This window comes from Moraxella canis, from assembly GCF_034424565.1.
GTDB classification, from domain to species: Bacteria; Pseudomonadota; Gammaproteobacteria; order Pseudomonadales; family Moraxellaceae; genus Moraxella; species Moraxella canis.
This window is the reverse complement of sequence record NZ_CP139961.1, coordinates 115,343-230,685: the sequence shown is the minus strand read 5'-3', so window position 1 is coordinate 230,685 and position 115,343 is coordinate 115,343. Positions and strand designations below refer to the sequence as shown.

The following is a 115,343-nucleotide window of genomic DNA, read 5'->3' as shown; positions in this document are numbered from 1 at the left end:
GCGCTTGGCTCAAATGCAGGCTAAGCCTTTGACCGTGATCGCCTGCGATGCTGACGCCTACGCGGTGCAGGCTTGCCATAAGAATCTGATGGCGGCAGGGCTTAGACCCATCCTAGATCAAGTTACGTTAGCTCAGCGTGCTTTATATCAGCTACCTAAGCTTTTATCTACATTGACTTGCTCAAAGCCACTGATCATCACCAATCCGCCCTATGGAGAGCGATTGGGGGATACGGACTTTATTAAGCCTTTGTATCATGGACTTGGGCTGCATGTTGCAGCTGGCATGCGATCAGCTGCTGCCAATACAGGACAGGCGATTGATGCGACGATGGCAGTCTTGGCAAGTCATATTGAGCATGCGGACACTTTGCCGATCATAGAGCCTCAGACCTTGCGTTGCCATAATGGTGCTTTGACGGTGTATTTTCGTCATGGCGAGCTGAATTTGTCTGAGTCATCTGCCTTGATTTTTGAGTGGCAAAAACAAGAAATCACCCATCCAGAGGCTCAAGATTTTATTAATCGTCTACAAAAGAATTTATCCAATCTTAAAAAACAAGCCATCAAATCAGGCGTGACCAATCTGCGTGTCTATGATGCTGATTTGCCAAATTTCAATGTCGCGATCGATATCTATGGCGATAAGCTCCATGTTCAAGAATATGCACCACCCAAACAAATTCCTGCCGATGTCGCCAAAGCTCGCTTTAATCTAGTTTTGCAAGCCGTTCGAGAAGTGTTTGGGGTGCCGCGTGAATCCATTTTTATTAAGACGCGCGCCAAGCAGTCAGGTAATGAGCAGTATACCAAAAACGACAATGCCGCCAAACGCAGAAAGATGTGGGTGATGCGTGAGCGTGATGCTTATTTTTATGTTAATTTCACGGAGTATTTGGATACAGGGCTGTTTATCGACCACCGTAATATGCGTGCCAAAGTCGGCGCCGCTAGCCGCGCCAAGCGTGTCTTAAATTTATTTTCATACACTTGTACAGCTTCGGTACATGCCGCATTGTCAGGGGCAAAATCGGTGACCAGTGTTGATTTGTCTGCCAATTATTTGGATTGGGGGAAACAAAATTTTGCCCTAAATGGGCTTTTGCTTGATGCCATGACAGAAGAGGGTGGCAAGTATCAATTCATTGCGCACGATGTTTTTGAATGGATTAAAGGACATACTGAGCAATACGACGTGATCTTTATTGATCCACCGACTTTCTCAAATTCCAAAAAATTCAAAGGTACCTTTGATGTCCAAAGAGATCATGTCGCATTGATCAATCGTGCGATGAACCGACTGACCGCGGACGGTGTTTTATACTTTAGTAATAATTATACGCGTTTTGAATTTGATGAAAGTTTGATGGTGCGATACGATGTCAAAGACATCACTCATGAAACCATTGGATTTGATTTTGATCTTAAAAAACCCATCCATCGCAGTTATGAGATCCGCCATAAAAATGCGGTCAAATCTGCGGCAGTGGTCATCGATGATGCTGTGGATCAAAAACCACAGCCCAAAACGCCCAAAAGCTTTGATCAGCCTAAGCGCTTTACCAAAAAATTTAATCAAACCACTGACAAAAAACCCAATCACAAGCCTGGTAAAGATGGCAAAAAATCGCATGCGGATCGTTTTAATAATTTTGATCAACGAGCGAAGCGATCGGCGCCTGACTCTCGCCGCTTTAATGACAGCGATCATAAGCCAAATCAAGCGACAAATCAGCCAAGCATCAAGCGCGTCTATGTCAATCCAAAATTGGCAGATGAAAATTTAGCTCAGCGCCTCACTGATAAACTTGCTGAAGCCAGTCCGCAAGGCGAAAAACGATATAAAATTAAGAAAAAAAGCTAAAAACAGAGCAGATTATGACACATTCACACATTGAACATCCTCAAACACAAACCACCGATGAGCAGCACATCGCCGATGTGCTCATGGGTAAGTCCGTTGATATGGCAGATGATGATGACGAGTCGCCGTCAGATGATGAGCGTCATGAATTTGATGATGGCATAAAATCTAGCCGATTTAAAAAATTACAAAAGAAGCTAAGAAAAGAAGTCTCTTGGGCGATTCGCGACTTTAAGATGATTGAAGATGGCGATGTCGTCATGGTGTGTATTTCAGGCGGTAAAGACAGCTTTACCTTGCTTGATATTTTGCTATTCTTAAAGCGCATCGCACCGATTCATTTTGAGGTAGTGGCGGTCAATCTTGATCAAAAACAGCCTGGATTTCCTGAGGAAGTCTTACCGCGTTATTTGTCTGAGCAGGGGATTCCTTATTATATCTTAGAAAAAGATACCTACAGTATCGTAAAATCCGTCGTCCCTGAAGGAAAAACTTACTGTTCGGCTTGCTCACGCTTACGCCGCGGCTCGCTTTATGGTTTTGCCAAGCAAATTGGCGCCACCAAAGTGGCGCTTGGGCATCACCGAGATGACATTTTGGCAACTTTCTTTTTGAACTTGTTTCATGGAGGCAGCCTAAAAGCCATGCCACCCAAGCTGTTGTCGGATGATAAGCAAAACATACTCATTCGCCCACTGGCGTATGTCGCCGAAAAAGATATCATCAAATACGCCAATTATAAAAAATTCCCCATCATTCCTTGTAATCTGTGCGGCTCTCAAGAAAATCTTCAGCGCGCCATGATCAATGAGATGCTGCGTGAGTGGGATAATGCGCATCCAAAGCGCTTGGCAAGTATGTTTAAGGCGCTTCAAAATGTCGCTCCAAGTCAGCTTGCTGATCGTGAGTTATTTGACTTTGAGAGCTTGGCGCTAGATCGTAATGAGGATGAGCGTCTGTTCGAGGGTGACAACATCCAATCAGGGGTGACTGATGAGCTTGATAAAATGGGCTTGCCAATCAATCCTTTGGTGCAAAACTTTAATCCAAAATTTCACAAAGAGAACGACGCCTCTGACAATGACCAAAAAGCAGAGCAAAAAGACAAGCCGTATAAAATCCCTGTGATCAACCCACTAGTGTAATCATTCATAGCCTGATCTTACATCAGGCTATTTATTTGGTGATATTAAACCTTACCCAAACACCTGATGGATCTTTTGAAGAGCCAGGTCAATTTCATCTTTGGTAATGATCAGTGGCGGCGCAAACCGAATCACGGTGTCATGCGTCTCTTTGCACAAAAGCCCCAACTCTTTGAGTCTTTCGCAGTAGGGGCGAGCAGGTTCATTGAGCTCCATGCCAATAAATAATCCTCGTCCACGCACCTGTTTGATACTGCTGTGATTGATTTTTTGTAGTTCTTCCAAAAAGTATTCGCCCAATGTGGCAGAATTTTCAATCAAGCCTTCTTCTATCAAGACATCTAATGCGGTGATGGAGACAGCGCAGGCGAGCGGATTACCGCCAAAGGTTGAGCCGTGCGAGCCTGGCTCAAAGACGCCCAAGATTTCATCATTTGCCAACACGCATGAGATCGGAAAAACGCCGCCGCCCAAAGCTTTACCAAGAATATACATGTCTGGTGTGACATCTTCATGCTCACACGCAAATAGCTTGCCAGTGCGACCGAGCCCTGCTTGAATTTCATCGGCAATGAATAGCACTTGATTAGCCTTACAAAGCTCAAAAGCTTGTTTCATGAAGCCTTTTTTGGGAATATTAATCCCTGCCTCGCCTTGGATAGGCTCCATGATAAATGCCACGGTATTTGGGGTGATGGCAGCTGATAATGCCTCAATATCGCCATAAGGCACCAGCTTAATACCGCCCAACATCGGACCAAAGCCGCGCTTATATTCAGGATCGGATGACAGCGATACCGCGCCCATGGTGCGACCATGAAAATTGCCCACGCAGGTGATGATCTCAGCTTGATCATCAGCCGCCCCTTTGATGTCATACCCCCATCGGCGAGCGGTTTTGATGGCAGTTTCAACTGCTTCAGCGCCTGTATTCATCGGCAAAACCCGATCTTTACCAGCAAGCTTGCAAATTTTTTCACTCCATGGTGCCAGCTGATCATTATGAAAAGCTCGGCTGGTTAAGGTCACTTTGTCAGCTTGATGCTTAAGTGTTTGGATAATGCGTGGGTGGCAATGCCCTTGATTGACCGCAGAATAAGCGCTCAGCATATCCATATAGCGATTTCCTTCAGGGTCTTCCACCCAAATCCCAGATGCCTGACTGACCACGATGGGCAGTGGCAGATAGTTTTTGGTGCCGTATTGATCGTTTTGAGCGATGAGTTTTTGTGTTGTCGTTGTCATGACCATCCTTCTGAATATGACCTAAAATAAATACTGATAAATTGACTATTTAAGATACTTGATAAACCAATCCATTGCCATCTTGTAGCCCATATCACCTAAGCCACAGATCACTCCAACCGCTTTATCGGACAAATAAGAGTGGCTACGAAACGGCTCGCGCGCATGAATGTTTGATAAATGCACCTCAATAAATGGCTTATCCATGGCTGATAGAGCATCACGAATCGCCACAGAAGTGTGCGTATACGCCCCTGGATTGATGATGACACCATCAATAGGATCGGATGATAATAGCCCCTGCTCACCGATAAAATCAACAATCGCGCCTTCATGATTCGATTGATAGGCGATCAGCTCAATACCATGCGATGCAGCTTGGGATGTTAAGTCATTGATGATATCCGTCAAAGTGACTGAGCCATAGATCTCAGGCTCTCGAATGCCTAACAGGTGTAAATTAGGTCCGTTAATCAAGGCGATTTTTTTGGTGGTTTGGATGCTCATAAGGCTAAATATATTTGACAAAAAATTATTGTAACCAATTTAAGAAATCTTGGCAAATGGTTTGAATACAAGATTTTAAGCCACAATATTTCACTATTTTAAAAATAAATGTTCAACATTTATAAGATTTTAAGGGGCTAAGTATTTGTTATTGTCTGAAATAATGTTAAGATGAAATTTCAAAATCATTTGTGATTTTTGGCAGGTTTGATGATTGCTCAAATTATCAGACCCACTGGTACTTAATGGCTCGTCTGTCGATTGAGCACTCAAGGAAATTTGTTATGTCTAAAGAGCAAGGTGTTGTAAAGTGGTTTAATGATGCCAAGGGGTTTGGTTTCATTCAACGCGAGACTGGCGAAGATGTTTTTGTGCATTTTCGTGCGATTCAAGGGGAAGGCTATCGCTCACTTAAAGAAGGTCAAGCGGTAGAGTTTGTTGTAACAACAGGCGATAAAGGATTGCAAGCCGAAGAAGTTGTCAAGTTATAAATGCAAAAATGGCAATACAGGGCGTATTGCCATTTTTATTAAATCGGTATCTTATCAACGATGATCTGGCACACTCAGTGTGTCTGGAACATCTGGCGCTACCAAGCGACGCAGCTTAGAGCCTTCTAAGTTAATATCACCGAAGCGCTCGTGGTGATTATTCCAATCATCCACAGCTTCTTGTAAGCTTTCGATGTCTTTGCTAACAAAGTTCCACCAAATCACCGTCGGATGTGGCAGCGGCTCACCACCAACGAGCATCACATGGGTATCGTCAGCAGCCGACATGGACAAAGAGCCGTCCGCACTCGCGCACTCAGACAGCACGACCAATTCATCTTGTTGGTACACTTGACCATTGATGGTAAGCTCGCCTTTAATGATCAAGAAACCATACTCAAAACCTTCTTGTTCTTCAATATCAAACTCGGTCGCCTGTTTAAAACGCATATCAACGCCAACCAAAGGGCTGTATTGAGTGGTAGGCGCGGTATGACCATGGTAGCTACCGGTAGTCAAAATGTAGTCGATACCATCTTTTGACCAAGTTGGCAGGTCTGGATAATGCTCAAAATTTGGTTCAATCTCTTGATCCATCGGCAGGGCGATCCAAAGCTGAACTGCGTGCAGGTCTTTGACGCCTTCTGGGGTTTGCTCGGTATGGCTGATCCCGCGATGGCTGCCTGTGCCTGCGGTCATGAGATTGACTTGTTTTGGGCGGATCAGCTGACGATGACCTAGGCTATCTTGATGCCAAACCTCGCCCGCCAACATCCAAGTAAATGTTTGCAAGTTGATATGTGGATGTAAGCCAACCTGCAAGCCGTCTTCTTCTGCGCTAAACTCAAGCTCATCAGAGCCTGCATGATCCAAAAAGCACCAAGCGCCAACGGTCTTGCGCTGTGGCTGCGGCAATAAGCGAGCAACAGGAATGCCCCCAACATCTTTGGTCTCTGCATTGTATTTATCAACACTCATTTATTTCTCCTTGAAATTTGTCATTGTGCTCATTTATTCGCCTGGTGCGCTGTAATTGACTGTATTTGCTTGATATTCAGGATGCTTGTCAATGTACTTGCGCACATAAGGGCAAACAGGATCCACCTTTAAGCCCTTGGCTGCTGCGTCATCTAAAATGTGTTTTACCAAATATGCAGCAATGCCTTGACCGCCAAGCGCTTCTGGCACTTCGGTATAAGTATAAGCAATGCCGCCATCAAATAAGCGGTAATTTTCAAATGCCACATGTCCATCTTTATGGATTTCAAATCGAGACAGCTCTTTATTATCGATTACTTGATAGTCAGTCATATCATGTCCTTCGTCATTTTAAAGCCATTTTAAATTTTAATCGTTAAACTGGCCGCCGATCAGTCAAATGGGATAGCCAGCGCGCATACCTATGCCAATCCTATTCTAGCAAAATTTACTTAAGATACAAGCGTAGCTCTGTAGGTGACTTGTTATTAAAAAAGCTTGCTGATATCGGTGGTATCGGCAAGCTTTTAAGGATTATCTGCTAAAATGGGTTTTGTGTTTTATAAATTCATACTGACAAACTAATAAACACACCAAAATCCAGAACACCAGATATTCAATCCCGCCAGTATTCCAAAACCAACCAAACCCCGCCACAACAATCAAAGATCCTAGCGCAAAGACCAAAATAGCAGCAGCAATGAAGGCGCTAAAACGTGTGGCAATGCCCAAAACCAACATCACACCTACCACAATTTCGGCGATCGCCGCAAAAATAATCCATAATGAGGCTGGTGCATATCCTGCCGCTTCAAAAAATCCCAAAGTTGCTGGATTGATCCCGCCATCGGCAAATTTACCAAAAGCATGTGGGATAAAGCCTGCACCCGCCATGATTCTCAAAGAATTCATCGGATTGGTCAAATCAAATGACTCATTATGAATGCGAAAATCGTCTTTTGTAATCATATCCATGCTCCTATTATGGATGATTGGTTAAATTGTGAGTAGAACTATCGTGATGAATGGGCTAAGTTTTCAGTCTGATGGATCCAGCATTCTGCGATCATCCAAGATCAAAGATCAGCTCATAGGCACTTCAATCAGCAACACTTCAGCATCCGTATCGGCTTGTACATTCAGTGTATCTACTTCCCACACGCCCAAGCCATCTCGCTCATCTAAAATGGTGTCATTAACACGAATTTTACCTTTAATTACAAAGACATAGACACCGTTATCAGAATTTTTGAGCGTATATTCGCTTGAGTTGCCAGCGTCAAAATGACCAAGATGGAACCAAGCATCTTGATGAATCCAAACGCCTGCATCATCAGCATTGGGCGATAACACTTGACCAAATTCATTTTTGCCAATCAGGTCAGCCAGACTGATTTGCTGATAGCGCGGGGTGACGCCAGCTTTATTAGGCTGAACCCAAATCTGCAAAAATTTGACAATCTGATCAGCATTGGCGTTCATTTCGCTGTGAGTGACGCCTGTACCTGCCGACATGACTTGGATGTCGCCATTTTTAATAATGCTGCCATTACCCATGCTGTCTTTGTGCGCCAAATCGCCACTCAAAGGGATGGAGATAATCTCCATGTCGCGATGCGGATGCGTGCCAAAGCCTTGACCGCCAATGACTTGATCATCATTGATGACCAGTAGCGCCCCAAATCCCATGCGTTTTGGGTCATAATAATGACCAAAACTAAATGTGTGACGGCTTTTTAGCCAGCCATGATTAGCGGTACCGCGACTGTCAGCTGCGTGATATACAGATTTCATAAAAACTCCAAAAAATTTAATCATTCATTGGGTATAGTATAAATCAGCAGTCAGCAAATGATAAGGGCGAAAATTCAAAGATAATTTTGCAAATTTGCAAAGTTAGAACGGTCAAAGTCAAGCCAAGGGTCCTATAATGCCCAGCTTTGTACTATAACTGATGACTGTGAAAAAATCATGACACTTAGAGGTAGGTGGTATTAGGGTGGGTTTAGATAGCGAAAGATTGGTTATGTCTGTTTGATTGGATAATAAATAAAGCCAAGCGCTTATCAAAATTGAATAAACGCTTGGCTTTGGGTTTTAAGTGAGTGCTTAAGATTCTGTGATCGAAGATGAATTATGCAGCATCGCATAATACCCACCTTTTGCCAAAAGTTCTGTGTGAGAGCCTTCTTCAATGATTTTTCCGCCGTCCATGACGATGATACGGTCGGCTTGTTCAATCGTGCTTAAGCGGTGAGCCACAATGATACTGGTACGTCCTGACATCAGACGCTCAAGTGCTTGCTGTACAAGGCGCTCAGACTCATTATCAAGAGCGCTGGTAGCTTCATCTAACAGCAGAATCGGCGCATCTTTTAAAATGGCGCGCGCAATCGACACGCGTTGGCGCTGACCCCCTGATAGCAGACTGCCATTGGCGCCGATCGGCTGATGCAGACCTTTTGGATGCTTGGTGACCAGCTCAGTAAGATTGGCGGCTTCTAAAGCTGCCATAACTTCTGCTTCGGTAGCATTTGGGCGTGAGTAGCGCACATTTTCAAATAAGGTGTCATCAAATAAAAATATCTCTTGAGAAACTAAGGCGAACTGGCTTCTTAGATTGGTAAGCTTTACTTCTTGAATATTAATATTATCCAATAAAATCTCGCCAGCAACAGGATTGATAAAGCGCGGCAGTAGGTTGATCGCAGTGGTTTTACCTGATCCTGACCGCCCGACAAAAGCGATTTTTTCACCAGGGCAGATATCAAGATTAAAATCATCGAGTGCTTTGGTTGTTTCATTATCATACTGCACGCTGACATGATTAAAATGAATGTAGCCTTTGACACTGCTCAGCTCGATCGTGCCTTGATCATCTTCAGGCTTGGTATCCAAAAAGGCGCATACTGAGTCAGCCGCCAAAAACATCGTCTGCATCGGGATGCTGATATTGGCAAGATTTTTGATGGGTCCAAACATCTGCATCATCGCCACGATGAACGCCATAAACTCACCAATGGTGGTCAGTCCTTGCTGACTTTGCCATAGGGCAAAAAATATCACACCGGCCAATGCTGTGGAACCAACCACTTCACTGATGGGGGAGCGAGCTGCGTTAGCTTGGCTGATTTTTTTGCCAAGTCGCACGATGATATTATTGACTTCAGAAAATTTGGCAGAAGATTGCGCCTGACCACCAAACAGTTTGACCACGCGGTGACCTTGATGGGTTTCATTGACAACATTATTTAATGAACCGATACTTTTTTGAGCGTTATCGATAATGTCTTTAAGTCGATTACGATAGTAGCGCGACAGGGCGGACAGTACTGGAAACATAATCATGATAAACAATGCAAGCTGCCAATTCAGATAAAACAGCACGCATACCAGGCCAATCACAATTAAAGTATCGCGCGTTAAAACGATAAATACATTACTGGCATTACTGATGGAGTTTTCGGCCATCTGCACCATATTCATTAGCATCTCGCCTGAGGGCATGGTTTGGTGGTGCGCTGATGAAAATGACAGCATTTTATCAAACATATCTCGGCGAAGATGACCGATGGCAGTGGTGGCTACCCATGCCATCAAATAAGCGCTGATAAAGCGGCAAATCCCACGAAAGATCACCAAACCCATAAAAAACAGCGGAACAATCCAAACTTTATTTTCCGTACCCCAAATCATATGCTGAAAGCTTTGGGCATAATACTTTAGCTTCGCGCCTAGTCCCTCTCCTGTCAACATGGGGATGTTTGTAGGATCGGCAGCTGCAAAGCCTTGATTGACAAGTGGAGCAATAAATGCCGCCAAATAACTTTCGCTGAGGGCAACCCCAACAATAGCGAGCAAGGCAAACAAAATGCGTGCTTTGTATGGTTTGATATAAGCCATGAGCCGCATAAAACTTGCGGTATCTTTTTCGGAGAAAAGGCCGAAGGTGAGTTTGCTAATCATAAGCCTCTCTAAAAATCTATACAATAAACCGCAAATAATTATCTATATTTTGATTTTGAAAAAAAATGCCTATATAAAGTGTTTGTCAAAGTAGTAACTTGAGCAATGATTCTATGAATTTCTCTAATTATTTTACGCTTGTAACGAGTATATGGTAGTTCGTTTTTAAGTATATTTTCTGATATTTGAGAATTATTAATCCTAACCCTACGATCCGCTTCTAACTGGCTTTTAAAAACATTAATATTATTATTTCCAGCAGTGTTCACCCGGTCGCTTTGCACAACGATGGCAGGATGCATTTGGAATACATCTATTTCTTTTAAATGAGAATCAAATAAGACATGGTCAATAGGGATGATTTTCTGATAACTTTTAATTATATTTAAAAATTTATTAATTGAATGCGTATTTAGGATGTACCCGGCTGCACCCAAATGAACTGAATTTATTTTTCTTAGCTTTCTATTTCCTGGTAGTTTAAGACCAGTGAAATCCATATCAACCAATTCTTGAAAGAACTCAAGTTTAACTGTGTCTATGTTTTTTGGTATCCATTTTGCATCACCTAGGTATAAATGAGAGTTATTCCCCAAATATACATCGTCTTCAAAAATGGCGATATAATCCATGTTCTCCTCTAAAGCTTTATGCCATAAGGATAAATGGCTGAATAGACAGGCTAATTCACCTTTGGTTAATTCACACGAGCCGACATTGATATTATATCTTTCAGCTAAGTTGTCAACCTGTTCTGGCGTCACTGCATCAAAAAATTCAAAATCCACACCCTGCTTGCCGAACTCGCGGATGATATGATCTCGTCTTTCTGATGCTGTCGTTAAACTGATAACGTAATTTTTCATCATAATCTGTTATTGATAAATATGTTCATATTATTTACAAATTACTCAGCTTGTCAAGATATACCTTAAAAAATCTTCATGCGATGATAATTATTAATTTATAATATAGATAGCTTTAAATTTGATCGTATGTTTTAAAAATTAAAATATGGTTAATGAATAACTTTAGAAGCGTATTGATTAAATTGACTAAATGATCAAAAGAAATGTGTAATAAAGAAGCACATAAATCAAGCCAAGGTATCAAAGGCGGTCGGCTAAGATTTCATCATAGTCTTTTATACATAAATATGCTAATATTGGTTACAATTTATTCACCCTGTCAAGAAATGTTATGAAAATTCTTCATGTGCTACTTACTCGTATGCCTATCCCACCGACTAAGTATGGCGGCACTGAGCGTGTCGTGTGGGCTTTGTATTTGGGTCAAAAAGCATTGGGGCATGAGGTCAAATTTCTGACGAAATACGCCAACAATCACCCAGATGCCTTGGTTTTTGATCCAAAGCTTAGCCTTGAAGAGCAGGTAGAAGGTTGGGCAGATATCATTCATTTTCACTTTCTGTATCGCGGTGAGATCGCCACGCCCTTTGTTTGCACCACTCACAATCAACAAGTCACGCCTGCTACATTTCCAAAGAATACCATTTTTTTGGGCAAATTACACGCTGAGCGTAGCGGTGGTCAGGCGTATGTGTACAATGGACTATACTGGCCAGACTATGGAGAGCCCAACCTAGGCAAGCCTCAAAATTATGTGCATTTTTTGGCAAATGCTAAATATAAAGACAAAAACCTCAAAGACAGTGTTGAGATAGCTCACCGTTCTAATAAGCAGCTGCATGTAATAGGCAGTAAGCGCTATTCCTTAAAATGGGCGACTCACGGCAGATATCAGCCATATTTTTATTGGGGTAATGAAATTACTTTTCATGGCATGCTGGGCGGCGAGAAGAAAAATCAAGTGATCAAAAATTCCAGTGCATTGCTTTTTCCTGTGCTTAATTATGAAGCCTTTGGGCTTGCAATGATTGAAAGCTTATATCTGGGATGTCCTGTGGTTGGCAGCCATTGTGGTTCGGTGCCAGAGCTGATCATTCCTGAAGTTGGCGTTAGCACAAATAAAAAGTCAGTGATGATTGAGGCAATCGCCAATATTAATCAATACAATCGAAAAACTTGCCATGAATATGCCAAAGAGACGTTCAATCACTTGCGCATGAGTCAAGAATATTTAAACTATTATGAAAAAGTGTTAGATGGTGAATCGCTACATGCCAACGAGCCTGCGGTCACAAAAAATTTGCCTTATGACTTTGAGCTAGATGAATAACTATGAAAATATTACACGTGCTACTCACTCAGCTGCCCATACCGCCCAATGACTATGGCGGCACCGAACGTGTCTTATGGGCGTTATATCAAGGTCAAAAAGCGCTTGGACATGACGTCAAATTTTTAACCAAACACAATGGCAATCATCCAGATGGACTGCTTTATGATGACGCACAGCCTATAGAGACTCAAATACAAGGCTGGGCAGATATCATTCATTTTCATTTTCCTTATGATGGGGATATCAAGACCCCTTATGTGTGCACCGAGCACAGCAACAGCGAAACGCCAAGACAGTTTAATATCAACACCATTTATCTGTCAAAAAAACATGCCGATAATAATACCGCCACATGCTATGTGCACAATGGATTATTTTGGCCAGATTATGGCGAGCCAAACTTGATGTCGCCGAAGCATTATATGCATTTCTTGGCAAAAGCATCATGGCGCATCAAAAACTTGCAAGGCACAGTACGAATTGCCAAAGGAGCAGGCATGCCACTGCATGTGCTGGGTGGTCATCGGTTTAATATCCGCCGTAATCCTTACTTGTATTTATCAAATAAGCTGAATTTTCATGGCATGGTGGGCGGTCAACAAAAAAACGACCTAATCGCCAACTCCAAAGGCTTGATTTTTCCTGTCTTATGGCATGAGCCTTTCGGGCTTGCAGTGATTGAAAGCTTATATTTGGGCTGTCCTGTGTTTGCCACGCCATTTGGGGCGATGCCCGACATTGTCAGCCAAGAAGTGGGGGTATTATCAGATAGCTATGCCGTTTTGACCGAAGCTGTTAAGGATGTGGCACGATTTGACCGAAGAGCATGTCATGAGCATGCCAAAGCTCATTTTAGCCATATGGCGATGTCTAAGGCTTATCTGGACTGCTATGAGCGTGTGCTTGCAGGCGAGAGTCTAAATCCATCACGACCAATTTCAAAATCAAACATCAAAGCTCGTCAAAAAATGTCAGACGAATAAATTTGATGACTGTCATCTAAATCAGCGAAATGGGACAGTGATATAAAAAAAGCGTTTTCCAAAACTTCTATAAAATCGTTTGGCTGTTTTATTTAGTTTGGTAGGCAATGAGTCTTTGGCATGATAAACAGACTTATGATTTTTTCTATCTTGCTCCAGCTGACTGGCTAAATTTTGTGCCTGACTGTCTGGTTGCTGGCACAGCGCAGGGCATAACTGCAGCACCTTACCCATAGACAGATAAGCACCAAACATAACATGGTCAATGGCATAACACTCATATTCATCAATGCTTTTAATAAATTGTAGCAGCTCTTGGGCGCCTGACCGACTGAGAATATAGCCAGCGGCGCCGACGTGGGTGCTTTTTAGGGGGTTAAGCGTTCTTTCGCCATAGTGATGGATGCTGTTACCAATATGAACCAATTCATGCCAAGTTTCAAGTTTGATAATATCAAATTCAAAATCCAGCCAATCATCTTTGATGAAACGAGCTGCATCATCACCCAAAAATACGTCATCTTCAAAAATTGCCATATAATCTAAGTTTTCATCAATCATCTGCTGCCAAAGAGCTGCATGGCTTAAAAAGCAGGCTTTTTCGCCGTCGGTGAGTCTTTGATTATTGATGATTGGCATTGAAAGCTTGTGGGAATAATTGGCAATAGCAGCAGGCGTCACCGCATCAAAAAACTCAAATTCGATGCCTTGTTTACCAAATTCTGCCTGAATATGGTCTCGTCTTTCTTTAGCAGTGGTTAAGCTGATGACGTAAGTTTTCATAGATACGGTCACTCAAAAGATACGGTCTTAAAAAATGTACGCTTGCCGATGCTGCGATATAACTTATTAATATAACGAGTGGCTGTTCTATGCTTTTTCTTCTTTGGGGCGATTTCATCGCGCCCTTGCTTGATCACACTTGCAAGTTTTGTGGGATTTAGACGGTCAGCTTGTACACACAAAGCAGGTACAAGCTGATATGCTTTTATACTTTTTAAATTGGCATCAAACATTACATGATCTACAGCATAATAGTCTTGGCTTGACAGAGAGCGAAGATGGGTCAAAAAAAAGCGTGCGCCAGAATTTGAGAGTAGGTAACCTGCTGTACCAGTGTGTGGCGTCTTTAATAAATGTAGCATTCTACCCCCCCCAATTGATAATTGGTCGATCTGGTATGAGTAAGCTCTAGATATGTTTCAAGCTTAATCACATCAAAATCGGATATAAAAGGCGATGATGTTAAGACCAAATTTGCCTCGCGACCCAAGCATACATCATCTTCAAATACTGCTAGATAATCCAAATTCTCATCAATCATTTTCTGCCAGAGAAGCGCATGACTTAATAAGCATGCTTTTTCACCATCTGACAAGGTGTTATTATAATGTAAAGATAAACCAAGCTGTTGGCAAACCGCAAGCGTATCTATAGGCGTCACCGCATCAAAAAACTCAAATTCGATGCCTTGTTTACCAAATTCTGCCTGAATATGGTCTCGTCTTTCTTTGGCGTGGCTTAAACTGATGACGTAAGTTTTCATCAATTCTCCTGATTCATCTGCCAAAGCATGATGTATTTATCTAAGGTGTAGCCCATGGATGCCGCCGCTAAGATATAGCCGTATGCACCACCACTAAAATCAGCTCTAAGTACATATTCACGCAAAAATGACACCAGCGAGCGACCCATTATCCCAAATAGGCTCACTTGCTTACCTTTGGCATGTTTTTCTTGCGCCCAATCATGGCTATAACGAATGTTCTTTACCAAAAAATGATGTAAATCATCATTAGTGATGTGGGGCAAGTAGCCGTCTAAAACTTGGCTTGGCACACCTTGTTGGTCTAAGGATTCGTGTACGTTTAGGTCGCTGTACTCAAACTTACGGGCATATAAGCGAGCCAATTTATCGGTGTACCAACGGCGTGGCTGAACTTCCACCCCGCAAAACGTATTGACCCGAGCCACACTAAATACTTTATCGGTTTGTACAGGCAGGCTGAGTACCTTGGCGATAGACTCGCGCAGCGTCTGGTCAAGTCGTTCGTCGGCATCAAGCACCAACACATAGTCGCCTGTGGCATGGCTTTGGGCAAGCTGTCTTTGTTTACCAAAGCCTTGCCAATCGGTATTGACATACCATTTTGCCCCAAAGCTTTCGGCAATTTGGCGAGTGTTATCGGTGCTGCCACTGTCTAAGATGATGATTTCATCAGCGATATCATGCACCGTATCTAGACATGCTTTGAGATGTTTGCTTTCATTTTTACAAATCATCACCAGTGAGAGCGTGGATTTTTTTTGTGAAAGGTCAATGGGCTGTAAGTTTTTTGTCATCGCCACAGATTGCAAAAAAGCTCGTTCGGCTTGATTGTGACTTAAATCATAAAGACAGGCGTATTTATTAAAGGTATATTGGCTAAACATCAGCGAATAAATCAGTCCATAACGCCCCTGCAAAAATCGTCCATCAATCACATATTGCTTGACAAATGCCCACAAAGGATTAAGCACGACTTTATAAAATTTGCCTGTTTTGCCTTGGGCATGGCGGTCATCTGCCCACGCTTTGGCATAGTCTAGGCGTTTTTCTAGCCAAAATTTGGGCGTGGGTGCAGTGTGATGCTCCAAAAATCCGTCCAGTTTTGCGGTGCTTGCTCCAGTCAAAACAACGGATTCGTGCACCAAATTATTATCATAGCCAAAATGTTTGGGATAAAGTCGCCAATGGGCTTTCACGCCCCACAAAGCATTGTCAATTTGATGTCCAAACACAAAATCAAGCCGTTTGATGCCATAGACTGTATTGGCAGGGGGATTTTTAATGGTTTGTAAGATGCTGTTTTTGAGTGTGGGCGTGACCACTTCGTCAGCATCAAGGGCTAAAATCCACTCACCTGTGGCATGGCTTTGGGCAAGCTGTCTTTGTTTACCAAAGCCTTGCCAGTCGGTATTCACATACCATTTTGCCCCAAAGCTTTCAGCGATATCACGGCTGTTATCGGTGCTGCCACTGTCTAAGATGATGATTTCGTCAGCAAATTCAGCCACGCTTGGCAACGATAATGCCAAATTATGAGCTTCATTTTTGACGATCATGACGACAGAAAGACGATAGGGCTTGGCTGCATTCATTATGATAAACTTAATAAAAATAAAAGCTTATTTTACTGAACTTTATCGTGGTTTTCCAGTATTTTAAACCTAGTCAAAATCAAGATTTCAAAGTAAAATAGCGTAAATATATGACTGTCTTGGAAAGGTGATGAAATTTTTAGTTTTTGCAAGTGCATTGAGTGCAGCGATGATGGTGACCGCGTGTGGTGATAAACCGACTGAACAAGCTTCGGTCAGCGCCCCTGAAGCTGACATTCAGCAGACGACTTATGTGGGCTGTTACACCATTGACAAGGACACGCCTGCCAGTATTCAGATCAGCTTAAAAGATGGCAAATATGTGATGCAGATGAAAGAAGATGAAAGCAAAGCCCAAGTCTGGGATGAGCCTGAGCCTCTGACTGTGCTTGCCAAATCAGATGGCTGGAAATATTTTTCTACCAATTCTATCAATCTGTCTATGAGCGATGTGGCAGGCGAGATCATCGCAAGACCAGATGAAGTCTTGGCGATTGCCAAGCTGCATGAGACCAGCGCCAATACCAATCCGATGCTTGATAGTCACTACGCTGTGTCTTTGATGGGGGCGGTTAATACCATTTATCAAGTGGCATGTGATGATAAGCGCATCAGCTTAACATCAGAGTTTCATCAAAATAAATAACCACTTATTTGAGTATAAGGAAAATCGGCATGGGATTTTTGGGCTATCTGTTGATGGGTGCGATCGTTTATACCATTGGCTTTTTTATCAATCTAAAGCTATTACATCCTAAGCGTCAAGCTGGCGAGATCACTTCTGTCAAACATCCGACCATCATTGGCTATTTGGTGGGGTGCTTTATTGTGATGCTTGGCGTGTCAGCGCTTTTAGGGAGATTCGTGCTGCATCATGAGGGGGTTGATTGGACATTTATTGGGGTGAATAGTTTGGTGGCGACCGTTGTTTTTTATTTTGGTCTCAATCCTGATACGACCAAGATGAATTTGCCTGACTGATTTGGCGAAATTTGGGTCATGATCGCGCTTTTGGAGCGCGATTTTTTATGCTCATTAAACAGATAAGATATTATCAATATATAATAATAAAAACAGATTATATTATCATAAATATTTATAAATTAATTAATAATAAAAATATATATTTAATTTAATTAATATTATGAAAATTGCATAAAAATATGATAAAAATTAAATCAAATAAAATCAGATAGTTATATTTTATAACAGTAAAATATCTACTTATTTATTTTTATAAATAATAAATATTTTTATATTTATTATTTATATTTATAATATGATTTTTGCTGGGTTTTTGTCTTTACCTTTACCCAAAAAAAGCGTATGATAACTGACAAGCCAATCACTGACAGCGCGTAAAGTCGGTGAGCTTAACTGAAAATTTCATAAAAAAGCAGGAGTGTATTATGTCAAACAAGTTATTTGATCTGATCGAATCATCGGGTGCTAAGTGGGTTGATTTTCGTTTTACTGACACGCATGGCAAGGAGCTGCATTTGACTTTTCCAGCGTCTACCGTGGATGAAGACACGCTAGAAGATGGTAAAATGTTTGACGGCTCATCGGTGGCAGGCTGGAAGGGCATCGAGTCATCGGATATGATTTTGCTTCCTGATTCTGAGACAGCGTATTTAGATCCATTTTATGAGGCGCCAACAGTGGTCGTGACTTGTGATGTGATCGAGCCTGCAACCTTACAAGGTTATGAAAAAGACCCACGCTCAATCGCACGCCGCGCGGAAACTTATTTAAAATCAACAGGCATCGGTGATACTGCATTTTTTGGTCCTGAGCCTGAATTTTTTGTGTTTGATGATGTTAAATGGGATATTGACCCATCAGGCGCTCGCAACACCATCACTTCTGAAGCGGCATCTTGGTCATCAATCAAAGAGTACCAATGGGGCAATAATGGTCATCGTCCAGCGGTGAAAGGCGGCTATGCTGTGAGTGCACCGATTGACCATTATCATGACATGCGCGCCGTCATGTGCGAGCGCATCGAAGACATCATGGGTGAAGGTCGTGTGGAAGTGCATCATCATGAAGTGGCTTCATGTCAGCTTGAAATTGGCGTGTCTTTTAATACTTTGGTCAAAAAAGCCGACGAAGTACAGCAATTTAAATATGTGGTGCAAAATGTTGCCAATCAATTTGGTAAATCCGCAACCTTTATGCCAAAACCAATCGTCGGTGATAACGGCTCTGGGATGCATGTCCACATGTCGATCTCAAAAGATGGCGTCAATACTTTTTCTGGTGATGAGTACGCTGGTCTATCGACGACCGCGCTACACTTCATTGGCGGTATCATCAAACATGCACGCGCGCTAAACGCGATCACCAACCCAACAGTCAATAGCTATAAGCGCTTGGTACCACATTTTGAAGCGCCGATTAAATTAGCATATTCAGCATCGAACCGCTCAGCGTCTATTCGTATTCCGCATGTGTCTAGCCCAAAAGCGGTGCGTATCGAAGCGCGTTTCCCAGATCCAGCAGCCAACCCATATCTGTGCTTTGCTGCATTACTGATGGCAGGGATTGATGGCATTGAAAATAAAGTTGATCCAGGTGAGGCGGCAGATAAGAATCTGTATGATTTACCACCAGAAGAAGAAGCATTGATTCCAACTGTGGCAGAGAATCTAGAAGCTGCCTTAAAAGCCCTAAAAGAAGATCATGCTTTCTTATTAAAAGGTGATGTGTTTAGCAAAGATATGATCGATGCTTATATCGACCTAAAAATGCAAGAAGTGCACAAAATGAACGAAGCGGTACATCCACTTGAGTTTGATTTGTATTATCGCTGCTAATGCCAGTCCGTCAGCTGACGGATGTCAATCAAGTTGAAACAAGCCCCAAGGCAGGTGGAACCCTTGGGGCTTGTTTCTTTATGTGTTCATTGAACGACAAGCCTATCAGCACCAAATTTTCCCTGAAAAATAAGCATAGATGCGGTAAAATGACACATATTTTACCGCATTTTATTATTATGACTGTTCAAAATCATCCATCAGGCGAGCTGCCAATTTCAGTGACTGATCCAAAGTCCCAAGCCAAGCATTATGATGTTGCTATCATTGGCGCTGGCACTGTAGGTATGCTCTGTGCCATCTTGCTTGCCCAAAGGGGCTATCAGGTCATTATTTTGGATAATAAGCCTGCCCCTAGCCAGGCGTCTTTTGATCTTAGGCTGGCTCAGCGAGATGCTAGAGTATACGCACTCAATCGAAGCAGTATAGATTTATTCAAAAGTGCCGATGTATGGGATGGCATCACCAGACGTGCTGACTATGACCAAATGCATGTGTGGGCGCGAGATGATTTTGGTGAGCTGATTTTTGAAGACGAACGAGCTTTTGAAAATATTATGCTTGGCTCTATGGTTGAGCCTTCGGTGTTGGATGAGGCACTGTGGCGCCGCGCCCAAGCGTGTGACAATTTAACTTTAAAATACGAGATCAGCTTGGCGGCTCATGGCATGGCTTTTGATGAGATGTCTGACGGTGTGTGCATACGTTATCAAGCTGATAATCAAGCCAAGATGGTGAAAGCCAAGCTGCTGCTCGGGGCAGACGGTCGCGCGTCTTTGGTGCGCCGAGAAATGGGGATTGGGATTGATAGGCTTGATTACCATCAAAAAGCCATCTGCTGCGCTATCCGAACCGATCAGCCGCATGATAATACAGCGCGTCAAGTGATGCTACCAACAGGCACTTTGGCACTATTGCCCATCGCTGATCTCAATCAACAGGATCAAGGGCGGTGGCAGTCGATCGTATGGAGCTTGCCTGAGCAGATTGCAGAGGCATATTTGAGCGACTACCATCAAAATCCTAAGAGTCTCATAGATAGGTTGGCGTTAGCAAGTGGTTATGTGCTTGGGGATATTCATGAGGTGCAGTCGGTTGCCAGTTTTCCACTGTCTGCACAAAGTGCCAAACGCTATCATAAGGGCTTGATAGCGCTGATGGGCGATGCTGCGCATGGAGTGCATCCATTGGCAGGGCAGGGGCTGAATTTGGGCTTATCAGATGTGAAGGCGCTGATTACATTGATAGATGAGTACCGCACCAAAAATTTACCCTTAAGCGCACGTTTATTGGGTGAGTATGAACGTGCGGTCAAAGGGCATAATTCGATGATGATGCACAGCTTTTCTATGATTAATTTTGCTTATGCGTCGGCGCTTAGCGACATTCCTGTGATACGCTATGCGCGCAGTGAGATTGTCAAGGCGATTTCCAAGTCACCATCGGTGATGCGCCTGCTGATCGAGCGAGCCAATCGCTAAGCGGCTGAGCTTGATGTGTCTGACAGCTTATCCAAATGAGCTAAATAGCACCATCAGCACAGGCGAGACGACATTAGTAATAAATCCAAAACTGATGACCATGGGCATGATATGGGTACCACCTGCCTGCAAGATGGTCGGCAATGTAAAATCAAGACTGGTCACGCCGCCCAATCCCACGCCTGCAGAAGTAGAGTAGCGCATGACCCACGGAATAAAAATCAAGGCTATCACTTCGCGAGCCAGATCATTGAGCAAGGCGACGCTGCCCCATACCGCCCCATAAGCATCTGTCATAATCGTGCCTGAAAGTGAGTACCAGCCATACCCAGACGCCAAAGCCAAACCCTGCATGAGCGTGACTTCATCAAATAGCAGTGCAAACACTACCCCTGATAAGGTCGTGCATAGCATAAATATGGCGCTTATTTTTAAGCCCTGTTTATTTACCAAAGCCTGCTTTAAGGTGATGCCTGAGCCTTTTAGGCTGACACCCACTAAAAATAATAACGCCATTAAAAGTACGGTGGTAGTCTTATCAGGTGGTATCAACTGGGCTGGCAAAAACTTGGCAGCGATGAATCCGATCGCCAGACAGATCAGCTGCACCAAACTGCCCCTTAGGCTGATTTTTGGTTTGTTGGTCAAAGATGCCTGATTTTTAGGCTGATTTTTTAGAGAATATTGATCAAATATGCCAAGACTGATCAGCCCAGCCCCGATCGTTAGCACGACCAATGTACTCAGATATTTGGCGATATCACCAACTTTTTGTGCTAAGTCTTCCACCAATCCCAGCTCAATACCAATCACAATCAAAATCAAATATACCAAATAATTGAGCGCCTGCTCGCTGGCAGCGACCCTTTTTTGTGATGTGGGCAGTGCAAACCCAACAAACATTGGGCTTAGAATCAGCAATAGTGTGATGATGCCTTGCATCCAATCCCCCAAATTTATCAAAGCAAAAATAAATCGGCATTGTAACATTTTCAACAATCATTTTGGCGATTATCCACCGTATTTTGATTAATCCCCATGTTAATGTGATTTTGGGTATAAAATGGGTGGTTGAAAATCGGTGAAAATGTTTGGATTGGTAAAAAGTGGTTTAGTTTTTGGCGACTTTGGCGTAAAATTAAGTAAATTTTCATTGGGGAAATACGATGACCGCAACCGATCCAAAACTTGCTCAAAAGCAAGCCGCTGCCAAAGCTGCATTAAGCCATATCGAAGATGGTATGATTTTGGGCGTGGGTACAGGCAGTACAGTTAATTGCTTGATCGAGCTGCTACCGCAAGTGCGCATCAAAGGCGCAGTGAGCAGCTCTCAAGTCACCGAAGATAAATTAAAAGCTTTGGGTATCGAGATTTATGATTTGAATCAAGTGGGGGTTTTGGATCTGTACATTGATGGCGCTGATGAGATTGATGCGCACGGCAATATGATCAAGGGCGGCGGCGGCGCACTGACGCGCGAAAAAATCGTCGCGGCTGCTTCAAAGCGCTTTATTTGTATGGTAGATGACTCAAAAATCGTCGATAAACTGGGCAGATTTCCTGTAGCGATCGAAGTTTTGCCTCAGGCGCGCTCTTATGTGGCGCGTGAGTTGGTGGCGATGGGCGGCGATCCTGTATATCGCGAAGGATTTGTGACTGATTATGGCAATGTCATCTTAGATACATATGACCTTGACATCACCGACGCGGCTAAGATGGAGGCTACCTTAAATAACATTGTAGGCGTGGTCTGCCATGGCGTATTTGCAGCGCAGTCAGCGCATCTGATGCTAAAAGCCAGTGACCAAGGTGTGCAAACTGTTAATTTTTAATGATCATTCATAAAAAAACCGCATGGTCTGAGCCATGCGGTGTTTTTTTAGCGACTCATATCAAAGTCGGTGCGAGGAATGTAGTAGATATAAAAACTCATGAACATCATCAGCAGTGATAGTGAGACGATAAAAATCACGGGGGCAAAAGCTGCATAGGCTGAAGCTGAATTTAGAACAAAAGGCAACAAACCACCGACAAGTGCGATGACAACATTATGGATGACACCAACGCTTGTTAAACGAATCTTAACAGAAAATAAGCGCACAACAATCGAAGGAATGGCGCCAATGATGCCTGAAGCAAACCCAAACAGGGCAAAGAATATCAAAGCATAGTCACCGCCATCACGCAGATGATTGAAAAACAAAGCCGCCTGCATTGCTAAAAATAGACTACCAAAAGTCAGTACAATCCCAGGATTGAGCCTATCCACCAAGACACCGAATATCAGGCAGCCAATTGCCATAAATAAAATCGCAAGCAAATTACCAAACCATAAAACAGTTTCGGAAACTCGGAAGCTGCCATCAACCAAATCCGTCAATAAAATTGGGGTAAAGATCAATAAGCTTACCACAATACTGACCAAAATCACGGCAGTCACAATGCTGACGAGCATATTTTTATTGCAAATAATTTGAAAAAATGACACCGATGATTTGGCAAAGCTGGTCAATTTTGAGGCAAAGCGCATCACTGGCGCGACTGTGCGCTGATCAATGCCGCTAATTTTGGGTGGCGGCGTCATTGAGTTTGAATTTGCGTTGTCATGCGGCAGCGTCGTATCTTGAGAAAGCTCAAATTCAGTTGTAGGCAGATCGTTAATCTGCTGTATTTGTGAGTCAGTCAAGGTGGACAGACCCACGGTACTGAGCATTGAGTCGTTCTCATGATTTGATGGTGTTTGAGATTGCGCCGCTAAGAAAATGGGCGTCTCTTGCAGATATCTGTATGACGCCAAGATCAATACCAAGCTTAACAGACCGCCACAAATAAACGGAATGCGCCAACCAAAGCTCATCATCTGTGCCAAAGTCAATGCGCCATCTAGCCAGTTAATTAATAAAATCAAAGCAATCAAAGACAGTGTGCAGCCTGATAAGACCGTACCGCAACCTGCGCCCATAAAGCGCGTTGGCAGATGTTCGGTGACATACACCCAAACGCCTGGCATGATGCCACCAATGGCAAGGCTTTGGATCACTCGGGCGATAATAAAGAGAACAGGCGCGATTAAGCCAATTTGGCTATACTGGGGCAATAGACCAATTAATAAAGTAAATACCGCCACACCCAGTATGCTGATAAACAGTGCAGGCTTGCGACCTTTGGTATCACCATAGCGCCCAATCAGCAGTCCGCCTAGAGGTCTGGCAATATAGCCTGTCGCAAACAGTCCAAATAGCTGAAGACGAGAAAGCCAAGTGTGCTCTGTATCGCCAAAAAAGATGTGTAGCAATAAGTCAGATAAATATAAAAAAATCGCAAAGTCAAAAAAAGCCACACCGGCGATGAGACTTGCAATAATAATAGCACTGAAATGGCGCTGACTGAGTAATTGGCTGGCTGGCATGATATTCTTCTCGCTAAATACTGATCAAACAGCACGTTTGACAGCACAAAGTATAAATAATACCTTGCAAATCTGATGCCTTAAGCGTCACCGGCGGCATCAAAAATAGCAAAAGTAGACACGCTGAGCGTCCATAAAGCGTTCAGTGCTCAAGGGTATTTTACAAATAAAACCTACAAAACACCAGTGTTATTTATACAATTTAGAACCAAACATCCATTTAAATAAGGTATTTTAACACAATCTATCATAAACCCCTATTGTGTCCTTGATAAGTCGGCTAAAGTAGCCAATCTATCGGCATCAATCCAGCCAACCAGATGATGATGCGATCTTTATGATCCATGTGCGGCTCACTCTCTAAAATGACTGGCTTGCCATTTTCGGTGGTATGCCAATTGATATTGCCTTGGGGGTCAAGTTTTAGTTCGTAGGCTTGATGGCTAATGGCTTCGCTATTGCTTAGGGCGTTGTGTAGCTGATCTGCCAATTTGCCATCTTTGATAAGTACGCCAAGCTCGGTATTGATGTTGGCTGAGCGTGGATCGACATTATATGAGCCAATGAATACCTGATCATCATCCACCGCAAAGGCTTTGGCATGTAGGCTGGTGGTACTGTGCTGGCGTGTACGCCAAAAACGATTTTCATTGGCTTGGACGCTTTGGGCGCTAGACTTGATTTCAAAAAGTCGCACGCCTGCCGCCAGTAGCTGTTTTCGCCAGTGCGCATAGCCTGCATGCACAATACCGATATCGGTGGCATCAAATGAATTGGTCAAAATATTCACCTCGACCCCCATTTTGGCAAGTGTTGTCAGAGTCTCTACGCCGTCCTTAGTGGGGACAAAATAAGATGAAATGATACTAAGTTTTTTACTTGGCTGACCCAATCGTGCTTGCAGCTGAGACACCAAAAAATCATTAGGCTCTGAGTGACCGTTTAGTTTGACGACATTATCTACCATCAGATCAATCTGCGTCCAAAAAAATGGCACTTGACGAGTCAGCAAGTCTTGTCCGATGGTTGAATTTTGCATAGCTTGACGATAAGTGCGCAGCTCTCGCTCGGCATCTGAACTGTCTTTGATTTTTTCAAGCTCATCAAATACCACAGGTTTGATGCCGTTAGCGTCGTCTTTGTTGTCATGCTTGACGAGCGTTTCGATATCAAAGGATAATGATGACGCCCAATATGTCTCAAAGCTTTCGGTGATTTTACCGACGACATGACCGACCAACATCACATCCAAGTCAGCAAAATTATTGACCGGTGCATTATTTAGGTACTCATTACCAATATTGCGACCGCCTATGACGCTGATTTTATTATCAAATGTCATGCTTTTATTGTGCATCCGCCGATTGCTGCGTACAGGATGTAACACATAGTTTAAGCTGCGAACACCGCGATAATTCAATGGATTAATTAATCTGACGGCGATATTTGGATGCTCTGAAATGCGTAGAAGCAATTGATCAAGTTCAGGTGAGCTATTAAAATCATCAAGCAGCAATCGGACAATCACACCGCGATCAGCAGCTTCCCACAGGTCTTTGAGCATCAGCTGACCGGCTTCATCGTTGTGCCAAATGTAGTATTGAATATCGATGGATTGGTTTGCCATGTCTGTCAGGGTGCTGCGCGCCGCAAAGGCGTTAGCCCCCGTTGCAATCGGATAGTATCCTGATTGATGGGGGTGGTTGTGGCTTTGGGCGTTAATGGCTGAGATAAGCCCGCCTGAGCTGCCGCCATCTTTGACCATTTGATGACGCTCTTGGACCTGTTTGGTTAATGCTAAGCTTTTAGGCAAGTGGGGCGTCTCGGGCAAACTTTTGCAGCCAACAAGGAGTGTTAGCATGACACTAGGGATGCCGATAACAAACACAGAGCGAAAATACTGAATCATGAATCAAAAAAGGCTGTCAATTTGCTTTATCATAGCAAATTTATCCCAAAAAAGAAGTGATTTATCAAAATTAATCAAATAAAAAACCTTCTCTTCAAATGATTTGGGTGAGAAGGTTTGGATCGATGGTTTGTTTGGTCAAAGTAGTGTCTTAAACTTCAACCAAATTTAACCAAAAGCGGGCGCTCGGCGAGGGATGGCATCCAAAAATTCACGGCGGGCATCATGATTGGTGGTAAATTCGCCCAACATACTGGTGGTGCGTGTGGTGGATTGCTGCTTGCCGACACCACGCATCATCATACACATATGACTGGCATCCATGATGACTGCCACGCCACGGCAACCTGTCAGCTCCTCAATGGCACTGGCGACTTGCTTGGTCAAGTTTTCTTGAATTTGTAGGCGACGAGCATACATATCAACGATGCGCGCTACTTTGGAGAGTCCCAATACCTTGCCATCTGGCAGATAGCCCACATGGGCAACGCCATAAAAAGGCAGCAGATGATGTTCGCACAGCGAATAAAATTCGATATTTTGTACCAAAACCAGTTCAGGGTTGTCAGAATCAAAGACAGCGTTATTAGCCACAGTTGCCAAGTCCTGATGATAGCCACGAGTCAGATAACCAAACGCCTTGGCAGCACGCATCGGCGTGTCAATCAGCCCATCACGGGTCAAATCTTCTCCTGCTGAGGAGATGATTTGGGCATAATGCTTAGACAGGGTTTCGTAATCGTGGATGAAGTTCACGGTATCAGAATTTGACATGATTTTAAGCGTCTGTTAAAAAAATGCATAGCTTACCATAAAATGACGATTGATTTAACAAAAAACTTATTTTTTCATCAGTTTTTCGGTATTTGCTAATGCTCTAGACGATTTGGTGATTGATATTAAGTTTACATTTGTACTAATTTTATCCCACATTCTAAAATTCCATGCTATAATGGCAAAAATTTCTATCAAAAGGATAAAGTCATGCTACTAAAAGGTCAGCGTTTTGTGGTGACTGGCATTGCCAGTAAATTATCAATTGCTTGGGCGATCGCTGAGAGCCTGCATCGTGAGGGGGCGGAGCTGATTTTGACCTATCCTAATGATAAGATCAAAAAGCGTGTGGATATGGCGGCAGAAGCGTTTGGCGCGGTGGCGGTGATTGAGTGTGATGTTGGTTCAGATGAGTCGATTCAAGCCTGTTTTGATGAAGTTGCCAAGCATTGGGGGGCAGGTGACGATAAAGGGATCAATGGCATCGTGCATGCCATCGGCTTTGCGCCGGCTGATCAGCTTGACGGCGATTTTACGAATGCAACAACTCGTGAGGGCAGCCAAATCGCCCATGATATTTCAAGCTACAGTTTTGTGGCACTTGCCAAAGCAGGGCGTGAATTGCTTGCTGGGCGCCAAGGCTCTTTGTTGACTTTGACCTATGAAGGCAGTATTTCTGTATTACCAAATTATAATGTGATGGGCATGGCCAAAGCAAGCTTGGAAGCTTCGGTACGCTATTTGGCATCATCACTGGGCGCAGAGGGCATCCGTGTTAATGCCATCAGCGCAGGTCCTATCCGAACGCTTGCCGCCAGTGGGATCAAGTCTTTCCGTCGTATGCTTGATGTCAGCGAAAAAATTGCGCCACTTCAGCGCAATGTCAGCCAAGAAGAAGTGGGTAATGCTGCACTGTTTTTGCTATCACCTTGGGCAAGTGGCATTACTGGTGAGATTTTGTTTGTGGATGCAGGCTTTAATACCGTTGCTATCAGCGAACAGATCATGATGATGGCAGGCGACAGCGAATAAACTGACCTTAAGCGCTTTTAACAAAGTTAAATATGGGTCAAATCGTGTCAATGGTATCAAACATTGGCACAAAAATCCGATTTTTGGTATGATACGCCATACCATTAAATTATCGAGAGTGATTATGACCCAGCCTTTTTTGATTGCCCCATCAATTTTGTCTGCTGATTTTGCACGGCTTGGAGAGGATGTTAAACAGGTTCTTGAAGCTGGTGCGGATGTTGTGCATTTTGATGTAATGGACAACCACTATGTGCCGAATTTGACTTTTGGTTCGATGATTTGTCAGGCATTGAAGGACTATGGCATCCGTGCGCCCATTGACGTGCATTTGATGGTCAAGCCAGTTGATGGCATGATTGAGCAGTTTTTGAAGGCAGGCGCTGACATTATCACCTTTCACCCCGAAGCCAGCGAGCATATAGACAGAAGTCTTCAGCTGATCAAAGATGGCGGTGCCAAATGCGGTTTGGTTTTTAACCCTGCGACGCCTTTATATTATTTGGATCATACTTTGGATAAAGTGGATCAGATTTTGCTGATGAGCGTAAACCCAGGTTTTGGCGGTCAAAAGTTCATTGATGCGACACTGGATAAATTGGCAACGGTGCGTCAAATGATTGATGATAGCGGTCGAGACATTCGCCTGGAGGTTGATGGCGGTGTGAATGTGGCAAATATTCGCGCCATTGCTGAGGCGGGCGCTGATATGTTCGTGGCAGGATCGGCGATTTTTAATCAGCCTGATTATAAGGCTGTGATTGATGCCATGCGTGATGAGCTGTCAAAGGTAAATCGATCATGACCACACCGCACCACCCCCCATCTACGCATCATAACGCCTCAAAGCCTAATAAAAAACCTGCCGGTGTCGTACCCATGGGCTTTACCATAGGGCTGTGTTTGGCAAGCTTGATATTGAGCTTAGCAGGCTATGGATTTCGATTGATGTTTGGCGATGAGCTGTCTGTGGTATTGCGTCATGCTGCTGTCGTTGTCCCTGTATTTGTGATCGGTATTCCACTGATAACTTGGCTTGGCGCGACTGGGCTTAATAAACTGGGAAAAACCAATATCCATCCTAGAAATGCTTGGACTTTTGGTTGGCTGCTGTCGACGGTGGCGCTGTTATCCATCATGGGGGTGTATAGCTGATGCTCTCTAAGCTGATCCCTGACGCCATCACGCCAAAAGACATTCCCAAAGGCTTGATTTTATGGCTCATCGTGGCTTGCTTGCTGGTGGGTTTATCGGGTCTTCGATATGGCGGCTTGGAAGGGTGGCTGCATGTTTTTGAAAATTGGCTTGTGGCTTTGGTGATGATTCCTGCCTTTACCGCGCTGATCTCGATGCCGCTAAAGTGGCGCGATGATACTTTTGATGTGCGCATGGCTTATTATTTAGGTATGTTTGTTGCGCTGTTATTTATGTTAGCAAAGCTGCGCTACTGGCGATGACTTGAAAACTGTTCAAATGATGCCATATACCAAGATAGACGAAAATAATGATGAGATGGCAATCATAATGACAAATCAAATTTCACAAACCATTGAAAATTGGCAAACGATGAGCATTGCAGAATGCTTATCGTTTGTTGATGATTTGGTATTCCATGCCTCTGACGAAGAAGAAACGTTGGCGATTTTGCATGAGCTGTTTTTTCAAGAAGTCAATGGGCGCGGTGATGAGACGCTGATTGATGCGCTGGCTTCAGCCATTTCTCAGTTTATGGATCCTGCCACCGTCGAAGAGCTTGCACGGCAGGTAGAGCAGACACTGGGCGTGGATTTATCCAAATTATCAAAGCTTGCGCGCGGTCAGCGATCACAGGCGCAGGAATCTGATGGTGAGCCCGTGAAGCGGCGTAAGCGTCAGCAGCAGGATGAAGAAGGCTTGGATGCCAATGAGAGTGCCGAACAGTCGCAGTGCGCCACCAAATCAAAACCAAGAAAGTCCAAAGAAGAGTTTGTCCAAGAAACTTTGCTTGAGTTTATAGAAGAGCCTTCAGGGGCTATGATCTTGCGTGAAGTAGGTAATGATGAGCCTTTAGTGAGCATTGCTTTTTCAGATCAAGTCAAAGACATGCTTGGCACGGACGCTAGGGTGGTTGGACAGGCGATGATTCATGCTGCCATCGCAAGCGTGGTGCAGCGACAAAGTAATTTTTGGCATGCGCATGTGTATGACGAAGAACCGGCGCATTATAGCTGATAGATTTTGGATTCATTAAGAGGTTAAATACGGTGTATTTACCTCTTTTTATTTTGGTTGTTTGGGGTAAATTATGATGATTTATCATTTTAGCCTTATCAGCCTTTGATCGGTGATGATGAGATCTACCGACATATCCCAAGGCTGCTTGGGTAGCTGATCGACAACTTGAAACTCATAACACCAAGCGATTTTTAGGCAGTTTTTGGTCTTGGCAAATGTGCGGTCGTAGTAGCCACCGCCCATCCCAAGGCGCACACCCTCAAGATCAACTGCCACCAAAGGACAGATGATGGCATCCATATGATTGGCGGACAGTGTCAGTCTTGACACAGGTTCGTACATGCCCAAGCGATGCTTTTTTAAGGGTGTTTTACTGATCGACCCCATGATTGGGGCGAATTTTAGGGGTTTATTTGGTGTGGTGATGGGTAGATAAGCCTGATAGCCAAGCTTTTGGCAAAACTTGGCAATGGCAAAGGTTGGCAGCTCGCCAAATCCATCCAAATAAACCCCAATGTTAGCATTCTTTGGTAAGAGCGGAATCAGTTGATATAAGAATCTGGCGGCCAAGAAAGCGGATTGGTAGCGCTTGGCTTGGCTAAGCGATCGTCTTTGAGTGCGCATGCGTTTGCGCAAATCCATGGGGGAAAAATCAGCGTGGCAATCGGTCTTGGTCATCGTGTTTATATTTAGTAATGATTATTATTTGCTATTGAATCAAAAAGGAACTGATGGTATGCTAAACCTGATCATCATTTCATTTAGTAAAGTAGCGAAGATGAGCACACAGATCCATCTTAAGCTGCTTTTATCAAAAAATCAATGGAGTAAATTATGACAACACGTATCGAAAAAGACACCATGGGGGAGATTGCCGTACCTGCTGAGGCTTATTGGGGCGCCCAAACTGAACGCAGCCGCCAAAATTTTCGTATTGGCGGTGAAAGACTGCCTGAGCCTTTGATCCATGCGATGGCTACGGTTAAAAAAGCAGCCGCCATCACCAATGCTGAACTCGGTCGCATCACTGATGAGCAATCGCAGCTGATTGTACAGGCATGTGATGAGGTTTTGGCAGGCAAGCTTAATGATCAATTTCCGCTTGTGGTATGGCAAACTGGCTCAGGCACCCAGTCTAATATGAACATGAATGAAGTCATCGCCAATCGCGCTAATGAAATTGCTGGTAATCCCAAGGGTAGCTACCAGCCCATCCATCCTAACGATCATGTCAATCATGCCCAATCAACCAACGACAGCTTTCCGACCGCCATTCGAGTGGCTGCCGCTCTACAGATGAATCAGAAGCTTGTGCCAGCGATCAAAAATTTGCGTCAAACACTGGCACAAAAATCAGCTGATTTTGATGATATTATTAAGATTGGGCGTACGCATTTGCAAGATGCCACCCCGCTGACTTTGGGTCAAGAGTTCAGCGGCTATGTCATGCAGCTGGATTATGCTTTGGTGCGTATCGAGGCGGCATTGAATGGTCTTTGTCAGTTGCCACTAGGCGGCACAGCGGTAGGGACAGGGCTGAACAGCCATCCTGATTATGCCGTAAAAGTAGCCAAAACTTTGGCAGAACTGACCAGTCTTGACTTTATCACAGCCCCCAATAAATTTGAGGCTCTGGCAGCGCGCGATGCTGAAGTGTTTGCTTCAGGGGCGCTAAAAACTTTGGCAGCAAGTCTGAATAAAATTGCCAATGATGTCCGCTGGCTGGCATCAGGTCCACGCTGCGGCCTGGGCGAGCTGAGCATTCCTGAAAATGAGCCTGGCTCATCCATCATGCCTGGTAAAGTCAATCCAACCCAGTGCGAGGCGATGACGATGGTCGTCACCCAAGTCTTTGGCAATGACACGACCATCTCAATGGCGGGCGCTTCTGGGAATTTTGAATTAAATGTTTATATGCCTGTGATCGGATATAATTTATTGCAGTCAATTCGCCTATTAACGGACGCCATGAACAGCTTTAATGAGCATTGCGCGGTAGGGATTGAGCCAATTCGTGAAAAAATTGACCATTATTTACATCATTCTTTGATGTTGGTTACGGCGCTTAATCGTCATATCGGCTATGAAAATGCCGCCAAAGTTGCCAAAACCGCTTTCAAAAACAATCAGTCTTTAAAACAGACTGCCGCCGAGCTTAACTTATTGACCGAAGCGGAATTTGATGAGCTTGTGCGTCCAGAGCAGATGGTCGCACCCAAATAAGCCTTGGATGCTCAGACACCGCCAGTGATTTGGCGGTGTTTTTGGTTGAAAAAAAGCTGTAATTTGGCGATAATAGCCCATTTATCCATCATCATATGCCATCATCATGACCACCACACAAGCCCATCTTAAAAAACCAAAAAAGCCACGGCGTTCACAAGCCGATATCGCAGCGAATCAGTTTTTAAAGTCTGTTTTTCGCCCTGCAAAAAAGCAGCTGACTTTGGCGTGGCTTTGTGATGTGGTCAGCTTGCTATTATTTATGGTGCAGGCGTGGATTTTGGTGATGATTTTTGATGGTTGGCTTTTACCATTTATTCCATCATTATCCCAGCATCAAGCGATGGCGATTGAGGCTTTGGGGGTGTATTTGGCGGCTTTATTTGCGGTGATGGTGCTGCGCGCATTGATTGGTTATGCCAAAGATGTGTTGCTAACGCGCATCGGCGTGCAGGCTGCCAGTGAGGTGCGTCAGCGGTTATTAATGAAGCTGGGTGAAATGGGTCCCGCCAGACGATTTTTTGGCTCTGATGGTGCATTGGCAAGTAAGATCATTGATGAGCCTGAGCACCTGATCGGTTATGCCCGTTTTGAGATTCAAAAGCGTACCGCGGTGAGCACCCCCATTTTATTGGCAATTTGTGTCAGCTTTTTTAGCAAAATGTCGGCAGTCATTTTATTGGCGACGGCGCCACTGGTGCCAATTTTTATGGCAATGATTGGTGTGGCAACAGCTCGTAAAAGTCGTGAACAGATGGATGCGATGGCACAGCTTGGTGGGCGATTTTTTGATTGGATACGCGGGGTGAATACATTATCGCGTCTGGGCGCCGTTGATATCGCTGTGGCAGATATTGATATCAGCAGCGACAATTACCGCAAAAAAACCATGGCGGTGCTACGCATTGCGTTTTTGAATAGTGCGGTGCTTGAGTTTTTATCAGCTCTATCCATTGCGCTTGTGGCGGTTTATTTGGGTTTTGGATTGATTGGAATTTTACCTTGGCAATCTGGTGTTGTCATGACCACTTACAGTTCAGCTTTGATGATTTTATTATTGGTGCCTGAGTTTTATGCGCCGCTGCGTCGCTTGGGCGCTGAGTATCATGTCAAGGGTCAAGCGGTCGGCGCCGCCAAGGAGATGGTGGGCATACTTGATTTTAAAAATAGCAAAACCGAGCTTCGCCAGGTGGATTTGGTAGGACAAGTAGGATTTTGTTTCAAGCAAGTGGCTGCCTTTGGTGATGATGGGCGAGTGAGATTGGCTCCGACGACACTTCAGTTTGCAGCAGGCAAATCAACATTATTGAAAGGAGAAAGTGGCGCTGGTAAATCGACGCTTCTACAGATCTTATTGGGATTTGGGCAATATACTGGCGTGGTCGAGGTATATGATGATCAGGGGCGGTATCGCTATGATACGCTAGATATGGCGTATCTTAGACGGCAATTTGGTTATTTGGCACAAATGCCAGCGCTGCTACCCATCAGTATTCGCGATAATTTGACATTGGCAAAATCTGATGCGACTGATGATGAGCTGGTTAACGTATTGGATGCGGTTGGTTTGTGGTCTTTGATCCGAGATTTGCCCGAGCAGATGGATACCATACTTGGTGAGCGGGGCGGTGGCTTGTCAGGTGGGCAGGCGCATCGACTTGCCATTGCGCAGCTTCTACTTCAAGATGCCAAAGTATGGCTGCTTGATGAGCCGACGGAGCATCTAGATAGCGAGACTGCCTTGGTGATAAAAGATTTATTAAAACGCTTATCAGCGGAGCGGACGGTCATCTGGATCACTCATGATCAGAGCGCTGATATCACCTTTGATGATGTCCATCATTTGGGAGCTTATGATGAAACCAAATAAACCATTTAGGCTTCATGAACTCATCAGTACCCAAATTTGGGTATGGATCTTGGCTTGGCTCTTAGGACTTGTGACTGTTTGGTCGGTCTTGGGCTTATCGATGGTTTCAGGATGGTTTGTGACCATGTCAGCTGTGGCAGGCTTAGTTGCAGTAGGCACTCATACGTTTAATTATATGATGCCGGCAGCCATCATTCGTACCTTTGCCATTGCGCGCACCTTATCTCGCTATGGTGATTTGATGGTATCGCATCATGCTGTCTTTGGGCTTTTAAAGGATTTGCGTGTTAGATTTTTTGGTGCTTGGGCAAATTTAGATTATAAAGCTCGCAATCTTCAAGGGCAATCCAGCAGCCAAAAAATGCATCGCCTTGTCAAAGACATTGATGTTTTGGATGAATTTGTTTTACGCTTTATATCGCCTTGGATGATGGCAATCGGTGCGGTGCTTTTGGTGGCTGGCGTGACGCTATTGCTGTTGCCCACAGCGTGGTTTGGGCTGGTGTCGATTGGCTTGGCGATATTGATTGCTGCTTTGGTGGTATATCGCGGCATTGATTTGGCGCATCGCGAGAGCGCGCTACTTGAAACTCGTAAATCCAAGCTGCTAGACACCTTGCCTGCGCTGACATCTTTGCTGATTTGGCATCGCTGGGAGACGCACATACATCAGCTGAGCGATTTGGATGCTCAGCAGACCAAAATTACCTTGTCATCACATCGTCTGCGCCGAATCGGTATCTTGGGAGTACAAGTAGCGCTGGCACTGGCGGCGGTGCTGATGCTTTGGGGTATGGGCGAGTTTTTTGGGCAGGCTGACATCATTGCTTTTAGCGTTCAGACATTGAATGATTATCCGATGATAAGTTCGGCAGTGGCGCTGGCGGTATTTTTAGGTTTGATGGGGCTAGGCGAATTTATCCAAAACTTAATTGCTGAGCCATTGGCTTTGGGGCGCAGTCAGGTCGCTAAGCAGCGGCTGAACGAGATGCTTGGTAGCCAAAGTGATACCCCTAAAGTGAATCTTGATCAAATTGTCAATCAGCATGACAATTTGACTTTACAGCTTGATCATGCCGTTGTGAGAGCGCCAAAAGCCATCATCAGCGCTCACATTTCTCATGCCAAGATCAGCTCTGATACACCTTGCTTGATTGTGGGTCCTTCAGGTTCTGGCAAATCCACTTTGCTACATACGCTTGCCCAAGAACATGATCTGATCTTTGGCGATATTTGGTTGTGTACTAGCGCCAAGCGTTATCCTTGGCAGTCAGTTGATTTTGGTCAATCGCTTGGATTTTTGGGGCAGGTAGTTGATATTTTTGATCAAACGCTTGCGGATAATCTGCGCTTAGGTAAGCCAAATGCGACCGATGATGAGCTTATAGCGGTTCTTAAGAAGGTCAATTTATTAACTTGGCTAAATAATCAGCCTAAAGGTCTGGCAACTCGTCTTGGAGAATATGGTATGGCTGTGTCGGGTGGGCAGGCGCGGCGTATCGCCTTGGCTCGGCTTTTATTAACGCCAAAAGCGGTCATGATGCTAGATGAGCCTTTTGCAGGCTTAGACCCAGAGACGCGCCGCGATGTATGGTCAAGCCTGATTGATGCCCAAAAATCCGGTGATATCGGCCTATTATTAATCTGCACCCACCAGCTGTGGCAGGAGATGGGCGAGGTTCAGGTCATCAGAATCGAAGGTGAGGATCAAATTTAAGTTATCACTCTGTGTTTTGCTTGACTGAGTCTTGATAAACTTGGATCGTGTTATCGACCATGTCATCAATTTCGTAAGCATGCGTCATGGCGGGTGGGATTGGGTTTGATAATAAAAACTTAACACTTTTGCACAGCATGATCGCGGTTTGTTCTTTGACCAGTCCTTGGGGGTATAGGTCTCCTAGAATATCAGCAAAAGCACCTTTGGCCCAACCAATCACGGGCGTCCCCAAGTGAATGGCTTGAAGCGATGTCATGCCAATACTCTCAGGTCGATTAGCAAGCGCCAGTACGATATTGGCTGACGACAGCCATTCACGCATGTCGGGCGGATTTTTACCGACAAAAGATACGCGATCTTGAAGACCCAGAGTGTGTAGCCGCTGGACAAAATCCTCATAAAACACACACTGATGAATGCGCGTCGTAGGATCGTCATCCATGATAATTGCGTGAATTTTTGGAAATTTTTCTTGTAAATTTCCTAAAATATCGATCAGCCATTCTTGACCGTATTCTGGACCGATCGGTGTTGGAAAAACCAACCATTTTTTGTGTTCAAGCTCAGGAAATTGAGCAAAGGTTTGATGCAGCCAATGCACGGATGAGTGATGCCGATACGGATATTTTCGGACATCTACCCCGCGCGGCACACAAATAATATCAGGCAACTTGATGGATTTATCGATTTTTTCTGGTTTTATTTTTTCAAAAATTTTATTAAAATGTTTATCAATACTTCTGGATGCGCTGATCAGCAAATCGGCATTAAACAGTGCTTTTGAATAAGAATTTAAAGGATAAAATCCATATAAGCTTGAAATGATTTTGGGTCTTTTGTCGTTTGCAAAAGGGCGCAGCGCCCAATACAGCACCCAAGCAGGCGTGCGAGAATGTACATGAATGATGTCGGGCTGATGTTTTTCAATGATCCGCCGAAGCGTGAAGGTATGCATGAGTGCCCACCAGCTTTTTTTGGGCATGGGCAGACGGTAATATGTTGCGCCATCACGCACAAGCCGCACAACCAGCTCGCTATCGGTTGGTGCACTGCCGATGATGATGGACTCATGACCAGCCTTGATAAGCGCATGAGAAATGGGATAAATGCCGCGTTCGGACTCATCGTGCTTAAGCGAAGATGACAGCTGAAGAACTTTCATACACTGATCATCTGATACATCAATGAGCCTGATTTTCAATAAAATCTAAAATTTTATCAACATGTTCTTTGGCCTTGACATTACGAAAACTGCCAATCATCTCACCGTTTTTGTTATACACAAAGGTAGAGCGCACCACGCCAAGATGAGTTTTACCGTACATCATTTTTTCTTTGATGACATCATAGTGTTGGCACAGTTTTTCGTCGGTATCACTGATCAAATCAATGGACAAAGCTTTTTTGTTGATGAAATTTTGATGAGATTTGACGCCATCTCGTGATACGCCAAGAATGTAAAATCCTAAGGATTCAAGCTTGGCTTTGTGTTCGCTAAAATCTATCGCCTGAATAGAGCAGCCTTGCGTGTTATCTTTGGGATAAAAATACAAAATTAGACCTTGATCGCTTTGTTTGAGCATTTCATCAAGCTGCACCGATGTGGCTTCTTGGGTATCGGCTGCCACCATGACCAACTCAAAACTTGGCAGTGCGATAGTTTCATTAGAATTTTTTAGCATTGATTATCTCGATATCATTTTAATCATGGAAATTTAAGTAGTATCTATTTTAACAAAATTTATCCACCAAAGAACATCTTTATTCAGCATAATCGCTTACAGATCACCAATTCTTTCTAAAATGCATCAATTTGCAAATTTTTGTTTGGCATTATAATGACTTTGCGGTAAAATTACACTTTTTTATTTTAGTTATAGGCAGATTGCCTTGCCATTTCGCTTAATGCTTAATTAAGACTTTAGCGATTATTATCTGGATAGAATATGTCTTTATCATCATATTTAAAAATTAATGAGCGCGGCTCGTCCGTGCGTCAAGAGGTCATTGCTGGCTTGACGACTTTTTTGGCGATGGTTTATTCGGTCATCGTGGTGCCAAATATGTTGTCAGCAGCTGGATTTCCTGCTGAATCAGTTTTTATTGCGACATGCTTGGTGGCGGGTCTTGGTTCGATATTAATCGGGCTTTGGGCAAATGTGCCGATGGCGATTGGCTGTGCGATTTCGTTGACGGCGTTCACTGCTTTTAGCTTGGTGCTTGGGCAAGGTGTGAGCATTCCTGTGGCGCTGGGTGCGATTTTTTTGATGGGTGTGGTTTTTACCCTAATTTCGGTGACGGGCGTGCGTGCGTGGATTTTACGCAATTTACCTGAATCGATTGCGCATGGCGCAGGCATTGGTATTGGACTGTTTTTGCTACTGATTGCTGCCAATGGCGTGGGTTTAGTCATCAAAAATGACGCAGGCTTGCCTGTGACGATGGGTGAGTTTATGTCGCTGCCTGTGATTTTATCACTGGTGGGGCTGGCGGCGATTATTGGTCTTGAGCGCCTGCGCATCAAAGGTAGTATCTTGTGGGTGATCATTGCCATTACGATTATTGGGCTGATTTTTGATCCTGAAGTGAAATCAGATGGCGCCATTTTAAAAGTGCCAAGCTTTGGCGCGGATTCTTTATTTATGCAAATGGATGTCATGGGTGCGCTGAATGCCGCGATTTTACCAGTGGTGTTTGCCTTGGTGATGACGGCGATCTTTGATGCGACAGGCACCATTCGCGCTGTGGCGGGTCAGGCTAATCTACTGGACAAAGACGGTCAAATCGTCAATGGCGGTCGTGCCCTGACATCAGACTCGGTCAGTAGCTTGTTTTCAGGTATTTTTGGGACGGCGCCTGCTGCGGTGTATATTGAATCTGCTGCTGGTACGGCAGTGGGTGGTAAGACTGGCTTGACAGCGATCGTGGTTGGTGTGCTGTTTTTACTGATGCTATTTTTTCAGCCATTGGCATTTTTGGTGCCAAGCTATGCTACCGCGCCTGCACTGATGTATGTTGGACTTTTGATGCTAAGCAATGTCTCAAAACTTGATTTTGAAGATTTTGTAGGGGCGATGAGCGGGCTGATCTGTGCGGTGTTCATCGTTTTGACTGCCAATATCGTTACAGGCATCATGCTTGGCTTTGGTGCGTTGGTACTTGGGCGGGTGATTTCTGGTGAATTTAATAAGCTTAATATTGGCACTGTGATTATCGCTGTCGTTCTTGTGACATTTTATGCGCTGGGCTATGCCATTTGATTCTAAGCGCCTAAATAAAACCCTGTCAAAGTTGGCAGGGTTTTTTGTGCGAGTTTTGTGCTAAATCAGACTGGCTAAGGTCTCATAAATCTCCTGCTGTTTGGTTTGGTCGGATTTTAGCTCACTGTCAAGCTGAGCGCCTTCGATGGCATAGCGCACCACTTGATGTCGTGCATGACTGTCAGTGGCGGCGAACTGCTTTTGTTTTTGAGCCATCCAGTTTTGCCATATTCCAAACATGGTGGCATCAGCATGAATGGCTTTTAAAAGCCCAGACCAGTTACTATTCAATCCAATCTCAGGATTTTGAAAAATCACTTGCAAATATGCTTTGGTAAATCGCCCCTGAGCATCACCCAATTCATCAGTGATGGATAAAATTGCGGTATTGAGCTGAGCGATATAAAGCCCCACCACGCCATTTAACAGATCTTCTTTATTCTTAAAGTGATGAAACAGCCCACCTTTACTGGTACCTGCCGCGTCCGCGACTTTTTGCATAGATAAATTTGCCACGCCGTCACTGACCATCAAATGCTTGGCTGCCATGATTAATTCATGTTTGAGCTGCTCAGGTTTGTTCTTTCGTTTGGCGCTGGATGTGTCAGCGTGAACATCGCTTTCACTGGTAAATAACGTGTCATTCATATAATAAATTATCCTAAACTAAAAATTGATTGACAAAACTTCTCTTTGATAAAGATAAATAACGGTAAAAATAAATAAAACCAACTGGTCGGTATTTTATAAAAACCTATGAGAATTTGCAAGAAAAGATGCAGCGCTAGGATGAATTTTATTTCTCAGCGGGTAAGGATGATTTGCCAAAAATTATGCTACAATACGATGTATTTTTATCAGTTTATTTGGAGCTTACGATGTCGAATCAGAAAAAAATTCCCCATGTGTTGATGATTTTGGATGGCGTTGGTCATCGTGAAGAGACCAAAGATAATGCCGTCGCGGCAGCCAATACACCAAACTTAGATGCTCTGCTTGCCAGCTGTCCCAATGGACTGATTTCTGGTTCTGGCATGGATGTGGGATTGCCAGATGGTCAGTTTGGTAACTCTGAAGTGGGGCATATGAATCTGGGGGCGGGTCGTATTTTGTTCCAAGACTCAACTCGAATTATGAATGAGATTGAATCAGGGAAATTTTTTAATAATTCGGCATTGACGAATGCTGTTCAAGCCACACTTAACAATGAAGGCGCGGTGCATATTTTAGGGCTTTTGTCTGATGGCGGTGTACATGCGCACATTGATCACATCAAGGCGGCGGCTAAGCTTGCTTTATCTCAAGGTGCTCTACAGGTATATGTGCATGCGTTTTTAGATGGTCGTGATACACCGCCACAGTCTGCCGAGAGTTATGTTGCTGATCTTGAAGATTATTTTGCTCAGATTAATCAAGAGTTTGAGGGCGATGCTAAAATTGCCAGCGTCATCGGTCGATTCTATGCCATGGATCGCGATAAGCGCTGGGATCGTGTGGAATCTTGTTATGAGCTATTAACCGAAGGTAAATCAGTCAGAACAGCAGAGAATGCCCTAGATGCCATCAAGCAAGCGTATGCTGCAGGGGAGACGGATGAATTTGTTGCTGCAACTTTCATCGAAGAAGATGGTATCATTTGTGATAATGATGGCGTGATTTTCATGAATTTCCGTGCTGACCGCGCACGCGAAATCAGCTTGGCATTTGTGGATGCTGATTTTGATGGTTTTGATCGCCATATTGTGCCTGAGTTATCAGCATTTGTCATGCTGACCAAATATTCAGATGAGCTTGAAAATAATCCCAAAACTGACATCGCTTATCATCCGACAAGTCTGGCGAATACCTTGGGTGAATATTTACAAAATGCAGGCAAAACTCAGCTTAGAATCGCCGAAACCGAAAAATACGCGCATGTGACCTTTTTCTTTAGCGGTGGTCGGGAGGAGTTATACGAGGGCGAAGATCGCATTTTGGTGAACAGCCCAGATGTCAAAACGTATGACCTAAAGCCTGAAATGAGCGCCTTTGAGGTGACCGAGAAATTAAATGATGCCATTGACTCAGGTAAATATGATGTGCTGATTGTCAATTATGCCAACGGTGACATGGTCGGGCATTCGGGCGTGTTTGATGCAGCGGTCAAGGCAGTGGAGGCGTTGGATCAGTGCATTGGCGAGGTGGTTAAGCATGTTCGCGCCAATGGCGGTCATTTATTGATCACTGCTGATCATGGTAACTGTGAGCAGATGCAAGATTATCAAAGTGGTCAGGTGCATACGCAGCACACCACAGAGCTGGTGCCTTTTATTTATGTTGGTGACAAAAAGGCTGCTGTGCGTAGCGGCGGCAAACTGTGCGATGTCTCGCCAACTCTGCTGGATCTGATGGGGCTAGACAAGCCAAGTCAGATGACTGGAGCGAGTTTGTTGGTTTCTGAGTAATTAGACAAAAAAGGTTTGATATGCGATTTTCGGCATTAATAACGGCTGTGTTGATTGGTGTGATAAGCTTAAATACAAGCGCATTTGCCAATCCGCAGATTTCTGATACTCAAGCAGATGCAAATGAATTGACGGATGCGCCTGCTTTGGATGCTTTGGATGTAGCGCCAAATCATTTGTATGGGATTGATGGCTTGCATTCTGGGCGAGTGCCTTTGAATACCATCAGCCCCACCACGCTTAAAACTTTTGTGCAAGCAGTTGATTTGATGCGCCGTGAGTACATCGAGCCTGTGGATGATGAGATGTTGTTTTATCACGCCATCCATGGGATGCTAAATCGCGTGGATCGTAATGCCGAATTTCTGGATGCCAAAGCCTTTGCCAGTCTTAGCTCATTTACCACAGGTAATGTGGCAGGCGTGGGCTTAAAGGCGGTTTGGAAAAACCAAGATGCGCATTGGGTGGTCACTGAAGTGACTGCTGATAGCCCCGCCAAAACTGCCGGTATTAATGTTGGGGATTATTTGCACCAAATTGGCGATATCAAGCTCAACCAATCCCAAACCGAAAATGACATAGCTCAGCTGTTAAGCGGTATTGCAGGCTCAAGTGTTGATATCACTTATTCCAAAGCAGGTCGATCCAAGCAATCGGCAAATGTCATCCGTAACCAAGCTCAAAAAAGCACCATTGAAGTTTTTGTTCAAAACGGCATTGCTATCATCAAACTGCCTGTATTTCAAAACAACACGCGCCAAGAGATCATTGATCATCTTGCCTTAGTAGGAGGGCAGGTTCAGGGCGTGGTGATTGATTTGCGAAACAACCCTGGTGGCGTGCTTGATTCAGCGGCTGAAGTGGCTTCCTTATTTATGCGAAAGCAAGTGGTGACCCAAGTCCAAAACCGAAATGGCATAGAGCGGGTGATTGAGACGCACGGCTCACCTGTGCTAGAATCCATGCCAGTCATTATTTTACAAAACCGCTATTCGGCATCAGCAGCTGAAGTGCTGGCAAGTGCACTGCAAACTCATGGGCGTGCGCTGATCGTCGGTGAGACCAGTTATGGTAAGGGGTCGGTGCAATCGGTGATTCCTTTGGGGAATAATCAAGGCATCAAGATGACTACCGCGCATTATCTAACGCCTGATGGCAAAAAGATCGATAAAATCGGCGTGGTGCCCGACGTAAGCTTTAAGCCTTCTTCTAGCGAGGCACAAGATGATGAATGGCTGCGCTTAAGCTTGGATTTGATGGAGCAAGCAAAAGCAAATTAAAGCTGATTTAAGGCAAAATCGCAATCAAAAGATCAATGAATTGGCTATTTTGATTGCGATATTTTGTATTTGACTGCTGATTAATGAGCTTGAATCAGCCCATGTCGGATGGCAAGGTGCGTAAGCTTGACATCACTATCCACACCCAGTTTTTCAAAAATACGATAACGGTAAGTGTTCACTGTCTTAGCACTCACAAACAGCTGATCGGCGATCTGCTGCGTACTTTGGCAATTGACAACCATCATGGCAACCTGTTTTTCGCGCTCAGATAGGGCGTCAAAGGGCGATTCTTTTTGTTCGCCAAGCACTGTCTCGGCAAGCTGCTCGGCTACATCATGGCTAAAATAACGCGATCCTGCGTGCACTTTTTTAATGGCGCGGATCATCTCATCTAGCGGCGTTCCTTTAGTGATATACCCATTTACGCCTGCCTTCAAAAGCATGGAAGGGTATGGCTGAGTTGTCAAGCTTGAGACAGCAAGCACTTTGATGGTTGGATTAAATTGCTTGATGCGTCGAGTGGCTTCCACACCATCGATATTCGGCATATTAACATCCAATAAAACAACATCAGGGCTTAGCGCACGCACCTGCATGACCGCACTATCACCATCAACTGCTTCACCGATGACCTCAATGCTCGGATCATCATCAAGCATCCGAGTAATGCCCATTCTTACCAAATCATGGTCATCTGCGACCAAAACTTTAATACTCATCAAACGCCTATACTATTTATTGATAAGAATATTGTAACAAGAATTTAGGTTCATGTCGCCATTTTATTCAAAAATAATGCATCAATGGGTTTTGGCTGATCGCATCATTTGGGATATAAAAAAGAGCCCAAGACAACTTGGACTCTGTGATGCTGAGCAACTATTAGCCTTTTAAAGCTTTAATTGCAGCATTCAAACGGCTCTTATGACGAGCAGCTTTGTTTTTGTGGATGATGCCTTTGTCAGCCATACGGTCAATGACTGGTACGGCTTTGTTGTAGGCTTCAGTTGCAAGCTCATAAGATTTAGCTTCGATTGCAGAATTTACACGCTTGATGTAAGTACGAACCATAGAGCGCTGAGATGCATTGTGCTGACGACGCTTGGTGTTTTGACGAGCGCGTTTGCGAGCTTGTGCAGAGTTTGCCATAGGATAAATCCTTAAAAAATTGAAATGATAAATTGTAAAAAGTGGGGCAATGTGCTTGAGGAGACGCATTGCTTGGACAATATAACGGCATATCATACCAAAATCTTGACAATCTCACAATATGTAAATAAAAATTTTCTTAGTCTATTGATCGACTGATGAAGTGGTTGATTTTTTTGATGGATTTTGTGCTAGAATAATAAATTCAAAAATCAGCACTTGGCGCAATCGATTGATTGCTTGAATATAATGCGTATATTTAGCGTGAGTGAAAATTGATGAAAACCAAAGCAATCTTAATCGGTGGTTCGAGTCGAGTGGGTGAGGCGCTTGCCCAAGAGCTTGCGCTGATCTATGAGTCGGTGATATTGATCACGCGCACACAGCCACGCGCCATGAGTGCCAATATGCAAGTCTATCATGTGGCGGATTTTCGGGCACTGGCATCGACCATTGAGGCGATGGCGATTGGTGCTGATACAGATGCTTTTAGTTGTCTTGGTGTCTCAAAACAGCAAGTGCCAAGCCATGATGAGTTTTATCAAGTCAATGTATTGTACAATCTAGAATTTGCTAAAGCTTGCAAACAAAAGGGCGTACAGCAGTTTTATTTTTTATCCAAAGATGGTGCCGATGCGCCCAACCATGACGATGAGCTGACAGCCAAGGCGGATGTAGAGTATTATTTGCGCACGCTGAGTTTTGATACATTGGCAATTTTTCGGCTGCATCGCTTAACCTTGCCCAAGCAGCGCCTGAGCCTAAAAAGCCTTGGTAGCCAAGCGCTCAATGGCGCATTATCCGTGCTCACCTCTAAAAATAAACGTGCGCTTGAGCCCAAACAAGTCGCTGCTTGTATGGCGCTGACCGCCTATGAGCATAATCATCAGCCGCAGCTGCGCACGCCAAATCAAGCAACCATCATCACGCATGAGCAGATGCTCAAAAGCTTGATTCGCCCTAATAAAAAATCCAAATAACCAAATCCTAAGCCAAAGATAGATATCTGATGTGTCATCAAGCGTGATATTGCTGAATTATGCGGCTAGATTTGCGATGTTGATTGGTCAAGATAAGATTTGATTAACCATGATAAAAATCAGCGGCAACCCACATTAACCTACATTTTTTGGGCATTTTGTGCTAAAATAATGCGTTGTTTTTAAGGTATTTATGCATGGTTTTGGCGATGAGATCGTTGCCATAGGCTGTGTGAATTAATCGTTTGTAGCAAGGATTATTTATGAGTGACTCGGTCAGTCCGATTGGCATCGTCGAAGAATTAAAGCGTTCGTATTTGGATTATGCGATGAGCGTCATTGTTTCGCGTGCGCTGCCTGATGTGCGTGATGGACTTAAGCCTGTTCACCGCCGTATTTTATACGCCATGCATGAGCTTGGAAATGATTATAATAAAAAATATCTCAAATCGGCGCGTGTCGTTGGTGATGTGATTGGTAAATACCATCCGCATGGCGATACCGCGGTTTATGATGCCATTGTGCGTATGGCGCAGGATTTTAGTTTGCGTTATATGTTGGTGAATGGTCAGGGTAACTTTGGTTCTATGGATGGTGATCCACCGGCGGCGATGCGTTATACAGAAATGAAAATGCAGAAGCTGACGCACAAAATGCTTGCCGATCTTGATAAAGATACCGTTGATTGGGAAGATAACTACGACGGCTCTATGAAAATGCCAAGCGTATTGCCGGCGCGCATTCCAAATTTGTTGGTTAATGGTGCGGCAGGGATCGCCGTAGGTATGGCAACCAATATGGCGCCGCATAATCTGACTGAAGTACTGAATGCTTGCTTGGCGTATGCCGAAGATCCGAATATTTCAACCGATGAGCTGATTACGCACATTTCAGGACCTGATTTCCCAACGGGCGGCATCATCCATGGCAGAAGCGGCATCATCGATGCTTATCGTACTGGCAAAGGTCGTCTGCACATTCGTGGTCGCTATCATATCGAATCAATGGGCGATAGCGGTGCAAACAAAGACCGTGAGCGCATCATTTTTACAGAAATTCCTTATCAAGTCAATAAAGCCAATCTAATCAAGCACATCGCCGATTTGGTGAATACCAAAAAAATCGAAGGCATCACGGAGATCCGAGATGAGTCGGATAAAGAAGGCGTGCGCGTGGCGATTGATTTGCGCCGAGGCGAAAATGCCGAAGTGATGGTTAATAACTTATTTAACCAAACGCCGCTTGAGACGAGCTTTAGTATTAACATGGTGGCATTGGATAATGGTCAGCCCAAGCTTATGACACTGCGCGACTTGGTGGCAGCGTTCATTCGCCACCGCCAAGAAGTGGTGACGCGCCGTACGATTTTTGAGCTTAACAAAGCGTTGGCGCGCGGGCATTTGCTTGAGGGCTTAACCATTGCCCTTGCTAATATTGATGATGTGCTTGAGACCATCAAGCAGTCAGCCAACCGCAGCGAAGCACGCGAAAATTTGCTTGCTAAGACTTGGCATTCAGCCGGTGTGGTCAAAATGCTTGAAGCGGCGGGCGCTGATTCTATTCGCCCTGAGATCATTGATGGCGAGGATCTTAAAGCACCGTATGGCTTGATTGAGAATAAAACTCGCTATCGTCTGTCACCTGATCAGGTGAACGCCATTTTGGATATGCAGCTGCATCGTTTAACTGGTCTTGAACAGGATAAATTGACGGGTGAATATCAAGAAATTTTAGGCGAGATTGCACGGTTAAATCTGATTTTAAATGATTTTGATGTGCTGATGGGCGTAGTGCGCACAGAGCTGATTGAGATTCGTGATGAATTTGGAGATGCCCGTAAAACTGACATCGTCGATGCTCGCCATGACTTTAATCGTGAGGATCTGATCCCTGAGCAGACGGTTGTTTTGACAGTTTCTCACACAGGATATGCCAAGACTCAGCCGATCAGCGACTATCAAGCCCAAAAACGCGGCGGTAAAGGGCGCTCAGCGACTGCCATGAAAGAAGATGATGTGATTGAGCACTTGTTGGTGACCAGTACGCACGCCCATATTTTGTGCTTTACAAATACAGGTCGCGTTTTTAGATTACGCGGATTTGAGATCCCAATCGCCAGTCGCGGCTCAAAGGGTCGCCCTTTGGTGAACTTGATCAATCTTGAGTCTGATGAGTCGGTCACAGCGATTTTGCCTGTAGATGACCTAAAAGACGAAAACAGCTTTGTGTTCTTTGCAACAGCATCAGGGACAGTGAAGCGCGTGGCTCTTTCACAATTTGCTAATCTGCGTGCGGGTGGTTTGCGCGCGATTGATTTGGCAGAAGGCGATACCCTGATTGGTGTTGCGATCACTGATGGCGAACAAGAGATCATGCTATTTAGTAATGAAGGCAAAGCCATCCGCTTTAAAGAAGACAGTATCCGTGCGATGAGCCGAGTTGCCAAAGGCGTTCGTGGTATGCGCGTGAATTTGCTTGCGACAACTGATGAAGAAGAGTTCTTGGATGAAGATACTGATGAGGTCAGTGATGATTTTGCGGTGAGCCGAGTGGTATCTTTGGTGGTCGCGCCCAAACAAGGTGAGATTTTATGTGCTTGCGAAAACGGCTTTGGTAAACGCACGCCGATCGATGATTATCCAACCAAAGGTCGTGGCGGCAAAGGGGTGATTGCGATCAAAACTTCTGAGCGTAACGGGCAGCTGGTTAAGGCGATCGCAGTTACTGGTGAAGAAGATGTTATTTTGATTTCGGATAAAGGCACTTTGGTGCGCACGCCTGTGGCTCAGATTGCGACCGCTGGTCGTAATGCGCAAGGTGTTAAACTGATTCGCATTGCCGATGAAGAGGTGTTGGTTGGCATGGCGTGTGTCGAACATGTCGATGAAGATGATATCGATGCGTCAGAAGAAACAGCCGATTTGGCTGAAGTGGTGCAGCAGGCGCCTGAGTCTATTCAATGAATTTTCAGCCAAGCTGATTTGCTTGGCTTCTTGGGATGGTGAATCATGTTGCACTTATATCATTTAAATAAATCTCGGTCTTTTAGAGTGGTTTGGCTGCTTGAGGAGCTCAAATTGGCTTATGGCTTGGAGTATCAGCTGCATCTGATTGAGCGTGATCGAAAAACCGCCTTGGCACCCAAAAGTCTTGAACAGATTCACCCCATGGGGAAGGCGCCGATTTTAATAGATGATAGCCTGCCTAAGGGCGAACAAGTTTTGGCAGAGTCTGCGCTGATTTTATCTTATTTATTAAAGGCTTATGATTCAGAGGCACGCTTTTATCCTGCCGCAGCCGACCAAAAAACACAAGCCACTGACAAAGCATGGCGTGATTATACATTTTGGATGCATTTTGCGGAAGGTTCTCTGATGCCGCCTTTGGTAATGGGGCTGATTTTGGATAAGTCGATCCAAAAGTCGCCATGGTTTGCTAGACCTGTGCTAAATAAGTTTAGATCCGGTATCCATCAGATCATTTTGGATAAAAATTTGACGAATGCTTTAAAGATGCTAGAGGCGTCGTTGGCTGATAAGTCGTATTTGGTAGGGCAGTTTAGCGCAGCTGACATACAGATGTATCTGGCGGTGTATGGCGCGCGCTTGCGTGGCTTGGTGCCACAAACGCATACCAATACACATGCTTGGCTTGCTGATTGCGAAAGTCGTCAAGGTTTTAAGTATGCTGTTTCTTTGGCAGGCCCACCGTTGTAAGCGGGCATAATCAAGGAGCTGATGGCGATGCAAAAGAACAAACCAGTGATTTTACAAAACAGCGGTGTCAAGGTATTGGTGGGCGTGCTATGTGTATTGAGCTTTGTGGCAGGGTATTTTGCCCATCAATCGCGCCAAATGAATTATTGTAAATCTATCAATCAAGTGCCTGCCATCCAAAGCGGCATCGTCATTTGCCAAATCACTGACGCAAAGACTTAAGTTAGAACAGTGCGCGCGCCTTTGGGGGTGGGTTATTTGGTCAAAATTTCTGCTAATTTTGATTTGTTATGGATGTTATCCCAATGGACCAACGCCTGCAAGCGTCTTTTATAAACTTCTGATAAAATCAAATTTTTACTGTCGTTTTGCTGCTTGAGCAGAATGTCTTTTAAGGCGGTGCAAATCAGCCCATAAAATACTGGCGTGATGGCTTGTAGATCTTGATTGCACCAAGATTGTATAAATCTTTGCCAGTGCAGCTGTATTTGACTTTTATTGACATCGCTCAAGGCAGCGATGATGAAATACGCACAGCTTTGAGCCGTTTCGGCGCTATCTTGTAGGATTTCGTCTGGTAATGTGCTGATGATGGCGATGATTTCATCTAATAATGGACTTTTAAAACTTGCCCAATTTGGCAGCTTGGGTAAATCAATTTCTTGACGCTCAAGGTGATTTGATAATGGGATGTGTGCCTGCGGCATACCTGAATGCTCGATCACAAATGCCAAAGGATCGGATTTGAGCAAAATGGGGGTATGGATCAGATGCAGCCCGATTTCGGTAATCGCATCGGCTTCATCGCGGCGACTATAATTGATTAAATCAACCTTTGGGCTAAACCGTCCTTCTTTGCCCACGGCTTTTAATTTTTGATAAATATCGCTATTTAGCCACCATTTTAAGCTAGAACCTTTTGGCAGTAGTTCGGTCAGCTGCCTAAGTGTCGCCATGGCTTGTGCCTTAGATTCAGGACGCGTCAGGTCGTATTGACTTGCCAAAACGCCATAAATATAATCCGACAAACTCACCGCGCTTTCGATGGCATCACGCATCGCAGCTGCGCCATGAGATTTTAGGTAAGTGTCAGGATCATGATTATCGGGCAAAGTCAAAAACTTAAGCTCACGACCATCACTTAAGACAGGTGCGGCAATTTCTAGTGTGCGCCAAGCTGCTCGCTGCCCTGCGCTATCACCATCAAAACATAAGGTAAGCTGATTGTTATAGCGTAAAAGTCGCTCGATTTGCTTTTCGTTAGCGGCGGTACCCATAGGCGCTACCGCCCCATAAATCCCTGCTTGGTATAAGGCGATGACATCCATATAGCCTTCAACCAGTAAGTAGTCTTTGGCTTTTTGTCTGCGCGATTCATACAGACCATACAAAATGTGCTGCTTTTGAAAAACTGGCGATTCGCTTGAGTTGATATATTTTGGATTTTCATCCCCTAGGCTTCGCCCTGCAAAACCCACAACTCGCCCTTGGTTATCGCGAATGGGAAAAATCACCCGATGACGCAACAAGCAAAAGTTTCTTCCATTGCCCTTGGAGGATTCTCGAACCAAGCCTAATATTTTCAAGCCTTCGATGTCTTGGGGGAAGACTTGTTCAAGGTGCTGCCAACCTTCGGGTGCATATCCTAGACCAAAGGTTTGGATGGTCTCTTCGCTAAGACCACGATCTAAAAAATACTGTTTTGCAAAAGCAAAGCTGCCGAGCATAAACTGATAGTAGTCATGCACTGCATCTAATAGCGTGTACAAATCACCTTGTGCTTCGCTTGGCGACTGAGTCAAGACGGGCGCTTGAGTGTCATAAGGTTCGGTGTAACTGAGTTGATGGGCATCATCTAAACCAAAATAAGTATCATATGCCGATAAATCATTTGTCCAGTCGGTCGTCGGTGATGGGAGTATGTCAGGCTGCTGCTCGGCAGTATGTTGGGCGATGTTCGCATCTGGCGAAGATTGAGTGGGCGGCTTGGCACCCTGAGCCTTGGTGGTTTTTTTGTATTTGAATTTTTTTTGATAAGCGTCATCTTTGGGCAGCTCGATACCCGTTTGTTCGGACAAGTATTTGACCGATTCAATAAAGCTCATCCGCTCAAATTCTTTTAAAAAAGTGATCGGATTGCCCTTGGCATGACAGCCAAAGCAATAATATAAGTTGGTTTCAGGATTGACATAAAACGATGGCGTTTTTTCACCATGAAAGGGGCAACAGCCTTTGTACTCGCGGCCTGCTGCTTTGAGCGTGGTATGTTTGCCAATCATCCCCACCAAGTCAGCTTGGCTATTGAGCTGCTCGATGATGGACTCGGGGATATTCATGTCCGAAATTCCGATTGATTCAATAAAAACAGGCGGCCATACACCGCCTGAAATTATAACTTACTTAAACACTGGCATCAGCGCGGTACTTCATTCAGATGCCCAGCTTCTGCCTCTGCAGCTGGCAGATCCAAACTGATGGCAGGACGACGACTAGTACCGCCAGCCGCAGGAATGTCTTCTGGCACTTGAGTCATGGCTGGCAGGCTAATGGTGCCTGCTTGACTGATGATTTGGGTGCGTGTTGCGCCATTATATTGACCTTGATAGCTGTCAAGGTTTTCGCTTGCACGACCCAAACGCCCGAAGCTTAGAGCTGATAATACCTTCTGTGTACGCGTCTTGGCACCCGTATCATTTAGGCGCACTGAGCCATCTTGATTGAGATATTGCGGATAGTTAATTTGCAGCAGCTGCTTGTACTGGTTGGCAGTCTCGGTCAAGCCAAGTTCTTGATTGGTATAAGCCAAGATGGCGATGGCTTCGGGTACACCTGTGGACTGTGGATAATATTGAAATACCCACTTAGCTCGGTTAGCGGCAGCGACCATCGCATCACGTTTGACATACCAACGCGCCGCCACCAATTCGTGCTCAGCAAAGTCATTATAGATCGCAATCATGCGCTGGGCGGCATCGGCAGCATATGGACTGTTTGGATAGTTATTAAGCAGGCGTTGAAAATCTTGGAAAGCTAGGCGTAGATAGGTCACATCACGCTGAGACTGATCAAATCTAAATAAACGCGAAGCTTTGGGAGCACCGCCCATATGAGTAACACCTTGCACATACAGCGCGTAGTCCACCGAGCGACTATTTGGATATAGGCGAATAAATTCTTCTGTGCTTTGAAGAACTGCTTCAAAATCATTGGCTCTGTATTGAGCATAAATCAGATCTAGCAGTGCTTGCTGTGCGTATCGACCTGTCGGATAAAAGGTTCGGATATTATTCAGCGCTTCGATGGCGCTACGATTTTGGTTTTTATCAAGTGCTTCACTGGCTTCTTGGTAATATGCAGCATCTGTTTTTTCAGCCGTCTCTACGGTATCAGCCTTGCGGTCAAACAGTCTGTTCACGCTTTGGCAGCCTGTAACAGTCAAAGTAGCTGCCATCATGGCGGCAATCAGCTTGGTTTGTGATTTCATAGGGACTCTCATGAATTGGTCTAAATTTGGGCTAGTTTAGCATGTTTTTATGGGTCTGACAATGAATGTCTATCGGCTGCAAATACACAAAATCCACCAAAAAGAGCGCTCAGATAACGAGACTTAATAGTCAATATGTAAGATAAGCCAAAATGCGCAGAGTGCAGATATATTGGTAGGCTATCTTATCAAATTTGACAAAATGTGCTAAAGTGATCGAAATTTATTTTTGAGTTTTATTATGAATCACGATGAACTGATTGATGACTTGGCAGAACAGGCGCCTAACTATGTCACAGACGCTGATGGCGACGCCGATGATCTGATCGATACAGATGAAGCACCCGCCCAAACATCTGCCCAAATTCATCTGACGCATACTGTCGGCGCTGAGCAGGTTGGTGTTAGGCTTGATAAGCTATGTGCGGAAGTTTTTGAGGGGTTTTCACGCGCAAATCTAAAAAAATTCATCGATGAGGGTCAATTGACGGTCAATGGCGAGGTGGTTAAGCCAAAATATGCGGTCAAGACGGGTGACATCTTAAAGCTAGAAGCGATCCAAGATTCTCACTCAGAGGATTTGCCTGAAAATATTGACATTGATATCATTTATGAAGATGAGGCGGTCATCGTCATTAATAAGCCCGCAGGCATGGTGGTACATCCCGGCGCTGGTAATCGTACGGGCACTTTGGTCAATGCGCTACTGTATCATTTTCCGAATCAGGCGCATTTGCCGCGAGCAGGATTGGTTCATCGCATTGATAAAGACACAACGGGGCTGCTTGTCGTTGCGCGCACAAAATCAGCTCAGCTGTCTTTGATTGATCAGCTAAAGGACAAAAGCGTGTACCGCCATTATCAATGCATCGCTTTGGGTGCGGTGCATGAAGTGCTTCGGCATGCTCAAATTGATGCGCCCATAGGTCGGCATAGCACACATCGCACCAAGATGGCGGTTAAGCAAATGGGCAAGCCTGCTTTAACGTACATTGTCAATGCCAAGTCTTTACATGAGCGTTACAGTCTTTTGGATGTTCATCTAAAAACAGGGCGAACGCATCAAATACGCGTGCATCTGTCTTATGTCGGTCATCCACTGGTGGGTGATCCTGTCTATGGTACATCGCCACGTGCAGGTTTGTCCGACAGGCAAAGACGCGCAATTTTAGATTTTGGTAGGCAGGCGCTTCATGCACACACGCTGGGCTTTATCCATCCTGTCACTGGTGAGTCGGTGAAATTTCATGCACCGCTGCCTGAGGATATGCAAAATCTGATAGAGATCTTAAATGATGATGCTTAATGAAACTATGACGCCGCCTTTGGATATTCTTTATCAAAATGATGATGTGATGGTCATACAGACTCACGCTGGCGTGTCTGACAAAGCCGATCAGCTGACAGATTTTGGTAATCGATCGGCGCTTTATGGTGAATTTAATGTGGCGCTTCATGTCAATGATGAGCCATTTAAGGTGCTGCTTCGACGTGCAAATCTGCTGAATTGGCTGCATGAGCAGGCAGGTGCTGATCAAATTCATTGGTTAAATCAAGTTCATGGTAATGCAGTGCTTGATGTTGATAAGTATCGATCGCAGTCTTTAAGCTCAGCAGATGCCCTGATCACTGAGCGTCCTAAGACAGCATTGGCGATCATGACGGCGGACTGTGTGCCTGTGGCGCTATTTGACGAAAAGGGCGGGGCGGTAGCCTGCATTCATGCAGGATGGCAGGGGCTGGTGAATGGCGTGATCGCCAAAACGGCTGCTTTGATGCCAACTTCTGCCAAGCTATCTGCTGTGATCGGTGCGTGCATCTCGCGACCATCGTATGAAGTGGATCAAAGTTTGGCTGAGCGCATCATGGATGAGGTGGTGACAAATAAACTTGTCTTGCTTGACAAGCAGGCGCTTTTTGATAAGCTGATCAACTCTTCTAATCACAGTGGTAAGGTATATATTGATATTGAAGGCTTAGCTCGGTTGCAGCTTGAACAATTAGGCGTAACGGTGCTAAGTGATATAGTGCCATGTAGTTATCTGTCGCCTAAATATTATTCTTATCGCTTTCAGACTCATACCAAGCGCTCTGCCACAGGCAGAATGGCAATGCTCATCGTCAAAAAATAGCAGCCAATCTGACGCTATTTATCAGACCTTAGTGTGATTGATGATTCATTGGGTATAGAATGTCAATCACGCAGGATTATCAATATCAATAAATGTCACATCAATGCCTAATTCTTGGTTGATGACTTCACCGAACCGAATCACGCCGCCGCGCTCTGTGGCATGATGCCCTGCGGCAAAATAATCCACACCAAGCTCACGCGCCATGTGCGTCGTGCGCTCAGAAATCTCACCCGAAATAAAGGCATCGCAGCCCATGGCTGCCGCTTGATCAATCATATCTTGCGCACCACCTGTGCATAGGGCGATATGTTTTAGTAGGCGATCACCATCGCTAGCAAGGATGTGAAGCGGCGTGCGTCCCAAGACTTTGGCGATTTTGTCAGCAAATTCGCACGCCAAAATGGGACTTGTGGTCGCCACATTGCCGATCGGGTGTTTTTGTTCAGGATACAGCGCGCCTGTGATAGTCAAATCAAGCATATCAGCCAAGGCGCGATTATTGCCAATATCAGGATGTGCATCAAGTGGTAGATGGTAAGCGATCAATGAAATGCCATTTTGCATCAGTTTGCGCACGCGCGCGCCTTTCATACCCACCAAGGGCTGATCTTCACCTTTCCAAAAATATCCATGATGCACCAAGATCGCTTGTGCTTTGGCTTCGATCGCTTGATCGATCAAGGCTTGGCAAGCAGTTACACCAGTGATAATCCGTTCAATTGGTCTGCCTGCATCGACTTGCAAGCCGTTTGGGCAGTAGTCTTGGAACTCGTGAGCATTCAGATAATTGTCACAAAACTGAGCTAAGGCTTGGGCGCTGATGGTCGTCATACTTTTTCCTATGATGAGTTTTGGGTATTGTATTCGCTTTTGATAGATTGTGCAAATGCGCAGGCAATGCATGGTAGGGCGTAGAGCGCTTTTGCTCTTGTCTCAAGCGCAGTTTGACCTTATTATTAAGTTATCAGCAGCGAAAAAAGGAGTGCCTTATGTCGAACAAATCACCAGCGTCTCATCGTGCCCCTGAGCAAGCGCACGAAGTCACAGAGCAATTTGCCATCAGTGGCATGACTTGCCAATCGTGCGCCACGCGTATCGAAAAAGTGCTCAATAAAAAGCCCGCCATCCATCAGGCGACGGTTAATTTTGCGACAGAAGCATTGCGTGTCAGTTATGATGCCAATAAAACTGATCGCGATGAAGTCATGACTTGGGTGGCAAAGGCGGGCTTTGAGGCTGTGCCGATGGCAGATCGCCAAGAGCAGCAACAGATGCCTTGGGATTTGATGATCCTTTGGGGATTGTCATTGCCGTTTTGGGTGGGTATGCTTGGTATGATGTTTGGATCGCATGCACTCATGATGCCTGTATGGATTCAGTTTGTCTTGGCAAGCATTGTGCAAGTTGTATTCGGTGCGCGCTTTTATACAGGGGCATGGGCGAGCATTAGGGGCGGTCTTGCCAATATGGATGTCTTGGTGGCACTTGGCACAACGGCAATTTGGGCGTATTCAACCTATGTATGGCTTACCGATCCGCACGCCATGCATATGGTGTATTTTGAAGCATCGGTGATGGTGATTGCATTTGTCAGACTTGGAAAATATCTTGAGCACCGCACCAAAACACAAAGCCTAAATAGCTTAGGTCTTTTGACGCAGCTGATTCCCGCAGAAGTCAATCGCCGTATCGATGGTCAATGGGTCAAAACCAGTATTGACCATATTGAAGTTGGTGATGTGCTACTGGCGAATACGGGGGATAAGATCGCCGTAGATGGTGTGGTAAAAAGCGGTTTTGGTGTGTGTAATGAATCTCATCTGACGGGCGAAAGTTTACTCATTGATAAGCATATCGGCGATACGGTATATGCAGGCAGCGTCTTATCCGATGGCTCAATAGAATACCAAGCCGCCGCAACAGGCGCAAGAACCCAGCTTGGCGATATGATGTCAGCACTTCAAGATGCCCAAGGCACTAAGGCGGATATCGCCAGATTTGCCGATAAAGTTGCGGCTGTCTTCGTGCCGGTGGTGGTGGCATTGGCGATGGTGAGTTTTATGGCGAATTATTTGCTTGGCGCGGATTTTGATACGGCATTGATGCGCGGTGTCGCTGTGCTTGTCATTGCTTGTCCTTGTGCGCTTGGGCTTGCTACGCCTGCTGCGATCATGGCAGGCATGGGCACTGCGGCGCGCCATGGTGTGTGGTTCAAAGATGCCGTCAGCCTTGAGTCTGCTGGCAGCATTGATACCATCATTTTTGATAAGACAGGTACACTGACTTTGGGTCGTCCAAGTGTCCAAAAAATCCAAAGCCTAAGCGATAAGATGAGCGAAGAGCAGGCGCTTGGTCTGACAGCCAGTTTGGAGCAGCACGCCAGTCACCCCTTGGCAAGTGCATTGGTGGAAGCTGCTAAAGCTAAAAACTTGTCTTTATATGAAGTGTCCGATGTCCAAAACACCACCGGTCAAGGGCTGATAGGATATATCGATGGCATCGGATGGCTAAAAGTCGGCACGCCCAAATTCATTGGCCTAGCGTCATGGCAGGCAGAGGATCATTGGATGGATGCAAGCTTGGTTGGACTGGCTGTCGATGATGTGCCGGTGGCGATCTTTGGGCTCAGTGATACACTAAAAGCAGAAGCGCACAGCATCATCAGCCGCATTCATCATGATGGGATCGAGACTTATTTAATGAGCGGTGATCGCCAATCGGTGGTAGATGGCGTCGCAGCGCAGCTTGGCATCACTGCCGCCTTTGGGCAAATGTCGCCGCGAGATAAGCTGTCCGCCATTGAGACATTAAAAAGCCAAGGCAAAACAGTGGTGATGGTCGGTGATGGTGTCAATGATGCGCCAGCGATGGCAGCTGCACAAGCCAGTTTTGCGGTCGGCGGCGCGACTGATGTGGCTAAGCATACCGCATCGGCGCGCCTGTTGGGTGAGTCTCTGAGCCATGTTTTTTATGCGTATCGTATTGCGCGTATGACCTTAACCAACATCAAGCAAAATTTCTTTTTTGCACTGGTTTATAACTGTATCGGCATTCCATTGGCTGCGATAGGGCTACTCAATCCCATGATGGCAGCCGCTGCGATGGCGCTAAGTTCAATCTCGGTACTTTTAAATGCCATGCGGCTAAAGCGTGTGCAGCTCATGCCCCGCGTAGCTCAGTCGGACAGATCCGTGAGCTAAATTCAGGTGTCTTTTTGGTGGTAGGTTAGAGTGTCCTTGGCTTACAAAAAATAATTATTCTTATTTGTACAATGTTTGTTATAATAGCGATATTTTGATCGACCAATTAATGTCAGGTTTTCTATGCCGAATTCAACCCTTTCCACTCATTTTAAAAAGCAGCGCGGTTCGACCAATCAGATTTTGGCGCTGTTTTTGATTGCGCTTGCTTTTTCTGCATTGATTGTCACTGTGATTGGCTATAAATTTGGCTATCGTCAAGGTGTGCATAGCGTTGAGCGCGCTGTTGCCACAAATAATGAAGCGGTGGCAAATGTCAGCGAGCTTACCGCTGAAAATATGCAGCTAAAGCAAGAGATGACGACCGCCATCCAAGAGCGCGACATCAGTCGATCGACATTGGACAATCTGCGTACCGATTATGAAAATCTAAAGACAACTAACTTGAAGCTTGAGCAAGTCAATGAGCTCTTAAAAAACTCGGTCGCCGAGCAAGGCGGCGTGGCGCTGTCTATCATGGCATCAGAGATCATCTCTTTACCTGAAAATACCTTTGAATATCGCTTTGATGTGTCCATGCTTGATATTTCAGGCAAAGCCGTTAAGATGATTCCCAAATTGACTTTGCTGAACGAAACCAGTATGGTTGAGATACCGCTTGAGCCATCGAGTTATGACATTCGCGGTGTGGCAAATATTCGTGGTCGATTCATCATGCCTGAAGGGTTTGAGCCCAAGCAAATGAAGCTTGAGCTAGCAGCAGGTGATCAGAAAGTTCAGCAGTTGTATAATTGGCAAATTGGCAAAATCGTCACCAATGCGCCACCTTCATTAGCGCAGATGTCAAATGCAAGCCATCGACCAATTGAAAAAAACACTCAATAATCTATGGGTAATTGTGACAAAAATACAGGCGAGGCGGTGGCTTTCGCCTGTTTTATATTGACCAAAACTCATCACACAGTGACCAACATTGAAATTTTTATCAGTAATACGATATTATGAAGCAGTGCGGCAGTGATTTTTTGATAAAAGCGGTTCAAGACTTTGAATCATCTTCTGAGCATCAGTCAGAGACCGATGTCATCACCCAAACCAAAACCCAAGTCAAGCAGCCCAAGCTATACGCGGTGATCATGCACAATGATAATTATACGACCATGGATTTTGTGGTTTATGTGCTTGTTGAGATTTTTGAGCACAGTATTGAAAAGGCGTATCAGCTCATGATGCAGATTCATGAGTCAGGGCAAGCAGTGGTTGCCTTGTTGCCTTATGATCTGGCTGAGATGAAGGTGGATGAAGTGACAGCCTTGGCAGAACAAGCGTCCTACCCGTTACTCACCACGATTGAGCCTGCCTAATTTTTAGATTTTATTTTAAGGATTATTATGCTAAGTCCTGAATTTTTAACGATTCAAGAGTTTATGCTTAAGTTTGCAAAGCAGCATTCGCATCAATTTATCAGTGTCGAGCATTTATTGATGGGTTTATTAAAAGATGCTTTTACTGTTAAAGTGCTGGAAGAATGCGGCGCTGATACCAAATTTATCTTATCAAGCATCAAGCAGTATCTTGAAGATTTCATTCCTAAGCGCGAAGGCGTCGATCCGATGCCAACCAAAAGCCTAAATCGTGTGATGCAGCGTGCGATCTGGCAAGTCCAAGCCAGTCAAACCGAACAGCTGGTCGAACCCGTTGATGCGCTTGTGGCGATTTTTAAAGAAGAGCGCAGTTATGCCAATGAGCTGATCCAGTCTTGTGGCGTGGATATTTTATCGGTGACGCGCGCAATTTCTGCTCATCAGCGCGCCACGCATGAGGCGCATGGCGATGTCGATGAGCCGCCTGCCAATAAATCAATCAAGCTCAAACAAAATCCGCTGGATGCCTACACGTTAAATCTCAATGAGCAAGCCAAGCAAGGCAAAACCGATCCTTTGGTGGGGCGAGCAGATGAAATTGAGCGCACCGCCCAAATTCTTTGCCGCCGCCGCAAAAACAACCCGCTTTTGGTTGGTGATCCTGGCGTTGGCAAAACAGCCATTGCTGAGGGCTTGGCTTGGTTGATCGTGAATGGTAAGGCACCAAAACCGCTTGCCAATGCTACGATTTATAGCCTAGATATGGGCGCACTGATCGCGGGCACCAAGTTTCGTGGCGAGTTCGAGGCACGCATGAAGGCTTTGATTGATGAGCTCAAAGACATGCCAGAGGCGATTTTATTTATTGATGAGATTCATATGATCATCGGGGCGGGTGCGTCCATGGATAGCAGTATGGATGTCTCAAATCTCATCAAGCCTGCGCTTGCCAAGGGGTATATTCGTACAATTGGTTCCACAACATTTGTTGAGTATCGCCAAGTCTTTGAAAAAGATCATGCGCTATCACGACGTTTTCAAAAAATAGATATTAAGGAGCCTTCGGTACCTGATGCAATCGCCATTTTACAAGGATTAAAAGGGTATTATGAAGATTTTCATGGCGTGACTTATACCGAGGATGCCATTGAGACGGCTGTTAAATTATCTGTCAAGCACATTCATGAAAGATTTTTGCCTGATAAAGCCATTGATGTGATCGATGAGGCAGGCTCATTTGTCCGCTTGCATCATGATAAAGCTTGTCGTGATGATCAGGCAGACACCCAAAATAGTAGCCCATCACCCATCCAGGTAGATGTCGATATCATAGAGCAAGTGGTCGCCAAAATCGCGCGCATTCCACCCAAGTCTGTCACCAGTGATGATAAAAATATTTTAAAAAATTTAAAAACCAATCTAAAACAGGTGGTTTTTGGTCAAGACGAAGCGGTCGATGCGCTCGTGGATGCGATTTTGCTTGCACGCTCAGGATTGACCCATCCTGACAAGCCCATTGGTTCATTTTTGTTTTCAGGTCCTACGGGTGTCGGTAAGACAGAGATTAGCCGTCAGTTGGCTTATTTGCTTGGTGTGCCTTTGGTACGCTTTGATATGAGCGAATACATGGAAGCGCATACGGCATCACGGCTGATCGGTGCGCCGCCTGGATATGTGGGGTATGATCAAGGCGGTTTATTGACCGAAAAAATTCAGCAAAATCCGCACTGTGTGCTACTTTTGGATGAACTTGAAAAAGCCCACAGTGATGTCTTTAATTTACTGCTTCAAGTGATGGATCATGGCACATTGACAGATAATAATGGACGCTCGGTGTCATTTAAGCAGGTGATTTTGATTATGACAACCAATGTCGGGGCAGATAGCATCAGTCGCCGATCGATGGGGTTTACAGAGCAAGATCATCATAGCGATAATCAAGACGCCATACAGCGTACATTTAGCCCTGAGTTTCGTAACCGCTTGGATGCCACAGTGAATTTTGCGCCGCTGCCGCCGGAGGTGATTGGCGATGTGGTTGATAAGTTTATCACCGAATTGCAAGGTCAGCTGCTTGACAAAAATATCGTCTTGTCTGTGGATGACGAGGTGCGCTTGCATTTGGCTGACAAAGGTTATGATCGCCTGATGGGCGCAAGACCTATGGCAAGAATCATTCAAGAGCTGCTCAAAAAACCGCTGTCACAGCTGATCTTGTTTGGCGATCTAACGCAAGATAAAGAAGGCGTGAAAGTGACTGCAACCATGAAAGACGGTGCGGTTGATTTTGAGATAATTGATGCCAAATTGACTGGTAAAATTAAGCCAAATTGACTATAATTTACCCTGATTTATTCACTTTAGCAAACAAATCACTTGGCGTGCTTATTGGTTGGTAGCGCACCATAAAGCACGGTAGCACTTGATGATTACTAAAAAAAGGCAAGGTTATGGCAACTGTACTAGACGGCAAAGCATTGGCAAAAAGCATCGAAAGCGACCTGTCAGCGCGTGTTGAGATATTAAAACAAAAGACGGGGCGAACACCGATTTTGGCGACAATTTTGGTGGGGGATGATCCAGCATCAGCGACCTATGTGCGCATGAAGGGTAATGCTTGCCAGCGCGTCGGGATGGATAGTATCCGTGTTGAGATGCCTGAAAGCACGACGACTGATGAGCTGCTTGCTAAGATTGATGAGCTTAATGCCAATCCAGATGTGCATGGTATTTTATTGCAGCATCCTGTGCCAGCCCAGATTGATGAACGCGCGTGTTTTGATCGCATCAGCTTGGATAAAGATGTCGATGGCGTAACTTGCTTAGGCTTTGGTCGTATGTCGATGGGTGAGCCTGCTTACGGTTCATGCACACCACAGGGCATCATGCACCTGTTGACGCATTACGGAATCGAGCTTGAGGGCAAACACGCGGTTGTCGTTGGTCGCAGCGCTATCTTGGGTAAGCCGATGGCAATGATGCTATTAAATGCCAATTGTACTGTAACCATTTGCCATTCACGCACCAAAAACTTGGCTGAGCATGTCGCTTCAGCTGATATCGTGGTGGGCGCTGTCGGTGTGCCTGAATTGATCAAAAAATCATGGATTAAGCAAGGTGCCGTTGTCGTGGATGCAGGGTTCCACCCAACTGATGATGGTGGCTGTGGGGATATTGAATTGGATGATATCGAAGCTATCGCTTCTGCTTACACTCCAGTGCCAGGCGGCGTCGGTCCTATGACCATCAATACGCTCATCCGTCAAACTGTCGAAGCTGCCGAAAAAGAAGCAGGCTTATCATCGCAATAGTTTTAGCACCCAATAAAACCCCGCTTGTAAAGTCATACAAGCGGGGTTTTGTTAAATCAGAATGATTATTCGATCAATAACATGACCAAAATCAAATCAATGATTTAAAATCTTACCCAAAAATGCTTGAGCTCGGTCTGATTTGGCATTTTGGAAGAATTCTTCTTTACTGCAGTTTTCTACAATGTGACCTTGATCCATAAAAATAATGCGGCTGGCTACTTGACGGGCAAAACCCATTTCATGCGTCACACACATCATGGTCATGCCTTCGTTAGCCAAATCCACCATGACTTCCAGTACTTCTTGAATCATTTCAGGATCAAGCGCCGATGTCGGTTCGTCAAATAGCATGGCGATGGGATCCATAGACAGCGCCCGTGCAATCGCGACACGCTGCTGCTGACCGCCTGAAAGCTCTGCAGGAAATTTTTTGGCGTGCGCCGCCAAACCCACGCGATCAAGATAAGCCATGGCTTTTTTGGTGGATTCATCGGCTTTGCGCCCCAGCACTTTTTGTTGGGCGATGGTCAAATTGTCAATGATTGACAAATGGGGGAATAGCTCAAAATGCTGAAATACCATACCAACTTGGCTGCGCAGTTTGGGCAAATTGGTATTTTTATCTCCAACACTGGTACCGTTGATTAAGATTTCCCCTTTTTGGAAAGGCTCAAGTCCATTCACGGTTTTGATGAGTGTGGATTTGCCAGATCCAGAAGGGCCGCACACTACGGTAACATCACCTTTGTGGACGTGAGCTCTGCAGTCGGTTAATACTTGAAAATCACCATACCATTTACTCACATCATGAATTTGAATCATGATCTCATCAGATTTATGACCGCTGTCAGTCACCAAGCCGCCAAATTCATTAATATAAGATTTTTCATCCAATTGGGTTATGATTGCCATCATTTGTCCTTATTGCCTTGCGCTTTATACGCGCAGATTTTTTTGAAGTCTTGCCACGCCTTTAGACGCAATCAAACTGATAATAAAATACACCGCACCTGCGCTTAAGATATAAAATTCAAGCAGACCCATCAGCTCGCCGCGCACATAAGCGGCACGGAACAGATCAACCAAGCCTACCGCAAATACCAATGTTGTATCTTGAAAAAGAATGATGGACTGCTGAAGTACGAGTGGCAGCATTTTACGAAATGCTTGAGGTAAAATGATCAAGCGCATGGTTTGAGAGTAAGTCATGCCCAAGGCTTTTGCAGCATTGATTTGACCTTTGCCGATGGATTGGATGCCGGCACGCACAATCTCAGCAAAATACGCTGCCTCAAACATGATGAAGGCAATTGTGCAGCTCATAAACTTAGCATCAACTGTCAAATAATTGCCTGTCGCCATCGTGTACATCATGGGCACCGCAAAGTAGAACCACAGCAGCACCAATAAGAGCGGCACTGAGCGAAAATAGTTGACATAAAGTCTGGCAGGAACCGCCAAGATCGCTTTACCAGATAAACGCATCAGGGCAAGCACAGTCCCTAATAAAAGACCACCAAGCACAGCAAAAAACAGCACCTTAAAGGTAATCGACAATCCAGATAAAAGAATAGGTGCAGCAGTTTGGATTTCATTAAGCATGCTGACCTCCATCAATTTGACCTTTAATACGCAGCTTTTTTTCAAGCATGGTCATGCCATAGATTAAAGTTAAATTAAACAATAAATAAATGATCGTAGCATAAGTATAAATCTCAAAGCTGTTTTGAGTGTATTCGCTGATGGTTTTGGTTTGGCTGATAAGCTCGGTAACACCCACCAAAGACGCAATGGAGGCGTTCTTAAAGCAGTTGGTCAGCTCGGAGCTTAGTGGCGGTAAAATGGTGCGAAAGGCTTGGGGTAAAATCACATAACGATAAGATTGAGCGGTGCTAAAACCTAAGGCCGCCGCTGCATTGGCTTGACCTTTTGGCAGTGACTCAATGCCTGTACGCACTTGTTCGATGATACGCGCAGCGGTAAACAGCCCAAGCCCAATCGCTGCTGAAATCGCTGCTGATGTATTAGGCTCAAGCGACTGATACCAAAATGTGCGAAATCCTTCGGTCAGCAGATTTGGCATGACATAAAACCAAAAAAACAGCTGAACTAGCAAAGGGACATTGCGAAAAAAATCCACATAAATCTTGGCCAGCATCTGTGCGCTTTTATTGGGTAGGGTGCGCATGATGCCAAGTACGGTTCCGATCACCATGGCAATTAACCACGCTGCACCACCGATCATCAGCAGCCATTTAAAGCCTGTGACCAGCCAGTGCCAATACAGCTCATTGCCAATCCCAGTGGATTGCCAAAGCACGCCCCAGTTCCATTGATAATTCACAATAAACCCCTTAATAAAACAGATTAAGCAAAGTCAGCATCATCACGATGCTGACCTTTTTTGGTAGGGCATGAAGCCAATTCATTGGGCTTGTGTTGGTTGATCAGTTGGGTTTGCCAAAAGATTTTTTAGGTTGTCAGACATTGTAAATTGCATGTTGACATTTTTTGGTGGAATAGGCTGCATGAACCATTTGTCATAGATGTTGTTAATTTCTCCAGAGGCGTAGACAGCTTTTAAGGCATCATCAACGACTGCTTTAAATTCGCTATCGCCTTTACGCACCATACAGCCATAGATCTCAAAAGATTGTGGCTCGCCCACGATTTGCCATTTGGCAGGATCTTTGGCTTTGGCTTTTTCGCCTGCAAGCAGGACATCATCCATCATAAAGGCTTGGGCGCGACCATTTTCAAGCATTAAGAATGATTCGCCATGATCTTTTGCTGAGATGATATTGATATTTAGCTGCTTTTCATCGTTGAATTGGCGAATATATCGCTCTGAGGTGGTGCCAGCGGTGGTGACCAAAGTTTTGCCAGCAAGGTCATCAAAGCCATTGATGCCTGAATCTGTGGCAGTCAAAAGACGAGTGCCAATTTCAAAGAAACCGACCGAAAAATCAACTTGCTGAGCACGCTCTTCGTTATTAGTGGTTGAGCCGCATTCTAAATCGACTGTGCCATTTTGCACCAAAGGAATGCGTGTCTGCGAGGTGACTAGGTTATAGCGCACTTTTAGATCAGGCATTTGCAGCTTTTCTTTGACAGCTTCAACAACTTTTAGCTGAAGATCATGCGCATAGCCGACAGGCTGATTTGGGTTGTCTGCGATATAAGAAAATGGAATGGATGAATCGCGGTGTGCAAGAACAATCGTGCCTGATTGTTTGATTTTTTCTAAGGTGCCTTGAGTGCTGCTGCCTGTGGCAGGTGCAGCGGCAGGATCTGCAGCAGCTTGTTCAGCAGGCTTATTACAAGCGGTAAGACCAACAGCAGCGACCATCGCTAAACCAAAAGATAACGGTTTTAATTGAAACATGTGAATTCCTTTTTAACAAAAAACAACGAAAAGTGCCAGTATCTACCGACGATCCGCAGCAAACATGATCATAACCGTGCTGCATTATTACAATAGTGTAAAAACTGGTGAAATGCAAGCGTTTATTTTGTGATTTTATAGACAAATTATTTCATTACTTATCTCAAGGCATAGATCTGACGATTTTCACATACTCTGCCCATATTTTTACGCAAAGATCTGACAATTTGGCAGTATGAGATGATGGCGTGATAAATTTACAAAAGCTTTACAAATTGTGTCATGATCTTTACTTAAAAGTATCAAAAATTTGTGATAGCATTTGTGTTAGATGATCATAGATCGCATTCATTATTGGAATGATAGATCCGTCATCGGGGCGTGATTATAGTTTGATTATAACTTATAGTCTCCTCCATTTTTAGGTGATTAATTTAAAGGATAACTGATATGAAAAAATTATTTGCAGGCGTGGCTTTGGCTTCTTTAGCACTGGCAGGATGTGCATCAACTCAGCTTGATGATAAGCGCGTGATGATGGTTGAGGGCGAAGTTAAGCAAGTACAAGTTCAAGAGCTGCGTAGCTTCCAAGTAGAGATCGCACCTCGTAAAGCGGTTTGTGAGCTGACCAATAACCTAGGTCAAACAGTCCAAGCAGAATGCCTGCAATATCGTCGTACTTTCGATCGCAACTTTAATGTGCTAAGTGGTGACATTGAAGGCTTCCAATATGAGCCAGGTTTCCGCTACGTACTAGACCTAAAACAAGAGCGTCTAATGAATGAAGCGACTGGTCAAGTGGTTCCAAAATGGACTTTAAATAAGATCATTTCAAAAACACCTGAGATGCTATAAGTGATCAGTTGTTTTAAAAAACCAAGCTTATCGCTTGGTTTTTTATTTAAACTAGCATTGACTGAATCCTGAGCCGATATTGATGGCATTAATTCGCTCTGCAGTCATCGCATTGGTAGCGTGGATGGCAAGACCGCCTTTGGCAGTTTCTTTGTATTTATCCATCATGTCCATGCCAGTTTCTTTCATGGTGGCGATCGCTTTATCAAGTGACACATGATGACTGCCATCACCGCGTAGGGCAAGGCGTGCCGCATTGATGGCTTTGACTGATGCCATGGCGTTTCGTTCGATACAAGGCACTTGTACTAGCCCTGCAATCGGATCGCAGGTCAAACCCAAATTATGCTCAAGTCCAATTTCTGCAGCATTCAGGCATTGGGCAACACTGCCGCCTAAGACATGAGCCAATCCTGCCGCTGCCATGGCGCAAGCAGAGCCAACCTCGCCTTGGCAGCCAACCTCCGCCCCTGAGATTGAGGCATTTTGTTTAATGAGTGCGCCGATCGCACCTGCAACTAACAAAAATTCACGCACCCCTTGATAGCTAAATGCTGGGATGAAGCCGCGGTAATAATGCAGCACGGCAGGGATGATGCCTGCAGCGCCATTGGTGGGTGCGGTAACGACTTTTCCGCCAGCGGCATTTTCTTCATTGACTGCCAAGGCGTATAAATTTACCCAGTCCATGGCAAGCAAGCCTCCGTTGCCTGAATACCCATATTCTTTGGATAATTGCTCATACAGGTCTTTGGCACGGCGTTTCACATTTAAGCCGCCAGGTAAAATCCCATCAATCTTACAGCCTTGAGTGACGCAAGCTTGCATGGTATTCCAGACATCGTTTAAATGGTCTTTAATCTCATCGACATTTCTTAGCGCGGCTTCATTGGCAAGCATCAAATCAGCGATGCTTAGATCATGTGCTTGGCATAATGCTGCCAGTTCTTCTGCACTATTAAAATCATAAGGGTAGGCTGATTGGGTGTCTTGAGATGGCGCTAAGCTGATTTGCTCCTCGTCTTTGATGAATCCGCCACCCACAGAATAATAAGTCTGCGCCAAAGACTCACCATCTTCAAATACAGCGATCAGTCTCATGCCGTTAGGATGGGCGGGTAGTGGCGTATCATCCCATAAAAGATCTTCATTAGCATCAAAGGTAATCTGATGCACGCCGCCAAGCATCAAGCGACCTTCTTGGTAAATAGGCTTAAGATAGTCTTCGGTTTGAGTGGTGTCAATCGTCGGTGGCTCATGCCCTGATAAGCCAAGCAGCACAGCGGTGTCTGTGGCATGACCCTTGCCAGTGGATGACAAAGAGCCATATAGCTCAATGGTAATTTGGCGAACGCTGTCCAGGCGATCACCAAGCAGCTCCAAAAAACGATTGGCTGCCACCATAGGACCCACCGTATGCGAACTTGATGGTCCGATACCGATTTTAAACAATTCAAAAACGCTGATCATAAAGCACGATTCCAACTATAAATTATATATACAATTTATTATAATGGATTAAGCGCAGGCGAGCAATTTATAATAAACTTTAATTATTTATATGCTTATAAAGAGCTAAAATTAAAGAGCTAAAATGCATTAATAAGGATTAGATATTAAAATTCAATGCGGTTCGATGATTATCAATTTTTCAAATGACCGATTTTGAAAAAATTAATAAAATGAATTGTAAATGGGAACAATTATTGTTATTATAAGCACATAAAAGAGAATCAATCGCTTTTGATAATTAAAATCTCTCAAGTTTATCGGTATCAAAAGCCAAAAGGAGTCATCTGATGTATGTATGTATTTGTCATGATGTAAAAGACACACAGATCAAGACTGCGTTATCGGCGGGCGTATCAGGCATGGAAGGTCTTCAAGAATCCTTGTCCGTTGGCACTTGCTGCGGCTGCTGCGTACCGATGGTTCAGGATTTGATTGATGAACATGAAGCCAGTGCGATCACCATTGATGTAATGGCAGGTTAAGCAGCGCGAGATTATGTTTCTAAAATATTTCTAATTTTTATTTAAATTGACTAGGATTTATTTATCAATTAAAGTCATCAAAAAAAATGAGTTGATTGATAGCTGGTCATTCATATTAATTCTCATTATAAATTGTATTTTGTATTTAAAATCATAGTCTTATCACCATGCTTCAAAATCATCTGTGCGTGTTTGTGCGGATGATTTTTTATTTTATTTGCAAATTCTTATCAGACTGCAAAGCGTTCGCAGTTCAATAGCTCTACAAAGTCAAGATGGAAGATTCAAAATTTTATGATAAGATAATTGACAACTGTTAATTTATTTTTGAGCCGATTTATGAATCTGGCGCATTATATAAGGAGCTTTATCATGAGATCATCTCAAAAAGTCATTGATTATTTAAATTTTTTGTTGGGTGGTGAGCTAGGCGCGCGCGATCAGTATTTTATTCATTCTCAAATGTATGCTGAATGGAATTTTGGCAAATTATATGACCGCATTCATCATGAAATGGAAGATGAAACGGTGCATGCACAATTATTAATTCAGCGTATCTTGATGTTGGGCGGCAAGCCAAATATGCAAGTGAGCGAAATCAATATCGGCTCTGATGTGCCAAGCATGCTAAGAAGCGACCTTGAGTTAGAATACAGTGTTCAAGAGCACCTAAAAGAAGGTATCGCACTGTGTGAGGCAGAGCGCGATTATGTCACGCGTGATATTTTGGTGCGTCAGCTTGAAGACACCGAACAAGATCATGCCCACTGGCTTGAAAAACAGCTGCGTTTGATTGACTTGATGGGTTTACAAAACTACCTGCAAAGCATGACTGCGGACTCAGATCAGCAGGGCAGCACACACTGATAGGGGGTGGTTATGAAAGGTAATAAAGAAGTTATCCGTGCTTTAAATTCGGTCTTGGGTCAGTCGCTCATAGCCATTAATCAGTATTTTTTACATGCGCGCATCACCAAAAATTGGGGCGTCTATGGGCTTAATGAAGTGTTTTATAAGCAGTCGATCCAAGAGATGAAATGGTCTGATGAGCTGATTGAGCGAATTTTACTTTTGGAAGGTTTGCCAAACCTACAAGAGCTTGGCAAACTGCTGATTGGTGAAGATGTTGCTGAGATTTTGGCGTGTGATCTAAAACTTGAAAAGCGTAAGCATGATGTGCTAGTCGAGGCGATTGGTATTTGCGAAAGTCATCGTGACTATGTATCGCGCGAGATTTTAGTGAAGCTCAAAGATGAAAATGAAGAGTATGAAGATTGGCTTACTACACAGCAAGAGTTGATCGCAGATATGGGCATCCAAAACTATATCCAATTAAAAGCTCAAGATGATGACTGATTCATTTTGATTAATTTAATCATTTTAGTATTAAAAAACCGCCTAACTCAGATTGGGCGGTTTTTTGTCGGCTTTATATTATTAAAAATAGACTTAAAAATGATAATTCAAACCCAGGCGAGTTTTACTGTCAATTTTATCATCAGTCATTGGGCTATTTTTTTGGGTGCTGGATAGCCATTCGACGCGCTGATTAAAAAATGCGCTGACTTTTGGCGTGACTTGATAATTGACTGTCGCTGTGACAAAGGGCGACCAACCAGAGTCGGCTTGATAGGCGCTGCTGTTTGTTCTTAAGGCTTCGGCATCTGAGATGCCATAATAATATTGGTTGTAGTCTTTACTGTGCCAAGTTGCGCCAAACTCTGGATACACTGTCCAAGCGTCTTTATTAAAGCGGCTTAAGTGTGATAAAGTAACGGTCTGACCATCATGCCGATCAAGCACATCGGTGGTGGCTTTTGCTTTTAGTCCGCCATAGGGTGTGATGTACATATAGCTTGCATGGGCGAGCGCTGACCATTTACGCTTATCAAGCTTGCTAAGCTCTGGGGTGTCGGCATCACTGGGATCAAAGTTTTGACCATCATAAGTTAAGCCCACGCGCACATGATGCTTGTTATCTTTATAAGGATAAAAACCGGCTTCGGCGCCTTCGATGTACCAGCGATGATTATCATAAAATGCTTGTGGCATCACAGATACAGGGTCTTTAGCATGATACGCAGTGGCATTATAAGTGGTATTCACACCAAGTCTTAGGCTGGCATCAGGATCAATCGGCAGGCTTTGGGCGTGCGCGGCGGCTGTCAGCCCGCAGAGTGTAGCCAAGCTGAAAGTTTGGATTTTCATTAAGATTCCTTATTGGGTGGGTATGCATCCATAATACATCGCTTTGGGCGCGTGGTCAAACGGCACATCAGCTCATAGCCAATTGTTCCTGCGCACAGCGCGACTTCATCGATCGTCGGCGAATCGCCCCATAGCACCACAGGCGCATCTATGGCAATATCAAGCCCATCAATATCAATCATAAACATATCCATGGCAACCCTACCAATGATATCGCATAAGTGCCGATTACCCAAAGTGTCGCTCACGCTGACTTTAGCCCCCATTACCACCCTAGGATAGCCATCACCATAGCCAATGCTGACAACTGCGATCTTGTGGGGTTTTTGTGCCGCCCACAGTGCGCTATAACCGATACTATCGCCAGCTGCCAAGGTGTGGATAGCCATCACTTGTGCCGAAAGCGTCATGGCGGGCATCAGATTGAGTGCTTTGGCTGACTGATCGGCGACAGGCTTAGAGCCGTACAGAGCGATGCCAGCGCGTACCCAATCATGGTGATGATCCTTAAAATTAAAAATCCCTGCCGAGTTGCACAGACTGCCAAGGGTATCAGGCGCAAATGCCCGAATGCGCGCCAAGGCTTGATCAAATTTGCTGATTTGTAAGGCATTTAGCGGGTGTGTTTTGTCATCTGCACAAGCAAAATGACTCGTCAAAATCAGCCGATAGCCTGCGTCGGTCAGCGATTTGGCAGCTAAGATAATTTGATCATCATTAAATCCCAAACGGCTCATGCCCGTATTGTATTTTAGCCAAATGGTATGACAACATTGATCTTGCTTAGGCTGATGAGCCAATGCCCATGCCAGCTGATTTTGATGATGAATCAAGCAGCCAAAATCATGCTCAACTGCCACTTTCCATTCATCCAAGCTAAATGCCCCTTCAATCAGTACGATGGGCTTTTTAACATTCCTACTATCAAGGACTTGCTTGACAGCCATGGCTTCTGATAAACACGCCACGCCAAAGCCATCGGCATGGATCAAAGCAGGGACGGTTGCATCTATGCCATGACCGTATGCGTCGGCTTTGACCATGGCGAGTACTTTGGTGTTTGGGTTAAGCTTTTTTTTGATGACTTTCAGATTGTGCATCAAAGCATCAGGATGGATGGTGATAGAAGTGGTGCGCATAGTATTAATTATTCTTAAAATTATTCATCAATATCATAATCTTCAGGCATATCACCTGGAATCAAATCTTCAAATCTGACATATTCGCCAATGAATTTGAGCGGAACTTTACCGCGTTCGCCTTGACGGTTTTTACCAATGATAACTTCTGCCAAATGCTTGATATCGTCTTTATCTTGGTGATAATAATGATGACGATATACAAATAAAATCAAGTCGGCATCTTGCTCAATTTGCCCTGACTCACGAATATCTGAAATCAAAGGTCGCTTGTTTGGGCGATCTTCAACCTTGCGGTTAAGCTGAGATAGGGCGACCACAGGGCAGTTAAGCTCACGCGCCAAAGCCTTTAAGCTGCGAGAGATCTCACCCATCTCATTGACTTTGTTATCGCCCATGCCAGGCACGCGCATCAACTGCATATAGTCAATCAAAACAAAGCCCAAACCGTCAGGATGGTTTTTGGCAATCCTACGGCAGGTGGCTCTGACTTCAGAGGGGCTAAGATCTGAGCGATCATCGATATACAGATGCTTGTCTTGAAGTAGCGTGACGCCATTCATAAAACGCGCCCATTCATCTTCACTCATGTTTGCTGACATCAAGCGCTTCATGTCAATACTGCCCCATGCTGCCAGCATACGCATGGCAATCGATTCAGCAGGCATCTCCATCGAAAAAATGGCAACCGCTTTATTGGACATCAGTGCCGATTGTGCAAAATTAAGCGCCAAAGCCGTCTTACCCATCGCTGGGCGTGCCGCCAAAATGATCAAGTTGCCATTTTGAAAGCCAAGTGTCTTATTATTAAGCTCAATAAAGCCTGTATCAAGACCAATCAAGCCATTAGGGCGTAAGCGAATGTCGTTAAGCTGCGTGACCACATTCGCCATCACATCATCAATGCGCTGTGGACCTGTTTTACTGCTACCTTTGGCAAAGCTCTCACCGATTCGAAAAATATCCGACTCAATCGTATCCAAAATCTCTGTTACGGTCTGCTTTTTTGGATGATATGCCAAATTCAGCATGTGATTGGCGGATGAAATCAGCTGACGATACACCGACATTTCGCGGACTTTTTCGGCATAATTGATGAGATTAAAATAATTTGCTGTGCTTTGATTAATGGTAATCAAATACTCTTCGCCGCCTGCTGATGTCAGCTGCCCAATGCGGCTTAAATAATCATGCACCATGATGCTGTCATAAGGCTCATTGACGCGCGCCAAATGACTGATGGCATCAAAGATTTTTTTGTGCCTTTCGCCATAAAAATCATCGGCACTGATGATATTTTCAATGTCCTCAAATGAGTCGTTAATACTCATCAAGCTTGCCAAAAGTGAGCGCTCCATCTCAATACTATGGGGCGGCTGAAGCGTCAGTAGGCTGTCTTTTTTATCGTTTGCGCTGGTCATGTCAGTGGTTGGCTTATGCAAAAGGTCGCACAAATACGGTGCTTATGTTTGGTAATCGATGTAAATAATGATAAAATCCGACTAGGAATATGCCATGAAAAACATTCAAATTGTACCATAAAAACCCAGTGAGAATCTTCAAAAATGCCCAACGCCGCCAAAAATATTATAAATAAATCGCTTGACAACTTTGCTTGCCAGCCGCTTGATCACGCGCCTGCTAAGCCAATGCTTATCACCACAGGCGAGCCTGCAGGCATTGGTATGGATATTGTGCTAGATGTGATCGATGGTGGCGATTTATCAGAAGGGGTTTGGCTGATCACCGCTGATAAGGCGGCATTCATTGCGCGAGCCAAAGCGCTTATCCAGGCAGGTAAGCTGGTTAAAATACCTGAGTTTTGTGTGATTAATGTGCCTGATAAGATAGGTGACGTGACAGAAGATTGGCTTGCAAGTCAGATAAATTCTACACTCAAAGATCAATCCAATATCAATCACTCAGTGATTATTTTAAATATACCTTGTCATGATGAAGTCATCGCAGGCCAGTTAAATGCTGCCAACGCCCCCATGGTAGAGCGGCAGCTGTATTTGGCGCATCTCTTGGCAAAAACGCATCAGATCGGCGCCATCATCACCGCCCCATTACAAAAATCTGTGATGATTCAAGCAGGGATTCGTCTGGATAATGGGGAGATGTTTAGCGGTCATACCGAATATTTTATGCACAAATCAAGCTGTCACAAAGTTGTGATGATGCTTGCCAATCGCGTGATGAAAGTGGCGCTGGTGACGACACACTTGCCGCTCAAAGCTGTGCCTGATGCCATCACCGCTGATGAAATTAAGGCGACCGTAAGGATTACCCATCAAGGATTGGTTGAACAATTTGGCATCTCATCACCCAAAATTTTAGTTTGTGGTCTCAATCCCCATGCTGGTGAAGAAGGGCATTTGGGTGATGAAGAAATTCGTATCATTAATCCTGCCTTAGAAGATCTGATGTCCCAAGGGATGAACATTTCTTATGCCATGCCTGCTGACACGCTATTTACGCCGCAGCACTTGGCGGACTGCGATGCTGTGATTGCTATGTATCACGATCAAGGTCTTGCGCCGCTTAAGTCGCACGGGTTTGGGGATACGGTGAATATCACCTTAGGCTTGCCTTATGTACGCACATCGGTAGATCATGGGACTGCGCTGGATTTGGCAGGCACAGGCAAAGCATCTAGCAGCAGCCTAAAGCAAGCGATTTTTTATGCTTATAAAATGTCAATGGCTGGCTTTGATTCAGCCTAAACTCACAAAATTCATCACGAAAATTTTCACAATCACTATCGAAACATGATATGATTGTCACAATTTTAATTCAGCTTCAAATCACTGATTATGCATATCATCCCAAAGTCTCCACAGCAAGCCAAGCACGCACCGCGTAAGCGTTTTGGTCAAAATTTTTTACACGATACCAACGTCATCGCTCAGATTGTGACTGCCATTCGATTGGATAGACAGGATAATTTATTGGAAATCGGACCGGGTTTGGGCGCACTGACTGAGCCTTTGCTTGCGGAAGTTGATGGCATGACGGTGATTGAGCTTGACCGAGATTTGGCATCACAGCTTAAGATAAATATTGGCGCCAATAGCCATCCTGATTTTACGATCATCAATGACAATGCCATGCATATCGATTATCGTGCATTAGCGGAGCGCATTGGTAAAGGGGCTTTTCGTGTTGTTGGGAATTTGCCTTATAATATTTCTACACCGATCTTGTTTCGCTTGCTTGAATTTAGTGATGTGATCCAAGATATGCACTTTATGCTCCAAAAAGAAGTGGTAGATCGCATCACTGCCGAGCCTAATTCAAAAGAATACGGCAGGCTGTCAGTCATCATGCAGTATTATTGCCAGTCGGACTATCTGCTCACCGTCCCAAAAGGGGCGTTCAATCCGCCCCCAAAAGTCACCAGTGCGGTTTTTCGTCTAACGCCTTATAAGACCAAGCCCATCACTGCGATGGATGAGTCGGTATTTGCTTTGGTGGTGCGTGAAAGCTTTAATCATCGGCGTAAGACTTTGAGAGCGATTTTTAAGTCCAATGGTCTTTTGCCTACTTTGGATGAAGCAGAGTTTGAGAAAATAGGTATCAGCCCAAGCGCGCGCCCTGAGACGCTGAGCGTGCACGAGTTTGCTTTACTGTCTGACTTAGTCGTCAAAACCCGTCAGTCATCGTCATAAATCACATCATTGCTGAGTATGAATACAGAACGAAAACACTACCGTCATCAATATGTCATCGGTGACCTACAAGGCTGCTTTGGCGCGTTTAATGAATTATTAAGCGCTTTGAATTTTGATGAAACTCAAGACAAGCTTTGGCTTGCAGGCGACATTGTGGCACGCGGCGAAGATTCACTTGCCACTCTTAGAGAAGTAAAACGGCTATCAGACATTGGTGCACTGACCACCGTGCTTGGCAATCATGACATTACCCTGATCGCCACTTGGCGCGGTGTCTTAGCTCCCAAGCCAAAAGACAAGACGCTGCCGATCTTTGAGGCGCCTGACTGCGATGAGCTGCTCAACTGGCTTCGGCAGCAGCCGCTTTTGGTGTTCCCAGATCATAAGACCGTATTAACCCATGCAGGTATTCCACCAAATTGGTCTATCACTGAGGCGGCAGGCTACGCCAAAGAGCTTGAAAAGCAGCTGTCAGGTAGCCTAAGACAGCTAGATCGATTATTGCCAAATCTTTATAGCAAAAAAAGCGAAGAATGGTCGGATGACTTAAATGGCTACCAAAGAATGCGCGCCATAGCTAACTATTTTACCCGCATGCGCCTTTGCACCAAATCAGGGCTGTTAGAGTTTTCTTTCAAAGAATCGCTTGAAGATGACATGCCAATGGATTTTCGCCCTTGGTTTTTGTGGTTTGCGGTGCGCGAAAGACGCATTTTATTTGGGCATTGGGCGGCTTTAAAAGCCGAGGTAGATACCAAATTCGTGCGCGCGCTTGATGGTGGCTGTGTCTGGGGCGGCAAGCTTGTGGCTTATCGGCTCAGTGATGGTGCGGTGATATCCGTGGGTGCTCGCTGTTCGTGATCGTGTGAGATGACAGGGTTGCCAATCACCCGAAATTTCATTTATAATTTAGTGTTTGTTTTAGATTTTATATCTAAATTTTTTAATTTTTTTTAAGTTATGCAGAGGGTATTTATGGCAATCTTAACCATGAAAGAGTTGGATTTGGCAGGCAAGCGCGTGTTAATTCGTGAGGATTTAAATGTCCCTATCAAAGATGGCGTCATCACCAGCGATGTACGACTGCAAGCTGCTTTACCAACCCTAAAAGATGCCATAGCAAAAGGCGCTGCGGTGTTGGTGGCGTCACATTTGGGTCGCCCAACTGAGGGTGAGTCTGACCAAAAATACTCACTGGCGCCTGTTGCTGAATATTTATCAAAGCATTTGGATGCGCCAGTGCGCTTTGAGGCTGAGTATTTGGATGGCGTAGAAGTGGCAGCAGGCGAATTGGTCTTGCTTGAAAATGTACGCTTTAATGTCGGCGAGAAGAAAAATTCTGATGAATTGTCAAAAGCTTATGCCAATCTTTGTGATGTTTTTGTGATGGATGCTTTTGGCACCGCGCACCGCGCTCAGGCATCAACCGAGGGCGTGATTCGTGCCGCCATTGAGCAAGGTAAGCAAGTTTGCTCAGGTAATTTATTAACCGAAGAATTAAATGCCCTGTCAAGAGCCCTTGATAATCCTGCCGCGCCAGTACTTGCGATTGTTGGCGGCTCCAAAGTCTCAACCAAGCTTGATGTGCTGACAAGCCTTGCCCAAAAATGTGATAGTATCGTCGTTGGCGGTGGTATTGCCAATACCTTTTTGGCAGCGACAGGCGTAAATGTGGGTGCTTCTTTGTATGAGCCAGATTTGATTGACACCGCCAAAGAAATCATGAAAAAAACCAATATTTTGTTGCCCTCTGAAGTGGTGGTGGCTGACAAAAACGAGATCGATTTTGATGACTTTTTAGGTTCGCTTGAAAAGGCGAAGGCAACTGTCAAGCCTGTTAATGAACTTGGCAATACGGACATGATTTTGGATATCTCAAAAGCAAGCGCTGATGAGATCGCCAAGCACATTCATGAGGCTGCGACCATTTTATGGAATGGACCTGTGGGCGTTTTTGAAGTGGATAAATTTGGCACAGGGACACAGGTACTATCTATGGCAGTTAAAGATTCGTCAGGCTTTAGCATCGCAGGCGGCGGTGATACATTGGCAGCGATTGATAAATATCAAGTGGCGGATGAGGTCAGTTATCTATCTACAGGCGGCGGTGCTTTTTTAGAGTTTGTGGAGGGTAAAACCCTACCTGCGATTGCGGCGCTTGATTTAGCATCTGCTTAAATGTTCATTTATTATATGTAAACTTAAGGCATTGTTACAAGCTCTGTTATTTTTTGTTGCATTATTAAATTCAGGGCTTGTCAAATGGCGGTCAGCTGACTAAACTAGTGATATTTGGATACTTTAATAACTTCAAAACGCATAAGAGAGAATAACACATGAAAAAAATCTTACCTGCCGCCGCTTTCGCTGTTTTGTTGGCTGCTTGTAGCCAACAAACCCAAGATTCAGCCAGTCAAGCTGCATCATCAGCCGCTGAGGACACCAAAGCAAATACCGCCATTGTCGCCCAAGAAGCAGAAGCGGCGGCACAGGCGACAGGTAGTGCGGTTGAAAATGCTGCAGAGACGGCCTCTAATGCCGCTAAAAACCTTGGTGCAGCTGTTACTGAAGCGACTACTAATGATCAATCTGCCGAAGCCAGAGCACCTGAAGATCAGCAGTATTAATTTGTCCTAATTTTACTGAAAGTCGACCTTTGAGGTCGGCTTTTTTATTGCAATTAACTTGGTGCAAAATCTTAGCTTATGGTATAATCCACCTATATTTTTTATTATTTTTAGGAGACTATTATGGCATTGGTTTCTCTACGCCAATTATTAGATCACGCAGGCGAGCATAGTTATGGTTTGCCCGCGTTTAATGTCAATAACCTAGAGCAAATGCGCGCCATCATGATGGCCGCCGATAAAACCGATTCTCCCGTGATCGTACAAGCTTCTGCAGGTGCGCGCAAATACGCTGGTGCACCATTTTTGCGCCATTTGATTTTATCGGCGATTGAAGAGTGGCCTCACATTCCTGTGGTCATGCATCAGGATCATGGCACCAGTCCTGCGGTTTGTCAGCGCTCCATTCAGTTGGGATTTAGCTCAGTGATGATGGATGGATCATTACGAGAAGACGGTAAGACACCAGCTGATTATGAGTACAATGTCGCGGTAACACGAGAAGTTGTTAAGATGGCACATGCTTGTGGTGTGTCTGTCGAAGGTGAGATCGGTGTGCTTGGTAGTCTTGAGACTGGCATGGCAGGCGAGGAAGATGGTGTGGGCGCCGAAGGTGTCTTGGATCACAGTCAGCTGCTTACTTCTGTAGAAGAAGCGCGCCAATTTGTCGCTGATACGAATGTGGATGCACTTGCCATCGCGGTTGGTACTTCTCATGGTGCTTACAAATTCACTCGCCCACCAACAGGTGATATTTTGGCGATTGACCGTATTAAAGAAATTCACGAAGCTCTGCCAAATACTCATATTGTCATGCATGGCTCAAGCTCAGTCCCTCAAGAGTGGTTAAAAATTATCAACGAAAATGGTGGTAATATTGGCGAAACTTATGGCGTTCCTGTTGAGCAGCTGGTTGAGGCGATCAAGCATGGCGTGCGTAAAATCAATATCGACACCGACTTACGCTTGGCAAGTACAGGCGCAATTCGCAAATTTTTGAATGATCATCCAGCGGAGTTTGATCCGCGCAAATATCTGGCAGCGTCAATGAAGGCGATGGAAGAGATTTGTGTTGCTCGCTACGAAGCTTTCGGTGCTGCAGGTAACGCAAGCAAGATTCGCCCAATCAGCTTAGAAAAAATGGTTGATTATTATCAATGATCGGTATGATCTCAGGTCAGGTGCAGTACCTTAATGCACCTGTAGCTTGTATTATGACGTCAAGTGGTGTGGGTTACGAGATCGAGTTTCCCATACCTAGCTTTTGTCAGCTGACCATTGGTGCGCAGACTGCCATCTATGTACATCATCATGTCCGCGAAGATGCCATGAACTTGTTTGGCTTTGTGGATCGTCATGATCGTGATATTTTTAGAAAACTTATCAAAATCAACGGCGTCGGTGCTAAAATGGCGTTGGCAATGCTGTCAACCCTGAGCGCCGCCGAGATCAAACATGCCGTTGAAACAGATTATGATGCAGCTTTGGTGCGTGTGCCTGGTATTGGCAAAAAAACTGCTCAGCGTATTTTGCTTGATTTGAAAGGTAAGCTTAATGAGTTTGGGGAAATGCAGCCAATGACAGCAGAAGGCTTATTTGACAAATCTGCCGATAACTCCATGCTGATCATTGCTGAAGTTGAAAGCGCTTTGATGAATTTGGGCTATAAAGAAAAAGAAGCGCAAGCAGCCATCAAAAATGCTCAATCCGATGAGATCAACAATACTTCTGATCTACTAAAAGCAGCACTGCGTCAGCTTTCGGGATTTTAAAGATATAAAGCATAAAAAACCAGCCGCATCATTTGGCTGATTTTTTATTAGTCATCGATAGATAGCATAGATAATAAAGCTTGCATGCTGGCGGATCGAGTCAAATTGGGATTGGTAACCAAACCTAAATGCCTTTGAAGCTCGATATTTTCTGCCATATCAATTTTGATCAAGTCCTGGTTAATCAGCGTTTCGGGTAATACTGACCAGCCCAAGCCGACCGAAACAAGCATACGAATGGACTCCAGAGGATTGGTGCTCATGGTCGCATATGGGCGCAAATTATGCTTGGCAAATTCAGCCAAAGTGATCTGACTGGTGAAGGTATTGGCAGCTGGCAAAATCGCTGGATAATGCGCCAACTGAAGTAAGCTGACCTTGGATTTTTGAGCCAAAGGGCTAAGCGTGCCTGTCACAAAATATAAAGGATCGCTCCATAGGGTATGATAATTTAGGCGTCGATCATAGGTCGGTGGTAGTGTCAAAAAAGCCAAAGAGATTTCACCTTCAAGCACTGCCTTATGAGCTTCTTCAGAATCAACAAACCGAACTTCAAGCTGAACCGCCGGATAGGTCTGAATAAATCTTTTGAGCACCGGCGCAAGGTGGTGAAGTCCAATATGATGACTGGTACCAATCACCAATCGACCAGAAGCGACTTCTTTGGCGTGCTGCAAGCTTGCCTTACAGGCTTCGTAGTCATCAAGCCATCGCCGCACAAAAGGAAGTAAATCATGCGCAGCAGCCGTTGGGATGATGCTGCGACCAACGGTATCAAACAACACCGTCCCAAATTCATCTTCCAGATTTTTAATGCGCTTACTCACGGCAGGCTGCGTGATATAAAGCTTTTCGGCAGCACCAGAGATGCTACCTGTCTGCATGACTGCTACAAAAGTAGCAAGATTTGTGGTATTCATCGCTTAACCCAACATATCAATAAATGTCAGCATATTGCTGTGTTAATATTAGCTTAATATATTCCAAAAAGTTTTGCAATAAAAATTTTAAGGAATGATTAATGTCAAGCTTCAGCGATCAAGGATTATTCATTATAAAAATCATTGGCTTTATATAAAAGCATTAATAAAGAAGCATAGCAAAAAATGCTGATCAAACATAACACCAAAAATGCCAAACCAGTGCGATCGATCGAGCCTGTGGCGCTAAATGGATTGTAAATCACGCCGTCGCCCCAAAATAGCCAATTAATCAAAATTTGGCATAAAAAACCAATCAAGCAGAGTCTTACGATGACTTTTTCCGAACGCACGCCATGACGACGAGTGATATATAAGCCGACCGATAAAATAAAGAAAAATATCACTGCCGAAACAAAGTAGATGAGCACAGTTTGACTCCTAATAAAGCACACTATGGCTAATAATATACCGATCAATTGTTATTACCTAAATTAACAAAAATTTACCAAATGTACAATAACTAAGTGATGAATATTCTTAGACGGTCAAATTAATCATTCCAAAAAGTTTTCAAATTTATAAAAAATATAAATTATTATTATTAATTATCTTTTGCTATAATTTTGATTATCAATTAAACTGAGTGGCATTGGCAGCTACATAGCCACCGCATCACTTAGGTGTATTAATAAAGGCTTTTAGCCAGTGGATTTGGAGAATAAACTATGGCAGGCAAAACCCTATACGATAAACTTTGGGATGATCACTTGGTCAAGCAGCGTGATGACGGCTCATCACTGATTTATATTGACCGTCAGCTTTTGCATGAAGTGACATCACCACAGGCTTTTGAAGGTTTACAGTTGGCAAATCGTAAGCCGTGGCGTCTGTCGGCGAATATCGCCACTCCTGACCATAATGTGCCCACTTCCAAAAAAGAGCGTGAACAAGGCATTGACGGCATCAAAGATGAAACTTCGCGCATTCAAGTGCAAACGCTTGATGATAATTGCAACACCTTTAATATCGTAGAATTTGGCATCAATGACATTCGCCAAGGTATCGTGCACGTTGTAGGGCCAGAGCAGGGCTTGACCTTACCAGGCATGACTGTGGTCTGCGGTGATAGCCATACTGCCACGCATGGGGCGTTGGGCTGCTTGGCTCATGGCATTGGCACATCAGAAGTAGAGCACGTACTTGCCACACAGTGCTTGGTCGCCAAAAAAATGAAAAACATGCTTGTGCGTGTGGACGGCAAATTGGGTAAGGGCGTAACGCCAAAAGATGTGGTGCTTGCCATTATCGGTAAAATCGGTACAGCAGGCGGTACGGGCTATGCCATTGAATTTGGCGGTCAGGTGTTTCGCGACATGTCCATAGAAGGGCGGATGACCGTGTGTAATATGGCAATCGAAGGCGGTGCACGTGTCGGCTTGGTGGCGGTGGATGATAAGACCATTGACTATGTCAAAGACCGACCTTATGCCCCCACAGGCGACAACTGGGAAAAGGCGGTCAGCTACTGGAATACCTTGCATTCTGATGAAGATGCTTATTTTGATACTGTGATTGTGATGAATGGCGAAGACATTGAGCCACAAGTATCATGGGGTACATCGCCTGAAATGGTCATTGCCGTTACCCAAAATGTACCAACCCTTGAACAAGCAAAAGACGACGTACAGCGTAATGACTGGACACGAGCCTATGAGTATATGGGTCTGACGGCAGGACAGGCATTGGCGGATATCAAGCTTGACCGTGTGTTCATCGGCTCATGCACCAACTCACGCATCGAAGACATCCGAGCTGCTGCTGATGTGGTCAAAGGTCGCAAGGTGGCAAGCAGTGTCAAGCAAGCAATGATTGTGCCAGGTTCAGGACTGGTCAAGCAGCAAGCCGAAAGTGAAGGTTTGGATAAAATCTTCCTTGATGCAGGGTTTGAATGGCGAGAGCCAGGCTGCTCTATGTGTCTTGCCATGAATGCTGATAAACTTGAACCCCAAGAGCACTGTGCCAGCACATCTAACCGCAATTTTGAAGGTCGCCAAGGTAATGGCGGACGCACGCACTTGGTGTCGCCTGCCATGGCAGCGGCAGCAGCGATTGCAGGGCATTTTGTGGATGTGCGGTCGTTTTAGTGTCTAAATAAGTTTAGGATACTTAATCACGGGTTAAAAATTGGTCATTTGGCATGAAATGCTTATGTAAGCCAATGTTATGATAATTCATAAGCGCATCAGTGCATCCATACCGCTGATTTAATGTATCAATATAACCGTCTTTTGGAGAAAAATAATGGAAAAATACACCACCGAAATTGGCATCGTTGCCCCACTTGACCGTGCCAATGTGGACACCGATTTGATTATCCCCAAGCAGTTTTTAAAATCCATCAAACGCACAGGCTTTGGCGATAATTTATTTGATGAATTACGCTACCTTGATGAAGGCTATTTGGGTCAAGACATCTCAAAACGCCCAAAAAATCCCGACTTTGTCCTAAACCAAGAACGCTATCAGGGAGCAACCATTTTACTGGCTCGCAGTAATTTTGGCTGTGGGTCTAGCCGTGAGCATGCCCCTTGGGCATTAAATGAATTTGGATTTCGCACGGTGATTGCCCCAAGTTTTGCCGATATTTTTTATAATAATAGCTTTAAAAATGGCATGCTCCCTGTGATACTCACTGAGAGCGAAGTGGATGAGCTGTTCAATGAATGCTTTGAGACTGTCGGCTATGAGCTCACGGTGGATTTACAAAACCAAAAAGTGCTGACACCAAGCGGTCAAGAATTTACCTTTGAAGTGGACGCATTTAGAAAGCATTGCTTATTAAATGGTTTAGATGATATTGGTTTGACCTTACAAGACAGTGATGATATCAAAGCCTTTGAAGAAAAGGCTAAGCAAGAAAGACCGTGGGTGTTTAGGGAGTTAAAGGAATAGATAATGAGCCATTTTTCAGCAATTGGATTTTTGGTAAATACAGATGATGATATCAATCAATTGATTGGTAAAATCTTACCATTAGCAAAACATCATAGCACACAACAAAATTTAAGCTATTTGCGTTATACCGACCCAAGTGGAGCAGAAATTTGGCTTTGTGGCAATAATGACAATCAAGAAATTGTCAATGTTGTACCTTGTTTTTCATCTAAAACATCACAAAAATTTGGTATTAATCATATTTTGCCTATTGAAGATGGGCAGTTTGGCGATGGCATGGCTCATGGTTGGTTGAATGCGCATGAATATGATGATGAGGAAGGTTGGTGCGATGGTAATTATCCGCTAGTCATTGAACTACCAAATTATCTGGATTATCAAGACGATGATAAAATCCATACCGCTTATTTAACCTTATTTGCCGAAGATGTTGATATTTTTGATGATGAAAATGCTTTTGATAAATGGCAAAAGCAACATGGTGGAGAGTTTGGTTTTAGTTCAGAGTTTTTTGGACCAAGCGGAATGTTTACTGATGATGAACATAGCGAGCAGACTGCCATTGTCTTAGCAAGTTTAACAGTAATTGAAGCTCAAAAACGTACCAATACAATAAGTAATCGTGATTTTTATTGGTGCCGTGCAAGTACTTATGGTGGTGAGTATGAGGCTGTTTTTGACCTTGATATGTTTGATGATGTGCCAAAAGTAGGTAATATTATCTTTGGTAATTATTGGATTACAGGGCGTTTTGAATAATTTTATGGAGAAATATCATGACCAAAAAAATCGCAATCCTAAACGGCGACGGTATCGGACCTGAAATCGTCGCCCAAGCCGTCAAAGTGTTAGATAAACTCATTGAGCAAGGGCTTGATGTGTCTTACGAATACGGCAAATTGGGCGGTGAAGCCTATGATGCTTATGGTTCGCCATATCCTAGTGAGACCCAAGAGCTGTGCCAAAAGGCGGATGCGGTGCTTTTGGGAGCGGTGGGTAGCCCACAATACGACAGCTTGGAGCGAAGCGTGCGTCCTGAGCGTGGCTTACTTGCGATTCGTAAGGATTTGAATTTATTTGCCAATTTGCGTCCTGCCATTTTGTACAAAGAGCTGGCGGGTGCTTCTACCTTAAAGCCTGAAATTGTTGCAGGTTTGGATATTTTGATTGTCCGTGAACTGACAGGCGACATTTATTTTGGTGAGCCTAGGGGTATTCGTACGCTTGATAACGGCGAGCGTGAAGGCTTTAACACCATGAAATACAGCGAGAGTGAGATTCGCCGCATCGCCAAAGTGTCGTTTGAAGCTGCCCAAAAGCGAAATAAAAAACTGTGCAGCGTGGATAAAGCCAATGTACTAGAAACTACCGAGCTTTGGAAAGAGATTTTTACAGAAGTGGGCAAAGAGTATCCTGATGTTGAGCTTAGCCACATGTATGTGGATAATGCCGCCATGCAACTGGTCAAAAATCCCAAGCAGTTTGATGTGATTGCCACAGGCAATATCTTTGGCGATATTTTATCCGACCAAGCATCAATGCTGACAGGCTCTATCGGCATGCTACCGTCAGCAAGTCTCAACGAAACTGGCAAGGGTTTATATGAGCCTAGCCACGGCTCAGCCCCTGACATTGCAGGGCAGGACAAAGCCAATCCATTGGCGACCATTTTGTCGCTTGCCATGCTCGTCAGATACAGCCTAAACGATGAACAGCGTGCAGGGCAGATAGAGCAGGCGGTGCAAAAAGTGCTAGAAAAAGGCTATCGCACAGGGGATATTTATGAAGACGGCACGACGCTCGTGTCTTGTTCACAGATGGGCGATGAGGTGGTGGCTGTGCTGTGATCATGGATAAGCAAATGAATCATTGGATAAAAATCATACCTGCTTGTCTCATACTGGCAGCTTGTTCTAAGCTGCCAGTCGCAGCCGCGGATCCAGAAGCTAAGAGCATTAAAGACTTTCAAGCGGTGGAGCTAGACTATACTCTGCCTGATGATGTCTTGTCCGTCTGTCAGCCACAAACTGAGGCTCAGTCATCTGATCTGACATCAGAGCACGAATCGGTGATTGGCTGCCCATCGATTGATATTCAATTGGTATCACTGGAACCTAAATGGATTCAAGATTCGCTTAATTTTTATATCACTCAAGATCATAATCCTGAACGCATCAAATTTCGCCGCCATTTGGATACTTTTGCCCGCGAATCTATGCATGACAATTTTGTTATGCCGTATTATCAGAGTGTAGAACCGCAATTTGTTGGCATGCATGGCACCCTGGCTCAGTTTGCCGTCTTGGATGATATGTATTTGGGCGGTGCACATGGCATGCAGACGACCACTTATTATATCTATGATTTGGCGCTCGGTACACAGATCAGCCTTTATGATCTTGAGATTCAATCTTATGATAAAGAGGCGGGTCGGCTGTATGAGCTGACTGAAGCGGCGTATGATCGGTATTTGTACGCCCACCGAGCTGACATTGGCGATCCTGAGGAGTATAAAGAAACTTATCCATTAGAGTATACGGATAATTTTTATTTCAACGATCAAGGTTTGGTGCTGTATTACAATCCTTATGTATTAAGCCCTTATGCGATGGGACCTGTTGAGCTGATCATTCCTTTTGTTGATCTTGAGGGTGTGCTAAGAGCAGAATATTTACCACCGTTTGATTAATCAATAAAGGCCTGTATTAACAGGTCTTTATTTGGGTAAAATCAATCGAAGCTCACGATCAAAAAATCGCCGAATCACAAATACTGCCGACAAAGTACACGATATGGCGCTGCTTGCACATATCAAAAACATCGTCACAATCTGATATCGCACCGCTTGGGTAGGATCGGCGCCTGCCAAGATTTGACCTGTCATCATGCCAGGTAAGCTCACCAATCCCACAACCATCATCGAATTAATCGTAGGCATCATACCACCGCTGACTGAAGAGATGATGGCATGGTGGCAGGCTTCATAAGGCGTCGCACTGAGCGCCAATAGCGTGCGAATTTGATCCTGATGATCATGCAGATGATCGATCAGGCGTCCCGTGGTCAAAGAAATGGCAGTCAAAGAATTTCCCAAAATCAGCCCCGATATCGGGATGATGTACTGCGGTGAGTACCAAGGCGTCACTTGTAAAATGATCAGCATGGCGATCAGCGTCACCCCAAATGCCGCCACCCCAAGCGATAATAAAGTATCAATCAGCAAGCCTGGATAGGGTCTTTTGATGCGGTTTTTGGCGGAGATGGCGGCAGTCAGCGTCATGATTGATAAGATACCAAGCACCTCATACCAACTTTCTTTGGCGAATATCCATGCCAAGATCAGCCCAATCAAGCTAAGCTGCGCCACTGTACGCACCGCTGCAATCATCAGGGTTTTGGCAAGCCCAAGCTTCAGCCAAAGCGATATGCCAATGGCTATCAACACAAGTAATGCTGAGATACCAACATCTGTTAGGCTGAGTATCACAGTTTTGACCCTTCAGTGATCAGCATACCGTCTTTTACCCACCAACTAATAGCAGACAGCGCCATCGCTTGATGCGGCTGATGACTTACCCAAATGACCGCGCGATCAGGCTGATCAGATACCCAGTCATTGACACAGTCTATGAGCTTGGCAGCGGTATTTTCGTCAAGAGCAGCGGTCGGCTCATCTAAGAGTAAAAGTGCAGGACTAAGCTGCAAAGTACGCAAAAAATGTACAATTTGGCGCTCACCGCCTGACAGCGTATGGATATTTTGATTTAAAAACTCTGCCGTCTTGCCAAATCTGCCGAGCTGAGAGATGTGCCAGTTTTGATCAAACACTTTATCCTGATGCTGCTTGAAAGTCAAAGGCAGCTTCAAATTATCCATCACCGTCTCAGCGATCATGACAGGCGTTTGGGTGATCAGCGCCACTTTTTCACGCCACAACAGCGGATCGCTTGAGCAAGACAGGGTTTGATTGGGTAAATACAGCACAGCATCCCCATCATGTGGCAGCTGACCTGCCAAAGCCGATAAAAATAACGACTTGCCAGACCCTGAAGCGCCCATTAGGATAATTTTTTGTCCAGCCTTGATACTGCCTTTGGCTTGATGAAGTAGGGTGCGAGTCTGATCTGGTGTGCTGATATGGATATTTAGGCGATCAAAAATAAATAAAGCCATATTAAGCGCTCTTGGCCGCGCTCATCAGCGTATGAATAAAATTTTCTGGCAGGCGCTGAGGGCGGATTGTTTTTCTGTCATTGATGACGCAAGCCAAAGTAATCGTCGCCGTGGTGGCAGGCTTGTCTTGATTGGGGCGATAAATGCTTTGGCGCACAACTAAGCTGGCTGGTCTGATGCGCACTTCATCCACCGTTACCGTCAGCTCATCATCAACCAGTAAAGGCGTGTGATACGCCAAATCCGCTTGACTCACCACAAAATGCACAGCTTGTTTTGATCCTGACTTGGCATCATCTAGGCTTAAAAAATAGCCATCATAACCTAGCGTCGTCAGCCAGTCGCGTCGGCAATTTTCAAAAAACACCAAATGATTGGCGTGATAGACGATACCGCCAGCGTCAGTGTGATTGATATACACTTTATAAGTTTTTTGAAAATTTACCATAACTCCGCCAAAATTATCCAAACCACGAGCTCAATAAAGCGTTCATTCTGCCAATCATTGTACACCGTTTGATGAGCGCTTGCCAACATTGGACTTGGGATTTAATAGTGTAAGGATGGATAAAGTTCACAAAATCTCATCAAAAATTGTTACAATACCAAATCATCAAAATGATTTAAAAATTTAAAAAGAGTGAGTGATGACGACATTTGTCAGTTTTAATATTAATGGGCTTCGCGCAAGACCACATCAGCTTGAGGCGGTCAGAGACATTTTGGGTGCTGATATTATTGGCCTGCAAGAAACCAAAGTGCATGATGCGCTTTTTCCAGCGAAAATGGTGCAGGATTTGGGCTATCATGTAGAGTTTTTTGGTCAAAAAGCGCATTATGGCGTGGCATTGGCGTCCAAGATTGCCCCGGTATTTGTCCAAAAAGGCTTTCCTTTTGGGGATGATGACGCGCAGCGCCGATTGATCCACGCGCGCTATGATTTTGATGGGCGAAGTATTGATGTGCTAAACGGATATTTCCCCCAAGGTGAAAATCGTAGCCATGAGATCAAATTTCCCATGAAACGGGAATTTTATGCCGATCTTAATCGCTATATTGATGAGCTCAAGGCTGATGGTCGTGAGCTGATCATCATGGGAGATATGAATATCTCACCACAGGACATTGATGTGGGGATCGGTGAAGCCAATGCCAAGCGCTGGCTTGCCAAAGGGACTTGTTCATTTTTGCCTGAAGAGCGTGTGTGGTATCAGACGCTCATGTCCACAGGCTTGACGGATACTTATCGCTTATTTCGTCCAGAGGCTCAGGATGAGTTTAGTTGGTTTGATTATCGCTCGCGCGGATTTGAGGATACGCCTAAGCGCGGGCTGCGCATTGACCATATTTTATGTACAGATGCCCTAAAAAATGACTGCGTGGCAGCAGGTATCAGCTACGATATCCGAGCGATGGATAAGCCATCAGATCATGCACCTATTTGGGCGAAATTTAATCTATAACACTCTTACATCAAAAAACATCAAGCCAAGCTCGATTGGCTTGATAAAACTGATCAACTTAAGGAGAAAGATCGTGGCAGTCGGTGACATCAGCATTCCAACACAGATTTTTAATATTGACGGCGTCAAAATGGGTACAGCAAAGGCGCATGTGCGCTATGCTGATCGCCGTGATGTGACGGTCTTTGAGATCGCCAAAGGTGCTTGCGTGTCAGTGGTAACTACCCAAAATCAGTTTTGTGCCGCGCCTGTGCAGGTGCTTCGTCAGCATTTTGAACAGACTGTGCCTGAGTATCTTTTGATTAATACAGGTAATGCCAATGCTGCTACAGGCGAGGATGGGTATCAGCGCGCGCTATCGACTTGCCAAGCGCTTGCCCAAAAAACAGGCGTATCAGCTGAATCGGTTTTACCATTTTCAACGGGTGTGATTGGTGAGACGCTGCCGAGTGATCGGATTATCGCAGGGCTTGATACTGCTTTGGCGGATTTGGCGCCTGATCACTGGCTGGATGCTGCGCATGCCATCTGTACAACAGACACCATCCCAAAACTGGCAAGCAGTTCGATCAGTATTGATGGCGTGACTTATCATTTTACAGGCATCTCAAAAGGTGCAGGCATGATTCGCCCAAATATGGCAACCATGCTGGCTTTTGTGGCAACTGATGCTGCTATTGATCAAAAGCTGTTGGATGATATGCTGATCAAAATTACCAATGCTTCGTTTAATCGCATCACCATTGATGGCGACACATCGACCAATGACTGCTGCACACTGATCGCCACAGGCAAAACGGGCGCACTCATTGACACCACCGACCATCCGCACTATCAAGCCATTTTTGAAGCTTTGCAGGCGGTATTCATCCGATTGGCGACTTTGATTGTTCGGGACGGCGAGGGGGCTACCAAGTTTATCACGGTTAAGGTCACTGGCGGCGCTAACACTCAAGAATGTGCCGATGTCGCTTATTCAGTGGCGCATTCGCCGCTGGTGAAGACGGCGTTTTTTGCTTCTGATCCAAACTGGGGGCGTATTTTGGCAGCTGTTGGCAAAGCAGGCTTTGAATTTGATCAAAGCCAAGTCAATGTATCGCTGGATGAAGTGAATATCTGCCAGCGTGGCGGATTGGCACCTGAGTATACCGAAGCAGCTGGTCAGGCGGTGATGCAGCGCCCTGAGATCACCATTCACATTGAACTTGGGCGCGGCGAGGCGAGCGACACAGTTTATACCTGTGATTTGTCGCATGAATATGTCACAATCAATGCCGATTACCGCTCTTAAGGTCGATACAGGCTGATTTTGATTGACTTATAATAAAAATGGCTTATCAGTGTGATAAGCCATTTTTGATGAGTTATTTTACCAAGCCTGAAATGGTCTTAAAGGCAGGTTCTTCAGAGGATCTTAATAATTCAAATAAAATCGCCTCAGTGGTCGTCACTGCAGCACCAGCACGGCGCATACGGCGGATGGCTTGTTTTTTATCATAAGGATTTCGGCTGCCTACAGCGTCAGCGACAATGACAGGCTGCATGCCATTGTCCAATAAATCCAGTGCTGTTTGAAGTACGCACACATGTGCCTCAATACCAAACAAAAGCACAATGCGACGGTTTTGCTGCAAAATATGCGCCCAAGATGGTGGGTTATCACATACGCTGAAGCTTTTTTTCTCAAAGCTTTTACGATTGGTGTCATTTAATAAGCCGTAAAGCTTGTCAATGGTCTCACCCAATCCTTTTTTGTACTGTTCATTAAGCATGACAGGCACGCCTAAAGCTTGCAATCCTTGAATGAGCACTGCCATTTTCTGAGTGATTGCCTCATGCTCAAAGATGTGCGGTGTCAGTTTTTCTTGCACATCAATCATCAAGGCTTGTACATCATCACGTAGAATACGATACGGTACCGAAAATGTCCTAGTCGCCATCACAAACTCCTTTTTTATCTGTGCTAATGAACTTAGCTACGCTTAAGGTTTTGAAGAATTTTAAGTCATCATAACAGGTTTTTTGACGCTTGCCAAATGTTTATCCTTGCGAAGCGGCGCCAAAAATTTGGCAAAATCTTAATGATTGATTTTGAATAATCTGTTACAATACTCGGCATATTTTTATTCAATTTTTTATCAAATTGACACGCCAAAAATTACATATTAGGTATATTATGAGTTCGCAAAATCAACCACAACATAACGAAACTGCCATTTCAGAAAATGATCTAATCGCTCAGCGCCGCGCAAAACTCGACGCCTTACAACAAAAAGCCAAGCAAGCCGGCAAAAGTGCTTATCCTAACACCTTTAAGCCTGAGAACTATTGCGGCGATTTGCAGGCGCAGTTTGATGGTGTGGATAAAGCCACCATTGAAAGTGGTGAAAAGGTGTATGCCAAGGTCGCAGGTCGCGTTATGCTCAATCGTGGCTCGTTCATCGTGATCCAAGACATGACCGATCGCATTCAGCTGTATGTGGATCGCAAAGGCTTGCCAAGTGAGACGCTTGAGCTTATCAAGTCACTGGACTTGGGCGATATCGTGGCGGCAAGCGGCTATATTGGGCGCTCAGGCAAGGGGGATTTGTATGTGCATCTTGAAGCATTTGAGCTATTGACCAAGTCGTTACGCCCACTGCCTGATAAATTTCATGGCTTGACCGATACAGAAGTCAAATACCGCAAGCGTTATTTGGATTTGATGGTGAATGAAGAGACGCGAAACACTTTTGCTATCCGCGCCAAAGTGGTGGCAGGCATTCGCGCATTTTTGACCCAAGAGCGTTTTATGGAAGTAGAAACGCCGATGATGCATGTAATTCCTGGTGGTGCGTCTGCGCGTCCTTTTGTGACGCATCATAATGCACTGGATATGCAGCTGTATTTGCGCATTGCGCCTGAATTGTATCTCAAGCGACTGGTGGTTGGTGGCTTTGATCGCGTATTTGAAATTAACCGTAACTTCCGTAATGAAGGGGTTTCGACGCGCCATAATCCTGAATTTACGATGATTGAGTTTTATCAAGCTTATGCTGATTATAAGGATTTGATGGCGCTGACCGAGCGTATGCTTGAGACATTGGCGGTGGATATTTTGGGGATGACTGATGTGCCTTATCAAGGTGAAGTGTTCAGCTTTAAAGGTCCTTTTAAGAAAATCACGATGCTTGATGCCATTTTAGAGCACAATCCTGATTTTAGCGGTGATGATATTAATGACCGTGAATTTTTGGCAAAATTTGTCAAAGATGAATTAAAACAAGAAGTGAAACCAAGTTTTGGCTTGGGTAAATTACAAACCATCGTTTTTGAAGAAACAGTTGAAACCAAGCTGCGTCAGCCGACATTTATTACTGAATATCCTGCCGAAACATCTCCGCTGGCGCGCCGAAATGACACCAATTCACATGTGACGGATCGCTTTGAGATGTTTATTGGTGGTCGCGAGCTTGCCAATGGCTTTAGTGAGCTTAATGATCCGATTGATCAAGCCGAGCGTTTTCGTGCCCAAGTCGCTGAAAAAGACGCTGGTGATGATGAAGCCATGCATTATGATGCTGATTTTATTGAAGCGCTTGAATATGGCTTACCGCCAACGGCAGGCGAGGGTATTGGTATTGACCGCCTTGTGATGCTATTTGCTGATGCTGCCAGTATTCGTGATGTGATTTTATTTCCACACATGCGCCACAAATAAGCCCTTTGTCCTATGGATAAACAATATCAGGTTTTAGCCCGAAAATATCGACCCAAAAACTTTTCCGAGCTTTTGGGTCAATCACATGTCGCCCAAGCGCTGTCCAATGCCATTGATACAGGTAGGCTGCATCATGCGTATTTATTTACTGGAACTCGCGGCGTCGGCAAGACGACCATCGCGCGTATTCTTGCCAAGTGTTTAAACTGCGAAACAGGCATGACAAGTCAGCCTTGCGGCGTCTGTGATACATGTATTAGCATTGATCAAGGGCGATTTTTGGATTTGATCGAGATTGACGCTGCTTCTCGTACCAAAGTTGAAGATACCAGAGAGCTACTTGAAAATGTGCCTTATGCGCCTGTGCAAGGTCGTTATAAAGTCTACTTGATTGACGAAGTGCACATGCTGTCTACGCATTCTTTCAATGCGCTACTTAAGACTTTGGAAGAGCCGCCAGACTATGTGAAATTTGTCTTTGCGACTACCGACCCCCAAAAACTGCCCATTACGATCATCTCGCGCTGTCTGCAATTTGTTTTGCGCCCACTGCCGCAAGCGCTTTTGTCTGAGCACTTAGCCAAAGTATTAAATGCAGAAAAGATCCCTTTTACACAAGATGCCTTATGGCAGCTGGCAAGCACTGCAAAAGGGTCGGTGCGTGACGCGCTATCGCTGACCGACCAAGCGATTGCCTTTGGTGGCGGTCAAATCCAAGCCGATACGGTCTTATCGATGCTCGGATTGGTGAATAGCACCAATGTTCTTGAGATCGTCGAGGCGATCTATCATGATGACCGTATGGCAGTTGGTCAATTCATCACCGCCATGCGTGATAAAATGGTCGATGCTGCTGCGATCTTTGATGAGCTGATTGACAGTGTTCATCACATGGCACTCATACAAGTATTGCCTGATTCTCCTTTGGACATGAATGCTGAACAAGCATATCAAATGAGGCGCTTAGCATCCTTGATCAGTCCAGATGTTCTGCAGCTGTATTATGAAATTTTAATCAAAAGTCGTGATGGTATTCGCTTGGCAAGCACGCCGATGCAGGCTTTAGAGATGGGTATCTTAAGGCTGTTGGCATTTCGACCGCTGACAGAAGGGCAGATGGCTGTTTCAAAGGATGCGCAAACAAGCCAAACGAATGACACCAGCAACCAACATAACACAGCTGATGCTATCGTCGAGAACCTCAAAGATCAAGCGAACGCTAGCAGCGAAACTCAGGCGGTATCTTCCGATATTCATTCTAACAACGATCGGCAGGCTGTCTTAACCGAATTACCGTCGCAGGCAGACGCTGAGCCGATCTTAGATCCGTTATATAATGACGATGTAACTACAAAAAGTAGTCAAAGCACAGACGATCTTACCAAGATCAATCAAGTGCAATCTATCAATACAGATACCAATTTGGAGCTATCTTCGGAGGATTTTCAGTCAAAAAAGCCTTTAAAGACTCTTGAGTCTGATTTTTCTGAAAATCCAACAGCTGAGGAAGATACGCCGAGCGATCATGACACACTGACCCAAATGGCAGCCGAGCCATCTTTTGCAGTCATGTCAGATGCCAGTGATGCCGATGAGCAGCTTTTGGCAGATTTTACTGAAGATATACAAGCTTTGCCAGCAGTTACAGCCGCGAATCTGGCTAAGACAGATACTGATGTAAAAGCTACCTACAAAGAAGATCTGATGGCTGATCAGTCATCTTTCCAAGATCGCAATCCACAGCCTATCAGCCAGTTTGATAATACCGATTCGCTTAAGTCTTTGGCACATCCGCCTAGCCAACCGATGACCAAAGCCCAAATGCTGGAGCAGCTAAAGCCTACGCCAGTCGAGCTTGATGGGCGCTGGACAAGTGAAAAATGGGATTATTGGGTGCATTTGGCGCGAGAAGCAGAGCATTTTGCACCTGATGAGCTTGCCTTGATGAGCACGAGCGTAATGACAGGTGATATTGCTGGTGATAGCTGTTTGGTGGTCTGCGAACTCAACTCGCAAGTTCAGTCAAGTTTTGAGAGCTTGCGCGCCAAATTTTTAGCGCATTATCCACAAATTACACTACTTTCTGACCCTGTGTTGGCTGATCAAGCTTTAGAAGCGCCAAAATCGCGCTTATCTCAGCGACACATCCAAGTGCAGGCACAGGCTCAAAATCAACTGGTAGATAGCCCAGTTTTTCAAACGCTTTGGCAGGACGGCTTTGTGGTGGATGATGGGACTTCGGTGCTAAGCCAATCAAAGCTACTCATTGACTAAAATTTGTCTAATCAAGCAGATATGGACATGTATCATCATACAACATGCCCCAAAAACTTAAAAATATTAAGCAAATATTGCCTAAAGATTTTGCAGTTAAAGTCATGCAAAAAACATTACAATGTGATACATTTTTTCTGAACAATCTCTTGCCAATAGATTAAAATTCCTTTATAGTTAGTAACCATAATTTTTGATAGTCTTGTAAAATTATCTTTAATTTAAAGGGTTCGGCATTATGTGTCCAATCCCATACAAATCATAACTTAACAATGACTTTTGATCATAAAATTATACATAAAATGACTGATCAGTCATCATTTTTTATAACATAACATTAGAATTTTATTATAATGATTTGCTTTTTCTTAAAATGCAGATTATATAAATTAATTAATTAAATTAAACTAAATAATTTGAGGTAAAATATGTTAGATAATTTACGAGGTATGGCGGTCTTCGCGAGCGTAGTTCGCCACGGTTCATTTAGTGGCGCAGCCAAAGAACTTGGCATTACAACCAGTGCTGTCAGTCAGCAAATTCGCTCTTTGGAAACTGATTTGGGTGTTTCTTTACTACATCGCTCAACCCGTAAGCTAAGTCTAACCGAAGCTGGCGAAAGCTTATATTCATCAGCCACCCAAATGGTGAAAGCAGCCGAACAAGGGCGTGACAGTGTGATTCAGCTTAAAGATGAGCTCTCAGGCAGTCTGCGTATTGCGACCACCCCAGAGCTTGCTAAGGCTTATCTACTGCCTGCCTTATCTGATTGGTTGGTTGAGCATGATAACTTGTCATTAAATATCATCTCGCGCGACAATCTGGATATGATTGAAGATCGCGTTGATGTGGCTTTGTTGTTGAGTGAACAGGCTCAAGGCATCGCACTTAAGACAGTAGAGCAGATGTTGGTTGCTTCACCAGACTATATTAAAAATCATGGTGATGTAGAAAATGTTAAGGCATTGGCAGCGCACACAATGATTATCTGCGGCGAAAAACCAACCGAAAGCGTCGAGTTTAAAGATGCAAATGGCAAGCAGTCTGTGCGTGTCAGCTCAAGACTGATCACAAACAATCACGCCATCGCTCTAAACTTGGCTGCTGAAGGCTATGGCATTACCAAGACCAATGCCGTCGATGCCAAAGCGCTGCTTGAGTCAGGTAAAGTTGTTAAAATCCTGCCAAACCACAGTTTGCCGACGCTGACTTTGAGCGCTGTCACCATCTCAAAAGAACAAACAACCGTCAAGGCGCAAAAGTGCATTGAAGTACTTGAAGTGCACTTTAAGAATTAATTCAATTAAGTTTTTTAAACCCTGCATGATGCAGGGTTTTTTTGTGCTTATAATACGATAAAAAAGGGCAAGATAAAAATAATGCTCACACCATTCATGAATATCTTTGCAAGTGAGTGAATTTGTGTTACCTTATAATTCATTTTTAATCAAAAATTCACATTACTTAATTTTACTCATGGCGCATTAGTATGAAAAAACAGCTCTCAAACATTCATTTGTCCAAGCCCAAGAACCGATCGCTCAAATTTGGTTACCTGGCGGTGGTGGCACTGATGTTACAAGCCTGTCAGGGTGTGGGCATGCAGACAGACAGCCTGCAGGGGCAGTCTTTGCAGATGCTACCTTTTGAGGATAATCTGTCCACGCCATCCGCTCAAGCTAAGCAAAGCCTAATCAAAGCAATGAATCAGCATCTGCTCAGTGAGCGCTATTCGCTATCAACCTATCGATATCGAGTCGTGCCTCACCTAGCCAAGGATAGCATTGACGCTGGTAGCGATAGCCTGTGGATGACAGCACTCAAGACGTATGAATATAAAACCACTGCCGATAGCGCCAGCTACCAAAGCGATGCTTACCGTACGACTGAAGATTATCTAAACGAAGAGGGGTCTTTGCCTTATTTGCGCTACGATGACGAAAAAAAGGGCGCCATACCTGATCACGCCATCACCCGAGAGGCAGCAATGGATGCGCAGTATTTGACGGCTGATTCAGACATCATGGCTGCTTATATGAATCAATATCGCTGCTTAAGCGATGCAGCCGAGACCCTCGATCAAATCGTCTCAGACAATCCCACACTCACTGTCAAAGATCGGAAAATTAAAGATCAGCTTAAAGTCATCGATGGCTGTATCACTCAAGCAAATCAAGACTTTGATGCCCAAAAATCCAACGCACAGAGCTATCAAATCGATGACATCGCCAATATCCGTCAATGCGCTACCAGTTATCAACGAGATTTAAACCAAGTGCTGTCTGCCGGTCGCAAGCATCCCTCCTTGACGGGTGAGGCTTATGATGGCTATCTGATGGCATATAATCAGTTTTTGGTCTGTGATCAAGATGTGTGGTACGGGATGGTTTATATGGATCCGCTAGGTTATATAGATCGAGGTTTGACCGCCAAACAGCTGGATGTTAGGTCGCTGATTCGTGAATGTTCACAGACTCAGCTGACAGCCAATGAAAATCTACGCCGCCAAGGTAAGACGCTGGCTAATAGCCCAGAGAGTTTTTTACAGACACATTTTGATGGCTCATATTGCATTGCCATGAGCTTAGATGAGCCTATTGATGATGTTCAAAGACCGACCAGTTTGGAAGAAGCTGACGAACTGGATACCCAGGTGTTTTTTAAGCTACTTATGAGTGAGGCGGATTCAGATGAGCCAAAGCCGGTGTTACGACAGTGGTTTGAGGCTTATAAGTCCATGAAGCTGTCAGAACGAAAAAAACCGACCAACACTGGCGCAGACAGTGACGCGATGGAGCCGCTGCCTTTACCATTACCCGAAGATATGGGCGGCATATATACCAACATGATGTCATCTATGCTGGATTATATGAAAAAAACGCCAGAGCAGCTTGATGCTAAGAATTTTTATCAGTATGAAAATACCGCCTTTACAATTCTTAGCCACTACGCGCCTGCTCAGCGCAGAATCAATTCGGTGATGGCTTTGGATTATGAATCACCAACTGCCAAGCAATCCATCCAAGCGCCGATATTGATTGACTTTGACCAAGGATCGATAACAGTTGATGCATCAGCTGCGCTGCCTGTCAGCGCGCTTGCTTTGCACAAGTATGCGCCGCTGCCCAAAGACACTAAAGATGGCATGGTGAAATTTTATTTACCCAAACCGCTTGAGGGCGTCATTCCCACAGATGTTATTTATGAAGCTATGGTTAATGGCTATTTGGCAGGATTTGGTGAATTGGATGTCGAGCGATTCACGCCAGTGGTGATGACGAGCGATCCTTATGCGCGTAAGCTTGGAGCAACTCAAGCAATAAAATTAAGCCTATCTAAACAAGAAGTCGGCAAATATATCGGTGTTATCTTAAAATACATCGCCAAAGATCTAAAAGCTTATGTTGATGCCCATCCTGAGCGTTACTCTGAAGATTCAGACGATCCGATCAATGCCGCCAAAATTAAGCAAATCATTGATGATTGGGTGCTGATTAATCAAGGTCATCACACAGATGATATTGGCAGTGCATTGGCGCTACTTGAGTCGATCATGCCGATGAGCTCGTCGGATCATATATATTATTATTTAAACAGTCGTGGTCAGCTCATTGGTTTGCAGTACATCCAAAGCATCAATCAGCACATGCAAAATACACGAACGCAGACCATTGCCCAAACACGCTTTAGCAGTCAGCCGATCGCTCATCCTTATGCCTCAAAGCTCATTGATGGCACTAAAGATAGCTCAGATGGGAATGCTTGGGTTCATACCATTCGCCAAGATATTAAATTGGGTGAATTGGCAAGACAAGCTCGCGATGATTACGACGCCGTCATTGATGACAGTGACGCCGCCTTAATCCTTGATGACAGTGACGCTGACTTAACAGATAAATAATAAGACTGAGAGTGATTTATGCAAACTAAATTAAACCCAATTGCGGCGCTGGTATGTTTGGCGGCTTTGACAGGCTGCGCAAATACCGCTGCTGTCGCACCCAAAGCTGTCAGCTCAGCCACAGCAAAACAAGATTTATCAGAAGCCATCACAGCACAAATGCGCAGCTCTTTTGGTTATGAAACGGATATTTTTGTTTCTAACGCAATTCGCGAGCAGGCATTGGCAGCTCAAGCCGATCACAGCGATCAAAATCTAGCTCAGCACTGTGAGACTCAGCATGACACAGCCTATATCTCTTTGACTAAGGCATTGATGGCTGAGCAAAAGGTCGCGATGGAAGATATCGAAAAAACCCAAGCATTTGATCAAATTCGCAAGACATATTTAGCGTGCATCAATGAGCGGTACGAATTACAAGAAGCTGGCATTGAAAGCTTTGATATTGAAGCTTTTTTGAGCAGTACCAAAAATATGACCCCTTCTGAGCAGTTTGATTTATTGTACGATGAGCTGCAGGAAAAGGAGCTGAGCGACAGCGCCATCCGTGCTGCCAATGAAGCTGGTTATAATGCCGAGCGCAATCAAGAAGATACCGCGCTTGAACAAAAAAAAGCCAAATTACTCAATGCTTATTTGATTGAGCCAAGCGCCTTGAGTATCAAGGGTAATTATCAGCCACTGCTTGGAAAATTTACCGCGCTGCCTGCCATCAGTTATGATGCCAAAAATATCGCGCTGTATCTGAATCAGCCGCTTTATATTGACCTAAAGCAAGGTATTGTTTATCTGTGGGCGGATAATTTTGCCATGCTCAATAGTGAAACTCTTGATAAACAGCTTGGCACCAAGTGGCGTGATAAGTGGCTAGCCATTCGCCTTAATGATGGCAGCCTGCCGCCTGACTTTGCCAAAGATCTGATTGGGTATGTGTGGCATGCCAAAAAACAAAGCTTTGATAGCTTGGATGTGAGTGCGTTTGAGATGGTCAATGATGACACTGTTCTTATGATGCCCAATCTGTTGGATAATTTATCATCCAAAGCCGTCGATACCATCAAAGGCACAGGGCGAATCATCCGCCTAAATCCCAATGCCCAAGACCAAGCTTATGCTCGATATTTATTTGCCGATACTTTATATCGTAGCATCGTGGATAATTATAGCGAATTTGCCGAGCCAAGCTTTGGGAATGTGGAGCGCACGATTGAAGATGGGCAAAGTGTCATTGAAGTTGTCAATGTTAATCACGCTCAAGATCACGAAGAGTCGCCCACCGAAGTCAAAATTGACAGTCGATTATTTGTCAGAATGTTATTAAACGCCTTGGCAAAAATTAGCTATGGCTACCAATCCGATGTCCAGTATCGAGATCAAATGACGGAAGTTGAACCTTCACCTTATCAGCCGCTGTCACATTATGGCTTGACAGGTAATAAAATTGGCTGGATACATCAGCGTCAATACCTGCCCAACCCCTTTGTAAATAAAGAAAATTCAAGCCTGCGCCTAGAGCAGCCCATGCTGATTGATGTGTTTACAACCATCACGCCAGTTCAAAAAGATGAATTTGCGCGTCTGCCTGCCCATCTGCGTACACCAAATGCCCAAAACTCGGTGAATGTGATGGATTATAGCCGCGAGCTTGTGGAGCGCATCAAGTCAGGTGACGATAAATACAGCCAAATGCTCATCGCGCTACTGACGGGTGAGGGTGCGGTAGGTGAGGGCATTTATGATGAGCCACCATCGATCGATGATGACGTCAGCCCATCTCAAGAAGGTGACACATCATTTGAGTGAGCATAACGCTTTGGCATACTAGACCTCTTATAAACCTAAGGAGGTCTTTAAATATGCAGCAGCCAGTCTTTGGAGGCTTTGAGCAGAAAATTTTCAAAGCTTTTCATGGCGGGCGTTTGGCTGCGTTGGCGGTGTTTATATAGTAAAAATTCATAGCCAATCTGCGGCTCATGAATCGGAATCATGACCAAGCCTTGTTCATCCACCCAAGATTTGGCATAGCCAAGCGCCATGGTGATCCCAAGTCCTTCTTTGACCATGCCCAAAGCCGTTGATAAAAAATTGACTTGATAATCGCTGCGAAACAGACGCGTGCGAATATCCAAAGGTAGCTTTTCATTGATATGGTCGGCAAAAGGTGCTTGCACTGTGATCAAATCACCTTCATTAAGATCCTGCCATGTCAGCGCCTTTGAGTCTGCTAGGGGATGATCTGCACGCACCACCAGTCCAAAGGATGACCGAAACAGCCTGGTCTGCATCAGCTCATTACTATGCAAAAGATCAGGTCCTAGCCCAATGTCCGCCTCCAGCATCTGCACATGATCCACCACCTCTTCAATTGAGCAGTCAATCAAAGTCACTTGAATATCAGGATACGCCTCTTTGAATAAGCGGATCAGTTTGGGTATCGAAGCGGCGGCTAGCTGCTGCGGCGCTGCGATACGCACTTTACCTTGGTGATAGTCTTGTAAATCATGGACTTCATGACTCATCAGCTGCATATCATTGAGCACTTTATTGGCATGCGGTAGCAGCCGCTCACCGGCTTCCGTCAAATGGATTTGGCGTGTGGTTCGGTCAAATAGGCGCATATCCAGCTGCTTTTCCATCTCTTTGATCAGCCCGCTTAGGGATGATTGAGTCAAGTGCAGCTCAGCGGCTGCCTTACTAAAGCTGTGATGGCGCGCGATGCTGGCAAAAGCTTTGAGCTGACGAAAAGTAATATTCATAGGATTATCCAATAATTATGATAAAAATTCCATTTGTGCGCAATTTTCGCTTATTTTATGATAAGTCATCACTGAAAGACAAGTAGCATCACCCACAAAAGGAGTATTTTATGGCAGATTTATTTGAAAACCCAATGGGACTGTGTGGTTTTGAATTTGTAGAGTTTGCAAGCCCAACGCCAAATGTGCTTGAGCCATTATTCGAAAAAATGGGATTTAGTTTGGTTGCCAAGCATCGCTCAAAGGATGTGCTGTTGTATCGTCAGGGCGGTATTAATTTTATTGTCAATCGCGAGCCCAATTCTGAGGCGATGTATTTTGCCAATGAGCATGGTCCATCAGCTTGTGGCATGGCATTTCGTGTCCGTGATGCACAGTTTGCGTACCGTCGGGCGATTGAATTGGGCGCAAAGCCCATTGAGATACCGACATCGGTCATGGAGCTTCGTCTGCCTGCCATCCGCGGTATTGGCGGCGCACCGCTGTATTTGATTGATCGATTTGAGGCTGGTAAATCCATTTATGATATTGATTTTGAATTTCTTGAAGGCGTCAATCCCAATCCTGTTGGTTATGGTTTTGAGGTCATTGACCATTTGACGCACAATGTTTATCGTGGTCGGATGGATTATTGGGCGAAATTTTATGAAAAGCTATTTAATTTTCAAGAAATGCGCTATTTTGACATCAAGGGTGAATACACAGGCTTGACCAGTCGCGCGATGACGGCGCCTGATGGCTTAATCCGAATCCCGCTCAATGAAGAAGCCAAACAAGGCGGCGGTCAGATCGAGGAATATCTCATGGCGTTTGGAGGCGAAGGCATACAGCATATCGCGCTTTTGACAGACGATTTGACCAATGCCATCGATCAGCTAAAAGCAGCTGGCATACCATTGATGACTGCGCCTAACGATGCCTATTATGAGATGCTTGATGAGCGACTGCCGGGTCATGGCGAGGATGTGTCCGCACTCCAAAGTCGTGGCATCTTGCTAGATGGGACCACCGAAGGCGGTCATCCCCGATTGTTATTGCAAATTTTTTCAGAAACCGCGTTAGGTCCAGTGTTTTTTGAATTCATTCAGCGTAAAGGTGATTACCGAGAAGGGTTTGGCGAGGGGAATTTTAAGGCGCTGTTTGAGTCGCTTGAGCGCGATCAGATCCGCCGTGGTGCCTTGCAGGTCTAAAACGAGTTTGAGGTGGTATTTGCGGTCTGATCACCTGCTTGTAAGTTTGGGTAGGCTATATCAGACGGCAAATATCCGCTTGTTTGAATTTCACTATTGAGGGCATGTGTTTTAAGGGTTAGGCTGATTAATTGGACGCTTTTTGAGATGGAGTTTGGTCGGGTGAAATTGATCACAGTCTATACTTTGCTACATTAAATTTAGTTAAATTGTGTGCTTGATACCTTACAGATAGCTATATTATTTAACGGTACTGCAAAACTTTCATTATAAATTTGTAACAATTAATGAAAATTATTGCTGTAAGTAAAATCCCACAATTTTTGTGGTAAAATAGGATATATCCGAAAAAGGGGACAGTCCATGAAATCCATCAAGCGAAACAGCCAAAATTTGGCAATTTTACTTGCGATGACTGCTGGGGCGCACAGCGCACATGCATTCTCAATCGATCAAAGCCAGCAGCGTGTGACCGTGCAGCCTGCTCAGATGACCACATCTCAGTCTGTTTATATTGAGCCTGCCGCTCAGGTAAGCACAAGAACACAAGTCAGCGTACAACCTGCAACACAAGCGTATACTGCTACCAGAGTTGATATTCAGCCGCAGCTTGCCGCCACAACCCAAACTCACACCACCACCTATGCAATGACCAGTGCGCCTAGCGCTCAGGTAACCAATTATAGCAGCCAAACCAGCTATGCTGGCAGTTTTTATGATCTGCCCGTCAGTACAAGTTCTGCGGCGGTCTTGGTGTATGATTTGCAGGATGGTAAGCCAATCTATGGTAAGAATGCGGATGTTCAGCGCTCGATCGCATCTATCAGTAAAGTAATGACGGCGATGGTTATCTTGGATGCTGAGCTTGATATGCGTGAAGAGATTACTTTGATTGCTTCGGATTTGGTGGGTGCTAAACAAGCAAGCACACGCCTAAAAGCTGGCGACCGTATGACACGCTCTGAATTTACTCTGATGACGCTCATGCGTTCTGAAAATCCAGCCGCTAAGGCTTTGGCGCGTACTTATCCAGGCGGTTATGATGCCTTTATCGCCGCCATGAACCAAAAAGCGCGCGATCTAGGCATGTATCAGACAAAATTTAGTGACTCATCAGGCTTAGATCCGCGCAATATGTCATCTGCTAATGATCTATTGATCATGATGAAGGCAGTCAATAGTGACCCTCGTTATCACAGTATCCGCAACTTCTCCACAGCGCCGACCTATGATTTTTATATCACAAATTATAACAGTGGTAATCGCACCTACAAAGGCAACAATACCAACCGTCTAGTGAGAGAAGGTGCTTATCCGATCGGTGTTCAAAAAACTGGCTATATCCGCGAAGCTGGTTATAGCGTCGTCATGGAAACCAATGTCAATAATCGTCCTGCAATCGTCGTATTATTAGGCGCATCAAACAGCGCAAACCGCTGGAGTGACGCTGAGACAATCTTAACCGAGCTTGCTTATCGCCGTTAAGCAGTTTGACAGGATATCAAATCGCCCAAGCATGACTTAGGGCGATTTTTGTTTTAAACATTGAGTCAATGATAGGGCGAATTTTCAATTATTCAAACTATCCATAAAAAAAACCACGCCCAAATTAGAGCGTGGTTATGTGAGCCTTAAGCGGCTTAATCTTTGGTATTTTGAAGTTCAGGATCGGCAAATACCACCACTTCTTCTTCAAATTCAGGTTTGATTTTGACGACAAAATCTTCTCTAGACAAGCCCATCATGAGTGGAATCGAGCTTGCGATATAGACCGATGAATAAGTACCAGCGATCAAACCGATAAATAATGCCACAGAGAACCAATACAGACCATCACCGCCCAAAAATAGCATCGCGACAACCACGACAAATACTGTACCTACAGTCATGATGGTGCGTCTTAGGGTTTCGGTCAATGATAAGTCAAGTACTTGACGAGGTGTCAGACCGCGCACTCGGCGAAAATTCTCACGAATACGGTCATAGACGACGATGGTATCATTCACCGAATAACCAATCAATGCCAAAACAGCTGCCAAAACCGTCAGATCAAACGGCCAACCCATAATGGCAAACACGCCAACGACAATGATCACATCATGAAACAAAGCCAGCACAGCACCCAAGGCGAGCTTGAACTGAAAGCGCGTCGCGACATAAAGCAGCATCATTCCCAGTGCCACCGACATGGCGAGCAAGGAGTTTAGGTAAATTTCATTACCCAGCTGACTCCCGATGATGCTGATGCTATCGATGGTTGATGGGTTATTTGGAAAATTGAGAATCTGATCCAAAGCAGCGCTTAGGTTTTCGGCTGAGCCATCTTGGGGTGGTAAGCGCACCAAAAGCTCTTGGCGCGTTCCTAAGTATTGGACAACTGCATCATTGAAGCCATTATCTGCCAATGCCTGAACGACTTGTGCTTGTTCGACGGGCTGCTCGTATGCGACATTGGCAGACACACCGCCTGTAAAGTCCAGTCCAAAGTTTAAACCCTTAACTATAAGCGCTATCAGTCCTGCAAGTATAAAAAGCACCGAAAATGCCATCATGGGCTTCTCAAGCTTCATAAAAGGAATGATGCGCTGATTGGCGATGAGCTTGACGCCACCGGCTTTTTCGGCAGCTTCATCGCCTGCTTCGGCAATCAGTGATTGATCGGCTAGGGCATTTTGATTGGTGGCAGCATTGGCGCCTTTTCCGTCACGACGCGGCGCACGACGACGGCGCGGTGGCTGTGCTGCGTTTGGGTCGATAGGGTTATTTTCGTTATTCATTTTTAACTCCTAACCGATGCTAAGTTTGGTTAAGTTTTTGCGATGACCATACCAAATCTGAATCATGGCACGAGTTACTAAAATCGCAGTAAACAAAGAGCTGATAATACCAATCGCAAGCGTAATTGCAAACCCTTTGATCGGTCCGGTACCAATGGCAAATAAGATAAATGCAATCAATAGCGTGGTGATGTTAGCATCAAAAATTGAGCTAAACGCACGATCAAAACCTGCCACGATGGCGGATTTTGCACGAGCCCCATTAGCAAGCTCTTCGCGAATACGCTCAAAGATCAAGACGTTGGCATCAACCGCCATACCGATGGTTAATACAATCCCGGCGATACCAGGCAAAGTCAATGATGAGCCTAATATGGACATGATGGCAACCATCATAATGACGTTAAAGGCTAGGGCGATATTAGCAATCACGCCAAACGCACGATAAAACACAATCATCCATAAGAACACCAAAAGATAGCCGACCTGTGTCGAGAACAAACCTTTGTCGATATTATCTTGACCCAAAGAAGGACCAATGGTTCGCTCTTCGACAAAGTACATCGGTGCAGCCAAGGCACCTGAGCGCAATAGGAGTGCAAGCTCGCCTGCTTCTGCATCTGAATCCAAACCTGTGATCACAAATGAAGAGCCTAAAACCGCCTGAATGGTCGCGCGGTTTATGATGCGTGACTCGGTATAAGGCGTGCGCACCTCGACAAGCTCGCCAGTTGCAGAATCTTCTTCAAAGCTGACCCGTTGTTTATTTTCAATAAATAGCACTGCCATCTGTTTGCCCACAGCGGTGCGAGTGGCGTTTTGCATGAGTCTGCCACCTGCTGTATCCAGGGTGATATTCACCTGTGGGCGTCCATTCTCATCCAAACCTGACTGCGCCCCTTGAACGCGCTCACCTGTGATGATGGACTGACGCTCAAGCAGCATAGGCTGACCATCCAAAGAACCAAACGGAAAAGCTTCGGTACCTGCCGGTGGGATGCCGCCTGCATAATTCATGTCCTGTTCGCTCACCATGCGAAACTCAAGATTGGCAGTACGACCCAAAACACGCTTGGCTTCCGCGGTGTCTTGCACGCCAGGCAGCTCAACGACGATGCGGTTAGCGCCTTGAGATTGTACCAATGCTTCAGCCACGCCAAGCTCATTGATACGATTTCTAAGCGTGGTTAAGTTTTGACCGACAGCATAGTCATTAATTTCTTGAATTTTAGCATCAGTATAAGTCAGCTCAAGCGCCGCCCCTTCAGTATCAGCAAAGGGACGCAGTGCAAAGTCTGTACCAACTTGATTTTGTAGCACAGACTGAGCGCGCCCACGATCGTCTGTATTGATGAAAGTCAGCACCATGCCATTATCGGTCATGCGCAGACTTTGAACTGGGATCTGCTCGCCACGCAGTGTACGGCGTACATCTTGGCTGGCGGTGGTGAGACGCTGTTCAAGCGCTTTTGCCATATCAACTTCTAACACAAATCTCACGCCGCCGCGCAAGTCCAGACCAAGCTTCATGGGAGCAGCGCCCAAATTGCGTAGCCATTCAGGCGTAGTTTGTGCCAAATTAAGTGCGACCACATACTGTTCGCCTAAGTCTCGGCGCAGCACTTCTTGTGCCTTAAGCTGATCTTCAGCATTTGATAAGCGAAGCAGTGCACTGTTATTTTCAAAGCTGCCATTATGGTGACTTAGTCCTGCTTGTGTCAGCAGACCCTCAGCTTGTGTCAGCACATCTTGAGTTAATTGTGTACCTGCGCTCGCGCCTGTAATTTGCACAGCAGGCTCATCAGGATATAGGTTGGGTAATGCGTAGATGCCAGAGATAAAGAGCACCACAGCAATTAATATATATTTCCAAGCAGGGTAGTGCATAGGGTATTCTTATTAGATAGAGCAAGATGATGAATTCATCTCATCAATTTGCAAAAAAACTGACCCAAGCAATTAATTAATTTATCTAAGTCAATGCTTGGGCTTAGGATGGGTTAGATGTTGTCAATGGTACCGGCAGGTAGCACCATCAGGACGCTTGCACGCTGAATTTTAACATCAGTTGAGTTATTCAGTGTGATTACAGCATAGTCGCCTTCAACTTTCTTAACGCGACCGATCAGACCGCCAGCGAACACAACTTCATTACCTGCAGCTAGGCTATCCACCATGGCTTTGTGCTGCTTGTTGCGCTTTGATTGTGGGCGAATGATCAAAAAATAGAAAATTGCAAAAAACGCTACAGGAATCAGCAGGTTCATAAATAATGACTGCTGACCTGCAGGTGCGCCTGCGGTTGCGTGCGCGGCAGTGATAAATAAATCTAACATCAAAAACTCCTAAATCTTAAAAGACGGTGGACTATTTCAATCATGATCCACAGCCACCGCCCATTTCCAAAATATAAACCTTACTTGAGAAATGTATCTATCTAAATCACTCAAGTAAAAGTCAAAATAACGCATATCATAGCATATTTTTGGGGGTCTGACATGGATTTTTGGTGTTGTTACTGATGTGCGATAAAATACACTAAAAACAATACTTGCACATCGCTTAATTTTCACTTAATATGAGTGCTAATTTTTGCAATTTTACATCGTATATGTCCCGACCGCGACCCCGAAATTTGGCAAATGCATCTGTTTCACGCCTGATTTTTGCTGCATTATTGGCGGCTATTTTTATCCCCTTGACCGCACACGCTGCTTTTGAGCTCGGCGGTACACCTACCAACCTTGCCTTGTTGATTTTCTTCATCTCCTTATCGCTGATTGTATCCTTTTTATGTTCAATCTCTGAGGCGGCGCTTTTGACGATGACGCCTTCATATATTGACACCCTGGCTGAGGACGATCCTAAGGGCGCAGCACTGCTTAAAAGTGTCAAAGTTGATAATATTGAAAAGTCAATTTCGGCAATCTTGACGCTAAATACCGTTGCGCATACACTGGGCTCACTTGGGGCAGGCGCTCAAGCGGTGATTGTATTTGGCAATGCTTGGTTTGGGGTATTTAGCGGCGTGATGACGCTGATTATCTTAATTGGCACAGAAATTATCCCAAAAACGATTGGTACGGCATATTGGCGACGCTTTGCGATGCCTGTGGCGTATTATGTGCGTGCAATTAATGTGGCGTTATTACCGATCATTTGGGTGACAGAAAAGATTTCACGAATGCTGACGCGCGGTAATCAAGAAAGCAGCTTCAATCGTCATGAGTTTTTGGCGCTTGCTAATCAAGGTGAAAGCTCAGGTCAGATGAGCGAGATGGAAACGCGAATTATCAAAAACTCTCTGGCGCTCAGTGTGATCAATGTCGAAGATATCGTCACGCCGCGCTCGGTCGTCAGTGCATTTGATGAAAATATGACTGTCGGCGATGTGTTTGCTCAATATCCTAAGCTACCATTTTCACGCTTTCCGATTTTTGATGAAGATTTAGATAATGCAACAGGGTTTGTCTTAAAGTCTGATTTATTAATCGCCAAGGCAAACCAAGAGATTCATACGCCCATCAAGCAGTTTCGGCGCGATATTAACTTTGTGTTTGCCAAGATGAAATTGTTTGATTTGCTTGATTTGATGCTCAAAGAGCGCGTTCACATTGCTTTGGCAGTGGGGGAGTTTGGTGAAGTCAAGGGCTTGGTGAGCTTGGAAGATGTGCTTGAGACTTTACTTGGGCTTGAGATTGTCGATGAGTTTGATCGTGTCGATGATATGCAAACCCTTGCTCGTCAGCTGATGGACAGACGCATGGCACGACTTGGTGCAAAACTTGAAGAAGATGCGCCTTTTGATGAAAAATAGTCTGACTCTGCCAAATCACTTCTAAATGAAACAAAATGTAACAATTTGCCATCATGCTTTAAGCTTACTATGCTATTTTAGCTTAAGATCATTCCGTCATGAGTACGGGGAAGTCATTCATTTATAAGTATATTAATATAAGGGTTGGTTTATGAAACACAGCACCCGTTCTATTTTAAAAAAAGCCGCTGCTGCAAGTATGCTAACGGCCGCGATTCGATCGATAAGTAAATTTAAAGGCAAATCATTTGGCAAAGGTGCCAGCATTGGCTTATTCATTGGCGCACTTGGTGTTCAAAGCTTGATCACCACCAATGCTTATGCCATCAATGAGCAGGATGTTAGCCGATATGCCTCAAGCATGAGCAGCGCCGCTAACGCCCAAAACATTGCTCAAATTTCAAGATTGATCGCTGATGATGCCATCATTTCGCTATCTCGCGGTGGCAAAACGACCAGTTTAAATAAAGAAGGCTACCTACAGCTTCTTCAAAAAAGCTGGGCTAAATCCAGTGGCTATCGCTATCGCATTGATGTGACAGATGTGGTTGCTACCGGCAATCAAGCTAGGGCGCAGATTGTGACCACCGAGACTTGGACCCAAGACGGCAAACCTGTGACGATCAAGACCGCTTCGCGCGCCACTTTTTCTCAGGTGGGCAATCATGCTGTATTATTAAGATCGGTGTCACAAGTCACGGTTGAATGAGTTAAGATTCTAAACTGATTTGATCGAGCCACCGTTTTGTAAGTCAATTCGGTGGTTTTTATTACCCATTTGCTGTCCAAAAGGTTGCCAAATTTGCCAAAATAAGGCATTATTATCGCTTGAAACAGCTGGTTGGCTTGATTTTGCCAATTTGGCTTTATAGCAATCACTGAGTTAGGTGACCAAAGGACATGAAAATGACAAAACACTCCAAATCCCCCATTTCTAAACAGATCTTAAAGCCGCTCAGTCTTGCCATTTCATCTTGTATTTTGGTTGCTTGTAGTAGCACTAGTACACCTTCTAAGCCTGTCAGCCAGACCCCAAAACCAATTCCTCAAGCTAAGCCTAATCAGCAGATTCAAATCTCGTCGGGTAATACTGACACAGGTGTTTTGGATGTTGAGATGCTTGACGCATTAGAAGCGCTACTGCAAGCGACCGACATGAGCATGGTAGAGGGCGATGAGCTGGCGATTCAGCGCTACGGTAACTTGTGGGATCGAATTCGCCGCGGCTATCGCATGAATGAAGTTACCAATGCAAGAATCGAAGCTCAAAAATCATGGTTTTATACGCGTCAAACTTATTTGGATCGCTTGACCGCGCGAGCTTCTCGCTATCTGCATCATACTGTCGCTGAAGCCGAAAGACGCGGCATTCCCTCTGAATTAGCGCTTTTACCCATCATTGAAAGCTCCTATGACCCAACGGCGACCAGCAATGCTGCCGCTGCTGGTCTTTGGCAATTTATCCCTAGCACAGGTCGCATCTATGGCTTGAACCAAAGTGCGACCTATGATGGTCGGCGTGATGTGATTGAATCAACGCGCGCCGCTTATGACTTTTTAACAAGTTTGTATAACCAGTTTGGTTCTTGGGAGTTGGCATTAGCAGCTTATAATGCAGGGCCTGGACGAGTTTCACGCGCCATCAAAGCCAACCAAGATCAAGGGCTACCAACGGATTATTGGTCGCTTAAGCTGCCAACTGAAACAATGAACTATGTGCCAAGATTCTTAGCAGTCGCTCAAATTGTCAAGTCCCCAAATACTTATGGTGTTAATTTACCCGCCATCGCCAATCACAGCCATTTTAGAACGGTGCCAGTTAATTATGGGGTGAGCCTATCTGAAGTTGCCACAGTGACAGGCTTGCCAGTCAGCGAGCTTCGTTTACTAAACCCTGCGCTTTTAAACCTTACCGTTGATGAGATCGGTCCTAATCGTATCGTCATTCCTGACAGTTTGCCGAACCAAATTGATAATCAGCTGGCTTCTTTAAAAGGCTATGGATTTGGTGGTGACTATATCGCAACAGCACCCGCCCAAAGCATCACCTATGTGGTGCCTAAGTCAGGCGCTTCGGTAAACACAAGCTCTCAGCAAGAGTTGATTGCATCTAATACGCTGCCAACCACCATCGCACAAGTCACACCAAATAATACCATCGTCCAGGAGCCGGCTTTATCGAAGTCTGAAATAGATCTGATCGTAGCAGAAATTCAAAAAACCAGTCCTGAAGTCCCTGCGATCAGTCCCCAAGATGGAAACATCCAGCTAAACGCAGTACAAACCAGCCAGTCGGTTTTGGACGCTCGTGGTGAAACTAAGATGTTGAGTTTTTCGGATAAGCCAAAAACTCAAGCTATCACGCCGCCTGTACAGCCTGTACAAACAGTAGCGCCTAGCCCTGCGCCTGAACCGACTCCTCAGCCACAGCTCCCGCCTGTGACAGCTTCGGTACCAGTAGCACCACCTCCACCGCCGTCTGTCTCGGTAGCTCCACCGCCAAGTCAGCCGCGTCCTGAGCCTGCACCAAAACCCAAGCCAAAACCCGAAAGCTACACCGTGCGTGCCGGCGATAGTCTCACATCTGTGGCTGCTGCCCATGGCTTAACTGTCGGTCAGCTTGCCAGTTATAATAATTTGGCAAATGATGCACATATCCTGATCGGTCAAAGATTGTGGCTTGTCTCTGGTAAAGTAAAACCTCAGCCAGCATCAGCTCAGCAAACGCCATCTCGACAAAGCACACCAGCAGCCAATACCAATCCAGCAACCCACAAAGTATCTGCTGGAGAAAGTCTAACCGCCATCGCTCGCAGATATAACATCAGCCTACATGCTTTGGCAAATGAAAATGGCTTGAGCGTGACAGATGGCGTCTTAATTGGTCAAACACTCAAATTGCCTAGCGGTGCCAGACCGGCCAGCACCACATCTACTACCTCAAGCCCGCCGTCAGCAAACAAACCCGAAAGCTACACCGTGCGTGCCGGCGATAGCCTCACATCTGTGGCTGCTGCCCATGGCTTAACTGTCGGTCAGCTTGCCAGTTATAATAATTTGGCAAATGATGCACATATCCTGATCGGTCAAAGATTGTGGCTTGTCTCTGGTAAAGTAAAACCTCAGCCAGCATCAGCCCAGCAAACGCCATCTCGACAAAGCACACCAGCAGCCAATACCAATCCAGCAACCCACAAAGTATCTGCTGGAGAAAGTCTAACCGCCATCGCTCGCAGATATAACATCAGCCTACATGCTTTGGCAAATGAAAATGGCTTGAGTGTGACAGATGGCGTCTTAATTGGTCAAACACTCAAATTGCCTAGCGACGCTCAGTTGGAAAACAGTGCGCCATCTCGCTCAGAAAGCACGCGAACCAGCTCTACGCGCGCATCTTCCAATACAAACATTGGGGCAACTGAAAACTATACCGTCAAAGCTGGTGAGAGCCTAACCCTATTATCAAATCGTTTTGGTGTACCAATCAGCGACTTGGCAGCGGCGAATGGCTTAGCTTCCAATGCTAATCTGCGCATCGGACAAACGTTAAAAGTACCTAAGCTCACCACGACATATACCGTCAAAGCAGGTGATGGGCTGATAGCTTTGGCGCGGCGCTATGGGATTAGCACCCAAGAGCTTGCGAAGATGAATAATTTGGAGCCGACTGCTGATTTGCGCATCGGGCAAGTTTTGACCGTTCCAAATAAATAATTTGTGATATGCTTTAAACGATTTAACAAAAAAACCAGCTTTATGAAAAAGCTGGTTTTTTTGTTGTGCACCGGTCAACCAATTACTTTTATTAATGAGTTATTAAACAAAAGCGGAAAACATATTTTCCGCTTTTTGTTTGACGACGATCGCTTATGCTTGCTCAATGTCAGCTTTTAGTTTGGCGTTATGCGCTTTGAGTGCTTCTGGCATACGCTCACCCAGCTTATCAAACAACTCAGCATGGCTTTCAAGCTCTTTGATCCAAGCATCTTTGTCTTGACTGGTCACAAGCTCAAATTGTGCCTTGCTAAAATCAGACTGATCCCAGTTGATGTCATCATAAGTTGGCACCAAGCCAATTGGAGTGTGCACAGCATTCGCAGTACCTTCACAGCGCTCGATGATCCACTGTAGAACACGCATGTTCTGACCAAAGCCAGGCCATACAAAGTCGCCATTTTCGTCACGGCGGAACCAGTTGACTTTGAACATTTTTGGCAGCTGATTGCCTGCCGCTTCAGCTGTTTTGCCAACATTTTCGCCCATTTGTAACCAATGGTTGAAGTAGTCAGCCATGTTATAGCCAGCAAATGGTAACATCGCAAATGGATCGCGGCGCACAACACCTTGTTGACCAGTTGCAGCAGCTGTGGTTTCAGAACCCATGGTTGCCGCTTTATAAACCCCATCTACCCAATCAAATGCTTCTGATACCAAAGGTACGGTATCTGCACGGCGACCACCAAAGATGAAAGCAGAAATTGGCACGCCTTCAGGATTCTCCCACTGTGGATCGATGGATGGACATTGTTTGGCAGAGACGGTAAATCGTGCATTGGCATGTGCCGCACGCTCTTCACCTGTATGTGGCTCACGTTTCCAGTTCGTTAAGTTTTCTGGAGTTTCTTTAGTTTTACCTTCCCACCAAGCTTCGCCATCATCGGTAACGGCGACGTTAGTGTAGATGACATCAGACACCAAAGTGCTCATGCAGTTTGAGTTGGTTTTGGTGTTGGTGCCTGGCGCAACACCAAAGAAGCCTGCTTCAGGGTTGATGGCGTAAAGTTTGCCGTCTGCAGAAGGCTTAATCCATGCGATATCATCACCGACGGTTTCGACTTTCCAGCCTTCATAGCCTGCTGGTGGAATGAGCATGGCAAAGTTTGTTTTACCGCACGCTGATGGGAATGCTGCAGCGATGTAGTGCTTTTTGCCTTGTGGGTTGGTGACACCCAAGATCAGCATATGTTCAGCCAACCAACCTTGTTCACGGCCCATGGCAGAGGCGATGCGTAGCGCTAGGCATTTTTTGCCAAGCAAAGCATTGCCGCCATAGCCTGATCCATATGACCAGATTTCACGAGTCTCGGGGAAATGTACGATGTATTTGTCATCGTTGCATGGCCATGCCACATCTTTTTGTCCTTCGGTCAGTGGTGCGCCCACAGTGTGGACGCATGGCACATACTCGCCATCGGTGCCAAGCACATCATAAACTTCTTTGCCCATACGCGCCATTTTGCGCATGCTGACAACGACATAAGGACTATCTGTGATTTCGATGCCGATATGGGCAATGTGGCTGCCCAAAGGACCCATGCTAAAAGGTACCACATACATGGTGCGACCTACCATACAGCCATCGAACAACTCGTTTAATTTGGCGCGCATTTGACCTGGCTCGATCCAGTTATTGGTCGCGCCTGCGTCGATTTCTTCTTTTGAGCAGATATAAGTACGA

General features: G+C 44.8%; 104 protein-coding genes (2 of these 104 running past the window's edge). 60 read left to right on the top strand and 44 right to left on the bottom strand.

What is annotated here, in order from left to right:
* Nucleotides 1–1,864: the 3' portion of a bifunctional 23S rRNA (guanine(2069)-N(7))-methyltransferase RlmK/23S rRNA (guanine(2445)-N(2))-methyltransferase RlmL gene (rlmKL, locus tag U0021_RS00975; RefSeq protein WP_114801151.1), read on the top strand. Its footprint begins 947 nt before the window's first position; the window shows 1,864 of its 2,811 coding nt (coding positions 948–2,811); the start codon falls outside the window, past its left edge; it ends in the stop codon at nt 1,862–1,864.
* A gap of 101 nt (nt 1,865–1,965) precedes the next feature.
* Entirely contained in the window at nt 1,966–3,009 is a 1,044-nt protein-coding gene (ttcA, locus tag U0021_RS00970) for a tRNA 2-thiocytidine(32) synthetase TtcA (protein ID WP_407666589.1), read from the top strand.
* Between the two features lie 51 nt (nt 3,010–3,060).
* On the opposite strand, the gene U0021_RS00965 is transcribed toward ttcA, so the two are convergent.
* Together U0021_RS00965 and aroQ are read right to left on the bottom strand one after the other, a co-directional pair.
* The gene (locus U0021_RS00965) at nt 3,061–4,254 is read right to left on the bottom strand and encodes an ornithine--oxo-acid transaminase (protein WP_114801153.1); all 1,194 of its coding nucleotides are present in this window, start codon (nt 4,252–4,254) and stop codon (nt 3,061–3,063) included.
* A 45-nt stretch (nt 4,255–4,299) separates the two neighbouring features.
* The gene (aroQ, locus tag U0021_RS00960; RefSeq protein WP_114801154.1) at nt 4,300–4,761 is read right to left on the bottom strand and encodes a type II 3-dehydroquinate dehydratase; all 462 of its coding nucleotides are present in this window, start codon (nt 4,759–4,761) and stop codon (nt 4,300–4,302) included.
* Between the two features lie 284 nt (nt 4,762–5,045).
* Here aroQ and U0021_RS00955 point away from each other — a divergent pair, with 284 nt between their 5' ends.
* Nucleotides 5,046–5,252 (top strand): cold-shock protein, encoded by a 207-nt coding sequence (locus U0021_RS00955; protein ID WP_049237789.1) that lies wholly within the window; start codon nt 5,046–5,048, stop codon nt 5,250–5,252.
* Between the two features lie 54 nt (nt 5,253–5,306).
* Here the strand turns inward: U0021_RS00955 and U0021_RS00950 are convergent, their stop codons facing one another.
* The 6 genes from U0021_RS00950 to U0021_RS00925 form a co-directional block, all read right to left on the bottom strand.
* Nucleotides 5,307–6,230: a pirin family protein gene (locus U0021_RS00950; protein WP_114801155.1), complete on the bottom strand. Its 924-nt coding sequence runs from the start codon at nt 6,228–6,230 to the stop codon at nt 5,307–5,309.
* Nucleotides 6,231–6,263: 33 nt separating this feature from the next.
* The gene (locus U0021_RS00945) at nt 6,264–6,563 is read right to left on the bottom strand and encodes a GNAT family N-acetyltransferase (protein ID WP_114801156.1); all 300 of its coding nucleotides are present in this window, start codon (nt 6,561–6,563) and stop codon (nt 6,264–6,266) included.
* A gap of 201 nt (nt 6,564–6,764) precedes the next feature.
* Nucleotides 6,765–7,199 carry a DoxX family protein gene (locus U0021_RS00940; RefSeq protein WP_205276594.1) on the bottom strand — a complete coding sequence of 145 codons (435 nt, stop codon included), beginning with the start codon at nt 7,197–7,199 and terminating at the stop codon, nt 6,765–6,767.
* A gap of 114 nt (nt 7,200–7,313) precedes the next feature.
* Nucleotides 7,314–8,024, bottom strand: coding sequence for a pirin family protein (locus tag U0021_RS00935; protein ID WP_049237794.1), 711 nt, complete (start codon nt 8,022–8,024; stop codon nt 7,314–7,316).
* Between the two features lie 315 nt (nt 8,025–8,339).
* On the bottom strand, nt 8,340–10,196 hold the full coding sequence (gene msbA / locus U0021_RS00930) for a lipid A export permease/ATP-binding protein MsbA (protein ID WP_327037526.1): 1,857 nt from the start codon (nt 10,194–10,196) through the stop codon (nt 8,340–8,342).
* Between the two features lie 38 nt (nt 10,197–10,234).
* Entirely contained in the window at nt 10,235–11,062 is an 828-nt protein-coding gene (locus U0021_RS00925) for a glycosyltransferase family 25 protein (RefSeq protein WP_162816845.1), read from the bottom strand.
* A 334-nt stretch (nt 11,063–11,396) separates the two neighbouring features.
* On the opposite strand from U0021_RS00925, the gene U0021_RS00920 reads away from it, so the two are divergent.
* Together U0021_RS00920 and U0021_RS00915 are read left to right on the top strand one after the other, a co-directional pair.
* Nucleotides 11,397–12,395: a glycosyltransferase family 4 protein gene (locus U0021_RS00920; RefSeq protein WP_114801195.1), complete on the top strand. Its 999-nt coding sequence runs from the start codon at nt 11,397–11,399 to the stop codon at nt 12,393–12,395.
* A gap of 2 nt (nt 12,396–12,397) precedes the next feature.
* On the top strand, nt 12,398–13,381 hold the full coding sequence (locus U0021_RS00915; RefSeq protein WP_114801196.1) for a glycosyltransferase family 4 protein: 984 nt from the start codon (nt 12,398–12,400) through the stop codon (nt 13,379–13,381).
* 21 nt (nt 13,382–13,402) lie between these two features.
* Here the strand turns inward: U0021_RS00915 and U0021_RS00910 are convergent, their stop codons facing one another.
* Genes U0021_RS00910 through U0021_RS00895 form a run of 4 tightly spaced genes read right to left on the bottom strand, consistent with a single transcriptional unit; the run spans nt 13,403 to nt 16,522 of the window.
* Nucleotides 13,403–14,164, bottom strand: coding sequence for a glycosyltransferase family 25 protein (locus U0021_RS00910; RefSeq protein WP_114801197.1), 762 nt, complete (start codon nt 14,162–14,164; stop codon nt 13,403–13,405).
* An 8-nt stretch (nt 14,165–14,172) separates the two neighbouring features.
* A complete protein-coding gene (locus tag U0021_RS00905; protein WP_114801198.1) occupies nt 14,173–14,526 on the bottom strand; it encodes a glycosyltransferase family 25 protein in 354 nt (117 codons plus the stop codon).
* Nucleotides 14,511–14,927 (bottom strand): glycosyltransferase family 25 protein, encoded by a 417-nt coding sequence (locus U0021_RS00900; protein WP_114801199.1) that lies wholly within the window; start codon nt 14,925–14,927, stop codon nt 14,511–14,513. The genes U0021_RS00905 and U0021_RS00900 overlap by 16 nt, the downstream gene beginning before the upstream one ends.
* A complete protein-coding gene (locus tag U0021_RS00895) occupies nt 14,927–16,522 on the bottom strand; it encodes a glycosyltransferase family 2 protein (RefSeq protein ID WP_114800181.1) in 1,596 nt (531 codons plus the stop codon). The genes U0021_RS00900 and U0021_RS00895 overlap by 1 nt, the downstream gene beginning before the upstream one ends.
* A 130-nt stretch (nt 16,523–16,652) precedes the next feature.
* On the opposite strand from U0021_RS00895, the gene U0021_RS00890 reads away from it, so the two are divergent.
* The 4 genes from U0021_RS00890 to U0021_RS00875 all read left to right on the top strand — a co-directional run bounded on the left by U0021_RS00890 (nt 16,653) and on the right by U0021_RS00875 (nt 20,822).
* On the top strand, nt 16,653–17,168 hold the full coding sequence (locus tag U0021_RS00890) for a hypothetical protein (RefSeq protein WP_078256398.1): 516 nt from the start codon (nt 16,653–16,655) through the stop codon (nt 17,166–17,168).
* Nucleotides 17,169–17,197: 29 nt separating this feature from the next.
* Nucleotides 17,198–17,503, top strand: coding sequence for a hypothetical protein (locus tag U0021_RS00885; protein WP_049237658.1), 306 nt, complete (start codon nt 17,198–17,200; stop codon nt 17,501–17,503).
* Nucleotides 17,504–17,931: 428 nt separating this feature from the next.
* On the top strand, nt 17,932–19,341 hold the full coding sequence (gene glnA, locus U0021_RS00880) for a type I glutamate--ammonia ligase (RefSeq protein ID WP_049237657.1): 1,410 nt from the start codon (nt 17,932–17,934) through the stop codon (nt 19,339–19,341).
* A gap of 179 nt (nt 19,342–19,520) precedes the next feature.
* Nucleotides 19,521–20,822, top strand: coding sequence for an FAD-dependent oxidoreductase (locus U0021_RS00875; protein ID WP_114800237.1), 1,302 nt, complete (start codon nt 19,521–19,523; stop codon nt 20,820–20,822).
* A gap of 27 nt (nt 20,823–20,849) precedes the next feature.
* Here U0021_RS00875 and U0021_RS00870 read toward each other — a convergent pair whose 3' ends face one another.
* Nucleotides 20,850–21,764 carry a lysine exporter LysO family protein gene (locus U0021_RS00870; RefSeq protein ID WP_114800238.1) on the bottom strand — a complete coding sequence of 305 codons (915 nt, stop codon included), beginning with the start codon at nt 21,762–21,764 and terminating at the stop codon, nt 20,850–20,852.
* A gap of 224 nt (nt 21,765–21,988) precedes the next feature.
* Between U0021_RS00870 and rpiA the strand changes: the two genes are divergently transcribed.
* Nucleotides 21,989–22,654, top strand: a complete 666-nt coding sequence (gene rpiA / locus U0021_RS00865) for a ribose-5-phosphate isomerase RpiA (RefSeq protein WP_114800182.1) — start codon at nt 21,989–21,991, stop codon at nt 22,652–22,654.
* A 47-nt stretch (nt 22,655–22,701) separates the two neighbouring features.
* Here the strand turns inward: rpiA and U0021_RS00860 are convergent, their stop codons facing one another.
* The 3 genes from U0021_RS00860 to folE form a co-directional block, all read right to left on the bottom strand.
* Complete coding sequence (locus tag U0021_RS00860) at nt 22,702–24,231, bottom strand: MFS transporter (protein WP_114800183.1); 1,530 nt, start codon at nt 24,229–24,231, stop codon at nt 22,702–22,704.
* Between the two features lie 280 nt (nt 24,232–24,511).
* Nucleotides 24,512–26,140 (bottom strand): phospholipase D family protein, encoded by a 1,629-nt coding sequence (locus U0021_RS00855; protein WP_114800184.1) that lies wholly within the window; start codon nt 26,138–26,140, stop codon nt 24,512–24,514.
* 168 nt (nt 26,141–26,308) lie between these two features.
* On the bottom strand, nt 26,309–26,914 hold the full coding sequence (gene folE, locus U0021_RS00850; protein ID WP_049237651.1) for a GTP cyclohydrolase I FolE: 606 nt from the start codon (nt 26,912–26,914) through the stop codon (nt 26,309–26,311).
* A gap of 210 nt (nt 26,915–27,124) precedes the next feature.
* Between folE and U0021_RS00845 the strand changes: the two genes are divergently transcribed.
* The 5 genes from U0021_RS00845 (at nt 27,125) to U0021_RS00825 (ending at nt 30,157) form a co-directional block, all read left to right on the top strand.
* Nucleotides 27,125–27,946 carry an enoyl-ACP reductase FabI gene (locus U0021_RS00845; RefSeq protein ID WP_114800185.1) on the top strand — a complete coding sequence of 274 codons (822 nt, stop codon included), beginning with the start codon at nt 27,125–27,127 and terminating at the stop codon, nt 27,944–27,946.
* Nucleotides 27,947–28,070: 124 nt separating this feature from the next.
* Nucleotides 28,071–28,751, top strand: a complete 681-nt coding sequence (rpe, locus tag U0021_RS00840; RefSeq protein WP_049237649.1) for a ribulose-phosphate 3-epimerase — start codon at nt 28,071–28,073, stop codon at nt 28,749–28,751.
* The gene (locus U0021_RS00835) at nt 28,748–29,101 is read left to right on the top strand and encodes a hypothetical protein (protein WP_049237648.1); all 354 of its coding nucleotides are present in this window, start codon (nt 28,748–28,750) and stop codon (nt 29,099–29,101) included. Before rpe ends, U0021_RS00835 begins: the two co-directional genes overlap by 4 nt.
* Nucleotides 29,101–29,403 carry a hypothetical protein gene (locus U0021_RS00830; protein ID WP_114800186.1) on the top strand — a complete coding sequence of 101 codons (303 nt, stop codon included), beginning with the start codon at nt 29,101–29,103 and terminating at the stop codon, nt 29,401–29,403. Before U0021_RS00835 ends, U0021_RS00830 begins: the two co-directional genes overlap by 1 nt.
* A gap of 67 nt (nt 29,404–29,470) precedes the next feature.
* The gene (locus tag U0021_RS00825) at nt 29,471–30,157 is read left to right on the top strand and encodes a hypothetical protein (RefSeq protein WP_114800239.1); all 687 of its coding nucleotides are present in this window, start codon (nt 29,471–29,473) and stop codon (nt 30,155–30,157) included.
* A gap of 84 nt (nt 30,158–30,241) precedes the next feature.
* Here U0021_RS00825 and U0021_RS00820 read toward each other — a convergent pair whose 3' ends face one another.
* A complete protein-coding gene (locus U0021_RS00820) occupies nt 30,242–30,838 on the bottom strand; it encodes a 5-formyltetrahydrofolate cyclo-ligase (RefSeq protein WP_114800187.1) in 597 nt (198 codons plus the stop codon).
* 156 nt (nt 30,839–30,994) lie between these two features.
* Here U0021_RS00820 and fumC point away from each other — a divergent pair, with 156 nt between their 5' ends.
* The 3 genes from fumC (at nt 30,995) to U0021_RS00805 (ending at nt 35,970) form a co-directional block, all read left to right on the top strand.
* Nucleotides 30,995–32,383 carry a class II fumarate hydratase gene (fumC, locus tag U0021_RS00815; RefSeq protein ID WP_078256385.1) on the top strand — a complete coding sequence of 463 codons (1,389 nt, stop codon included), beginning with the start codon at nt 30,995–30,997 and terminating at the stop codon, nt 32,381–32,383.
* Nucleotides 32,384–32,489: 106 nt separating this feature from the next.
* On the top strand, nt 32,490–34,253 hold the full coding sequence (gene cydD, locus U0021_RS00810) for a thiol reductant ABC exporter subunit CydD (RefSeq protein ID WP_114800188.1): 1,764 nt from the start codon (nt 32,490–32,492) through the stop codon (nt 34,251–34,253).
* Nucleotides 34,240–35,970 (top strand): amino acid ABC transporter ATP-binding/permease protein, encoded by a 1,731-nt coding sequence (locus U0021_RS00805; protein ID WP_114800240.1) that lies wholly within the window; start codon nt 34,240–34,242, stop codon nt 35,968–35,970. Before cydD ends, U0021_RS00805 begins: the two co-directional genes overlap by 14 nt.
* A gap of 4 nt (nt 35,971–35,974) precedes the next feature.
* Here the strand turns inward: U0021_RS00805 and U0021_RS00800 are convergent, their stop codons facing one another.
* Complete coding sequence (locus U0021_RS00800) at nt 35,975–37,135, bottom strand: glycosyltransferase (protein WP_114800189.1); 1,161 nt, start codon at nt 37,133–37,135, stop codon at nt 35,975–35,977.
* A 19-nt stretch (nt 37,136–37,154) separates the two neighbouring features.
* Nucleotides 37,155–37,655: a peroxiredoxin gene (locus tag U0021_RS00795; RefSeq protein WP_114800190.1), complete on the bottom strand. Its 501-nt coding sequence runs from the start codon at nt 37,653–37,655 to the stop codon at nt 37,155–37,157.
* A gap of 264 nt (nt 37,656–37,919) precedes the next feature.
* Between U0021_RS00795 and U0021_RS00790 the strand changes: the two genes are divergently transcribed.
* Nucleotides 37,920–39,233: an NCS2 family permease gene (locus U0021_RS00790; RefSeq protein WP_114800191.1), complete on the top strand. Its 1,314-nt coding sequence runs from the start codon at nt 37,920–37,922 to the stop codon at nt 39,231–39,233.
* Between the two features lie 60 nt (nt 39,234–39,293).
* On the opposite strand, the gene U0021_RS00785 is transcribed toward U0021_RS00790, so the two are convergent.
* Complete coding sequence (locus U0021_RS00785; protein ID WP_114800192.1) at nt 39,294–39,881, bottom strand: TetR/AcrR family transcriptional regulator; 588 nt, start codon at nt 39,879–39,881, stop codon at nt 39,294–39,296.
* A gap of 230 nt (nt 39,882–40,111) precedes the next feature.
* Here U0021_RS00785 and gpmI point away from each other — a divergent pair, with 230 nt between their 5' ends.
* Together gpmI and U0021_RS00775 are read left to right on the top strand one after the other, a co-directional pair.
* On the top strand, nt 40,112–41,677 hold the full coding sequence (gpmI, locus tag U0021_RS00780) for a 2,3-bisphosphoglycerate-independent phosphoglycerate mutase (RefSeq protein ID WP_114800241.1): 1,566 nt from the start codon (nt 40,112–40,114) through the stop codon (nt 41,675–41,677).
* 20 nt (nt 41,678–41,697) lie between these two features.
* Nucleotides 41,698–42,957 carry a S41 family peptidase gene (locus tag U0021_RS00775; protein ID WP_114800193.1) on the top strand — a complete coding sequence of 420 codons (1,260 nt, stop codon included), beginning with the start codon at nt 41,698–41,700 and terminating at the stop codon, nt 42,955–42,957.
* A gap of 80 nt (nt 42,958–43,037) precedes the next feature.
* Here U0021_RS00775 and U0021_RS00770 read toward each other — a convergent pair whose 3' ends face one another.
* Nucleotides 43,038–43,679 carry a response regulator gene (locus U0021_RS00770; protein ID WP_049237635.1) on the bottom strand — a complete coding sequence of 214 codons (642 nt, stop codon included), beginning with the start codon at nt 43,677–43,679 and terminating at the stop codon, nt 43,038–43,040.
* A gap of 163 nt (nt 43,680–43,842) precedes the next feature.
* Nucleotides 43,843–44,109 carry a 30S ribosomal protein S20 gene (gene rpsT, locus U0021_RS00765; RefSeq protein ID WP_003657959.1) on the bottom strand — a complete coding sequence of 89 codons (267 nt, stop codon included), beginning with the start codon at nt 44,107–44,109 and terminating at the stop codon, nt 43,843–43,845.
* A gap of 278 nt (nt 44,110–44,387) precedes the next feature.
* Here rpsT and U0021_RS00760 point away from each other — a divergent pair, with 278 nt between their 5' ends.
* The 4 genes from U0021_RS00760 to U0021_RS00745 all read left to right on the top strand — a co-directional run bounded on the left by U0021_RS00760 (nt 44,388) and on the right by U0021_RS00745 (nt 49,027).
* Nucleotides 44,388–45,089 carry an NAD-dependent epimerase/dehydratase family protein gene (locus tag U0021_RS00760; RefSeq protein WP_114800194.1) on the top strand — a complete coding sequence of 234 codons (702 nt, stop codon included), beginning with the start codon at nt 44,388–44,390 and terminating at the stop codon, nt 45,087–45,089.
* Nucleotides 45,090–45,352: 263 nt separating this feature from the next.
* On the top strand, nt 45,353–48,052 hold the full coding sequence (gene gyrA, locus U0021_RS00755) for a DNA gyrase subunit A (RefSeq protein WP_114800195.1): 2,700 nt from the start codon (nt 45,353–45,355) through the stop codon (nt 48,050–48,052).
* Between the two features lie 45 nt (nt 48,053–48,097).
* On the top strand, nt 48,098–48,805 hold the full coding sequence (locus tag U0021_RS00750; protein WP_114800196.1) for a glutathione S-transferase: 708 nt from the start codon (nt 48,098–48,100) through the stop codon (nt 48,803–48,805).
* 27 nt (nt 48,806–48,832) lie between these two features.
* On the top strand, nt 48,833–49,027 hold the full coding sequence (locus tag U0021_RS00745; protein WP_114800242.1) for a hypothetical protein: 195 nt from the start codon (nt 48,833–48,835) through the stop codon (nt 49,025–49,027).
* 32 nt (nt 49,028–49,059) lie between these two features.
* On the opposite strand, the gene U0021_RS00740 is transcribed toward U0021_RS00745, so the two are convergent.
* Both U0021_RS00740 and U0021_RS00735 read right to left on the bottom strand, forming a co-directional pair.
* Complete coding sequence (locus U0021_RS00740) at nt 49,060–51,141, bottom strand: DNA primase (protein WP_114800197.1); 2,082 nt, start codon at nt 51,139–51,141, stop codon at nt 49,060–49,062.
* A gap of 77 nt (nt 51,142–51,218) precedes the next feature.
* Nucleotides 51,219–52,289, bottom strand: coding sequence for an outer membrane protein assembly factor BamD (locus U0021_RS00735; protein ID WP_049237627.1), 1,071 nt, complete (start codon nt 52,287–52,289; stop codon nt 51,219–51,221).
* Between the two features lie 241 nt (nt 52,290–52,530).
* Between U0021_RS00735 and rluD the strand changes: the two genes are divergently transcribed.
* Nucleotides 52,531–53,595, top strand: coding sequence for a 23S rRNA pseudouridine(1911/1915/1917) synthase RluD (rluD, locus tag U0021_RS00730; protein ID WP_114800198.1), 1,065 nt, complete (start codon nt 52,531–52,533; stop codon nt 53,593–53,595).
* Nucleotides 53,582–54,421: a polyphenol oxidase family protein gene (locus U0021_RS00725; protein ID WP_227538683.1), complete on the top strand. Its 840-nt coding sequence runs from the start codon at nt 53,582–53,584 to the stop codon at nt 54,419–54,421. The genes rluD and U0021_RS00725 overlap by 14 nt, the downstream gene beginning before the upstream one ends.
* Before the next feature lie 66 nt (nt 54,422–54,487).
* Here the strand turns inward: U0021_RS00725 and U0021_RS00720 are convergent, their stop codons facing one another.
* Nucleotides 54,488–55,255 carry a Nif3-like dinuclear metal center hexameric protein gene (locus U0021_RS00720; protein WP_114800199.1) on the bottom strand — a complete coding sequence of 256 codons (768 nt, stop codon included), beginning with the start codon at nt 55,253–55,255 and terminating at the stop codon, nt 54,488–54,490.
* A gap of 158 nt (nt 55,256–55,413) precedes the next feature.
* Here U0021_RS00720 and U0021_RS00715 point away from each other — a divergent pair, with 158 nt between their 5' ends.
* The 5 genes from U0021_RS00715 to folD all read left to right on the top strand — a co-directional run bounded on the left by U0021_RS00715 (nt 55,414) and on the right by folD (nt 62,299).
* Nucleotides 55,414–57,624 (top strand): heavy metal translocating P-type ATPase, encoded by a 2,211-nt coding sequence (locus tag U0021_RS00715; RefSeq protein ID WP_114800200.1) that lies wholly within the window; start codon nt 55,414–55,416, stop codon nt 57,622–57,624.
* A gap of 123 nt (nt 57,625–57,747) precedes the next feature.
* Nucleotides 57,748–58,509 (top strand): exodeoxyribonuclease VII small subunit, encoded by a 762-nt coding sequence (locus U0021_RS00710; protein ID WP_114800201.1) that lies wholly within the window; start codon nt 57,748–57,750, stop codon nt 58,507–58,509.
* 140 nt (nt 58,510–58,649) lie between these two features.
* On the top strand, nt 58,650–58,988 hold the full coding sequence (locus tag U0021_RS00705; protein WP_227538684.1) for an ATP-dependent Clp protease adaptor ClpS: 339 nt from the start codon (nt 58,650–58,652) through the stop codon (nt 58,986–58,988).
* 27 nt (nt 58,989–59,015) lie between these two features.
* Entirely contained in the window at nt 59,016–61,322 is a 2,307-nt protein-coding gene (locus U0021_RS00700; protein ID WP_114800203.1) for an AAA family ATPase, read from the top strand.
* A gap of 116 nt (nt 61,323–61,438) precedes the next feature.
* Nucleotides 61,439–62,299 (top strand): bifunctional methylenetetrahydrofolate dehydrogenase/methenyltetrahydrofolate cyclohydrolase FolD, encoded by an 861-nt coding sequence (gene folD / locus U0021_RS00695; RefSeq protein WP_114800204.1) that lies wholly within the window; start codon nt 61,439–61,441, stop codon nt 62,297–62,299.
* A gap of 96 nt (nt 62,300–62,395) precedes the next feature.
* Here the strand turns inward: folD and U0021_RS00690 are convergent, their stop codons facing one another.
* The 4 genes from U0021_RS00690 to U0021_RS00675 form a co-directional block, all read right to left on the bottom strand.
* Nucleotides 62,396–63,124 (bottom strand): amino acid ABC transporter ATP-binding protein, encoded by a 729-nt coding sequence (locus U0021_RS00690; protein WP_049237663.1) that lies wholly within the window; start codon nt 63,122–63,124, stop codon nt 62,396–62,398.
* A gap of 114 nt (nt 63,125–63,238) precedes the next feature.
* On the bottom strand, nt 63,239–63,904 hold the full coding sequence (locus tag U0021_RS00685; RefSeq protein WP_407666564.1) for an ABC transporter permease subunit: 666 nt from the start codon (nt 63,902–63,904) through the stop codon (nt 63,239–63,241).
* On the bottom strand, nt 63,897–64,646 hold the full coding sequence (locus tag U0021_RS00680) for an amino acid ABC transporter permease (protein ID WP_114800205.1): 750 nt from the start codon (nt 64,644–64,646) through the stop codon (nt 63,897–63,899). Before U0021_RS00680 ends, U0021_RS00685 begins: the two co-directional genes overlap by 8 nt.
* An 81-nt stretch (nt 64,647–64,727) precedes the next feature.
* A complete protein-coding gene (locus U0021_RS00675; protein ID WP_114800206.1) occupies nt 64,728–65,687 on the bottom strand; it encodes a glutamate/aspartate ABC transporter substrate-binding protein in 960 nt (319 codons plus the stop codon).
* A 450-nt stretch (nt 65,688–66,137) separates the two neighbouring features.
* On the opposite strand from U0021_RS00675, the gene U0021_RS00670 reads away from it, so the two are divergent.
* Nucleotides 66,138–66,542 carry a DUF4377 domain-containing protein gene (locus U0021_RS00670; RefSeq protein ID WP_078256367.1) on the top strand — a complete coding sequence of 135 codons (405 nt, stop codon included), beginning with the start codon at nt 66,138–66,140 and terminating at the stop codon, nt 66,540–66,542.
* A 51-nt stretch (nt 66,543–66,593) separates the two neighbouring features.
* Here the strand turns inward: U0021_RS00670 and U0021_RS00665 are convergent, their stop codons facing one another.
* Nucleotides 66,594–68,012, bottom strand: coding sequence for an L-serine ammonia-lyase (locus U0021_RS00665; protein WP_114800207.1), 1,419 nt, complete (start codon nt 68,010–68,012; stop codon nt 66,594–66,596).
* A 329-nt stretch (nt 68,013–68,341) separates the two neighbouring features.
* Here U0021_RS00665 and U0021_RS00660 point away from each other — a divergent pair, with 329 nt between their 5' ends.
* The 3 genes from U0021_RS00660 to bfr (U0021_RS00650) all read left to right on the top strand — a co-directional run bounded on the left by U0021_RS00660 (nt 68,342) and on the right by bfr (U0021_RS00650) (nt 69,892).
* Nucleotides 68,342–68,536, top strand: coding sequence for a (2Fe-2S)-binding protein (locus U0021_RS00660; protein ID WP_114800208.1), 195 nt, complete (start codon nt 68,342–68,344; stop codon nt 68,534–68,536).
* Nucleotides 68,537–68,908: 372 nt separating this feature from the next.
* Entirely contained in the window at nt 68,909–69,403 is a 495-nt protein-coding gene (gene bfr / locus U0021_RS00655) for a bacterioferritin (RefSeq protein ID WP_114800209.1), read from the top strand.
* Between the two features lie 12 nt (nt 69,404–69,415).
* Nucleotides 69,416–69,892: a bacterioferritin gene (bfr, locus tag U0021_RS00650; protein WP_114800210.1), complete on the top strand. Its 477-nt coding sequence runs from the start codon at nt 69,416–69,418 to the stop codon at nt 69,890–69,892.
* A gap of 93 nt (nt 69,893–69,985) precedes the next feature.
* On the opposite strand, the gene U0021_RS00645 is transcribed toward bfr (U0021_RS00650), so the two are convergent.
* From U0021_RS00645 to dnaB, 3 genes are read right to left on the bottom strand one after another with little or no spacing between them, the layout of a single operon-like run.
* Complete coding sequence (locus U0021_RS00645) at nt 69,986–70,744, bottom strand: MipA/OmpV family protein (RefSeq protein WP_114800211.1); 759 nt, start codon at nt 70,742–70,744, stop codon at nt 69,986–69,988.
* A complete protein-coding gene (gene alr, locus U0021_RS00640) occupies nt 70,744–71,883 on the bottom strand; it encodes an alanine racemase (RefSeq protein WP_114800212.1) in 1,140 nt (379 codons plus the stop codon). The genes U0021_RS00645 and alr overlap by 1 nt, the downstream gene beginning before the upstream one ends.
* Before the next feature lie 20 nt (nt 71,884–71,903).
* Nucleotides 71,904–73,241: a replicative DNA helicase gene (gene dnaB / locus U0021_RS00635; protein ID WP_327037568.1), complete on the bottom strand. Its 1,338-nt coding sequence runs from the start codon at nt 73,239–73,241 to the stop codon at nt 71,904–71,906.
* A gap of 207 nt (nt 73,242–73,448) precedes the next feature.
* On the opposite strand from dnaB, the gene pdxA reads away from it, so the two are divergent.
* The 7 genes from pdxA to ruvA all read left to right on the top strand — a co-directional run bounded on the left by pdxA (nt 73,449) and on the right by ruvA (nt 79,956).
* A complete protein-coding gene (gene pdxA, locus U0021_RS00630; RefSeq protein ID WP_114800213.1) occupies nt 73,449–74,609 on the top strand; it encodes a 4-hydroxythreonine-4-phosphate dehydrogenase PdxA in 1,161 nt (386 codons plus the stop codon).
* A gap of 90 nt (nt 74,610–74,699) precedes the next feature.
* Nucleotides 74,700–75,554, top strand: a complete 855-nt coding sequence (gene rsmA, locus U0021_RS00625) for a 16S rRNA (adenine(1518)-N(6)/adenine(1519)-N(6))-dimethyltransferase RsmA (protein ID WP_114800214.1) — start codon at nt 74,700–74,702, stop codon at nt 75,552–75,554.
* Nucleotides 75,555–75,572: 18 nt separating this feature from the next.
* Nucleotides 75,573–76,418: a symmetrical bis(5'-nucleosyl)-tetraphosphatase gene (locus U0021_RS00620; RefSeq protein WP_114800215.1), complete on the top strand. Its 846-nt coding sequence runs from the start codon at nt 75,573–75,575 to the stop codon at nt 76,416–76,418.
* A gap of 114 nt (nt 76,419–76,532) precedes the next feature.
* Nucleotides 76,533–77,735 (top strand): phosphoglycerate kinase, encoded by a 1,203-nt coding sequence (locus U0021_RS00615; RefSeq protein ID WP_114800216.1) that lies wholly within the window; start codon nt 76,533–76,535, stop codon nt 77,733–77,735.
* Nucleotides 77,736–77,893: 158 nt separating this feature from the next.
* Nucleotides 77,894–78,184, top strand: a complete 291-nt coding sequence (locus tag U0021_RS00610) for a hypothetical protein (RefSeq protein WP_049237591.1) — start codon at nt 77,894–77,896, stop codon at nt 78,182–78,184.
* Nucleotides 78,185–78,307: 123 nt separating this feature from the next.
* The gene (gene fba, locus U0021_RS00605; protein WP_114800217.1) at nt 78,308–79,345 is read left to right on the top strand and encodes a class II fructose-bisphosphate aldolase; all 1,038 of its coding nucleotides are present in this window, start codon (nt 78,308–78,310) and stop codon (nt 79,343–79,345) included.
* Nucleotides 79,342–79,956 carry a Holliday junction branch migration protein RuvA gene (gene ruvA / locus U0021_RS00600; protein ID WP_049237589.1) on the top strand — a complete coding sequence of 205 codons (615 nt, stop codon included), beginning with the start codon at nt 79,342–79,344 and terminating at the stop codon, nt 79,954–79,956. Before fba ends, ruvA begins: the two co-directional genes overlap by 4 nt.
* Before the next feature lie 47 nt (nt 79,957–80,003).
* Here ruvA and U0021_RS00595 read toward each other — a convergent pair whose 3' ends face one another.
* Together U0021_RS00595 and U0021_RS00590 are read right to left on the bottom strand one after the other, a co-directional pair.
* On the bottom strand, nt 80,004–80,876 hold the full coding sequence (locus tag U0021_RS00595; protein WP_064611891.1) for a LysR family transcriptional regulator: 873 nt from the start codon (nt 80,874–80,876) through the stop codon (nt 80,004–80,006).
* A 125-nt stretch (nt 80,877–81,001) separates the two neighbouring features.
* On the bottom strand, nt 81,002–81,307 hold the full coding sequence (locus U0021_RS00590; RefSeq protein WP_114800218.1) for a hypothetical protein: 306 nt from the start codon (nt 81,305–81,307) through the stop codon (nt 81,002–81,004).
* Nucleotides 81,308–81,604: 297 nt separating this feature from the next.
* On the opposite strand from U0021_RS00590, the gene leuC reads away from it, so the two are divergent.
* From leuC to U0021_RS00565, 5 genes are all read left to right on the top strand, one after another.
* Nucleotides 81,605–83,023 (top strand): 3-isopropylmalate dehydratase large subunit, encoded by a 1,419-nt coding sequence (leuC, locus tag U0021_RS00585; RefSeq protein ID WP_114800219.1) that lies wholly within the window; start codon nt 81,605–81,607, stop codon nt 83,021–83,023.
* A 157-nt stretch (nt 83,024–83,180) separates the two neighbouring features.
* Nucleotides 83,181–83,831 carry a 3-isopropylmalate dehydratase small subunit gene (gene leuD, locus U0021_RS00580; protein ID WP_114800220.1) on the top strand — a complete coding sequence of 217 codons (651 nt, stop codon included), beginning with the start codon at nt 83,181–83,183 and terminating at the stop codon, nt 83,829–83,831.
* A gap of 3 nt (nt 83,832–83,834) precedes the next feature.
* Entirely contained in the window at nt 83,835–84,593 is a 759-nt protein-coding gene (locus U0021_RS00575) for a hypothetical protein (RefSeq protein ID WP_114800221.1), read from the top strand.
* Nucleotides 84,594–84,610: 17 nt separating this feature from the next.
* A complete protein-coding gene (leuB, locus tag U0021_RS00570; RefSeq protein ID WP_114800222.1) occupies nt 84,611–85,681 on the top strand; it encodes a 3-isopropylmalate dehydrogenase in 1,071 nt (356 codons plus the stop codon).
* Nucleotides 85,682–85,695: 14 nt separating this feature from the next.
* Entirely contained in the window at nt 85,696–86,523 is an 828-nt protein-coding gene (locus U0021_RS00565) for an RsiV family protein (protein WP_162816799.1), read from the top strand.
* A 27-nt stretch (nt 86,524–86,550) separates the two neighbouring features.
* On the opposite strand, the gene U0021_RS00560 is transcribed toward U0021_RS00565, so the two are convergent.
* The 3 genes from U0021_RS00560 to U0021_RS00550 are packed head-to-tail and all read right to left on the bottom strand — an operon-like array spanning nt 86,551 to nt 88,455.
* Complete coding sequence (locus tag U0021_RS00560; RefSeq protein ID WP_114800224.1) at nt 86,551–87,321, bottom strand: ABC transporter permease; 771 nt, start codon at nt 87,319–87,321, stop codon at nt 86,551–86,553.
* Complete coding sequence (locus tag U0021_RS00555; protein WP_114800225.1) at nt 87,318–88,007, bottom strand: ABC transporter ATP-binding protein; 690 nt, start codon at nt 88,005–88,007, stop codon at nt 87,318–87,320. Before U0021_RS00555 ends, U0021_RS00560 begins: the two co-directional genes overlap by 4 nt.
* Before the next feature lies 1 nt (nt 88,008).
* A complete protein-coding gene (locus U0021_RS00550) occupies nt 88,009–88,455 on the bottom strand; it encodes a thioesterase family protein (protein ID WP_078256345.1) in 447 nt (148 codons plus the stop codon).
* Nucleotides 88,456–88,654: 199 nt separating this feature from the next.
* Here U0021_RS00550 and xthA point away from each other — a divergent pair, with 199 nt between their 5' ends.
* On the top strand, nt 88,655–89,470 hold the full coding sequence (xthA, locus tag U0021_RS00545; RefSeq protein ID WP_114800226.1) for an exodeoxyribonuclease III: 816 nt from the start codon (nt 88,655–88,657) through the stop codon (nt 89,468–89,470).
* A gap of 73 nt (nt 89,471–89,543) precedes the next feature.
* Entirely contained in the window at nt 89,544–90,761 is a 1,218-nt protein-coding gene (argJ, locus tag U0021_RS00540) for a bifunctional glutamate N-acetyltransferase/amino-acid acetyltransferase ArgJ (RefSeq protein WP_114800227.1), read from the top strand.
* Nucleotides 90,762–90,834: 73 nt separating this feature from the next.
* Here argJ and U0021_RS00535 read toward each other — a convergent pair whose 3' ends face one another.
* Complete coding sequence (locus tag U0021_RS00535) at nt 90,835–91,410, bottom strand: isochorismatase family protein (RefSeq protein WP_114800228.1); 576 nt, start codon at nt 91,408–91,410, stop codon at nt 90,835–90,837.
* A 236-nt stretch (nt 91,411–91,646) separates the two neighbouring features.
* Between U0021_RS00535 and lysS the strand changes: the two genes are divergently transcribed.
* The 5 genes from lysS to U0021_RS00510 all read left to right on the top strand — a co-directional run bounded on the left by lysS (nt 91,647) and on the right by U0021_RS00510 (nt 101,148).
* Nucleotides 91,647–93,170, top strand: a complete 1,524-nt coding sequence (lysS, locus tag U0021_RS00530) for a lysine--tRNA ligase (RefSeq protein ID WP_114800229.1) — start codon at nt 91,647–91,649, stop codon at nt 93,168–93,170.
* A gap of 12 nt (nt 93,171–93,182) precedes the next feature.
* Nucleotides 93,183–95,444, top strand: a complete 2,262-nt coding sequence (gene dnaX / locus U0021_RS00525) for a DNA polymerase III subunit gamma/tau (RefSeq protein WP_114800230.1) — start codon at nt 93,183–93,185, stop codon at nt 95,442–95,444.
* A gap of 428 nt (nt 95,445–95,872) precedes the next feature.
* On the top strand, nt 95,873–96,742 hold the full coding sequence (locus U0021_RS00520) for a LysR family transcriptional regulator (RefSeq protein ID WP_114800231.1): 870 nt from the start codon (nt 95,873–95,875) through the stop codon (nt 96,740–96,742).
* Between the two features lie 191 nt (nt 96,743–96,933).
* On the top strand, nt 96,934–99,345 hold the full coding sequence (locus U0021_RS00515) for a hypothetical protein (RefSeq protein ID WP_114800232.1): 2,412 nt from the start codon (nt 96,934–96,936) through the stop codon (nt 99,343–99,345).
* Between the two features lie 18 nt (nt 99,346–99,363).
* Nucleotides 99,364–101,148 carry a hypothetical protein gene (locus tag U0021_RS00510; RefSeq protein ID WP_114800233.1) on the top strand — a complete coding sequence of 595 codons (1,785 nt, stop codon included), beginning with the start codon at nt 99,364–99,366 and terminating at the stop codon, nt 101,146–101,148.
* Nucleotides 101,149–101,195: 47 nt separating this feature from the next.
* On the opposite strand, the gene U0021_RS00505 is transcribed toward U0021_RS00510, so the two are convergent.
* Nucleotides 101,196–102,101 (bottom strand): LysR family transcriptional regulator, encoded by a 906-nt coding sequence (locus U0021_RS00505; RefSeq protein ID WP_114800234.1) that lies wholly within the window; start codon nt 102,099–102,101, stop codon nt 101,196–101,198.
* 110 nt (nt 102,102–102,211) lie between these two features.
* On the opposite strand from U0021_RS00505, the gene hppD reads away from it, so the two are divergent.
* Both hppD and U0021_RS00495 read left to right on the top strand, forming a co-directional pair.
* On the top strand, nt 102,212–103,291 hold the full coding sequence (hppD, locus tag U0021_RS00500) for a 4-hydroxyphenylpyruvate dioxygenase (protein ID WP_114800235.1): 1,080 nt from the start codon (nt 102,212–102,214) through the stop codon (nt 103,289–103,291).
* Nucleotides 103,292–103,654: 363 nt separating this feature from the next.
* Nucleotides 103,655–104,776, top strand: a complete 1,122-nt coding sequence (locus U0021_RS00495) for a D-alanyl-D-alanine carboxypeptidase family protein (RefSeq protein WP_114800236.1) — start codon at nt 103,655–103,657, stop codon at nt 104,774–104,776.
* A gap of 155 nt (nt 104,777–104,931) precedes the next feature.
* Here the strand turns inward: U0021_RS00495 and secF are convergent, their stop codons facing one another.
* From secF to yajC, 3 genes are all read right to left on the bottom strand, one after another.
* The gene (secF, locus tag U0021_RS00490) at nt 104,932–106,068 is read right to left on the bottom strand and encodes a protein translocase subunit SecF (RefSeq protein WP_327037524.1); all 1,137 of its coding nucleotides are present in this window, start codon (nt 106,066–106,068) and stop codon (nt 104,932–104,934) included.
* Between the two features lie 9 nt (nt 106,069–106,077).
* Nucleotides 106,078–107,955 (bottom strand): protein translocase subunit SecD, encoded by a 1,878-nt coding sequence (gene secD, locus U0021_RS00485; protein WP_114800914.1) that lies wholly within the window; start codon nt 107,953–107,955, stop codon nt 106,078–106,080.
* Nucleotides 107,956–108,068: 113 nt separating this feature from the next.
* A complete protein-coding gene (gene yajC, locus U0021_RS00480; RefSeq protein WP_049237569.1) occupies nt 108,069–108,404 on the bottom strand; it encodes a preprotein translocase subunit YajC in 336 nt (111 codons plus the stop codon).
* A 488-nt stretch (nt 108,405–108,892) separates the two neighbouring features.
* On the opposite strand from yajC, the gene U0021_RS00475 reads away from it, so the two are divergent.
* The 3 genes from U0021_RS00475 to U0021_RS00465 all read left to right on the top strand — a co-directional run bounded on the left by U0021_RS00475 (nt 108,893) and on the right by U0021_RS00465 (nt 113,599).
* Nucleotides 108,893–109,885 (top strand): CNNM domain-containing protein, encoded by a 993-nt coding sequence (locus U0021_RS00475; protein ID WP_327037567.1) that lies wholly within the window; start codon nt 108,893–108,895, stop codon nt 109,883–109,885.
* 151 nt (nt 109,886–110,036) lie between these two features.
* Nucleotides 110,037–110,594, top strand: coding sequence for a DUF4440 domain-containing protein (locus U0021_RS00470; RefSeq protein WP_114800916.1), 558 nt, complete (start codon nt 110,037–110,039; stop codon nt 110,592–110,594).
* A 197-nt stretch (nt 110,595–110,791) separates the two neighbouring features.
* Nucleotides 110,792–113,599: a LysM peptidoglycan-binding domain-containing protein gene (locus U0021_RS00465; RefSeq protein WP_114800917.1), complete on the top strand. Its 2,808-nt coding sequence runs from the start codon at nt 110,792–110,794 to the stop codon at nt 113,597–113,599.
* Nucleotides 113,600–113,752: 153 nt separating this feature from the next.
* Here U0021_RS00465 and U0021_RS00460 read toward each other — a convergent pair whose 3' ends face one another.
* Nucleotides 113,753–115,343 carry the 3' portion of a phosphoenolpyruvate carboxykinase (GTP) gene (locus U0021_RS00460; protein WP_114800918.1) on the bottom strand. 242 nt of this gene lie beyond the right edge of the window, so 1,591 of the gene's 1,833 nt are visible here — the last part of the coding sequence; its start codon lies beyond the right edge, outside the window — the gene reads right to left on this strand; it ends in the stop codon at nt 113,753–113,755.

What these genes read in the sequence shown, in the direction of transcription:
- U0021_RS00575 (WP_114800221.1), top strand. Translation starts at nt 83,835, where the DNA reads ATGAGCCATTTTTCAGCAATTGGATTTTTGGTAAATACAGATGATGAT.
- U0021_RS00845 (WP_114800185.1), top strand. Translation starts at nt 27,125, where the DNA reads ATGCTACTAAAAGGTCAGCGTTTTGTGGTGACTGGCATTGCCAGTAAA.
- U0021_RS00700 (WP_114800203.1), top strand. Translation starts at nt 59,016, where the DNA reads ATGCTAAGTCCTGAATTTTTAACGATTCAAGAGTTTATGCTTAAGTTT.
- U0021_RS00645 (WP_114800211.1), bottom strand. Translation starts at nt 70,744, where the DNA reads ATGAAAATCCAAACTTTCAGCTTGGCTACACTCTGCGGGCTGACAGCC.
- U0021_RS00795 (WP_114800190.1), bottom strand. Translation starts at nt 37,655, where the DNA reads ATGCTAAAAAATTCTAATGAAACTATCGCACTGCCAAGTTTTGAGTTG.
- U0021_RS00940 (WP_205276594.1), bottom strand. Translation starts at nt 7,199, where the DNA reads ATGATTACAAAAGACGATTTTCGCATTCATAATGAGTCATTTGATTTG.
- U0021_RS00920 (WP_114801195.1), top strand. Translation starts at nt 11,397, where the DNA reads ATGAAAATTCTTCATGTGCTACTTACTCGTATGCCTATCCCACCGACT.
- rpiA (WP_114800182.1), top strand. Translation starts at nt 21,989, where the DNA reads ATGACCGCAACCGATCCAAAACTTGCTCAAAAGCAAGCCGCTGCCAAA.
- U0021_RS00475 (WP_327037567.1), top strand. Translation starts at nt 108,893, where the DNA reads ATGACGCCTTCATATATTGACACCCTGGCTGAGGACGATCCTAAGGGC.
- U0021_RS00965 (WP_114801153.1), bottom strand. Translation starts at nt 4,254, where the DNA reads ATGACAACGACAACACAAAAACTCATCGCTCAAAACGATCAATACGGC.
- U0021_RS00950 (WP_114801155.1), bottom strand. Translation starts at nt 6,230, where the DNA reads ATGAGTGTTGATAAATACAATGCAGAGACCAAAGATGTTGGGGGCATT.
- U0021_RS00750 (WP_114800196.1), top strand. Translation starts at nt 48,098, where the DNA reads ATGTTGCACTTATATCATTTAAATAAATCTCGGTCTTTTAGAGTGGTT.
- bfr (WP_114800209.1), top strand. Translation starts at nt 68,909, where the DNA reads ATGAGATCATCTCAAAAAGTCATTGATTATTTAAATTTTTTGTTGGGT.
- U0021_RS00835 (WP_049237648.1), top strand. Translation starts at nt 28,748, where the DNA reads ATGACCACACCGCACCACCCCCCATCTACGCATCATAACGCCTCAAAG.
- U0021_RS00555 (WP_114800225.1), bottom strand. Translation starts at nt 88,007, where the DNA reads ATGGCTTTATTTATTTTTGATCGCCTAAATATCCATATCAGCACACCA.
- U0021_RS00805 (WP_114800240.1), top strand. Translation starts at nt 34,240, where the DNA reads ATGAAACCAAATAAACCATTTAGGCTTCATGAACTCATCAGTACCCAA.
- U0021_RS00820 (WP_114800187.1), bottom strand. Translation starts at nt 30,838, where the DNA reads ATGACCAAGACCGATTGCCACGCTGATTTTTCCCCCATGGATTTGCGC.
- U0021_RS00535 (WP_114800228.1), bottom strand. Translation starts at nt 91,410, where the DNA reads ATGGCGACTAGGACATTTTCGGTACCGTATCGTATTCTACGTGATGAT.
- rsmA (WP_114800214.1), top strand. Translation starts at nt 74,700, where the DNA reads ATGCATATCATCCCAAAGTCTCCACAGCAAGCCAAGCACGCACCGCGT.
- U0021_RS00745 (WP_114800242.1), top strand. Translation starts at nt 48,833, where the DNA reads ATGCAAAAGAACAAACCAGTGATTTTACAAAACAGCGGTGTCAAGGTA.
- U0021_RS00725 (WP_227538683.1), top strand. Translation starts at nt 53,582, where the DNA reads ATGATGATGCTTAATGAAACTATGACGCCGCCTTTGGATATTCTTTAT.
- rluD (WP_114800198.1), top strand. Translation starts at nt 52,531, where the DNA reads ATGAATCACGATGAACTGATTGATGACTTGGCAGAACAGGCGCCTAAC.
- U0021_RS00495 (WP_114800236.1), top strand. Translation starts at nt 103,655, where the DNA reads ATGAAATCCATCAAGCGAAACAGCCAAAATTTGGCAATTTTACTTGCG.
- U0021_RS00760 (WP_114800194.1), top strand. Translation starts at nt 44,388, where the DNA reads ATGAAAACCAAAGCAATCTTAATCGGTGGTTCGAGTCGAGTGGGTGAG.
- U0021_RS00945 (WP_114801156.1), bottom strand. Translation starts at nt 6,563, where the DNA reads ATGACTGACTATCAAGTAATCGATAATAAAGAGCTGTCTCGATTTGAA.
- U0021_RS00955 (WP_049237789.1), top strand. Translation starts at nt 5,046, where the DNA reads ATGTCTAAAGAGCAAGGTGTTGTAAAGTGGTTTAATGATGCCAAGGGG.
- leuD (WP_114800220.1), top strand. Translation starts at nt 83,181, where the DNA reads ATGGAAAAATACACCACCGAAATTGGCATCGTTGCCCCACTTGACCGT.
- secF (WP_327037524.1), bottom strand. Translation starts at nt 106,068, where the DNA reads ATGAATAACGAAAATAACCCTATCGACCCAAACGCAGCACAGCCACCG.
- xthA (WP_114800226.1), top strand. Translation starts at nt 88,655, where the DNA reads ATGACGACATTTGTCAGTTTTAATATTAATGGGCTTCGCGCAAGACCA.
- U0021_RS00830 (WP_114800186.1), top strand. Translation starts at nt 29,101, where the DNA reads ATGCTCTCTAAGCTGATCCCTGACGCCATCACGCCAAAAGACATTCCC.
- U0021_RS00615 (WP_114800216.1), top strand. Translation starts at nt 76,533, where the DNA reads ATGGCAATCTTAACCATGAAAGAGTTGGATTTGGCAGGCAAGCGCGTG.
- U0021_RS00885 (WP_049237658.1), top strand. Translation starts at nt 17,198, where the DNA reads ATGGGATTTTTGGGCTATCTGTTGATGGGTGCGATCGTTTATACCATT.
- U0021_RS00860 (WP_114800183.1), bottom strand. Translation starts at nt 24,231, where the DNA reads ATGCCAGCCAGCCAATTACTCAGTCAGCGCCATTTCAGTGCTATTATT.
- U0021_RS00925 (WP_162816845.1), bottom strand. Translation starts at nt 11,062, where the DNA reads ATGAAAAATTACGTTATCAGTTTAACGACAGCATCAGAAAGACGAGAT.
- U0021_RS00785 (WP_114800192.1), bottom strand. Translation starts at nt 39,881, where the DNA reads ATGAATGACACGTTATTTACCAGTGAAAGCGATGTTCACGCTGACACA.
- hppD (WP_114800235.1), top strand. Translation starts at nt 102,212, where the DNA reads ATGGCAGATTTATTTGAAAACCCAATGGGACTGTGTGGTTTTGAATTT.
- U0021_RS00690 (WP_049237663.1), bottom strand. Translation starts at nt 63,124, where the DNA reads ATGATTCAAATTCATGATGTGAGTAAATGGTATGGTGATTTTCAAGTA.
- folE (WP_049237651.1), bottom strand. Translation starts at nt 26,914, where the DNA reads ATGTCAAATTCTGATACCGTGAACTTCATCCACGATTACGAAACCCTG.
- U0021_RS00935 (WP_049237794.1), bottom strand. Translation starts at nt 8,024, where the DNA reads ATGAAATCTGTATATCACGCAGCTGACAGTCGCGGTACCGCTAATCAT.
- U0021_RS00465 (WP_114800917.1), top strand. Translation starts at nt 110,792, where the DNA reads ATGACAAAACACTCCAAATCCCCCATTTCTAAACAGATCTTAAAGCCG.
- U0021_RS00550 (WP_078256345.1), bottom strand. Translation starts at nt 88,455, where the DNA reads ATGGTAAATTTTCAAAAAACTTATAAAGTGTATATCAATCACACTGAC.
- ruvA (WP_049237589.1), top strand. Translation starts at nt 79,342, where the DNA reads ATGATCGGTATGATCTCAGGTCAGGTGCAGTACCTTAATGCACCTGTA.
- aroQ (WP_114801154.1), bottom strand. Translation starts at nt 4,761, where the DNA reads ATGAGCATCCAAACCACCAAAAAAATCGCCTTGATTAACGGACCTAAT.
- rpe (WP_049237649.1), top strand. Translation starts at nt 28,071, where the DNA reads ATGACCCAGCCTTTTTTGATTGCCCCATCAATTTTGTCTGCTGATTTT.
- U0021_RS00825 (WP_114800239.1), top strand. Translation starts at nt 29,471, where the DNA reads ATGACAAATCAAATTTCACAAACCATTGAAAATTGGCAAACGATGAGC.
- U0021_RS00875 (WP_114800237.1), top strand. Translation starts at nt 19,521, where the DNA reads ATGACTGTTCAAAATCATCCATCAGGCGAGCTGCCAATTTCAGTGACT.
- yajC (WP_049237569.1), bottom strand. Translation starts at nt 108,404, where the DNA reads ATGTTAGATTTATTTATCACTGCCGCGCACGCAACCGCAGGCGCACCT.
- U0021_RS00660 (WP_114800208.1), top strand. Translation starts at nt 68,342, where the DNA reads ATGTATGTATGTATTTGTCATGATGTAAAAGACACACAGATCAAGACT.
- U0021_RS00675 (WP_114800206.1), bottom strand. Translation starts at nt 65,687, where the DNA reads ATGTTTCAATTAAAACCGTTATCTTTTGGTTTAGCGATGGTCGCTGCT.
- pdxA (WP_114800213.1), top strand. Translation starts at nt 73,449, where the DNA reads ATGCCCAACGCCGCCAAAAATATTATAAATAAATCGCTTGACAACTTT.
- U0021_RS00595 (WP_064611891.1), bottom strand. Translation starts at nt 80,876, where the DNA reads ATGAATACCACAAATCTTGCTACTTTTGTAGCAGTCATGCAGACAGGT.
- U0021_RS00505 (WP_114800234.1), bottom strand. Translation starts at nt 102,101, where the DNA reads ATGAATATTACTTTTCGTCAGCTCAAAGCTTTTGCCAGCATCGCGCGC.
- alr (WP_114800212.1), bottom strand. Translation starts at nt 71,883, where the DNA reads ATGCGCACCACTTCTATCACCATCCATCCTGATGCTTTGATGCACAAT.
- U0021_RS00855 (WP_114800184.1), bottom strand. Translation starts at nt 26,140, where the DNA reads ATGATTCAGTATTTTCGCTCTGTGTTTGTTATCGGCATCCCTAGTGTC.
- gyrA (WP_114800195.1), top strand. Translation starts at nt 45,353, where the DNA reads ATGAGTGACTCGGTCAGTCCGATTGGCATCGTCGAAGAATTAAAGCGT.
- U0021_RS00515 (WP_114800232.1), top strand. Translation starts at nt 96,934, where the DNA reads ATGAAAAAACAGCTCTCAAACATTCATTTGTCCAAGCCCAAGAACCGA.
- ttcA (WP_407666589.1), top strand. Translation starts at nt 1,966, where the DNA reads ATGGCAGATGATGATGACGAGTCGCCGTCAGATGATGAGCGTCATGAA.
- U0021_RS00715 (WP_114800200.1), top strand. Translation starts at nt 55,414, where the DNA reads ATGTCGAACAAATCACCAGCGTCTCATCGTGCCCCTGAGCAAGCGCAC.
- dnaX (WP_114800230.1), top strand. Translation starts at nt 93,183, where the DNA reads ATGGATAAACAATATCAGGTTTTAGCCCGAAAATATCGACCCAAAAAC.
- U0021_RS00910 (WP_114801197.1), bottom strand. Translation starts at nt 14,164, where the DNA reads ATGAAAACTTACGTCATCAGCTTAACCACTGCTAAAGAAAGACGAGAC.
- cydD (WP_114800188.1), top strand. Translation starts at nt 32,490, where the DNA reads ATGACCACCACACAAGCCCATCTTAAAAAACCAAAAAAGCCACGGCGT.
- U0021_RS00470 (WP_114800916.1), top strand. Translation starts at nt 110,037, where the DNA reads ATGAAACACAGCACCCGTTCTATTTTAAAAAAAGCCGCTGCTGCAAGT.
- U0021_RS00895 (WP_114800181.1), bottom strand. Translation starts at nt 16,522, where the DNA reads ATGAATGCAGCCAAGCCCTATCGTCTTTCTGTCGTCATGATCGTCAAA.
- dnaB (WP_327037568.1), bottom strand. Translation starts at nt 73,241, where the DNA reads ATGGAGCGCTCACTTTTGGCAAGCTTGATGAGTATTAACGACTCATTT.
- msbA (WP_327037526.1), bottom strand. Translation starts at nt 10,196, where the DNA reads ATGATTAGCAAACTCACCTTCGGCCTTTTCTCCGAAAAAGATACCGCA.
- glnA (WP_049237657.1), top strand. Translation starts at nt 17,932, where the DNA reads ATGTCAAACAAGTTATTTGATCTGATCGAATCATCGGGTGCTAAGTGG.
- U0021_RS00710 (WP_114800201.1), top strand. Translation starts at nt 57,748, where the DNA reads ATGCCGAATTCAACCCTTTCCACTCATTTTAAAAAGCAGCGCGGTTCG.
- fba (WP_114800217.1), top strand. Translation starts at nt 78,308, where the DNA reads ATGGCATTGGTTTCTCTACGCCAATTATTAGATCACGCAGGCGAGCAT.
- U0021_RS00735 (WP_049237627.1), bottom strand. Translation starts at nt 52,289, where the DNA reads ATGAAATCACAAACCAAGCTGATTGCCGCCATGATGGCAGCTACTTTG.
- U0021_RS00565 (WP_162816799.1), top strand. Translation starts at nt 85,696, where the DNA reads ATGAATCATTGGATAAAAATCATACCTGCTTGTCTCATACTGGCAGCT.
- U0021_RS00790 (WP_114800191.1), top strand. Translation starts at nt 37,920, where the DNA reads ATGTCTTTATCATCATATTTAAAAATTAATGAGCGCGGCTCGTCCGTG.
- U0021_RS00670 (WP_078256367.1), top strand. Translation starts at nt 66,138, where the DNA reads ATGAAAAAATTATTTGCAGGCGTGGCTTTGGCTTCTTTAGCACTGGCA.
- U0021_RS00720 (WP_114800199.1), bottom strand. Translation starts at nt 55,255, where the DNA reads ATGACGACCATCAGCGCCCAAGCCTTAGCTCAGTTTTGTGACAATTAT.
- leuB (WP_114800222.1), top strand. Translation starts at nt 84,611, where the DNA reads ATGACCAAAAAAATCGCAATCCTAAACGGCGACGGTATCGGACCTGAA.
- U0021_RS00510 (WP_114800233.1), top strand. Translation starts at nt 99,364, where the DNA reads ATGCAAACTAAATTAAACCCAATTGCGGCGCTGGTATGTTTGGCGGCT.
- fumC (WP_078256385.1), top strand. Translation starts at nt 30,995, where the DNA reads ATGACAACACGTATCGAAAAAGACACCATGGGGGAGATTGCCGTACCT.
- U0021_RS00740 (WP_114800197.1), bottom strand. Translation starts at nt 51,141, where the DNA reads ATGAATATCCCCGAGTCCATCATCGAGCAGCTCAATAGCCAAGCTGAC.
- U0021_RS00800 (WP_114800189.1), bottom strand. Translation starts at nt 37,135, where the DNA reads ATGAAAGTTCTTCAGCTGTCATCTTCGCTTAAGCACGATGAGTCCGAA.
- gpmI (WP_114800241.1), top strand. Translation starts at nt 40,112, where the DNA reads ATGTCGAATCAGAAAAAAATTCCCCATGTGTTGATGATTTTGGATGGC.
- U0021_RS00870 (WP_114800238.1), bottom strand. Translation starts at nt 21,764, where the DNA reads ATGCAAGGCATCATCACACTATTGCTGATTCTAAGCCCAATGTTTGTT.
- U0021_RS00915 (WP_114801196.1), top strand. Translation starts at nt 12,398, where the DNA reads ATGAAAATATTACACGTGCTACTCACTCAGCTGCCCATACCGCCCAAT.
- U0021_RS00610 (WP_049237591.1), top strand. Translation starts at nt 77,894, where the DNA reads ATGAAAAAAATCTTACCTGCCGCCGCTTTCGCTGTTTTGTTGGCTGCT.
- rpsT (WP_003657959.1), bottom strand. Translation starts at nt 44,109, where the DNA reads ATGGCAAACTCTGCACAAGCTCGCAAACGCGCTCGTCAAAACACCAAG.
- U0021_RS00770 (WP_049237635.1), bottom strand. Translation starts at nt 43,679, where the DNA reads ATGAGTATTAAAGTTTTGGTCGCAGATGACCATGATTTGGTAAGAATG.
- U0021_RS00685 (WP_407666564.1), bottom strand. Translation starts at nt 63,904, where the DNA reads ATGCTTAATGAAATCCAAACTGCTGCACCTATTCTTTTATCTGGATTG.
- lysS (WP_114800229.1), top strand. Translation starts at nt 91,647, where the DNA reads ATGAGTTCGCAAAATCAACCACAACATAACGAAACTGCCATTTCAGAA.
- bfr (WP_114800210.1), top strand. Translation starts at nt 69,416, where the DNA reads ATGAAAGGTAATAAAGAAGTTATCCGTGCTTTAAATTCGGTCTTGGGT.
- U0021_RS00905 (WP_114801198.1), bottom strand. Translation starts at nt 14,526, where the DNA reads ATGCTACATTTATTAAAGACGCCACACACTGGTACAGCAGGTTACCTA.
- U0021_RS00900 (WP_114801199.1), bottom strand. Translation starts at nt 14,927, where the DNA reads ATGAAAACTTACGTCATCAGTTTAAGCCACGCCAAAGAAAGACGAGAC.
- leuC (WP_114800219.1), top strand. Translation starts at nt 81,605, where the DNA reads ATGGCAGGCAAAACCCTATACGATAAACTTTGGGATGATCACTTGGTC.
- folD (WP_114800204.1), top strand. Translation starts at nt 61,439, where the DNA reads ATGGCAACTGTACTAGACGGCAAAGCATTGGCAAAAAGCATCGAAAGC.
- U0021_RS00890 (WP_078256398.1), top strand. Translation starts at nt 16,653, where the DNA reads ATGAAATTTTTAGTTTTTGCAAGTGCATTGAGTGCAGCGATGATGGTG.
- secD (WP_114800914.1), bottom strand. Translation starts at nt 107,955, where the DNA reads ATGCACTACCCTGCTTGGAAATATATATTAATTGCTGTGGTGCTCTTT.
- U0021_RS00520 (WP_114800231.1), top strand. Translation starts at nt 95,873, where the DNA reads ATGTTAGATAATTTACGAGGTATGGCGGTCTTCGCGAGCGTAGTTCGC.
- U0021_RS00775 (WP_114800193.1), top strand. Translation starts at nt 41,698, where the DNA reads ATGCGATTTTCGGCATTAATAACGGCTGTGTTGATTGGTGTGATAAGC.
- U0021_RS00620 (WP_114800215.1), top strand. Translation starts at nt 75,573, where the DNA reads ATGAATACAGAACGAAAACACTACCGTCATCAATATGTCATCGGTGAC.
- U0021_RS00665 (WP_114800207.1), bottom strand. Translation starts at nt 68,012, where the DNA reads ATGATCAGCGTTTTTGAATTGTTTAAAATCGGTATCGGACCATCAAGT.